The organism is Arthrobacter sp. Ha26, from assembly GCF_059091705.1.
This window is the reverse complement of record NZ_JBNHGX010000008.1, coordinates 1-111,332: the sequence shown is the minus strand read 5'-3', so window position 1 is coordinate 111,332 and position 111,332 is coordinate 1. Positions and strand designations below refer to the sequence as shown.

General features: G+C 64.8%; 107 protein-coding genes, 5 tRNA genes and 2 riboswitches (1 of these 114 running past the window's edge). Of the genes, 35 read left to right on the top strand and 77 right to left on the bottom strand.

The features are described 5' to 3' along the window. On the top strand, positions 1 to 227 hold the 3' portion of the coding sequence (locus AC5RVY_RS17385; protein ID WP_493955941.1) for a mycoredoxin. The gene continues 31 nt to the left of window position 1, outside the view; 227 of the gene's 258 nt are visible here — the last part of the coding sequence; its start codon lies beyond the left edge, outside the window; it ends in the stop codon at positions 225 to 227. 89 nt (positions 228 to 316) lie between these two features. Here the strand turns inward: AC5RVY_RS17385 and AC5RVY_RS17380 are convergent, their stop codons facing one another. Next, complete coding sequence (locus AC5RVY_RS17380) at positions 317 to 1,087, bottom strand: lipoate--protein ligase family protein (protein ID WP_493955940.1); 771 nt, start codon at positions 1,085 to 1,087, stop codon at positions 317 to 319. 186 nt (positions 1,088 to 1,273) lie between these two features. After that, on the bottom strand, positions 1,274 to 2,077 hold the full coding sequence (locus AC5RVY_RS17375) for a thioesterase family protein (protein WP_493955939.1): 804 nt from the start codon (positions 2,075 to 2,077) through the stop codon (positions 1,274 to 1,276). 168 nt (positions 2,078 to 2,245) lie between these two features. Here AC5RVY_RS17375 and AC5RVY_RS17370 point away from each other — a divergent pair, with 168 nt between their 5' ends. Next, complete coding sequence (locus AC5RVY_RS17370) at positions 2,246 to 2,923, top strand: endonuclease/exonuclease/phosphatase family protein (protein WP_493955938.1); 678 nt, start codon at positions 2,246 to 2,248, stop codon at positions 2,921 to 2,923. A gap of 17 nt (positions 2,924 to 2,940) precedes the next feature. Here the strand turns inward: AC5RVY_RS17370 and AC5RVY_RS17365 are convergent, their stop codons facing one another. Next, positions 2,941 to 3,450 carry an NUDIX domain-containing protein gene (locus AC5RVY_RS17365; RefSeq protein WP_493955937.1) on the bottom strand — a complete coding sequence of 170 codons (510 nt, stop codon included), beginning with the start codon at positions 3,448 to 3,450 and terminating at the stop codon, positions 2,941 to 2,943. 49 nt (positions 3,451 to 3,499) lie between these two features. Further along, positions 3,500 to 3,691, bottom strand: coding sequence for a DUF1918 domain-containing protein (locus AC5RVY_RS17360; RefSeq protein ID WP_163163989.1), 192 nt, complete (start codon positions 3,689 to 3,691; stop codon positions 3,500 to 3,502). A 72-nt stretch (positions 3,692 to 3,763) separates the two neighbouring features. Here AC5RVY_RS17360 and AC5RVY_RS17355 point away from each other — a divergent pair, with 72 nt between their 5' ends. Continuing rightward, a complete protein-coding gene (locus tag AC5RVY_RS17355; protein ID WP_493955936.1) occupies positions 3,764 to 4,282 on the top strand; it encodes a metallophosphoesterase family protein in 519 nt (172 codons plus the stop codon). Between the two features lie 107 nt (positions 4,283 to 4,389). After that, positions 4,390 to 5,283, top strand: a complete 894-nt coding sequence (locus AC5RVY_RS17350; protein ID WP_493955935.1) for a glucose 1-dehydrogenase — start codon at positions 4,390 to 4,392, stop codon at positions 5,281 to 5,283. Between the two features lie 63 nt (positions 5,284 to 5,346). Here AC5RVY_RS17350 and AC5RVY_RS17345 read toward each other — a convergent pair whose 3' ends face one another. Genes AC5RVY_RS17345 through AC5RVY_RS17330 form a run of 4 tightly spaced genes read right to left on the bottom strand, consistent with a single transcriptional unit; the run spans position 5,347 to position 8,078 of the window. Continuing rightward, the gene (locus tag AC5RVY_RS17345; protein ID WP_493955934.1) at positions 5,347 to 5,790 is read right to left on the bottom strand and encodes a DUF1810 domain-containing protein; all 444 of its coding nucleotides are present in this window, start codon (positions 5,788 to 5,790) and stop codon (positions 5,347 to 5,349) included. Then, positions 5,774 to 6,343: a DNA alkylation repair protein gene (locus AC5RVY_RS17340; RefSeq protein WP_493955933.1), complete on the bottom strand. Its 570-nt coding sequence runs from the start codon at positions 6,341 to 6,343 to the stop codon at positions 5,774 to 5,776. Before AC5RVY_RS17340 ends, AC5RVY_RS17345 begins: the two co-directional genes overlap by 17 nt. Beyond that, positions 6,340 to 6,696, bottom strand: coding sequence for a TraR/DksA family transcriptional regulator (locus AC5RVY_RS17335; RefSeq protein WP_493955932.1), 357 nt, complete (start codon positions 6,694 to 6,696; stop codon positions 6,340 to 6,342). Before AC5RVY_RS17335 ends, AC5RVY_RS17340 begins: the two co-directional genes overlap by 4 nt. A gap of 20 nt (positions 6,697 to 6,716) precedes the next feature. Further along, positions 6,717 to 8,078: a coiled-coil domain-containing protein gene (locus tag AC5RVY_RS17330; protein WP_493955931.1), complete on the bottom strand. Its 1,362-nt coding sequence runs from the start codon at positions 8,076 to 8,078 to the stop codon at positions 6,717 to 6,719. 369 nt (positions 8,079 to 8,447) lie between these two features. Then, positions 8,448 to 8,619: riboswitch (cyclic di-AMP (ydaO/yuaA leader) on the top strand. A gap of 3 nt (positions 8,620 to 8,622) precedes the next feature. On the opposite strand from AC5RVY_RS17330, the gene AC5RVY_RS17325 reads away from it, so the two are divergent. Next, entirely contained in the window at positions 8,623 to 9,444 is an 822-nt protein-coding gene (locus tag AC5RVY_RS17325) for a LysM peptidoglycan-binding domain-containing protein (protein ID WP_493955930.1), read from the top strand. 136 nt (positions 9,445 to 9,580) lie between these two features. Here AC5RVY_RS17325 and AC5RVY_RS17320 read toward each other — a convergent pair whose 3' ends face one another. The 5 genes from AC5RVY_RS17320 to AC5RVY_RS17300 form a co-directional block, all read right to left on the bottom strand. Beyond that, positions 9,581 to 11,056 (bottom strand): protein adenylyltransferase SelO, encoded by a 1,476-nt coding sequence (locus AC5RVY_RS17320; protein WP_493955929.1) that lies wholly within the window; start codon positions 11,054 to 11,056, stop codon positions 9,581 to 9,583. Between the two features lie 72 nt (positions 11,057 to 11,128). Continuing rightward, a complete protein-coding gene (locus tag AC5RVY_RS17315) occupies positions 11,129 to 12,061 on the bottom strand; it encodes a ribonuclease Z (protein ID WP_493955928.1) in 933 nt (310 codons plus the stop codon). Positions 12,062 to 12,130: 69 nt separating this feature from the next. Continuing rightward, entirely contained in the window at positions 12,131 to 12,322 is a 192-nt protein-coding gene (locus AC5RVY_RS17310) for a hypothetical protein (RefSeq protein WP_493955927.1), read from the bottom strand. Between the two features lie 113 nt (positions 12,323 to 12,435). Then, entirely contained in the window at positions 12,436 to 12,867 is a 432-nt protein-coding gene (locus AC5RVY_RS17305; protein WP_493955926.1) for a hypothetical protein, read from the bottom strand. A gap of 92 nt (positions 12,868 to 12,959) precedes the next feature. Then, positions 12,960 to 13,178, bottom strand: coding sequence for a hypothetical protein (locus AC5RVY_RS17300; protein ID WP_493955925.1), 219 nt, complete (start codon positions 13,176 to 13,178; stop codon positions 12,960 to 12,962). 176 nt (positions 13,179 to 13,354) lie between these two features. On the opposite strand from AC5RVY_RS17300, the gene AC5RVY_RS17295 reads away from it, so the two are divergent. The 3 genes from AC5RVY_RS17295 to AC5RVY_RS17285 all read left to right on the top strand — a co-directional run bounded on the left by AC5RVY_RS17295 (position 13,355) and on the right by AC5RVY_RS17285 (position 15,720). Next, positions 13,355 to 14,215 carry a universal stress protein gene (locus AC5RVY_RS17295; protein WP_493955924.1) on the top strand — a complete coding sequence of 287 codons (861 nt, stop codon included), beginning with the start codon at positions 13,355 to 13,357 and terminating at the stop codon, positions 14,213 to 14,215. 79 nt (positions 14,216 to 14,294) lie between these two features. Further along, positions 14,295 to 15,179 (top strand): HNH endonuclease, encoded by an 885-nt coding sequence (locus AC5RVY_RS17290; RefSeq protein ID WP_493955923.1) that lies wholly within the window; start codon positions 14,295 to 14,297, stop codon positions 15,177 to 15,179. Between the two features lie 10 nt (positions 15,180 to 15,189). After that, positions 15,190 to 15,720 (top strand): DUF2087 domain-containing protein, encoded by a 531-nt coding sequence (locus tag AC5RVY_RS17285; RefSeq protein WP_493955922.1) that lies wholly within the window; start codon positions 15,190 to 15,192, stop codon positions 15,718 to 15,720. Between the two features lie 91 nt (positions 15,721 to 15,811). Here AC5RVY_RS17285 and AC5RVY_RS17280 read toward each other — a convergent pair whose 3' ends face one another. After that, complete coding sequence (locus AC5RVY_RS17280) at positions 15,812 to 16,084, bottom strand: hypothetical protein (protein ID WP_493955921.1); 273 nt, start codon at positions 16,082 to 16,084, stop codon at positions 15,812 to 15,814. Between the two features lie 289 nt (positions 16,085 to 16,373). Between AC5RVY_RS17280 and AC5RVY_RS17275 the strand changes: the two genes are divergently transcribed. From AC5RVY_RS17275 to AC5RVY_RS17265, 3 genes are all read left to right on the top strand, one after another. Beyond that, positions 16,374 to 18,236 (top strand): vWA domain-containing protein, encoded by a 1,863-nt coding sequence (locus AC5RVY_RS17275; protein ID WP_493955920.1) that lies wholly within the window; start codon positions 16,374 to 16,376, stop codon positions 18,234 to 18,236. A gap of 475 nt (positions 18,237 to 18,711) precedes the next feature. Beyond that, positions 18,712 to 19,929 carry a beta-propeller fold lactonase family protein gene (locus AC5RVY_RS17270; protein ID WP_493955919.1) on the top strand — a complete coding sequence of 406 codons (1,218 nt, stop codon included), beginning with the start codon at positions 18,712 to 18,714 and terminating at the stop codon, positions 19,927 to 19,929. Positions 19,930 to 20,237: 308 nt separating this feature from the next. Beyond that, complete coding sequence (locus AC5RVY_RS17265; RefSeq protein ID WP_493955918.1) at positions 20,238 to 21,833, top strand: serine/threonine-protein kinase; 1,596 nt, start codon at positions 20,238 to 20,240, stop codon at positions 21,831 to 21,833. A gap of 36 nt (positions 21,834 to 21,869) precedes the next feature. Here AC5RVY_RS17265 and AC5RVY_RS17260 read toward each other — a convergent pair whose 3' ends face one another. Together AC5RVY_RS17260 and AC5RVY_RS17255 are read right to left on the bottom strand one after the other, a co-directional pair. Further along, positions 21,870 to 22,745, bottom strand: coding sequence for a hypothetical protein (locus AC5RVY_RS17260; protein WP_493955917.1), 876 nt, complete (start codon positions 22,743 to 22,745; stop codon positions 21,870 to 21,872). Next, a complete protein-coding gene (locus tag AC5RVY_RS17255; protein WP_493955916.1) occupies positions 22,729 to 24,495 on the bottom strand; it encodes an NAD(P)/FAD-dependent oxidoreductase in 1,767 nt (588 codons plus the stop codon). Before AC5RVY_RS17255 ends, AC5RVY_RS17260 begins: the two co-directional genes overlap by 17 nt. A gap of 244 nt (positions 24,496 to 24,739) precedes the next feature. Between AC5RVY_RS17255 and AC5RVY_RS17250 the strand changes: the two genes are divergently transcribed. The 7 genes from AC5RVY_RS17250 to AC5RVY_RS17220 all read left to right on the top strand — a co-directional run bounded on the left by AC5RVY_RS17250 (position 24,740) and on the right by AC5RVY_RS17220 (position 28,969). Further along, positions 24,740 to 25,102 (top strand): UBP-type zinc finger domain-containing protein, encoded by a 363-nt coding sequence (locus AC5RVY_RS17250; RefSeq protein ID WP_493955915.1) that lies wholly within the window; start codon positions 24,740 to 24,742, stop codon positions 25,100 to 25,102. 62 nt (positions 25,103 to 25,164) lie between these two features. Beyond that, positions 25,165 to 25,857 (top strand): MSMEG_4193 family putative phosphomutase, encoded by a 693-nt coding sequence (locus AC5RVY_RS17245; protein ID WP_493955914.1) that lies wholly within the window; start codon positions 25,165 to 25,167, stop codon positions 25,855 to 25,857. A 24-nt stretch (positions 25,858 to 25,881) separates the two neighbouring features. After that, on the top strand, positions 25,882 to 26,436 hold the full coding sequence (locus AC5RVY_RS17240; RefSeq protein WP_493955913.1) for a DUF3090 domain-containing protein: 555 nt from the start codon (positions 25,882 to 25,884) through the stop codon (positions 26,434 to 26,436). Further along, complete coding sequence (locus AC5RVY_RS17235; RefSeq protein ID WP_493955912.1) at positions 26,436 to 27,203, top strand: SCO1664 family protein; 768 nt, start codon at positions 26,436 to 26,438, stop codon at positions 27,201 to 27,203. The genes AC5RVY_RS17240 and AC5RVY_RS17235 overlap by 1 nt, the downstream gene beginning before the upstream one ends. A gap of 149 nt (positions 27,204 to 27,352) precedes the next feature. Further along, entirely contained in the window at positions 27,353 to 27,751 is a 399-nt protein-coding gene (locus tag AC5RVY_RS17230; protein WP_493955911.1) for a nuclear transport factor 2 family protein, read from the top strand. Positions 27,752 to 27,945: 194 nt separating this feature from the next. After that, on the top strand, positions 27,946 to 28,122 hold the full coding sequence (locus AC5RVY_RS17225; protein ID WP_493955910.1) for a CsbD family protein: 177 nt from the start codon (positions 27,946 to 27,948) through the stop codon (positions 28,120 to 28,122). Positions 28,123 to 28,795: 673 nt separating this feature from the next. Next, positions 28,796 to 28,969, top strand: coding sequence for a hypothetical protein (locus AC5RVY_RS17220; protein WP_493955909.1), 174 nt, complete (start codon positions 28,796 to 28,798; stop codon positions 28,967 to 28,969). Positions 28,970 to 29,188: 219 nt separating this feature from the next. On the opposite strand, the gene AC5RVY_RS17215 is transcribed toward AC5RVY_RS17220, so the two are convergent. Continuing rightward, positions 29,189 to 29,758 carry a hypothetical protein gene (locus AC5RVY_RS17215; RefSeq protein ID WP_493955908.1) on the bottom strand — a complete coding sequence of 190 codons (570 nt, stop codon included), beginning with the start codon at positions 29,756 to 29,758 and terminating at the stop codon, positions 29,189 to 29,191. Between the two features lie 300 nt (positions 29,759 to 30,058). Between AC5RVY_RS17215 and AC5RVY_RS17210 the strand changes: the two genes are divergently transcribed. Further along, complete coding sequence (locus AC5RVY_RS17210; RefSeq protein ID WP_493955907.1) at positions 30,059 to 30,268, top strand: hypothetical protein; 210 nt, start codon at positions 30,059 to 30,061, stop codon at positions 30,266 to 30,268. Between the two features lie 136 nt (positions 30,269 to 30,404). Here AC5RVY_RS17210 and AC5RVY_RS17205 read toward each other — a convergent pair whose 3' ends face one another. The 9 genes from AC5RVY_RS17205 to AC5RVY_RS17165 form a co-directional block, all read right to left on the bottom strand. Continuing rightward, positions 30,405 to 30,563 carry a hypothetical protein gene (locus tag AC5RVY_RS17205; RefSeq protein ID WP_493955906.1) on the bottom strand — a complete coding sequence of 53 codons (159 nt, stop codon included), beginning with the start codon at positions 30,561 to 30,563 and terminating at the stop codon, positions 30,405 to 30,407. Positions 30,564 to 31,034: 471 nt separating this feature from the next. Continuing rightward, entirely contained in the window at positions 31,035 to 31,265 is a 231-nt protein-coding gene (locus AC5RVY_RS17200) for a hypothetical protein (protein WP_493955905.1), read from the bottom strand. A gap of 209 nt (positions 31,266 to 31,474) precedes the next feature. Continuing rightward, positions 31,475 to 32,449, bottom strand: a complete 975-nt coding sequence (gene nrdF, locus AC5RVY_RS17195; protein ID WP_066437486.1) for a class 1b ribonucleoside-diphosphate reductase subunit beta — start codon at positions 32,447 to 32,449, stop codon at positions 31,475 to 31,477. 91 nt (positions 32,450 to 32,540) lie between these two features. Beyond that, entirely contained in the window at positions 32,541 to 34,661 is a 2,121-nt protein-coding gene (nrdE, locus tag AC5RVY_RS17190; RefSeq protein ID WP_493956039.1) for a class 1b ribonucleoside-diphosphate reductase subunit alpha, read from the bottom strand. A gap of 20 nt (positions 34,662 to 34,681) precedes the next feature. Continuing rightward, positions 34,682 to 35,194: a class Ib ribonucleoside-diphosphate reductase assembly flavoprotein NrdI gene (gene nrdI, locus AC5RVY_RS17185; protein WP_493955904.1), complete on the bottom strand. Its 513-nt coding sequence runs from the start codon at positions 35,192 to 35,194 to the stop codon at positions 34,682 to 34,684. A 49-nt stretch (positions 35,195 to 35,243) separates the two neighbouring features. After that, positions 35,244 to 35,489 carry a glutaredoxin-like protein NrdH gene (gene nrdH / locus AC5RVY_RS17180; RefSeq protein ID WP_493955903.1) on the bottom strand — a complete coding sequence of 82 codons (246 nt, stop codon included), beginning with the start codon at positions 35,487 to 35,489 and terminating at the stop codon, positions 35,244 to 35,246. A 388-nt stretch (positions 35,490 to 35,877) separates the two neighbouring features. Then, positions 35,878 to 37,290 (bottom strand): class I SAM-dependent methyltransferase, encoded by a 1,413-nt coding sequence (locus AC5RVY_RS17175; protein WP_493955902.1) that lies wholly within the window; start codon positions 37,288 to 37,290, stop codon positions 35,878 to 35,880. After that, a complete protein-coding gene (locus AC5RVY_RS17170; protein WP_493955901.1) occupies positions 37,287 to 38,012 on the bottom strand; it encodes a DUF1365 domain-containing protein in 726 nt (241 codons plus the stop codon). The genes AC5RVY_RS17175 and AC5RVY_RS17170 overlap by 4 nt, the downstream gene beginning before the upstream one ends. Further along, entirely contained in the window at positions 38,009 to 39,409 is a 1,401-nt protein-coding gene (locus tag AC5RVY_RS17165; RefSeq protein WP_493955900.1) for an NAD(P)/FAD-dependent oxidoreductase, read from the bottom strand. The genes AC5RVY_RS17170 and AC5RVY_RS17165 overlap by 4 nt, the downstream gene beginning before the upstream one ends. 124 nt (positions 39,410 to 39,533) lie before the next feature. On the opposite strand from AC5RVY_RS17165, the gene AC5RVY_RS17160 reads away from it, so the two are divergent. From AC5RVY_RS17160 to AC5RVY_RS17150, 3 genes are read left to right on the top strand one after another with little or no spacing between them, the layout of a single operon-like run. Continuing rightward, the gene (locus tag AC5RVY_RS17160) at positions 39,534 to 40,451 is read left to right on the top strand and encodes a LysR family transcriptional regulator (protein WP_493956038.1); all 918 of its coding nucleotides are present in this window, start codon (positions 39,534 to 39,536) and stop codon (positions 40,449 to 40,451) included. A gap of 45 nt (positions 40,452 to 40,496) precedes the next feature. Then, a complete protein-coding gene (locus AC5RVY_RS17155; protein WP_493955899.1) occupies positions 40,497 to 41,003 on the top strand; it encodes a DUF2004 domain-containing protein in 507 nt (168 codons plus the stop codon). An 18-nt stretch (positions 41,004 to 41,021) separates the two neighbouring features. Further along, positions 41,022 to 41,738, top strand: coding sequence for a DUF4386 family protein (locus AC5RVY_RS17150; RefSeq protein ID WP_493955898.1), 717 nt, complete (start codon positions 41,022 to 41,024; stop codon positions 41,736 to 41,738). Positions 41,739 to 41,838: 100 nt separating this feature from the next. On the opposite strand, the gene metE is transcribed toward AC5RVY_RS17150, so the two are convergent. The 8 genes from metE to AC5RVY_RS17110 all read right to left on the bottom strand — a co-directional run bounded on the left by metE (position 41,839) and on the right by AC5RVY_RS17110 (position 50,879). Further along, positions 41,839 to 44,169 (bottom strand): 5-methyltetrahydropteroyltriglutamate--homocysteine S-methyltransferase, encoded by a 2,331-nt coding sequence (metE, locus tag AC5RVY_RS17145; protein WP_493955897.1) that lies wholly within the window; start codon positions 44,167 to 44,169, stop codon positions 41,839 to 41,841. A gap of 79 nt (positions 44,170 to 44,248) precedes the next feature. Continuing rightward, entirely contained in the window at positions 44,249 to 45,214 is a 966-nt protein-coding gene (locus AC5RVY_RS17140) for a methylenetetrahydrofolate reductase (RefSeq protein WP_493955896.1), read from the bottom strand. A 350-nt stretch (positions 45,215 to 45,564) separates the two neighbouring features. Further along, positions 45,565 to 46,458, bottom strand: a complete 894-nt coding sequence (locus AC5RVY_RS17135) for a hypothetical protein (protein ID WP_493955895.1) — start codon at positions 46,456 to 46,458, stop codon at positions 45,565 to 45,567. Then, positions 46,455 to 47,501 (bottom strand): vWA domain-containing protein, encoded by a 1,047-nt coding sequence (locus AC5RVY_RS17130; RefSeq protein WP_493955894.1) that lies wholly within the window; start codon positions 47,499 to 47,501, stop codon positions 46,455 to 46,457. The genes AC5RVY_RS17135 and AC5RVY_RS17130 overlap by 4 nt, the downstream gene beginning before the upstream one ends. Beyond that, positions 47,498 to 48,544 carry a vWA domain-containing protein gene (locus tag AC5RVY_RS17125; protein ID WP_493955893.1) on the bottom strand — a complete coding sequence of 349 codons (1,047 nt, stop codon included), beginning with the start codon at positions 48,542 to 48,544 and terminating at the stop codon, positions 47,498 to 47,500. Before AC5RVY_RS17125 ends, AC5RVY_RS17130 begins: the two co-directional genes overlap by 4 nt. After that, positions 48,535 to 49,002 (bottom strand): hypothetical protein, encoded by a 468-nt coding sequence (locus tag AC5RVY_RS17120; protein ID WP_493955892.1) that lies wholly within the window; start codon positions 49,000 to 49,002, stop codon positions 48,535 to 48,537. Before AC5RVY_RS17120 ends, AC5RVY_RS17125 begins: the two co-directional genes overlap by 10 nt. Beyond that, entirely contained in the window at positions 48,992 to 49,864 is an 873-nt protein-coding gene (locus tag AC5RVY_RS17115; protein WP_493955891.1) for a DUF58 domain-containing protein, read from the bottom strand. The genes AC5RVY_RS17120 and AC5RVY_RS17115 overlap by 11 nt, the downstream gene beginning before the upstream one ends. A 7-nt stretch (positions 49,865 to 49,871) precedes the next feature. Continuing rightward, a complete protein-coding gene (locus AC5RVY_RS17110) occupies positions 49,872 to 50,879 on the bottom strand; it encodes an AAA family ATPase (protein WP_493955890.1) in 1,008 nt (335 codons plus the stop codon). A gap of 141 nt (positions 50,880 to 51,020) precedes the next feature. Here AC5RVY_RS17110 and AC5RVY_RS17105 point away from each other — a divergent pair, with 141 nt between their 5' ends. Next, positions 51,021 to 51,224, top strand: a complete 204-nt coding sequence (locus AC5RVY_RS17105; RefSeq protein WP_104045183.1) for a hypothetical protein — start codon at positions 51,021 to 51,023, stop codon at positions 51,222 to 51,224. Positions 51,225 to 51,285: 61 nt separating this feature from the next. On the opposite strand, the gene AC5RVY_RS17100 is transcribed toward AC5RVY_RS17105, so the two are convergent. From AC5RVY_RS17100 to AC5RVY_RS17075, 6 genes are all read right to left on the bottom strand, one after another. Continuing rightward, positions 51,286 to 52,074, bottom strand: coding sequence for a carbohydrate ABC transporter permease (locus AC5RVY_RS17100; protein ID WP_493956037.1), 789 nt, complete (start codon positions 52,072 to 52,074; stop codon positions 51,286 to 51,288). A gap of 89 nt (positions 52,075 to 52,163) precedes the next feature. Next, positions 52,164 to 53,045 carry a carbohydrate ABC transporter permease gene (locus tag AC5RVY_RS17095; RefSeq protein ID WP_493955889.1) on the bottom strand — a complete coding sequence of 294 codons (882 nt, stop codon included), beginning with the start codon at positions 53,043 to 53,045 and terminating at the stop codon, positions 52,164 to 52,166. Positions 53,046 to 53,048: 3 nt separating this feature from the next. Then, entirely contained in the window at positions 53,049 to 54,401 is a 1,353-nt protein-coding gene (locus AC5RVY_RS17090; protein WP_493955888.1) for an extracellular solute-binding protein, read from the bottom strand. A gap of 110 nt (positions 54,402 to 54,511) precedes the next feature. Next, positions 54,512 to 55,714 carry an ROK family transcriptional regulator gene (locus tag AC5RVY_RS17085; RefSeq protein ID WP_493956036.1) on the bottom strand — a complete coding sequence of 401 codons (1,203 nt, stop codon included), beginning with the start codon at positions 55,712 to 55,714 and terminating at the stop codon, positions 54,512 to 54,514. Positions 55,715 to 55,879: 165 nt separating this feature from the next. Further along, entirely contained in the window at positions 55,880 to 57,031 is a 1,152-nt protein-coding gene (locus AC5RVY_RS17080; protein ID WP_493955887.1) for a class I SAM-dependent methyltransferase, read from the bottom strand. Between the two features lie 53 nt (positions 57,032 to 57,084). After that, entirely contained in the window at positions 57,085 to 58,167 is a 1,083-nt protein-coding gene (locus AC5RVY_RS17075; RefSeq protein WP_493955886.1) for an FAD-dependent oxidoreductase, read from the bottom strand. Positions 58,168 to 58,235: 68 nt separating this feature from the next. Here AC5RVY_RS17075 and AC5RVY_RS17070 point away from each other — a divergent pair, with 68 nt between their 5' ends. Beyond that, positions 58,236 to 59,597: a class I SAM-dependent methyltransferase gene (locus AC5RVY_RS17070; protein WP_493955885.1), complete on the top strand. Its 1,362-nt coding sequence runs from the start codon at positions 58,236 to 58,238 to the stop codon at positions 59,595 to 59,597. A 73-nt stretch (positions 59,598 to 59,670) separates the two neighbouring features. Here AC5RVY_RS17070 and mctP read toward each other — a convergent pair whose 3' ends face one another. The 15 genes from mctP to AC5RVY_RS16995 form a co-directional block, all read right to left on the bottom strand. Continuing rightward, complete coding sequence (gene mctP, locus AC5RVY_RS17065) at positions 59,671 to 61,344, bottom strand: monocarboxylate uptake permease MctP (RefSeq protein ID WP_493955884.1); 1,674 nt, start codon at positions 61,342 to 61,344, stop codon at positions 59,671 to 59,673. Continuing rightward, a complete protein-coding gene (locus AC5RVY_RS17060) occupies positions 61,341 to 61,730 on the bottom strand; it encodes a DUF3311 domain-containing protein (RefSeq protein ID WP_493955883.1) in 390 nt (129 codons plus the stop codon). Before AC5RVY_RS17060 ends, mctP begins: the two co-directional genes overlap by 4 nt. A gap of 196 nt (positions 61,731 to 61,926) precedes the next feature. Beyond that, a tRNA-Ala gene (locus AC5RVY_RS17055) sits at positions 61,927 to 61,999 on the bottom strand. A 215-nt stretch (positions 62,000 to 62,214) separates the two neighbouring features. Then, a tRNA-Ala gene (locus AC5RVY_RS17050) sits at positions 62,215 to 62,290 on the bottom strand. A 115-nt stretch (positions 62,291 to 62,405) separates the two neighbouring features. Next, positions 62,406 to 62,807, bottom strand: coding sequence for a ribosome silencing factor (gene rsfS, locus AC5RVY_RS17045; protein WP_493955882.1), 402 nt, complete (start codon positions 62,805 to 62,807; stop codon positions 62,406 to 62,408). Between the two features lie 42 nt (positions 62,808 to 62,849). Then, the gene (locus tag AC5RVY_RS17040; RefSeq protein WP_493955881.1) at positions 62,850 to 64,271 is read right to left on the bottom strand and encodes a hypothetical protein; all 1,422 of its coding nucleotides are present in this window, start codon (positions 64,269 to 64,271) and stop codon (positions 62,850 to 62,852) included. 7 nt (positions 64,272 to 64,278) lie between these two features. Then, a complete protein-coding gene (gene nadD, locus AC5RVY_RS17035) occupies positions 64,279 to 64,893 on the bottom strand; it encodes a nicotinate-nucleotide adenylyltransferase (RefSeq protein WP_493955880.1) in 615 nt (204 codons plus the stop codon). A gap of 55 nt (positions 64,894 to 64,948) precedes the next feature. After that, positions 64,949 to 65,182, bottom strand: coding sequence for a hypothetical protein (locus AC5RVY_RS17030; RefSeq protein ID WP_493955879.1), 234 nt, complete (start codon positions 65,180 to 65,182; stop codon positions 64,949 to 64,951). 79 nt (positions 65,183 to 65,261) lie between these two features. Continuing rightward, positions 65,262 to 66,641: a glutamate-5-semialdehyde dehydrogenase gene (locus AC5RVY_RS17025; RefSeq protein ID WP_493955878.1), complete on the bottom strand. Its 1,380-nt coding sequence runs from the start codon at positions 66,639 to 66,641 to the stop codon at positions 65,262 to 65,264. 26 nt (positions 66,642 to 66,667) lie between these two features. Next, positions 66,668 to 67,819, bottom strand: coding sequence for a glutamate 5-kinase (gene proB, locus AC5RVY_RS17020; RefSeq protein ID WP_493955877.1), 1,152 nt, complete (start codon positions 67,817 to 67,819; stop codon positions 66,668 to 66,670). Beyond that, positions 67,809 to 69,398: a GTPase ObgE gene (obgE, locus tag AC5RVY_RS17015; RefSeq protein ID WP_493955876.1), complete on the bottom strand. Its 1,590-nt coding sequence runs from the start codon at positions 69,396 to 69,398 to the stop codon at positions 67,809 to 67,811. Before obgE ends, proB begins: the two co-directional genes overlap by 11 nt. Before the next feature lie 116 nt (positions 69,399 to 69,514). Continuing rightward, positions 69,515 to 69,778 (bottom strand): 50S ribosomal protein L27, encoded by a 264-nt coding sequence (rpmA, locus tag AC5RVY_RS17010; protein WP_009372867.1) that lies wholly within the window; start codon positions 69,776 to 69,778, stop codon positions 69,515 to 69,517. A gap of 61 nt (positions 69,779 to 69,839) precedes the next feature. Beyond that, positions 69,840 to 70,148 (bottom strand): 50S ribosomal protein L21, encoded by a 309-nt coding sequence (gene rplU, locus AC5RVY_RS17005; protein ID WP_013601324.1) that lies wholly within the window; start codon positions 70,146 to 70,148, stop codon positions 69,840 to 69,842. Positions 70,149 to 70,412: 264 nt separating this feature from the next. Continuing rightward, entirely contained in the window at positions 70,413 to 71,945 is a 1,533-nt protein-coding gene (thiD, locus tag AC5RVY_RS17000; RefSeq protein WP_493956035.1) for a bifunctional hydroxymethylpyrimidine kinase/phosphomethylpyrimidine kinase, read from the bottom strand. 7 nt (positions 71,946 to 71,952) lie between these two features. Further along, positions 71,953 to 72,050, bottom strand: a riboswitch (TPP riboswitch). Positions 72,051 to 72,239: 189 nt separating this feature from the next. Then, positions 72,240 to 75,656 (bottom strand): Rne/Rng family ribonuclease, encoded by a 3,417-nt coding sequence (locus AC5RVY_RS16995; RefSeq protein ID WP_493955875.1) that lies wholly within the window; start codon positions 75,654 to 75,656, stop codon positions 72,240 to 72,242. A 451-nt stretch (positions 75,657 to 76,107) separates the two neighbouring features. On the opposite strand from AC5RVY_RS16995, the gene AC5RVY_RS16990 reads away from it, so the two are divergent. Continuing rightward, on the top strand, positions 76,108 to 76,791 hold the full coding sequence (locus AC5RVY_RS16990) for a vitamin K epoxide reductase family protein (protein WP_493955874.1): 684 nt from the start codon (positions 76,108 to 76,110) through the stop codon (positions 76,789 to 76,791). A gap of 83 nt (positions 76,792 to 76,874) precedes the next feature. Here the strand turns inward: AC5RVY_RS16990 and ndk are convergent, their stop codons facing one another. The 4 genes from ndk to ileS all read right to left on the bottom strand — a co-directional run bounded on the left by ndk (position 76,875) and on the right by ileS (position 82,516). Next, the gene (gene ndk, locus AC5RVY_RS16985; RefSeq protein WP_493955873.1) at positions 76,875 to 77,294 is read right to left on the bottom strand and encodes a nucleoside-diphosphate kinase; all 420 of its coding nucleotides are present in this window, start codon (positions 77,292 to 77,294) and stop codon (positions 76,875 to 76,877) included. Between the two features lie 68 nt (positions 77,295 to 77,362). Then, entirely contained in the window at positions 77,363 to 77,830 is a 468-nt protein-coding gene (locus AC5RVY_RS16980; protein WP_493955872.1) for a DUF4233 domain-containing protein, read from the bottom strand. A gap of 2 nt (positions 77,831 to 77,832) precedes the next feature. Continuing rightward, complete coding sequence (locus AC5RVY_RS16975) at positions 77,833 to 79,191, bottom strand: bifunctional folylpolyglutamate synthase/dihydrofolate synthase (RefSeq protein ID WP_493955871.1); 1,359 nt, start codon at positions 79,189 to 79,191, stop codon at positions 77,833 to 77,835. Positions 79,192 to 79,195: 4 nt separating this feature from the next. After that, positions 79,196 to 82,516, bottom strand: a complete 3,321-nt coding sequence (ileS, locus tag AC5RVY_RS16970; protein WP_493955870.1) for an isoleucine--tRNA ligase — start codon at positions 82,514 to 82,516, stop codon at positions 79,196 to 79,198. Positions 82,517 to 82,874: 358 nt separating this feature from the next. Between ileS and AC5RVY_RS16965 the strand changes: the two genes are divergently transcribed. Next, a complete protein-coding gene (locus tag AC5RVY_RS16965) occupies positions 82,875 to 83,909 on the top strand; it encodes an endonuclease/exonuclease/phosphatase family protein (RefSeq protein WP_493955869.1) in 1,035 nt (344 codons plus the stop codon). Here the strand turns inward: AC5RVY_RS16965 and AC5RVY_RS16960 are convergent. Further along, positions 83,906 to 84,664, bottom strand: a complete 759-nt coding sequence (locus AC5RVY_RS16960; RefSeq protein WP_493955868.1) for an SDR family oxidoreductase — start codon at positions 84,662 to 84,664, stop codon at positions 83,906 to 83,908. The two genes, AC5RVY_RS16965 and AC5RVY_RS16960, sit on opposite strands and share 4 nt — an antisense overlap. Before the next feature lie 118 nt (positions 84,665 to 84,782). Between AC5RVY_RS16960 and valS the strand changes: the two genes are divergently transcribed. Next, positions 84,783 to 87,404: a valine--tRNA ligase gene (gene valS / locus AC5RVY_RS16955; protein WP_493955867.1), complete on the top strand. Its 2,622-nt coding sequence runs from the start codon at positions 84,783 to 84,785 to the stop codon at positions 87,402 to 87,404. 348 nt (positions 87,405 to 87,752) lie between these two features. Here valS and AC5RVY_RS16950 read toward each other — a convergent pair whose 3' ends face one another. From AC5RVY_RS16950 to AC5RVY_RS16925, 6 genes are all read right to left on the bottom strand, one after another. Next, positions 87,753 to 88,367 carry a mycothiol-dependent nitroreductase Rv2466c family protein gene (locus AC5RVY_RS16950; protein WP_493955866.1) on the bottom strand — a complete coding sequence of 205 codons (615 nt, stop codon included), beginning with the start codon at positions 88,365 to 88,367 and terminating at the stop codon, positions 87,753 to 87,755. Between the two features lie 72 nt (positions 88,368 to 88,439). Then, entirely contained in the window at positions 88,440 to 89,720 is a 1,281-nt protein-coding gene (gene clpX, locus AC5RVY_RS16945; protein ID WP_493955865.1) for an ATP-dependent Clp protease ATP-binding subunit ClpX, read from the bottom strand. Positions 89,721 to 89,896: 176 nt separating this feature from the next. Beyond that, complete coding sequence (locus AC5RVY_RS16940) at positions 89,897 to 90,556, bottom strand: ATP-dependent Clp protease proteolytic subunit (RefSeq protein WP_493955864.1); 660 nt, start codon at positions 90,554 to 90,556, stop codon at positions 89,897 to 89,899. Between the two features lie 36 nt (positions 90,557 to 90,592). After that, positions 90,593 to 91,237: an ATP-dependent Clp protease proteolytic subunit gene (locus tag AC5RVY_RS16935; protein WP_493956034.1), complete on the bottom strand. Its 645-nt coding sequence runs from the start codon at positions 91,235 to 91,237 to the stop codon at positions 90,593 to 90,595. Positions 91,238 to 91,486: 249 nt separating this feature from the next. Further along, entirely contained in the window at positions 91,487 to 92,872 is a 1,386-nt protein-coding gene (tig, locus tag AC5RVY_RS16930) for a trigger factor (protein WP_493955863.1), read from the bottom strand. 81 nt (positions 92,873 to 92,953) lie between these two features. After that, a tRNA-Pro gene (locus AC5RVY_RS16925) sits at positions 92,954 to 93,028 on the bottom strand. A gap of 156 nt (positions 93,029 to 93,184) precedes the next feature. Between AC5RVY_RS16925 and AC5RVY_RS16920 the strand changes: the two genes are divergently transcribed. Then, positions 93,185 to 93,258, top strand: a tRNA-Gly gene (locus tag AC5RVY_RS16920). A 48-nt stretch (positions 93,259 to 93,306) separates the two neighbouring features. Here AC5RVY_RS16920 and AC5RVY_RS16915 read toward each other — a convergent pair. The 3 genes from AC5RVY_RS16915 to AC5RVY_RS16905 form a co-directional block, all read right to left on the bottom strand. Further along, the gene (locus AC5RVY_RS16915) at positions 93,307 to 94,242 is read right to left on the bottom strand and encodes an Fpg/Nei family DNA glycosylase (protein WP_493955862.1); all 936 of its coding nucleotides are present in this window, start codon (positions 94,240 to 94,242) and stop codon (positions 93,307 to 93,309) included. Beyond that, positions 94,242 to 94,736: a ribose-5-phosphate isomerase gene (locus AC5RVY_RS16910; RefSeq protein WP_493955861.1), complete on the bottom strand. Its 495-nt coding sequence runs from the start codon at positions 94,734 to 94,736 to the stop codon at positions 94,242 to 94,244. Before AC5RVY_RS16910 ends, AC5RVY_RS16915 begins: the two co-directional genes overlap by 1 nt. A 138-nt stretch (positions 94,737 to 94,874) precedes the next feature. Then, complete coding sequence (locus AC5RVY_RS16905; RefSeq protein WP_493955860.1) at positions 94,875 to 95,891, bottom strand: hypothetical protein; 1,017 nt, start codon at positions 95,889 to 95,891, stop codon at positions 94,875 to 94,877. A gap of 161 nt (positions 95,892 to 96,052) precedes the next feature. Between AC5RVY_RS16905 and pepN the strand changes: the two genes are divergently transcribed. Together pepN and AC5RVY_RS16895 are read left to right on the top strand one after the other, a co-directional pair. Further along, positions 96,053 to 98,641, top strand: coding sequence for an aminopeptidase N (gene pepN, locus AC5RVY_RS16900; RefSeq protein WP_493955859.1), 2,589 nt, complete (start codon positions 96,053 to 96,055; stop codon positions 98,639 to 98,641). Further along, entirely contained in the window at positions 98,638 to 99,120 is a 483-nt protein-coding gene (locus AC5RVY_RS16895) for an OsmC family protein (RefSeq protein WP_493955858.1), read from the top strand. Before pepN ends, AC5RVY_RS16895 begins: the two co-directional genes overlap by 4 nt. An 8-nt stretch (positions 99,121 to 99,128) precedes the next feature. Here the strand turns inward: AC5RVY_RS16895 and AC5RVY_RS16890 are convergent, their stop codons facing one another. Then, the gene (locus AC5RVY_RS16890) at positions 99,129 to 100,121 is read right to left on the bottom strand and encodes a Rossmann-fold NAD(P)-binding domain-containing protein (RefSeq protein WP_493955857.1); all 993 of its coding nucleotides are present in this window, start codon (positions 100,119 to 100,121) and stop codon (positions 99,129 to 99,131) included. Between the two features lie 117 nt (positions 100,122 to 100,238). On the opposite strand from AC5RVY_RS16890, the gene AC5RVY_RS16885 reads away from it, so the two are divergent. Then, positions 100,239 to 100,925 carry a mechanosensitive ion channel family protein gene (locus AC5RVY_RS16885; RefSeq protein ID WP_493955856.1) on the top strand — a complete coding sequence of 229 codons (687 nt, stop codon included), beginning with the start codon at positions 100,239 to 100,241 and terminating at the stop codon, positions 100,923 to 100,925. Positions 100,926 to 100,927: 2 nt separating this feature from the next. Beyond that, a complete protein-coding gene (locus AC5RVY_RS16880; protein ID WP_493955855.1) occupies positions 100,928 to 101,380 on the top strand; it encodes a globin in 453 nt (150 codons plus the stop codon). 30 nt (positions 101,381 to 101,410) lie between these two features. On the opposite strand, the gene AC5RVY_RS16875 is transcribed toward AC5RVY_RS16880, so the two are convergent. Beyond that, positions 101,411 to 102,070 (bottom strand): DUF8185 domain-containing protein, encoded by a 660-nt coding sequence (locus AC5RVY_RS16875; protein WP_493955854.1) that lies wholly within the window; start codon positions 102,068 to 102,070, stop codon positions 101,411 to 101,413. A gap of 63 nt (positions 102,071 to 102,133) precedes the next feature. Here AC5RVY_RS16875 and AC5RVY_RS16870 point away from each other — a divergent pair, with 63 nt between their 5' ends. After that, positions 102,134 to 103,114 carry an acyl-CoA thioesterase gene (locus AC5RVY_RS16870; RefSeq protein WP_493955853.1) on the top strand — a complete coding sequence of 327 codons (981 nt, stop codon included), beginning with the start codon at positions 102,134 to 102,136 and terminating at the stop codon, positions 103,112 to 103,114. Between the two features lie 95 nt (positions 103,115 to 103,209). Here the strand turns inward: AC5RVY_RS16870 and ettA are convergent, their stop codons facing one another. The 3 genes from ettA to AC5RVY_RS16855 all read right to left on the bottom strand — a co-directional run bounded on the left by ettA (position 103,210) and on the right by AC5RVY_RS16855 (position 106,211). Then, a complete protein-coding gene (gene ettA, locus AC5RVY_RS16865; RefSeq protein ID WP_139029494.1) occupies positions 103,210 to 104,892 on the bottom strand; it encodes an energy-dependent translational throttle protein EttA in 1,683 nt (560 codons plus the stop codon). Positions 104,893 to 104,944: 52 nt separating this feature from the next. Then, complete coding sequence (locus AC5RVY_RS16860) at positions 104,945 to 105,511, bottom strand: DUF6993 domain-containing protein (RefSeq protein ID WP_493955852.1); 567 nt, start codon at positions 105,509 to 105,511, stop codon at positions 104,945 to 104,947. Between the two features lie 139 nt (positions 105,512 to 105,650). Then, positions 105,651 to 106,211: a single-stranded DNA-binding protein gene (locus tag AC5RVY_RS16855; protein ID WP_493955851.1), complete on the bottom strand. Its 561-nt coding sequence runs from the start codon at positions 106,209 to 106,211 to the stop codon at positions 105,651 to 105,653. A gap of 216 nt (positions 106,212 to 106,427) precedes the next feature. On the opposite strand from AC5RVY_RS16855, the gene AC5RVY_RS16850 reads away from it, so the two are divergent. Then, positions 106,428 to 106,500 (top strand) — tRNA-Arg (locus AC5RVY_RS16850). A 96-nt stretch (positions 106,501 to 106,596) separates the two neighbouring features. Here AC5RVY_RS16850 and AC5RVY_RS16845 read toward each other — a convergent pair. Together AC5RVY_RS16845 and AC5RVY_RS16840 are read right to left on the bottom strand one after the other, a co-directional pair. Further along, positions 106,597 to 107,265 carry a hypothetical protein gene (locus AC5RVY_RS16845; protein ID WP_493955850.1) on the bottom strand — a complete coding sequence of 223 codons (669 nt, stop codon included), beginning with the start codon at positions 107,263 to 107,265 and terminating at the stop codon, positions 106,597 to 106,599. Next, the gene (locus AC5RVY_RS16840; RefSeq protein WP_493955849.1) at positions 107,266 to 108,129 is read right to left on the bottom strand and encodes a tyrosine-type recombinase/integrase; all 864 of its coding nucleotides are present in this window, start codon (positions 108,127 to 108,129) and stop codon (positions 107,266 to 107,268) included. Positions 108,130 to 109,129: 1,000 nt separating this feature from the next. Here AC5RVY_RS16840 and AC5RVY_RS16835 point away from each other — a divergent pair. Beyond that, positions 109,130 to 109,330, top strand: a complete 201-nt coding sequence (locus AC5RVY_RS16835; protein WP_493955848.1) for a helix-turn-helix transcriptional regulator — start codon at positions 109,130 to 109,132, stop codon at positions 109,328 to 109,330. A gap of 779 nt (positions 109,331 to 110,109) precedes the next feature. Here the strand turns inward: AC5RVY_RS16835 and AC5RVY_RS16830 are convergent. Continuing rightward, positions 110,110 to 111,171: a hypothetical protein gene (locus tag AC5RVY_RS16830; protein WP_493955847.1), complete on the bottom strand. Its 1,062-nt coding sequence runs from the start codon at positions 111,169 to 111,171 to the stop codon at positions 110,110 to 110,112. Positions 111,172 to 111,332: the final 161 nt, after the last annotated feature.

The following is a 111,332-nucleotide window of genomic DNA, read 5'->3' as shown; positions in this document are numbered from 1 at the left end:
CCATGTTTTCCACCACATGGTGCGGCTACTGCAACCGCTTGAAGAAGCAGCTGGACGCGCAGGGCATCGGCTACAACGAGATCAACATTGAGGAAGTGGACGGCACCGCCGAACTGGTGGAGCAGCTGAACGGCGGCAACCGCACCGTACCCACCGTCCTCTTTCCGGACGGCACCGCTGCCACCAACCCGTCCGCTGCCGAGGTCAAGACCCGTCTCGCCGCGTAAGCGGCCGGCCGGACACGGCCTGGGCTGGACAAACAAACGGGACCAACATTCAGTTTTGGTCCCGTTTTTTGTTGCTCCGGGCGGAAAGTTTATGCCCCCAGGCTGCTGAAGGGTGCAGTCTCGAGGGTGGCATGGCCCGCGTAGGTTGCCAGCAGCGCATCCTCCACTGCCGCAACGTCCACGCCGGGGACCAGGTCATCCACTGCCCCGGCCGTGGCAGGGTCCCAGTCCAGTCCCAGTGCCGCGTACGTGTCGGTAAGGACGTTGCGGATCGGTGCGGAGTTTTCCACCACGATGACGGAACTGAACAGCCAGCCTCCGGCCACCACGCGCTGGGCGGTGCCCACCAGCTTCACGCGGTGCGCGCCGCCCTGGCCGTTGCCGTGCACACTGAATTCCCCGGGGCAGTATTCTCCGGGGATCTCCCCGACGGCTGCGTCCACCCCCAGGCTGCGCAAGGCGTCGGCGAACAGGTCGCCGAAGTAGCCGAACCGGCGTTTTGATCCGGCAATCGCGTCCGCATCCGGTTCGATGTGGTCCACCACCAGGGTGCCCTGGTGGTAGGCGGCGGCCCGGCCGCCGGCGCGGCGGACCAGCGGCTCAAAGCCGTGGTCCCGGCAGGCCCGCTCTGCTGCGGCAAAACCCGGCAGCCGCGTGTCCCGCTGGCCGAACGCAACGGTAGGGGCGGGCCGGTACAGGCGCAGGGTGGGGCCTATCCCCCCGGTCCGTGCCTTGGACAGGAGCTCCAGTCCGAATTCCAGGTCCCGCGCGGCGCCCAGCGAAACTTCCTGGCGCACCACTGTCAGCGTGCGGGTATCCGGATCGGCATGATGCATGTTGCCAAGCTCCCCTGTGGTCATCGTGCAGTTCCTTGTTGTCGGCGGACAGGCCAAACCTAGGTTACGCCGTGGCCTTTTGCGTCATTTACATCGTCCGGATTGTGTTGTTGCAGCGGTCCCCGCGTTCGACGGCGGCAGCCGGCTCGCAGCCCTGGTTTACCGGTGCGCTCCTCAACCTCCCGGACCGATCTCGCCGCCGCCATGGGGTCAGCTTTTGCGGAGCGTGAGGATTTGTTCCGCGCGTCCAAAAGGGCCCTGCAGGTCGTGCAGGACAGTTGAGGTGAGCCCGATCCCGTCGCGGCCAAAGGAGACGGCGTTGTCCAGCCCCAGCCACTCCCCCTCAGGGCGGCGGTACATGTGGATCTGGAGGTCTACGTTGGGGAAGGAGTAGCTGTCCCGGCCTGGCGGCACCCGCGCGGCGATGCCGTTGGCGGTGTCCACCAGCCCCATCAGGCGGGCCAGGTCGCTACTGTCCGCCGCATCCGTCAGGGGGTGGTCGGTGCGCAGCCAGACTTTGCCGGCCCCTGGCCGGTGGCCTTCAGCCACCCGCATTTCGAGGGAGCGGATGTAGCCGCCGGGCCAGACGGATGCGCCGTCATAGGGCTTGCATTCGTCCGGGCCAGGGATGGCGGCGTCTTCGGTGGCGGCCACGGCTGAAGTATCGCTGGTGACCATCCGCCACGCCGTGGCCCGGATAGCCGTCCGGCCGCCGGCAATCAGTTCGGCCTGCAGCAGTTCGATGGTCTTCCCCGGCCGGAGCGTGGTGGTCTCGATGTGGAACTGGCCGCCGGGGATCAGGCCGAGGATCTCGTAGCTCAGCCTGGCCATCCGCAGTTCAGGCCGCGGTTGGTGCCGCTCCAGGCAGTCCGCCATCAGACCGGATGCCGGCGCCATGTGCTGCTCATGCACGTTCCAGGCACCCTGGGCATGGATGGTGGAACAGAAGCGTCCGTCACCGAGCGCCTCGTAGTAATGGTTTCCCTCGGCCAGTTCAGGCAGTTCAGCGGTCAACGGTGGCCTCCCAGGAGATTTCAGTGAATTCGCACTAACTCTATCGTTGTGCAGGCAGGCAACCGGCATGGGTTGTTCGGGGACTCGCTGAAATGTTGGAGCCTGGCGGCGGTCATCAGACTAGACTCGGGAACGGTCCTGTCAGCAACCCTCGGAAGAGGTGCGTGAATGCGCGTCATCAGCTACAACCTCCGCAAGCACAAAGCGAGCGGTGAGCTCCTTGCGCTGGCAAGGAACCATGACGTCGATGCGCTCTGCCTGCAGGAGGTGGATGCCAGTGACCTCCCCGAGACCCTGGGTCCGCTCCACCTTGCTGACGCCACCAAGGGAAACCGGCTTGGGCTCGCCATCTATTACCGCACCAGCCGTTTCACTGCCCTGGACACCCAGTCCTTTGCGCTGAAGAAGTCCATGCACGACAGGGTCCTCGCCCCGGCCCACGAGCGGCTCATCGGAACCCGGGTGGTGGACAACGAGACCCAGCATGAACTGGTGATTGGCTCCTTCCACGCAGCGCCCCTGACAGCCTCAAATTCCCTGCGGCGCAAGCAGATCCACGCGGCCCACGCCGAACTGCTCAGCATGGGCGAGGGCCTCATGACGCTGATGGTGGGCGACTTCAATTACCCGTTCTTCACCAAGAACCTCCACCTCCACATGAAGAACTCGGGCTACGCGCTCTCCCTCAGCAACCGGCGGACCTACACCCGCTACAAGGTGTTCAAGGGCCACTTCGATTTCGCCACGTCTTTGGGGCTGGACATCGAGAGCGTTGAGACTCTGCCCCGCGGCAACTCCGACCACCTGCCCATCCTGGTGAACGCGGAATACGGCCGGGACTACTGAGCCGGGCCGGGCCGGGCTTACGCCCGGGAGCGAATCCGTTCCCGCAGGTCCGGCCAGGCTGCCGCGAAGCCCGGGTGCAGTTCCTTGCCTTCCACCTCAGCCAGCGGAATCCACAGCAGTTCGATGCTCTCGGGATCACTGATCACGGGATCAAACGGTTCCGTCACTTCTACCACCACTGTGGTGTAGGACCAGTAGTCCAGGTCCAGGACGGAGGTGAAAAGCACCTCGACGTTCTGCTGCGGAACGGCGGCCTCCTCCCAGGCCTCGCGCAGGGCGCCCGCCACCGCATCCTCGCCTTCATGGAGCGCCCCGCCGGGAAGTCCCCACGTGCCGCCGTTGTGGCTCCAGACGGCGCGGTGCTGAAGGAGCACACCCTTGCCGGCGTCGTGGGCGAGGACCCCCGCAGCGCCAAACCTGCCCCAAAACCGGCCGCGGTCCCCTTCAACCCACGCGTCACCGGGATCACGGGGACCCGTGCGGACAGGCGGGGTGGAGGACGCTGCGGAAGCCTGTGAATGATCCATTGCTCCAGTCTGACAGGTGCCCGTAGACCGGCGCACCACCCTGCCGGAGCTAGTGTCCGTTGCCGCGTTCGACGGCGAAATCACCGCCGGGATACATGATGGTTTCGTGTCCGTCATCAAAGCGGACGAGGTAGGGCGGCGTTCCGCCCTGGCCGCGGACCTCGAGTATCACGCCGTGCCGGTCCGTAGATCCTACGTTCCTGCCGTGCACAATGATCCGGTCGCCCTGAGCTGCCTCCATGGCAATCACCTCCAGCCCCAGATTACGACTCCCCGGCAGGCGGGAAAAGGGCGGGCATGGCAGGATTTCGGTATGCCGCTGAACCTCCTCCTGCTCGCCGATACGCACGTCCCGAAGCGGGCCCGGGTGCTCCCTGCCCAGGTGTGGGCCGCCGTCGAAAGCGCCGACGTGGTGTTCCACGCCGGCGACTGGGTCAACGCGGAACTGCTGGACCAGTTGGAGCGGCGAAGCCGGTCGCTGGTGGGTGTGTACGGAAACAATGACGGCCCCGACCTGCGGGCCCGCCTGCCGGAAACGGCGGCGGTCACGCTGGAGGGTGTCCGGTTTGCCATGGTGCACGAAACCGGGCAGGCGAAGGGTCGCGAGGCTCGGTGCGAGGCTCTCTTTCCCGACGCCGACGTGCTGGTTTTTGGGCACAGCCACATCCCGTGGGACTCCACCTCCGGGCGGGGGCTGCGGCTGCTCAACCCCGGCTCCCCCACCGACCGGAGGCGCCAACCGGCCTGTACGTATATGACGGCAGTGGCGGAGTCCGGCGCCCTGACGGACGTCCGGCTAGTGGAAGTCCACCGGGACAGGCCTAAGGGTTGATTTTCGGACCGGATCGGGGTTGGCAGCGGCCCGCCTGATTGCCTAGGCTGGAACGGTAAGCATGCTTACCTTTTCGTGTTCCACCCCTACGCATCTGGAGGACCACCATGAGTGACCAGTACACCTTCCGAAATCCTGTCACCGCCTACGAGAAGATCTCGCCGCCGGAGCAGCACCAGTCCGAGCCCGGCCTGGATGCGGAGCTGGCCCCGAAGGCGGATCTTGGTGAGGATACCTACCGCGGCACCGGCCGCCTGGAGGGCCGGAAGGCGATCGTGACGGGAGCCGACTCCGGGATCGGCGCGGCCACGGCCATCGCCTTCGCCCGCGAGGGTGCCGACGTCGTCCTCTCTTACCTGCCGGCGGAAGAGGAGGATGCAGCCCGCATCGCCGGCATCATTGAAGCCGCCGGCCGAAAAGCAGTGAAGGTACCCGGGGACCTGAAGGACCCCGCCGCGTGCCAGGAACTGGTGGACACTGCAGTGGCCGTGCTGGGCGGCGTGGACATCCTGGTCAACAACGCCGGCAAGCAGGTGGCGCAGGAGGACATCAGCCAGATCACGGACGAGCAGTTCGACCACACCCAAAAGACCAACGTCTATGCGATGTTCCGGGTCACCAAGGCCGCGGTTCCCCACATGCCGGCCGGTTCCACGATCATCAACACCACATCCATCCAGGCGTACAACCCGTCCCCCACGCTGCTGGACTATGCCACCACCAAGGCGAGCATCAACAACTTCACCAAGGGCCTGGCCCAGCAGCTCGCGCCCAAGGGCATCCGCGTGAACGCGGTGGCACCCGGGCCCATCTGGACCCCGCTGCAGGTCAGCAGCGGCCAGCCAAAGGAGGAACTGCCGGAGTTCGGCCAGTCCACGCCCCTGGGCCGGGCGGGCCAGCCGGCCGAGCTGGCCCCGGCGTACGTTTTCCTGGCCTCCCCGGAGTCCAGTTATGTCCTTGGAGAAACCCTGAACGTCAACGGCGGAAGCCCCACACCGTAGCGCCGGCAAAGTACGCCCGACGGCGGTACCCCACCCGTGATGGGCGGGGCACCGCCGTCGTTGCTAGCCTTCCCCGTGGTCGGCGAGCAGCTCGTCGGTGGCGGGGTCCGGCTGGCCGTCGAAGAACTGCGCCAGGACTGTTTTGAAGACGGTTTCGCCAGGGGCCGCGCGCAGGAACAGCGTCATGGAGGAGTGCAGCTTGCGGGCGTCGACGCCGCCAAAGATGTCCTCAGCCGTACGGTCCGCATGGGTAGTAAGGGCCTGGGCGCACTCCAGCAGCCGCGGGCCCACTACAGGGTGGTCCAGGTATTCCCGGGCTTCTTCGAGTGAACTGATGGCGTATCTGCGGGATGTGGCGCTGCGGCCCAGGCCTGCAAGCTGCGGGAAGATGAACCACATCCAGTGGCCGGACTTGCTGCTTGTCCGCAGCTCGGACAGCGCCTGATCGTAGGTTCCGCCGTCGTCCTGGGCGGCGACGAAGCGTTCCAGGTCAAAAGGATCGTTCACGGATGTCTCCTTGGGGTGGGGCTTTGGTATTGGACTGCTGCTCGAGGACTGCGGCCGCGCTGCGTAACTGAGCGTCCGGATCTGTCCGCCACCTGGCCAGGACAACGTTGGCCCGCTGGCGGTCGCGGCCGCTGAGCCGCGCCAGGAACGGGCCCACGACATCGCCGATCAGCGGGCCGGTGAGTTCGCCGGTTCCGGCGGACCGCAGGAAGCCCTCGATCCGGGTGAGGTCCGAATGGCGCAGCATGGCAACCTTCGTTTGCAGCAGCACGATCGCGGCGAGGCGGCGCTCGTAGACCGCACGGGAGCCGGGCCGCGGCTGTCCCCACAACGCGGACCCCAGCTGCACCACGGCGTCGTGGTCGAGGTCCTTGTACTTCCGCAGGGCATCACGGATGGTTCCACGGACAGCGCCCACGGAGGAGCCGTAGGAGCTGAGCGTACCGCCCAGCCTGCCTTCGACGTCGTCAGCCCGGTACCACGCGCCCTCGTTCTGCAAGGTGCGGTCGACGAACCCTGAAGCGGCTGCCACAACATCGTCGGTGCCGTTCACCGGTTTCCTGCCGATGCGTGGCGGATGCAGAACGGTGTCCACGGGCGGGCCTCCAGCCGGCCCTCGGCAATGGCGTCGCCGCACACCGCGCAGGTCCCGTAGGTGCCGTCCGCGATCCTGGCCAGGGCTGCGTCCACCTGCTCCAGTCCTGCGCTGCTTTGCCTCAGGAGCGCCGAGGCCTGGGACAGTTCGAAGGCGATGGTGGAGCCTTCCGGATCGTGTTCGTCGTCCACGTTCGAATCCTGGCGGGCGGAGTTGGCCGAGGCGATGTCCGCGCGGAGAGCCGGAAGAAGGGCCGCTTTGCGCGCGCGCTCCTCCTCGAGCAGGATCCGGAACCGTTCGACGTCAGGCATGGGAAAAGCCTAGCGCGGGCTCAGTACCAGTTGTTGGCCACCGAGTGGTTCCAGGCCCCGCAGGGAGAGCCGTAGCGGCCCCGGATGTAGCCCAGGCCCCATTCGATCTGGGTCCGGTAGTTGGTGAGCCAGTCGCTGCCGGCGCTGGAGTATTTTCCGGGCGGCAGCGCCTGGGCTATGCCATAGGCGCCGGAGTAGGGGTTCGTGGCCGTGGTGAGCCAGTTCGATTCCTTGGTCCAGAGCTGGGCGAGGCAGAGGAACTGGTCCTGGCCCCAGCCGTACGCACCGACCCTGCCGGAGGCGTAGCTTTTGGCACCTGCCGGGTCGTTGACCGCTCCGCCGGGAACGGAAGGCACGACGACGGGCGGGGGGCTGGGTGCCACCGGCACCACAGGTGCGGGGGCCGGGTTTACTGGCGCAGGATTTACGGGTGCGGGATTGCCGGGGGTGGGATTGGCCGGTGCTGGGTCTGCTGGTGCAGGATTTGCCGGCGCAGGATCGGACGGGGCCGGCGGTCGGACAGCCGCCGCAGCGGCCGCCCTGGCCGCCGCTTCCGCCTGCTGCCGGGCCTGCTCCTGGGCAGCTGCGCGCTTCGCGGCCTGCGCCGCCTCGTAGGCAGCAGTGGCCGCCCGTCCTTGCCGGTACGCGCCCTCGACTGCCGCCGTCGTGCCCTTGAGGGAGGCCAGTTGGGCCGTGAGTTCCCCGCTGCGGCGCTGACTTTCCGCTACCTGGCGCGCCATGGCCTCCTGCGCGGACCGGGCGGCGTCCAGTTTGGTTTTGGCTTCAAGGGACAGCCGCTCCCGTTCGGCTTTGGCAGCGTTTTCCTGCGCCGCCAGAGAGGAGATGATCCTGCCGGCGGCTTCGGCTTTTGCCACCAGTCCCGTTGTTTTGTCCCCGACGATCTGCACAACGTTCAGCCCCTGCATGCTGTTGCTCTGGATCGCATCCAGAGCAACGAAGAATCCCATGGTGGTGCCGCCGGTCTTGTAGGACTGGACCGCGAGGGTACCCAGTTCCTTGCGGTGCCGGGACAGGGCTGTGTTCGCCTCTGAGGCCTGGGCTGTGAGGGCATCCACTCTGGCACTGGCAGCCTGCAGCGCAGCATCGGTAAGCGCAAAGTCTGCCGCCGACTGCACAGCCGCTGCACCCAGGGATTCGGACTGGTCCTCCAGTCCGCTCAACAGGTCATTGATCCTGGTGATTTCAGCTGCCTTTCCCGCCTCCGTCAGCTTCGCCTCCTGCACATCCTGCCAGGAGGGGTAGTCACCGGCCGGATCGCCGTCCGCGGCGACCGCCATGCCAGGGAACGCTGTTCCGGTGAGGGCAAGCGCCAGCAATCCGGCGATCACGCAACGCCTGGGTTTGGTAACGAACAGGGGCATAGTCCCGAAGCCTACCGGCTTCAACCTCCAGTTGAAGGATGCCGTGCTGAGATCGTTATGGCCTGGAAAGTTCTCCTGCGCGCCTTGGGGTGCGCTGGCCTGGTGCTCTTGCAGGGCGCTACGTGCCGCACCGCGGCCCCTGCGAGCAGCTCTCGTTACTTTGTGACGAAGAACACTCGCCGCCCCCGGCGCGCCTATCTTGCGTGGTCATAGGGCTATGCGAGATGAGTCCACTCGTTTGCTAAATACGAGAGAAGCCGCTCGTATGTTATCCAAATGTGACAATCTCCCTGCTTGCAGGTTATGGTCTTCAGGTGTCCCTCCCAGACGGGACATTCCCATCAGTATGCCGAGCCCTGCCGCTGATACGGGAACCCATCGCTTTCCAGCTGGCAGGGACGGGGGAACCACATTTCCATGGCCTCATAAGAGGCCTTGGGGTTAAGTCGATAGCGCCTCCGTTCCGTCCGGAGCCGCTCCCGGCCGGGTATCTCCAACCCGAACCCGACAGCTCACCCCGCAGGCATGGGAGAGGCGATCAACCGTGTCAAAAAATTCCACCACCGCCCGTCACCGCGCGACTCCGGACCACTCAATCGCGCTCCAGGGCTTGGCTGCATCAGCCAAGTCGCTTGGCCGCCCGGCGCTCGCCTTGGCAGCAGCTTCCGGTATTGCCTTCGGTGTGGGTGCCCCGGCCCACGCAGGCGTCACCGGACCGGACACCACTGAAACCAGCACCGGCACCTATGCGGCACCCGCCGCAGCCGTAGCTGCTCCTGCAGCTGCCGGCAAGGTCCACACTGTGGTTTCGGGCGACACCCTCGGTGCCATCTCGGCCGCCTACGGCGTCAGCCTTAACGACGTCCTGGCCGCCAACGGACTGGCAATTTCCGCGGTCATCTACCCCGGTGACCAGATCCAGATCCCCGCCGCCGGATCAGTTGCAGCAACTCCGGCTCCTGCCGCTGCTCCGGCTCCCGTCCAGGCCGCTGTTGCCGCTGCTCCTGCCAACACCGGCGTGAACGTGAACTACGCTTCCGCTCCGGCAGCCACGGGCACCGGCACCGGCGCTGCCATCCTGGCCTCGGCCTATGGCCAGGTGGGCGTCCAGCAGGACTGCACCGCCATGGTGGAGAAGGCACTGCGTTCAGTAGGCAAGAGTGTTGGTGACCTGGCTCCCGGCCAGTTCTACCAGTACGGCTCCGTTGTGGGCTCCCCCGCCGCCGGTGACCTGGTGATCACCGCCGGCCACGTTGGTGTGTACGCCGGCAACGGCCAGGTTGTGAGCGGCGGCGTGGACGGTTACAAGACCGAGGTCCACTCCATCAGCTGGCTCCCCGGCGCTTCCTTCGTTCGGGTAGCGTAGCCGCACCACCCAAGCAGGGGCGGCAGGAGGGACTTTTCCCGCCTGCCGCCCCTGCTTCATTTCCGGCTGCATCCTGGCAGGCCGGTTGTGCCCGGGCGCCCGGCCCGGCAGGCGCAGGCTCCCCCAAAACGGCGGTTCAGGTGCCGCAGAAGGTCTGGTAGGAGCCGAAGTCCTCCGGAGCGCCCTCCGCGTAGCGCTCCAGCCCCGCCCGTTCCCGGTAGGGGTCGCGGACAACGTCCACCAACCGGTTGAAGGGGGCAAGGTCGCCGTCAGTTGCTGCGGCGAGCGCTTCCTCCACCAGGTGGTTGCGGGGTATGTAGGCCGGGTTGACCTGCTCCATCAGGCCGGCGTCGGGTTGCAGGGCCTGCCACCGGCCGGCCCAGGCATCGAAAGCGGCGAGATCCATAACCATGCCGCGAACGGGCCTGTGGTTGCCGCGCGCGGCCTGGCCAAGGTTCCGGAAGAATGACGTGTAGTCCACGGGCCCGTCCTTCAGTATGGTGATGACGCCGTCCACCACCTGGGAGGCTTCTTCTGCTTCCGGGCTTCCCGCCGGGACCTCCTTGATGCCAAGTTTGGTTTTCATGCCCGCAAACCAGGCGTCGCTGTACTGGCGGCGGAATGCTCCCAATGCCTCCACCGCAGGTGCCACCGCCTGCTCCTGGTCCTCGTTGATTAGCGGCAGCATCGCCTCGGCCAGGCGGGCAAGGTTCCATTCGGCCACCACCGGCTGGTTGGCGTAGGCGTAGCGCCCGCCAACGTCAATGGAACTGTAGACCGCGGCAGGATTGAAGGCATCCATAAATGCGCAGGGTCCGTAGTCGATGGTTTCCCCGGAGATGGTTACGTTGTCTGTATTCATGACGCCGTGGACGAAGCCCACCAGCATCCACCGGGCCACCAGCGATGCCTGGGCGGCCACCACCCCTTCGAAGAGGGCGAGGTAGGGGTTTCCGGCCTGGGCGGCGGCCGGATGATGCCGGCTGATGGCGTGATCGGCAAGGCGACGCAGGAGGTCCATGTTCTCGGTGGCCCGCGCGTATTGGAAGCTCCCAACCCGCAGATGGCTGCCGGCCACCCTTGCCAGGACGGCCCCGGGAAGCATGGTGTCGCGGCGGACCGGCCTGCCGGTGGCTGTGACGGCCAGGGACCGGGTGGTGGGAATGCCCAGTGCGTGCATCGCTTCACTGATCACGTACTCCCGGAGCATGGGTCCGACGACGGCGCGTCCGTCACCGGCGCGGGCGAAGGGCGTCCGCCCCGAACCTTTAAGATGGATGTCCCGCAGCCGTCCGTGGACATCGGTGACCTCTCCAAGGAGAAGCGCGCGGCCATCGCCGAGCAGGGGTGAGTAGCCGCCAAACTGGTGGCCGGCATAGGCCTGGGCCACCGGCGTCGCCCCCGCCGGAATGTGGTTTCCCAGGAGGAGCCGGATCCCTTCCGGCGACTGGAGGTAGTCCGGATCCAGCCCGAGTTCCTCCGCCAGGCCATGGTTGAGGACAAGGAGTTTGGGCTCCGGCGCCTCCTCTGCCTGCCAGGGAACCGAAAGCTCCGACAGTTCCCGGGCGAACCGCCCGTCAAAGGTGACTGTGGATTCAGCAGCAGCCGTCATTCTTAAAGCCTTCCCTCGCGGGTTCGTGTTTCTCGGTCAGCCACGCGGTAAACCATCCTTGTAATTCACTCTCTACCCCGTAGCAGGGTTTGGCAATGAACCAGCATCGGCCAACCCCTGCCAGCGGCGCCGTTCGGGGAGAGCAACGCGCTGCAGGTCGTGAGCCGCCGCCACCCTTGCCTGCGCTGCACGTGCGCCGGCCTGGGCAGCCAACAGGGTGACGTCGTCGTACCTCGACGAAAAGTGGGTGAGGACGAGGGTGCCTGCACCGGCGCCGCCAGCCAATGCACCTGCCTGCCCTGCCGTAAGGTGCCGGTACTGGGCGGCGAGTCCGGCATCCTCGTCGCTGAAGGTTGATTCGGCCACGAGGAGGTCCACGCCGTCCGCCAGGTCTTCTGCCCCCTCGCAGGGCGCGGTGTCCATCACGAAAGCGAAGCGCTGGCCGCGGCGGGGAATACTCACGTCCTCCAGGTGGACTCCGGCCACTGCGCCGTCGCGCTGCAGCCGGCCAACATCAGGTCCCTGGATGCCCGCTGCCGCCAGGCGGTGGGGCAGCAACGTGCGGCCGTCCGGTTCAGTGAGCCGGTATCCGTAGGTTTCGATGCGGTGCTTCAGCGGCCGGATCTCCAGGCCTTCCGCCACCGCACCGCTTCCGCCATGCGGGTGAAGCCTGAGGTCGGTTCCGGGCGAGCTGATGGAAACAAGTGCCCGGACCACGTCCTCGCCTGATGCAGGGTAGTGAAGGTGGATGGGGTGGGCCACGCCGTCCAGCGCCATGCGGGACAGCACGCCGGGCAGGCCGTAGCAGTGGTCGCCGTGGACGTGGGTAAGGCAGATGCGCGTGATCTGTGTGGCGGAGACGCCGGCGTGGATCATTTGGCGTTGGGTTCCCTCGCCGGGATCGAAGAGCAGGCCCTCGCCGTCCCAGCGCAGCACGTAGCCATTCTGGTTCCGGGTCCGGGTGGGAACCTGGGAAGCGGTGCCCAGGACAACAAGTTCACGCATGGTGTTCGCAGAACCAGGAAAGCAGGTTCCGGGGAGCCCGGGACCTGCTTCCTGGTGCGCGCCTGGGGCTCAGTGCCGCCGGAGCATTCCCATGATTCGGTGGGCCATACCGCCGGACCTTCCGCCCATGGAGCCGGTGGTGTTCGGCGCCCGGCCGGTTGTGTTCATTCCGCGGCCCCGGACCGTTCCGCCAGTGCCGCCCGTGCCGGTCCTGCCCGAGAACCGTCCAGCGGCATTCCTGATCATGCTTCCCAAGTTCATCTGAAACTCCTTCAGTCTTGATCTTGCCAACCGACATTCATCAGTCTGCTTATTATTTTAGCCGCGCCCAGGCTTCACGCCAGGGGCTGGAGCCCCCAATCGGAGCGCCCGTCCTAGCGTTCCAGGTCATCGGGTTCGAACTCACTGAGCGGAGATCCGCCGAAATTCTCCTGGTCGTCACTGGCATCGGCTTCACGGCCGGTGGGATCTTCACCGAAGTCGACGTCAGCCACCGCTTCACCGAGGGTAGGGGTAGTCGCCGGCACCTGCTCGTTGCCGGCGCCGTCGCGGGTGGCCTTCATGTCATCGCGCAGGGTTTGGTCGCTCAGGAAATCCTCTTCTTCGCCGGAGACTTCATCCTGGAGCAGCGGATCCTCCTGCCAGCGGTCCGGATTGTTCTCGGCGGCACCGGGGTAGCTGTCAGGCTGGCCGGTGACAACCGGGTCAAGCTCCAACGAGGATGCGGCGCCGGGGGTTTCATCCAGCAGCACGTCGTTTTCCTCGACAACCTCAAGCTCGTCGTCAGGCAGGTTCTGTTCCGTCATGGTGTTGCCTTTCTCGTGAATCGCCGTGCCAACAATAGTAAGCATACTGACGAACGGGGTTCGATGTGAACCGGGCGCCACCGGAATCCGGATCAGTGCAGGAGCCAGGAACTGTCCTGCGGAGGTTCCGGTTTCCGGCGCAGTTTGCGGATGAGGAGAATAAAAGGCCATGCCAGCAGCTGCAGTAAGCCCGCCGCCAGCAACAGGCCGATCACCAGGACAAGGACTGGTGAATACAGGAGAAAAACTCCGATAGCGGTTGCAAGGTAACCGCCGATCAGCGCCAGAACCGCGCCAGCGTCCAGTACCACAGGGCATCCCTCCGGGGACTGCTGGGGATCAACACCCAGCCTGAAAAGTGGCCGCACGCTTCCTAACGGTCCATTAAGCGTACTCCCGCGGACACGGGCCGGGAAGAAGGCGAAATGCCTGAAAAACAGTCTGGGCAGGAGCTGAAGGTCCACAGGTTCAGGGGTACAAATGAACCATGGAGGAGTCGAGATCCGTCGTGGCCGGCTACGACGGTTCGGACGAAGCTGCCGAAGCGGTCCGATGGGCAGCCCGGCACGCGGGCCGCCGCGGCCTTGGGCTGCACGTGGTGCACTGTTCCATCTGGCCACTGCTGACAAAACACCTTGGCCCGGTTCCGGGTGTCTCCGAGAGCGGGCTGGAGCGGTCCGCAGAGTCCATCCTCGAAGAGGGGCTTGGCCATGCGAAGACTGCCGTGCCGGGACTGGATGTTGAATGCACCCTGCTGCATGGACTGCCGGCCCAACACCTGGTGGGGATATCCGCGCGGCAAGAGATGCTCGTTGTGGGCAGCCGGGGGCTGGGCGGGTTCCTGGGCCTGATTGTCGGTTCCGTCAGCCTGGAACTGGCCGCCAGCGCGTCATGCCCGGTTGCCGTTATCCGTTCCGATCTTCATCCTGAGGGCCCGGTGGTGGTGGCCGTTGATGAATCGGGTTCGCCAGCGGCGCTGCAGGACGCCTGCACCGTGGCCTCGGCAGCCGGCGGGCGCCTCACGGTGGTCCACGTGCAGCAGGCTCCTGCCGGATACCGCGCCTTCCGCAACGCCCCCGAGCTGGAAGCCGCGGCCCGTGAAGTCCTCCGGGCCGCCGTCGAGTCCGGCCGGCGCCAGGCTCCCGAAGTCCAGACCGACGCAATGCTCCTGACGGACGCTTCGGTCCCGCGTGCCATTCTCGATGTGTCCCGGGATGCAGCAATCGTTGTGGTGGGCAGCCACGGCCATGGAATGGTCAGGGAAACCATAGGCTCAACGGCACACGCCGTCCTGCACCACGCACGCGGTCCCGTCCTGGTCTCCCGGCACGGATCCGGCACCGGATGACTGCCTGCTTCCCTGGCAACGCCGGGTTCCCGGCACGTAGGCTGGACGGATACAGGGCACGGGCTGGATTGGGTGAGTGGTGGCTGCAGTAATTCTTGGCTGGAACCCAACGGAAGGAAGCCGCTGGGACTATCGTGCCGTCGTCGAACACGTGGCGGAGTCCGGGCGGTTCCTGGTTCAGTGGATGGTTGGCCGCCGGTGGAACATCGCGCCAGGCACAGAGGTCTGGCTCCTGCTGCAGTGCAGCAAAGATGCGGGGCGCGGCCTGATCGGACACGGGGTGGTGATGTCCGAAAAGGTGGAGGTCCCTGGACCTGCAGGCGGCAGCGCCAGGGACAGGCATGCCCGGATCGTCTTCGACGCGCTGCTCCCCCTCGGCGAGCAGATCCGCCCGGATATCCTCAGGACAGCCGTTCCCGGAGTCCTGTGGGGCAGCGCAACCGAAGGTCCCCTCGACGTTCCGCCCACCGCGGAACCGGACCTTCGCAAGCTGTGGCGGGAACAGGGGCCGGCGCCCGCCCTCCCGGCCGAGCTGGTTCCTGGATCGCAGCCACCGGATGCCGTGGCCGGGATAGAAGTGAACCGCTATGAGCGGGACGCTGACACACGCCGGGTCTGCCTTGCCTTCCATGGCACCTCCTGCGCTGCCTGCGGCTTTTCCTTCGAGGCTTCCTATGGGGACGCCGGTACTGGGTATATCGAGGTGCATCACATCGTGCCGCCCGTAATGCTCGGCAGCGGGTACACCCTGGACCCGGTGGCGGACCTTGTACCGCTCTGCGCCAACTGCCACACCATGGCGCATCTCGGCGTGGCAACACCACGAACCGTTTCGGAACTCCGGAACATGCTCTCCGCCGCCGGGCACCTGCGGGGCGAGGTGGTCACTGATGTTGCCCTCGAGGCACAGGCTGATGCACACCGTATCCTAGACGGGCCCGCAAGCCTGCCGGACCAGCGGTAAGACACAAACCGTGGCAAGGAGAACCAGCTATGGCGGTCCGCATTGGCGGCGCGTGCTGGCTGTCCTCGCCAACAGCGACGCCCGCACCGCTTATGCGCAAATAGTCCTGGGTTCGGGGTTGCCGGATGTCCTGGCCGGCTTCAAGGATCAGCGGCGCAACCGCGCCATCACCGCACTGATTGAATCGGGACTCGTGGAACGGAATGCTTCCGGCGGACTGGCGGCACCGGACTCGATCTTCCGTGACCTTCTTGCCCAGCAACCCCGGCGGCCGGCGCAAACCGGGTTGGACCGCTTCATGCGGCTCGGGAAAATCGAAAGGTATCCGGCCAACAAGGCGGAACGGCGGGAGTTGCTGGCCTGGATCGCCAGCGAAGCGGTCAGGACAGGAGAACGGCTGACCGAAAGGCAGGTCAACGAGAGGCTCCTCAGTTATACCGATGACGTGGTGTTGCTGCGTCGGTACCTGGTGGACCTGGGTCTATTGGACCGGACGGCGTCGGGCTCCTCCTATTACCGGCCGGACCAAACACCGGACTGAGTACATCTGCCCTGGGTGGAAGCCGTGGCCATGCCCCTGCAGGAAGGATGCCTCCGGCTCAGGATCTACCTGGACCGCTGCTCCGTGAAGGTCATTGCCCGGCTGCGGTGGTCCCGAACATCAGAGTCCGCCGCCGAACGTCGTAATACACGGTTGCCGAACGTTTCAGGAGGCCTTGCAGCACCTCGGCATCTTCAGCATCGAGCGTCAGCACTTCTTCCCACGCCCCTTGGTCCAGGACCAGTTGGAGGGTCCAGGTGCCAGGCTTTCCGGCGTCACCAGCCACCCAACTGAACTGATAGTGGTTAACCTGCCGGACCTGGATGCTGTCATCAGTGATTGGTTGTTTTGGTGTGGGGCTCATGGTCCCCTCCTGCTTTCACGGTGGGCGGGCCCTCTGCATAAGCCAAGCACAAATGTAGACCCGGAGTCCCGCTCGGTCCAGAGCCCACCGCAGGCTCGCCACGTCAGCGCACGAAAAAAATGAACCACCACACTCACATCACGCCTGCCGGGGTTATCCTCAAAGGGCGTATCCAGTTGTTGGGGCATCCGGGCGGGGGGCTAGGCGCACCCGCGGTGTGACTGCCGCGGACCAGTTTCATATTTGCATTCACACCGGGGAAACCCGGCTGATTTCAAAGGAAACGCCCATGGGCCGCCGACGCGCAGCAACTGACCCCATCTATCCCCGCTGGATCTGGATTGCTGCGGCGGCCGCCGCGGCACTTCTCATTGTGGGCGGCGCCTTCGCGCTGCGGGCGGCGATTTTCCCAGCCAGCCCAAGTGGCGGCCCAGCGGGTGGCGGCAACACCCCGGCAGCCGGTGAACCCTTGCCGCAGGACAGTCCTGCCTCGGTTGCCGGAGCCTCTCCCTGCATTCCCTTGAACATCCTTTCCTCACTGGAAAACGCCCAGATGGTCCGGGCGCTCGCAGCCGGGTACGCGGCGAAACCCCGCAGCGTGGACGGCACATGCGTCACACCGGCTGTGACCCAGGAAAAATCGGGAGTTGCGGCGGGCAATGTTGCCGCAGCCTTCCCCGGTGTTGCGGCCGGTGACAGGCCGTCCGTCTGGCTTCCGGACTCCTCCGCCTGGTTACGGATCGCAGGGAAAAGCTCCGGCGGAAGCCCTGTCCCGCAAGAAGGAGTGAGCCTGGCCCGCAGTGCGATTGTCGTTGCCATGCCGCAGTCGATGGCTGCCGCCCTCGGCTGGGACAGCAAACCGCCGTCGTGGTCTGAGGTATTTCAGATGGCCGGGAAGCAGGATGCCTGGGAGCGCCTCGGCCACGGCAACTGGGGAAAGTTTAAGTTCGGCAAGGCCAGTCCGCTCGTATCGACATCTGGCTTGATGGCCCTTGCTGCCTCCTACGGTGCAGCTGGCGGCAACGTAGGAGGTTTGGACGGGACGGACCTTGATGCGCCTTCCCTGCTTGAAAAGGTGCGGGCCGTGGAATTGGGTACCAGTCATTACATGGCCACTCCTGAACACTTCCTCTGGCACGCCAGGCAAGCCGATGACGCCGGGAAGGTCTCGGAATTCCTCTCCGCCGTGATTGTGGATGAAAAATCCGTGTGGGACTACAACCGGGGAGTGGTCAGTGAGGACGGAAAAACGCAGCACCCCGGTCCCCCGCCCCGGGAACCCCTCAAAGCCATTTATCCCATCGACGGAGTTCATGTGGCGGACAACCCGGCAGTAATCCTCAGCGGGGATTGGGTGGGAAGCCGGCAGCGCACGGCTGCGGAGGACTTCCTGGCCTTCGCGGTGACGGAACAGGGTCAAAATATTGTTAAGGCGTCCGGGTACCGGAGCCTCCAAGGCAAGCTGGACAGTACAGTCGCCGGAACGGGACGGTATGCCGCAACGCTGCAACCGCTGCCCCTGCCCAAGGCGGAGGTGCTTGTTGCCATACAGGACAGTTTCCCCGAGGTCCGGAAGCGGGCCCGGGCCCTATTCCTGCTGGATGTCTCGGATTCCATGGTGCAGGAACCGGGAGTCACCAAGCTGCAACGGGCCAAGGACGCCGTGGCCAAGGCCTTGGACCACTTCGTGGGCGAGGACCAAATTGGCCTGGCCGCTTTCTCCCATGTTGGCGACGGGCCCTTGACCCCAGGCGTCGTCAGCCCGGTGGCCCCGTTCAAGACGAACAAGGGGGACATCCTCGCCAAGCTCAATGAGCTCCAGTCAGTGGAAGCCACCCCTCTTTTCGAGGCGGTGAGCCGCTTCGCGGGCGATCAGGCCAAGGAATACAACGACTCCTTCATCAACAGCATCGTGCTGTTGAGTGACGGCAAAAACGATTCCCGCCACCCGGGAGACCTCGGTGGGCTCTCCGAGCAGTTGAGCCATCAGAACCATTCGACGCCGGTGCTCGTCTTTACACTCGCTTACGGGCCCGACGCCGATGTCCCCACTTTGCGGGAAATCGCCAGGGCAAGCGGGGCGCACTACTACGACGCCACCGATCCCGGGAGGCTCGAAGAGGTGCTCGGCGAACTGGTGACCAGTTTCTAGGGCGGGCGGGTTAACTCCTTAGCGATGTTCAGCTGGTCCAGTTCCCCGGGGCCCGTCCAGCCCGTCTGGCCAACTCCCTGGCTTGGAAGAAAACAGGTAGCTCCAGCGCAAAAGACAGGTACCGGCCAACGGTGACCGCAGGTTCTCCTGGTCTATAAACTCCAGCGTGAGCCGTGGGTTCGGCCGCCGTTTAGGGTGTCTGCCGGCACCCATTGGTCCCGGCGCAGCGCTGCGCCGGGACGATTTCCGTCCGTCAACGACGGCAGGTGATCTCCCCAAGGCCGCACCACGCGCCACAACAGAATCCACTCTCCACACACGGGAGAACCTGATGCAGCTATCAAGTACTTGGTCCCGGCGGTACCCAGGCCGGCCTTCGGCTCAAATCAAGAAAGTACTTGGTTCCGGAAAACGCCTGTTCACCCGGCGTCGGTCCACTGCCCACCAGCGCAGGCGGCGTGCGGCCATCACCGGTATGATCCTGGCGGCGCTCATGCTGGTCGGCAATATCCCCGCAACCGCTGCCGCCACGGTGACCTCCGCGATACCGGTCGGGTCAAGCCCAAGGAATGTTGCGTTGAGCCCGGACGGGTCGAAAGCCTACGTCACTAACTTCGATTCGAACACGGTGACGGTCATCAATGTAGCCTCGGGCACGGCGACGTCCACGATCCCGGTCGGGCCGTCTCCGCTCGGTGTGGCGTTCGCTCCGGACGGTTCGATTGCCTACGTCACCAGCGCCAGTTCCAACACTGTGACGGTCATCGATGTTGCTTTGGGCACGACAGTGACCCCCTCGATCCCGGTCGGTGCCACTCCCACTGCCGTTGCGTTCGCCCCGGACGGATCGACGGCCTACGTCACCAGCGCCAGTTCCGACGCCGTGTCGGTCATCGATGTGGCCTCCCGCACGATGACATCCTCGATCCCGGTCGGGCCGCTTCCGAACGCCGTTGCGTTCGCTCCGGACGGGCGGACGGCGTATGTCACTAACGGGCAGGACTCCAACCAGGTTTCGGTCATCAATGTCGCCAAGGGCACGATGACTTCCGCGATCCCGGTCGGGTCGTCTCCGACAGGCGTTGCGTTCACCCCGGACGGGTCCACAGCCTACGTCACCAACAACGAGGGCGACTCAGTGTCGGTCCTCAATGTCGCCAAGGGCAAGGTGACCTCCACCATCCAGGTCGGGTGGGCCCCGGACAGTGTTGCGGTCGCCCCGGACGGGTCGAGAGCCTACGTCACTAACTCCGGAGCCGACACAGTGTCGGTCATCGATGTGGCGTTGGGGCAGGTGACCTACACCATCTCCGTCGGGACGCCTCCGACCGGTGTTGCGGTGGCCCCGGACCGCTCGAAGATCTACGTTGTTAACACCTCTTCCAAGACGGTGTCGGTCATCGCCGTGGACGCACCGCCGGTGTTCACCGCGGCCGCACCGCCCACAAAGGCGAACACAGCTGCCGCCTACAGCTACATGTTCGCCGCCACGGGTGCCCCGGCCCCGACCTTCCGTGTTTCCTCCGGCGCACTGCCCGAAGGCCTAAGCCTGGACGCCACCACGGGAGTCCTGTCCGGAACCCCAACCAAGGCCGGCAAGTTCACGTTCAGGGTGACCGCAAGCAACGGAGTCAGCCCCGACGCGGTTACGGACCGCATCGCGATCACCGTGACCAAGGCGAAGGCCGGCTGAGCGAACAGGCTACGATGCCTACGATGCCGACGAAAAGACCCTCAAGGTTCGCAAGATATGTTCAGCGGCTGTGGGCGCGGTTCTTCGGGCATGGCGGAATACCCCTCTTTGGTGCCCACAATTGACCATCAGCATGCTTACTATTACCTTGGTGGGAGACGAGTGGCTCCGCGTTAGGCCGCTCGGTGGCTAAACCATCCAAGATGAACGGCAATCAGCTCCATGGCTGCTCGTGGACACCAAGTACGCGGCGGAAAATGCAAACCAAGAACGCGCCATATGGGAGCTCGCATGACGAAAGTACAGCAGTGCCGGTAACCGGCCAGCTTCTAGGCCAGCGGTACCGGCTTCAGGAGTTGGTGGGACGCGGCGCGGCGGCAGGGGTCTACCGTGCGCTCGATGAGGCGCTGGGCCGCACAGTCGCCATCAAACTCTTCTCCAAAGAAGGCGGCGAGCCGGAACTCCTGGCCCGCCAGGAAGCCGAAATCCGCATCCTTGCTTCCCTTATCCATCCTTCACTGGTGGCCTTGTTCGACGCCGGCATCGACCCGGACATGGAGCGCAGCTTTGTGGTGATGGAGTACGTGCCTGGCCCGGACCTCCGCCGCCACCTGCGGGACGGCCCCATGGAACCGACCAGCATCGCGAGAATGGGTTCTAATCTGGCCTCTGCCTTGGACTACGTCCACAGCCGCGGGGTGATTCACAGGGACATCAAACCCGGCAACGTGCTGCTCTACAACCCCCGGGCGGACCAACTGTCTAATTGGCGCGCCAAGCTCGCCGATTTCGGCATCGCTCGGGTGATGGAAGAAGAGCATCTGACCGGAACCGGCCACACCGTGGGTACCGCCGCCTACCTCAGTCCCGAGCAGGCACTGGGTGGGAACCTGAACGGGGCGAGCGACGTCTACTCCTTGGGCCTGGTGCTCCTGGAGTGCTTCACCCGGCAGGTTGAGTTCCCGGGAAACCAGATCGAATCAGGCGTGGCGCGTCTCAACCGGGATCCGGTCCTCCCCGACAGCATCGGCGCAGAATGGAAGATCCTGCTGGCGGCGATGACCGCCAGGCAGCCAACCGACCGGCCCACCGCTGCAGAGTCGGCAACGGCTCTGCAGCAGCTGACCCTGCGGCCCACCGCGACATGGGCGGCCACGACCATTCCGCTTTCGCTGCCTCAGGCAGGTCCGCCGCCGGCACCGTCGCGCCCGCCAGGGTTTACTCCCGGGCCGCGCCGGAAATCCAAGCGTGTCCGGGCCGCCATTGGGGCATCCATTGCAGCCGTGGTTCTCACCGGGGTCAGCACCACCACGCTGGCCGGCGGCGGCCCAGAGCAGCCTGCTTCACTCGCCAGGCCCGCGGTACAGCTGCAAAACAACCCGGTGGACTTCCACTTGGATCAGCTCGAATCGGCCCTCAGGCCCTCCGCCGCGTTCGAATTCACCCTCACCCAAGTACGCCAGGCGGTATTGGCCGACGACCTCCAAACCGCACTGACGCGACTGGACCAGCTGGAAAATGACGTCTCTGAGGAACCAGCCAAGAACGGCCTGACGTACGAAAAGTACCGCAGCATCATGACGGCCATCCAGTTGGTCCGCAATGACCTGCAAACACTTATTAGTGCTTCCGCAGGATCAACAGCTGAAGCTATCCCTGCAGCCCCCGACCCCTCACTTGTGGTTGAGGAGGAGTCCACTGCAGTCACCGACTCCGGACCCTTGCCTGTCACCGCCGTCGAACAAGCACCCGCCCCTGATACGGCCAGTGGCAGCTCTCCGCAGCAACAGCAGGACCAGTCCGCAAAAACCGAATTGGCACAGACCGGCCCCGGCCGCGAAGGTAATGACAAGCCCAAGCCCGGCAAGCCCAACACCAGCGGCAACGGAAAAAACAGCAACTAGATGCTCGGCGAGGCCGGCCTCAGGTCATCGACGGGCTTACTTGGCCCGCGTAATGCCGGCTCCGGCCACCGGCGAACGGGATAGTGCGAGTGCCCATCCGCCGGCCACTCCGATGGCAAGCAGAACGGTGACGAAGCCGACCGCCGGTGCGCTCGGCCATGTCAGGGCGTTGCCATAACGCAACAGGGCCAGTGCCTGCAGAATGACGAAGGCAACGGAAGTCAGGGCCACGGGGCGGACGGTGCGAAGGTCGCCGGTCCCCTGGCCCTGCCCGGCGGCCCACCCGAGACCAACCAGCCACGCTCCGATCGCCCTCGCTGTCAGCTCTGACAGTGGCCACGGCCACCACGTCGCGGCATAAATCGGTACTGTGAGGAGCGCCACGCCATACAACAGCAGCACCGCAGCGATTCCTACCAGGAGCAGCCGGAGCGCTGTGGGCAGCACTCGCCGTCCCGTCGTTACGGATTTTGAGGCAGGAGGCTGGGACCGGATCTGCATCCAGCTGAGCACGAGCATCGCCACAGGCACGGTGGCGTAGATTGCCAGCCAGGCCCAGGTGGCTACTTGAGCCAAGGCGCCGGCATCTGACTGCAGGTGGAAGCGATCGATATGAAGCAGGGTAACCCCAAGGGTCAATGTGGTGAAGACGAACACGGGCCAGACTGCGAGCCTCGCTAAACCCCAACTTGATGAACGGGCGCCCGTCACTTCCAGACCGGCACTCGACCAGTATGCCGCCCCGAGGAAGACCGCGGTCATGGGCGGATTAACTGTCCACGCAAACCATTCCGCAGTCCGGAGCGGAAACACGAACAGCACCAGCCCGGCAAGAAACACGAGGAAGGCAGCGATGTAGAGCAACCGCCGCATCGGCGGAATCAACGGTGTGACTTCAACTGGAGCGGACATCACCGGGCAGTTCCTCGGATGCGCCTGCCTCACCCGGGACAGGGGGCGGGACAGGCAGGGGGTTCTCGGCAAGGTAGGTGTGGAGCATCGATACCACCGTGGCGCCATCCCCCACTGCGGTAGCCACCCTTTTGATTGAACCCGCCCGCACGTCGCCGATCGCGAAAATGCCGGGCATGCTGGTTTCAAGCGCCAACGGCGGCCTGTCCAGCCCGATGCGCCCGGAGTCATTGACGTTCCGGCCGGCGCCCGTTCGCAGGAATCCGGCCTGGTCACGCTCGACGGCGTCGGGCAACCAGGAAGTCCGAGGCACTGAGCCGATCAGTACGAACAAGCCGCCCGCCTCGATCTCGTCGTTCAGCTTTGCGTCGGCGGTTTCGGATGTGACGACCTTGACCGCGGCAAGGAATCCGTCCCGGTCGCGCGCCCCCACAATCGCGGTGCTAAAGCGGATGGCAACGTTCCGGGTGGCCTCAAGTTGGGAGATGAGGTAGTCCGACATACTGGCCGACAAGGTGGGTCCACGCACCAGCAGCGTCACCTTCTTTGCGTACTTCGCCAGGTGCAGAACAGCTTGACCGGCCGAGTTGCCGCCGCCCACGACGCAGACGTGCTTGCCGGCCATTGACGGGGCCTCGGAGACTGTGGCCCCGTAGAAGACGCCTCTGCCGACCAGGTCCTCCAACTGAGGTATGCCGAGGCGGCGGTAGTCCACGCCGGTGGCCACCACCACCGTGCGGCTTCGCACCACACTGCCATCAGAAATCGACACAGCGTACAGTGGCCCCTCTTCGCCGAGCCCCTCCACCTTCCGCAGGAACAGGAAGTCCGTGCCCAAAGTCCAGGCCTGGTGAAATGAGCGGTAGGCCAGGTGGGCGCCGCTCACACCTCGGGAGAAGCCAGGGTAGTTACGGATCAACGAACTGGTGCCGGCCTGGCCTCCCACGGCTTCTCCCTCCACCACCATGGTGGAGAGGCCTTCCGAGGCAGCATAAACGGCGGTTGCGAGACCGGAGGGACCGGCTCCGACCACCACCACATCGAAGATCTTGTCCGCCGGCGGCGGTCGCGTCACCCCCATCGCTTCGGCGATCTCCAAGTCGCTGGGGTTCTCGAGGACGATTGGTGGAGCGGTGAACTCCAGCACCATGACCGGCAACGCGGGGTCGCGCAGGTCGAGGCTCTCCAGCGTACGTTTCGCGGTCTCGGATGTGACAGGGTGGAAGACCGCGGGTATGTGGTTTCGACTCAAGGAGTCGCGCAACATATGAGTCCTTTCGTCGCCTACCTGCCCAATCAACCGGACCGCCTCGAAGCCGACCCCTTGGGCCAGGTGCCAGTCATCGAGGGCGTCGGTGATCGCCCCGTGGAATTCTTCGTCGCGTGGCCGTTCGGGGCGGATGATCACCAATTCTGCGTACCCCTGCGCGATCGCCCGGAATACAGTGGGGGCGCTGGCAAAGTCTCCCCAGGTCACTACAACAGCACGCTTGGCGGCCGGGTGAAAGCCGTAAGCACGCCGCAGGAAATCGAGTCCACCGCGGTCCACCGGTCCATAGCACCCGAGTATCAGGGCGACCTGGCGATTCCAGCGGCGGAGACCCTCCAGCACGGCCCGACCGTGGGCGTGGTCGGCACAGGCCAGCACTTCGTAGTCGGCACCGTAACGCCGGCGTATTTCATCTCCAAGTACGCGCCGAGTGGTCGGGTCTGTGGTGGCAATCAGCAGGATCGGAACCGAGTCATCCATGGCCGCCGTCTTTCCGGTTCAATGGTTCGGTGGCGCTCACGATACTCGCGCTGGGACGTCAGGGACAAGGGGTGCACGTTGCCTCCGGGACAGGCCATTCGCGCTGTGGCCGGAGCGGAATTGGGCCCTGGTGAGCGTCCCGATTCTGTCATTTCAAGGGCGGGGAGATTCTGCCAGAATAGCTCTCGAGGGTGGGCAAGCGGGATGACCTAAGCGGAACCGGAACCGGCAAATGGAGGACCCCATGGAGGATCGCCCTATCCCGGGAATCAGCCTGGCGGCCACACCCAGTGGCACCGGATGCCTGGAGTGCCTCCGAGGTGACGGACCAGGATGGTGGCTGCATCTTCGGCGCTGTGCAGAATGCGGCCACATTGGATGCTGCGATTCATCGCCCTCACAGCATGCCAGTGCCCACGCGCGCAGCGCAGGTCACAGCGTCATGCGGTCCTTTGAACCTGGGGAGGACTGGTTCTACGAGCACACCACGAAAAAGTTCTTCCGTGGCCCGCGGCTTCCCGATCCCCAATCCAGGCCACCGGAGCAGCCGGCACCTGGGCCAGCTGACAAGGTACCTGCCGACTGGCAAGAGCGCATGCACCGGTAACCGCGGAGCCGGAATCGCCCACGCCGGCAAATTCCGCGAAGGATGCTGGTTAGGCTGGGTGGATGGCTACAGTTATCCTCGTGCGGCACGGCCGCACCACAGCCAATGCCGCTGGGCTGCTGGCGGGCCGGGCGGCCGGCGTCAGTTTGGACCAGATCGGGCGCGAGCAGGCAGCTTTGACCGGAGACCGACTCGCCGTCGTGCCCTTGGCAGGGGTTGTTTCGAGTCCCCTCGAGCGGTGTCAGCAGACCGCCAAGCTCATCCTGGATCGACAGGCTGGTAATCCTCATGCGCCGACCGATCCTGATCTTACCGAGTGCGATTACGGCCAGTGGCAGGGCCGCCTGCTCAGTGATCTCGCGACCGAAGACCTGTGGGCAGCTGTGCAGTCGCAGCCGTCCGCCGTCGTTTTCCCCGGCGGTGAATCCATGGCGGCGATGCAGGCCCGGTCGGTAGCAGCAATCCGACGCCATGATGCAGCCTTCGAAGCCGAGTATGGGCCAGGAGCCGTGTGGGTGGCAGTGAGTCACGGGGACATCATCAAGTCAGTCCTCGCCGACGCGCTGGGTATGCACCTCGATCTTTTCCAGCGTATTAGTGTCGGCCCCGCCTCCGTATCGATTGTCCACTATGGTGCAGTTCGGCCCAGCGTCTATGCGACGAACACGGACGCGGGGGATCTGTCATGGCTGGCGAAAGGCATCAACTCCGGCGATGCACCTGTGGGCGGCGGCGCCGGGCAGACGGCCAAGTAAACCCCATGTGCCTAAAATACTCACATGCCCACACGTGTTCACGAGTTTGCCTGGCCTGACAGGGTCGTCATCGGCACCGTCGGCGTTCCAGGGGAGCGCACGTTCTACCTGCAGGTACGCACAGGACAGCAAATAGTAAGCATCGCCCTGGAGAAGCAGCAGTCGGCCCAGCTCGCCGAGAAGATTGACGAAATCCTCGATCAGCTCATCACGCTCGAGGGAAACCCCTTCAGCGTTCCCAAGGGTACTCCCGTCGAGCTCGTCGACAATGACCAACTGGAGCCGGTCGAGGAGCAGTTTCGAACCGGCGCCATGACCTTGGGTTGGGACCCGACGGTGGCGCAGGTGGTAATAGAGGCATACCCGATCACCGAGGTCGATGGTGATGAGAGCGACGAATCGCTTGATGAGAACGGTACTGAAGTAGCCGAAATGCTGCTGGTGCGCATGCCGGTGGGCACCGCCCGAGCATTCGCCAAGCGGACCCGGGAAGTGGTGGGTGCCGGGCGCCCTGTGTGCCCCCTCTGCGGCTATCCCGTGGACGCCGACGGGCACGTCTGCACCCTGCCCGAGGTCTGATGCCGGCACCCGACCTGCTGACTGCCGAACTGACGCTCACCGGCCGCATCACGACGGCATCCAACGCCACCTTTCTGGGCACCATCGGCGACACCACGGTGGTTTATAAGCCGATAGCCGGGGAGAAACCGCTGTGGGATTTTCCCGACGGCTATCTTGCCCACCGGGAGGTCGCCGCCTACCTGGTTTCTGAGGTCCTCGGCTGGAACGTGGTGCCACGTACCTGGCTCCGCGATGGTCCTTTAGGCGAAGGAATGGTGCAGCTGTGGCAGGAGACCGACCCCGACCAGAACGCGGTGGATCTTGTTGTGGCGGGCGACGTGCCGGAGAACGGGTGGAAACACGTCCTCGAGGGTCAGGATGATCAGGGGCGGATAGTCGTCCTCATACATGAGGACACGCCGGAGCTCAGACGCATGGCGGTGTTCGACGTCGTCGTCAATAACGCGGACCGCAAGGGCGACCACGTCCTCGCCATGTCAGACGGACACCGGCACGGCGTGGACCATGGCCTCACCTTTCACCATGAACACAAGCTGCGCACGGTGCTGTGGGGGTGGCTGGGAGACACTCTGACCGAGCAGGAATGCGACGGCGTCGATCGCGTCATCGAAGGACTGCACGGTGAGCTGGGCCGAAGCCTGGCGAGCCTGCTCAGCGCCGAAGAAATTGCCGCACTCGCCGCGCGCTGCGCCCGGTTGCGGTTGGCAGGGCGGTTTCCTGCTCCGAGCGGCGACATGCCCGCCGTGCCGTGGCCCCTGTTCTGAGGACACCAGGGCTACGGGCTTCGGAACCACTTGTTGTCTCTGTCTTGGATTCCAAACCTGCCCCTGACCCGGAGTCCGTGAGACGGTCAGGGCCTTTCGGCCGAGGTCTCAGTCGGGTCAAAAAGCGCTTGCCTGGAGCATACTTAGACATGGCTGACTCCAATGACTTTCTGGCCTGGGTGCAGTCCACCCTTTATGAGGCAGAACTGGCTATCCATAACGGTGACGCGGGCCCGCGCCGGGCCATCTGGTCCCGCAATGAACCGGTGAGTGTTCTGGGCGCGTGGCGCAACGCTTTCGGCCAGCAAGAGCTCGCTGACCTGTTCGCTGGCCTGGCAAGGCAGTTCTCCAACTGCACGTCCTACCGTTTCGAGCTGCTGTCGTACGACGTCGTGGGTGACATGGCCTATACAGCGGGCCTGGAACACACCTCTGCCTCTGTGGACGGAGAGCCTCGAAGCTATACCCTGCGGGCCACGCAAACCTACCGACGCGAAGACGGCGAGTGGAAGGTAGCCCACCGACACGGCGACACCGTGACATCTTGACCCGAAAACAAGACCGGTCCTGCGCTATCCAGGACAAACACTCCGAAGAGCGACCTCGTCCTCCGCTGTACGGGCGTGCACCGTTTGCGAATCCTGCCCACCGGGATGAAGCGAGACTTGCGCACCAGAACCTAAGCATGCTTAGTATGGGTGTAGCCGCATACCAACGGCTGCCAACCAGAGGAGGAAACACTATGGGACTGGGCGACAAGATTGAGAACGCTGCTGAGAAAGCCGGCGGTAAGGGCAAGGAAGCTGCCGGCAACGCCACGGGCGATGAGAGCCTGCGGACCGAAGGCCAGGCCGACCAGGCAAAGGGCGATCTGAAGCAGGCCGGCGAAAAGGTCAAGGACGCCTTCAAGAAGGACTGACTGGCAGTAGGGGAAGGGCGCGCCCAGCGAAACGGGCGCGCCTTTTTCGTGCGGTCGTCCTGCGCCCAGGCCTCAGGTAATGGCCTTGCTTCGCCGCCCTGGGGAGCGGAAACTTGACTCATCGGGTTATGCAGTCAGCCGAGCATATAGCCGCGGAAAGCCGGGACATCATGTCCACTCTTGCTGACTCTCCCCCAGCCCTTGACCTTCAGCTGGCGGGCACCCTGCCGTGCCTTTCCAAGTCTCCACAGGCGTACCCGTTATGAGCACAATTCAGGCGGTGGCCCTGATATTCGTTGCCGCCTTCGCATGGATCGGTTTGACCCTGCTCGTTCTCCTGGAGATGCGGCGCCGCAGGAGCGGGTCCTCAAGGGTCGCCGCGGCACCAACGCCTCCTGACCCCATCAGCTACCGCCCCCATAGGCCCTGGCACCACACGCGGCCCGTCACCAGCCAGACCCCTGCCCGGAGGCGGCACAGGTTGAGGCTTAGAAGAGTCCGCGGTTCCTGAGACCAACCTGTGGCACTGAGGCACCCCGGCCCAGGAAGCCGCGCGCAGTCGTGACCGAGGATGTGGACCGGCCGCCACTATCCGCGATTGTGCGAATTCCGGCTCTGAAAACGACGCGAGTTGTTCCCGGATGTATCCGCCCGGCGGTCCTAGACTTTCGCCATGCATCCCTTGGTGGCAATCTGCCTGGTGTTCCTCACCGGGCTGGCCTGGACCGGCACCATACTGACCTTGCTGGTGACTCTTGCGAAAGGCCGGAGGGCGCCGACGGACGTCGAACGGACGGCCCAAAGTGCAGGGGCGGACAGCTCCCGTGTGAAGGTATCGAACCTCTAGCCGCCTGCGGTTTCTATGGATGAGGCCTGGCACGCTGGGAGGGATACAGTAGCTCCGTCGTCTACAGGATCTTGGCCAGCTGGGCAACGCGGGCGAAAATACTCTGCTTCACAGGGGTCCTTCTATCGGGAATGGGATTCGGATTCTCTGTGTACGGCACCGCTGCGGCCAGTATCGGGCAGACCCCGGCGTGGCCCTAATAGGCCTCTGCCACGGCGGTCAGAGAATGCTCGCCGTGATGCGAACGGCTCCAAACGCTCCCGTTCCCCAGTAGCTCTCGTCCGGGGTGGAGTTCATAACGTCAACGGTCAGCGCGCCGGCCCGCAGATGAACAGTTCGGGTAGCGGGCGCGCCGCAGTCGAAGGCGAAGGTATAGCTCAGCAAGTTGTCGGTGAGGCCGCCCTGGTTCAGGACCAGCTTGGCATCCGGCGTTCCAATGCAGGCCATGGTGATGTCGTAGTTGCCGTCAGCCGGCACTTGGCCATTCACGACGAAGGAATTCATTCTTCCGCTGATCATCTCCGTGACGGCCAGGTAGGTATCGGACGGTGGGACGCCCAGCACCTCGTCCAGCTTCGCCCTGTTGCGCTGCTCAAGTTTCAGCAGGGCAGCAGGCTTCGATGCCGGCAGCTGAAGTGGCTGTGAGCTGGCCGCAGAGGGCGTGCCCCTTACGGTCTCATCGAGCCCATCCTGGTACTCACAACCGGCCAGGCCGAGACCAACTATGGCAACAGCCGCCCAAACGGGGCGCTGATACAGCCGTTGCCCTGCTCCTCCGACACGTGCCATGCCTTCGAGCCTATGCCCACACCGGCCACGCCCGAAGTCCCTGTAGGCTCATCGGGCAACAAGCCTGAGGGGGCAGAGCTCATGAAGCACCACCACATCCTTGCCGTCATTCTCGGGGCGGCACTCCTGCTGGCCGGCTGCATGTCACCGCCGAAAATCAGCGCCTTGGAATCCCTGCCAAAGCAGAGGACGGTCTTCCGGCCGGCATCACCATCTGGCCGGAGGAAGAAATTCCGGCCAGCAGCGTGCGGTTCCTCGTCGAGCACAATGAGATCAGGTACTTCGGAGCCAAAAGTGCCGATGACCGGCGGGCCTGCCGCGCTTCCCAAGGACAGCCAGGCGCGCTGGGTCGCCGGTTGCTCGGACCTGCGGGATGACCGGGAAATTGTTCACGTGAGCGGCACGGGAGTCACTGAAACCGTACTGGTGTCTGACAGCTTTGACGTCGACAAGCTCATCGGCGAAGGGTGGGAACCCATCCACAAGAACATCGTGATCAGCACGCCCTGAGCCCTTCCGGACGGGTCTGTAGGAGCGCGCCTATCCCCGCTGACGGTGCCCGTGCACCTGGATGACCTGGGCAACCGCGGTGAGGGCCAGCGGGAACGACACGACGGCGGCCAGGTGGCGTTTCAGGTCGTAAGGGTCATTCAGCGTCGCCCAGCCCACGAGGAGCCCTGGCAGCCCGACACAGATGGTCACCCCAGCCGGCGCGCACGATCCCATAGCCGATCAGGCCCAGCGACGCGAGGACGAGCAGGATCCAGACGATGGTCGCTGTCCATCGGCGAGTTGTGGCAGTCACAGGCTTCCCCTTCTACGACCGCGGGTCCTGTGCTCGAAGTGCTCAGCCGGAAAGGGTGGACAACCCGTCCCAGGTTGGACACCCTCTACTGTCGCTGCGATGCAGCTGCACGGTTGATGCGAAAGTCACCAATTTCCTTTCCTATGCTGTACCCGATGGCGCAGACCGGGATCCACAGGAGAGCCAGTCCCTGCCATGGGCCAGATACCAGGAGCAGCGCAGCAACCCCAGCAAAAATCATTGCGTAAATCACCCAGTGCGGTCCCTTGGACCCCGTCATCACGCCCACTGCTCCACCCGCCAGGAGCCCGGCTGCTGTGATCAGGATGGCCGGTAGCAGAGCGACAGCCGGCACGTTCAGGACGAGCAAGATCAGAAGCACCGCCAACAGGACGGACGGGATGAGCATGTGCAGCCAAAACCGGCGCGGCTCGGCCTGGCGTTCTGCCGCTCTGAGATTGCGGGAGCCCATCACTTGGCGGCCAGTTCTTTGCGGCGGAAGGTCCCGGCAACGGAGAGTTTCTTGCCGTATTCGATGGATCCGTACCGGAAGAGGTGGACGGCGAGGCGGAGGATGAGGGCGCCAACGATGAACAGTCCGGCGATGACGGTGCCGGCCTCGGCCGGGCTGAGGGTGCCGAAGCTGTTACGGAGCAGCGCGGTGACCGGGGCGGTCAGCGGGAAGTACGTGAAGACATGCACGATGAGCGCCTCCGGGTTGGAGATGACCAGGCTGAATACTCATACCTAGCGTTTCCGACTTCTTCATGACAGGGCCGAGACCACCTACTCGGCCAACTGGATAAAACAGTTCGCCAAGTACCGCGAAACATAAACATCTAACGCGGAAAATGGCCAAGTTCCGTGGAACCTCACAAAAACCTCGTGCATTAGCGCGGAAGTAGTAGGACCTAGAAGTCCCAGTCCTCGTCTTCGGTGTTGACGGCCTTGCCGATCACGTACGAGGAACCCGAACCCGAGAAGAAGTCGTGGTTCTCGTCCGCGTTCGGGGACAGCGCGGAGAGGATCGCCGGGTTCACATCGGTGACGGACGCCGGGAACATGGCTTCGTAGCCCAGGTTCATCAGCGCCTTGTTGGCGTTGTAGTGGAGGAACTTCTTGACGTCCTCGGCCAGGCCCACGCCGTCGTAAAGATCGTGCGTGTACTGGACCTCGTTTTCATACAGCTCGAAGAGCAGTTCGAACGTGTAGTCCTTGATCTCCTGCTTGCGCTCCTCGGACAGGCCCTCGAGGCCCTTCTGGAACTTGTAGCCGATGTAGTACCCGTGCACGGCTTCGTCACGGATGATCAGGCGGATCAGGTCAGCGGTGTTCGTGAGCTTAGCCCGTGAAGACCAGTACATGGGCAGGTAAAAGCCCGAGTAGAACAGGAAGCTCTCCAGCAGCGTGGAGGCCACCTTCCGCTTCAGGGGGTCATCGCCCTGGTAGTAGTCCATGACGATCTGGGCCTTCTTCTGAAGGTTCTCATTCTCGGTGGACCAGCGGAACGCCTCGTCAATCTCCTTGGTGGAGGCCAGCGTGGAAAAAATGGAGGAGTAGCTCTTGGCGTGCACTGACTCCATAAACGCGATGTTCGTGTAAACGGCTTCCTCGTGCGGGGTCAGCGCGTCCGGAATCAGGGAGACAGCCCCGACGGTGCCCTGGATGGTGTCCAGCAGGGTGAGGCCGGTAAACACACGCATGGTGAGCTGCTGCTCGGCGGGCGTCAGCGTGTTCCACGACTGAACGTCGTTGGACAGCGGCACCTTCTCCGGCAGCCAGAAGTTGTTGACCAGTCGGTTCCAGACGTCCACGTCCTTGTCGTCCTGGATGCGGTTCCAGTTGATGGCCTCGACGTGGCTGAGCAGCTTGACCTTTTCGGTCATGTCATCCCCTAAAAAGTTGGGTTGTTCCTGAAGTTAAGCGTACGACGGCGGGCGGGCACCCGCCGTCGTACATCTACAATTTAGTTGAAGATTAAAGCATGCAGCTGACGCAGCCCTCGACCTCCGTCCCTTCCAGCGCGAGCTGGCGGAGACGGATGTAGTAGATGGTCTTGATGCCCTTCTTCCAGGCATAAATCTGGGCCTTGTTGATGTCGCGCGTGGTGGCGGTGTCCTTGAAGAACAGCGTCAGGGACAGGCCCTGGTCCACGTGCTGGGTGGCAGCGGCGTAGGTATCGATGACCTTTTCGTAGCCGATCTCGTACGCGTCCTGGTAGTACTCCAGGTTGTCGTTGGTCAGGTACGGCGCCGGGTAGTACACGCGGCCCAGCTTGCCTTCCTTGCGGATCTCGATCTTGGACGCCACCGGGTGGATCGAGGAGGTGGAGTTGTTGATGTAGGAGATCGAGCCGGTGGGCGGAACAGCCTGCAGGTTCTGGTTGTAGATGCCGTGCTCCATGACCGAAGCCTTCAGCGCCAGCCAGTCAGCCTGCGTGGGGATGTGCACGTTCTGGAAGAGCTCGCGGACCTTCTCGGTCTGCGGCACCCACTCCTGCTCCGTGTACTTGTCGAAGAACTCACCGGAAGCGTACTTGGACTTCTCGAAGCCGCCGAAGGTCTGGCCGGTCTCGATGGCCAGCAGGTTGGATGCGCGGACGGCGTGGTACACCACCGAGTAAAAGTAGATGTTGGTGAAGTCCAGGCCCTCTTCGGACCCGTAGTGGACCCGTTCACGGGCAAGGTAGCCGTGGAGGTTCATCTGCCCCAGGCCAATGGCGTGGCTCTGGTCGTTGCCCTTGGCGATCGACGGCACCGAGGTGATGTTGGACATGTCGGACACAGCCGAGAGGGACCGGATAGCGGTCTCGATGGTCAGGCCGAAGTCCGGGCTGTCCATGGTCTTGGCAATGTTCAGCGAACCCAGGTTGCAGGAGATGTCCTTGCCGGTGTCCGCGTAGGACAGGTCATCGTTGTACGTGGTGGGCCGGGAAACCTGGAGGATCTCCGAGCACAGGTTGGACATGATGATCTTGCCGTCGATCGGGTTGGCCCGGTTCACGGTGTCCTCGAACATGATGTACGGGTAGCCGGACTCGAACTGGATCTCGGCGAGGGTCTGGAAGAACTCGCGGGCCTTGATCTTGGTCTTCTTGATCCGGGAATCGTCCACCATCTCGTAGTACTTCTCGGTGACCGAGACGTCGGAGAACGGCATGCCGTAGACGCGTTCGACGTCGTACGGCGAGAACAGGTACATGTCCTCGTCCTTCTTGGCCAGCTCGAACGTGATGTCCGGGATGACGACGCCCAGCGAGAGGGTCTTGATGCGGATCTTCTCGTCCGCGTTCTCGCGCTTGGTGTCCAGGAAGCGGTAGATGTCCGGGTGGTGCGCGTGCAGGTATACGGCACCGGCACCCTGGCGGGCACCGAGCTGGTTGGCGTAGGAGAAGCTGTCTTCGAGGAGCTTCATCACGGGGATGACGCCGGAGGACTGGTTTTCGATCTGCTTAATCGGGGCACCAACCTCGCGGATGTTGGTCAGCGCGAACGCCACGCCGCCGCCGCGCTTGGACAGCTGCAGTGCGGAGTTGATGGAGCGGCCGATGGACTCCATGTTGTCTTCGATGCGCAGCAGGAAGCAGGAGACCAGCTCGCCGCGCTGCTTCTTGCCGGCATTCAGGAACGTGGGGGTGGCCGGCTGGAAGCGACCCTCGATGATCTCGTCCACCATCTGCAGCGCGAGCTGTTCGTTGCCGCGGGCCAGGTGCAGGGCCACCATGCAGACACGGTCCTCGTAGCGCTCCAGGAAACGCTTGCCGTCGAACGTCTTCAGTGTGTAGGACGTGTAGAACTTGAACGCGCCCAGGAAGGTCTCGAAGCGGAACTTCTTCTTGTAGGCCCGGTTGAACAGATCACGGATGAAGTTCATCGTGTACTGGTCCAGGGTCTCGCGCTCGTAGTAGTCGTTCTTGACCAGGTATTCGAGCTTCTCTTCCAGGTCATGGAAGAACACGGTGTTGTTGTTCACGTGCTGCAGGAAGTACTGGTGGGCGGCCTCGCGGTCCGCCTCGAACTGGATTTCGCCGCTGGGCCCATACAGGTTCAGCATCGCGTTCAGCTCGTGATACCCAAGGCCCTTGTAGGCGGCCGGCATCTCGGGCTTCTGGGCCCTGGTTACTTCTGTGTCTGCGACAGTCGTGTCCAAAACGTGTCCAATCCATTGTTTACACGGGCCACGTCTTCTGGCGTGCCCATTAATTCGAAGCGGTAGAGGTGCGGAACTCCGCACTTGGCGGCGATGATGTCCCCCGCCATGCAGTAGTTGTCCCCGAAGTTAGTGTTGCCGGCCCCGATCACACCGCGGAGCAGTTGCCTGTTCTCCGGGTTGTTCAGGAACCGGATGACCTGCTTCGGAACGGACCCCTCTCCCCCGGTGCCGCCATAGGTAGGCACCACCAGCACAAACGGCCGGGTGGCAAGGAGGGGTGCATCCTTGGGGAGCAGCGGAATCCGGGCCACCTCACGGCCAAGCTTCGAGACGAAGCGGCTGGTGTTCTCGGAGGCCGAGGAAAAGTAGATGAGCTGGCTGCCGGTGATAACCGCTGGAACCGTCTCCGCATCCTCCACGCGCTGAGCCGCGTGGATTTGCTGCGCTTTGTACGATTGTTCTGCTGCTGGTGCTGCCATGGGAGTCACCTCAGCTGGTTGACGGTTGCCGGCAGGAAAGTGTGACCCCTTAGGCCACGGAGGAAACAGCGGAGAGTGCCAGTTCCTCGATCTTGTCCGGACGGAAGCCTGACCAGTGATCCTGGTCCGTGACCACAACGGGAGCCTGCAGGTAACCCAGTGCCTTCAGGCGCTCGAGGGCTTCGGCGTCCTGGGAGATGTCAACGCTCTGGTAGGCGATGCCCTTTTTGTCGAGCGCCCGGTAGGTGGCGTTGCACTGAACACAAGCAGGCTTCGTGTAAACCGTTACGGTCATGGTTCCTGTCCCCTTTTCTGGAAAACTTGCTCGTCCGGTGTTCCCGCCCAAGCTGTATCTAGATACTACATCTAGTGCAGACGCCTCTTTGGAACCCCAAGATGATGTATTACAAGTATGTCATTTAATGCACCTTTAATCCACAGGGAGGGGCACTCAAAATGTCCGGGATCCCGCTGATTTTGTGGACTGAATCCACATCCTGTGGAGTACTTAGCCACAATTAAGCCCCAGCGTGTCGTGGAAAAGACGGCGTGTCGAACCTGGTGTGCGAAGTACGGACGGCACCAAAAAGGGGCTCCGAAGTGACCTTCGAAACCCCTTCGGGTGACCAAACGCACGACGCCGGCAGCCGGCAGGTGCCGGACCCCGCCGCTGGCTGCGGCTGCTAGAGCTGGGCCTCCCGGCGGTCCAGCACAATCTGCTGGACGTCCAGGTAGCCCGACTGGAACCCGGCCCGTGAGTAGCAAAGGTAGAACAGCCACATCCGCTGGAACACTGCGTCAAATCCCAGCTCCGCCACCTCGGCGGAACGTTCCAGGAAGCGTTCCTCCCACAGCCGCAGGGTGGCCGCGTAGTGGTCCCCCATGCCCATCCGCTCGCGCACGCGCAACGTGGTGAGCTGCTGGGTGACGCCCTCGATCGCCCGGACGGACGGCAGGAACCCGCCGGGAAAGATGTACTTGTGGACCCAGGTGTAGGCGTTGCGGGTGGCGAGCATCCGGCCGTGCGGCATGGTGATTGCCTGGATGGCAACCTTCCCGCCCGGTGCCAGCACCCGGTCGATGGTCTGGAAATAGATGGGCCAGTATTCGTACCCCACCGCCTCGATCATTTCCACTGACACCACTGCGTCGTACTCACCTTCCACGGCGCGGTAGTCCTGGAGCGCCACGGTGACCCGGTCCGCATATCCTGCCGCCGCGATCCGCTCCTGCGCAAGTTCCTGCTGCTCGCTGGAGAGGGTGACGCTGTAAACGGTGGCGCCGCGCGCGGCCGCCCTGAGTGCCAGCTCGCCCCAGCCGGTGCCGACTTCCAGCAGGCGGGTACCCGCCCCCACACCGGCTTTGTCCAGCAGCCTGTCGATCTTGGCCTGCTGCGCTTCCGCCAGGGCACCCCACCCCACAGAAGCCAGGGGTCCGGCTTCAGCCGGAAAGAGTGCCGAGGAGTAGCTCATGGTGGCGTCAAGGAAATTCGAGAACAGGCCGTTGGAGAGGTCGTAGTGCCGGGAGATGTTGCTGCGGGTGTTCTGCTCGGCGTTGCGCTCCTGCCGGGGCGTGCGCGGCAGGTACAGGCTCCGGAGCTTCTGCAGCGGCGCAGGAATCAGCGTATCCACCGAGGCCGCAAAGACCTCCAGCACGCCGGCCAGATCATTGGCCTGCCAGTCCCCCGCCATAAAGGATTCGCCCAGCCCGATCAGCCCGTTGTCGCCGATCCGGGTTGCGAACGCCTCCGGCCGGACCATCACCATCACTGGCGCGTCCGGCCCACCCGTCCCCAGGACAGTGCCGTCCGGGTATTCCACCCGCAGGGGCAGCCGCTTCACGGCCCCTTTGAAGAGGAGCCCGGCAGCCTTCCCCGCAACAGCGGCCCTGGCTCCCGACGGCGGTTGGGCCACCCCGGGCCACAGGTCCGGATCGATGATGGCGGGCGACGCCGGCACTCCCGTTGGGCTCCAGGCTGCGGCCGGGAGCGTGGCGCCTTGGCCCGGCGCCACGGTAGCGGCTTTGCCTTCGGCCGTATCCGTCATTTTCCCCCTGCGAGGAGTTGCAGTTGTCTCGTTGTGGTCCGTCATGGTCATTGAACTGCCTCCTGTGAGGTCTGATGTGGCCGGGCGACGACGGGCAGCCGCCGTGCCCAGAGTGTAAGGCCCTGTACGCGGATGAGGGCGGAAACCAACAGCGGCGCGGCCGGGACCGCGAGCGCAGCGGCCAGGATGTTCCACGCGGTGGCGGGCCGGCGCTTGCCGTCCATGGTGGCCACGAACGTCCCGTGGCCCTCGCGTTCCAGCACAATGGACACCGCAAGCCGGTCCCCCGGTGCGGGCAGCTTCATTCGGTACTGCCCGTCAACATCGTTGAAGGGCGAGACGTAGAACGCCTTGGGAACCGAAGCCCGGCCCCAGGAATCCGTCCGCAATAGATAGCAATGGCGTTCGCCGTAGGTGTTGTGAACTTCGGCGATCACGCACCCGGGCTCGCCGTCCGCGCGGTAGCACCAGAAGAGGGTCAGCGGGTTGAAGACGTAACCGAAAACCCGGGCACTGGTCAGCATGTGGATGGGCCCGCCGTCGGGCTCTATCCCCTGGGTGCACAGGTACTGTTCCACGTTGCTGCGGATGCTCGCGTCCGGGTCGCCCAGGTGGTCGGCGGAGCGGAACACGGCCAGCGGACGGAGCAGCACCGGCAGGCGCGGCATGTGGTCAACGTCCACGAACCAGCTGTAGCTCCGATACGTAAAGGCGTTCTTCAGCGGGGTGCGCCGCACATGGGAGATGGACGTGCGGTAGATCGCTGCACTCATACGGGTTCCGCTGCGGAAAGAAGCTCCCGCTCCCCGCCGTCCGGGGACTCCAACGGATCAGCAGCCATGGCCACCGGCCAGATGCGTCCCAACGATTCCGCAGCCCGCACGCCGGACACGGCGCCATCCTCATGGAAACCCCAGCCCAAGTACGCGCCGGCATAGGCAATACGGTTGTCGTTGAGAGCCGCGATGGCCTGCTGCGCCTGCACCGACTCCGGTGTGTACTGCGGGTGCTCGTAGACCATCCGCTCCAGCACGGCGTCATCGGCAATGAGTTCAGATTCTCCCAGGCTCACCAGGTACGGCCTGCCGTCCAGCGGCTCCAGCCGCTGGAGGCGCGTCAGGTCGTAGCTGACCAGTACCCTGTCCGGCCGGGCTTCACAGGACGGAAGCCGGTAGTTCCAGGACGCCTTGGCGTTGTCTGCCGACGGCAGCACTGCAGGGTCCCGGTGGAACACCGTGTGGTTCACCGAATATGGCATTCCACCCAGCGCTTCTTTTTCATCCGGCGTGGCGTCGGCAAGGATCCCCAGGGCCTGGGACGGGTGGGTGGCAATGACAACTGCCTCAAAATCCTCCACGCCCGCTTCCGTCACCACTTCGACGCCCAGCGCGTGCCGCCGGATGGCAGTGACCGGGGCATTGAGCCGGACATCGGCGAGGCTGGCGGCGAGCTTCTCCACGTACCGGGCTGAACCTCCGCTGACTGTCCGCCACTGCGGGGATCCCTTAACGCCCAGCATTCCGTGGTGGTCAAGGAAGGTGAACAGGTAACGGGCCGGGTAGGCCAACGCCGTGGTGGGGTCGCAGGACCAGACGGCGCTGACCACGGGTGTCATGAAGTGGGAGACGAAGTAGGGGCTGAAGTTCTCACGCTTGAGGAACTGACCGAGCGTGAGCTCGGGAACGCCAACGTCCGGGCCGACCGCTGCCGCGGGTGCGCTCTTCAGCAACTCCCTGGCCTTCCGGTAGAAACGCGTGACCTCCAGGAGCATCAGCAGGTAGCGGCCCCGCAGCAGGCTGGAGGGCCGGGCGAAAATCCCGCGGCCGCCGTCGCGCGCTCCGGCATACTCGAGCCCGCACCCGTCGCAGCGGATCGACATGCTCATTTCGGATTCCTGGGTCTCCACGCCCAGCTCGGCAAACAGCCTCAGCAAGGTGGGGTACGTCCGTTCGTTGTGGACGATGAAGCCGGTGTCCACACCAAGGACGGAGCCGTCCTGCTGCGGCATGTCATGCGTGTGGGCGTGCCCGCCCAGCCGCGAATCCGCCTCGAATAGGGTGACGTCGTCCTGCCGGTTAAGGACGTAGGCGGCCGTCAGGCCCGCGACGCCGCTGCCGATGACGGCCACCCGTCGTCGTTCGCCTCCGCTGGTTGCTGGGTCAGGTGACAATTTATGCTCCTCTGCTGAACATTGCCATGGGTGGGTATACAGAGGGCAATTCGGCGCGGGGGCGGCCGCAGATGGGGCAGTGCCGCAGCTTCTTCGGCAGGAACAGGCAGAGTACTGTGGGCTGGTGGTAAATCCGGTACACCTGAAGACCCTCCTGGAGGTCACGCGGCTGGGCTCGTTCGCAGCCGCCGCCTCAACCCTGGGCTACACCGCCTCGGCCGTCTCCCAACAGATGTCTGCCCTGGAACGTGACACCGGCGTGGTCCTCTTCCAGCGCTCCGCGCGCAGCGTGGTGCCCACTGAAGCCGCCGTCGTGATGACCCGGCACGCAGCCAAGGTGCTCACGGACATCGAGGCGCTGATGGCCGCCGCCTCCAAAACGCAGGACTCGGCACACCAGGAACTGCGGCTGGGCATCTTCCCCAGCCTGGCGACCTTCGTCCTGCCGCGGATCCTGAAGAATCCGACGTGGAAGAACCTTGGCATCGACCTGAAGGTATCCGTCGCTGAGCCCGGCCAGACCATCCAGGGGCTGCGGACCGGCGGCGAACTGGACCTGGCAGTGGTTTTCCAGGTGGGCCAGACCGGCTTCGCCTGGCCCAACACGATCAACAGGCAATGGATTGGCGACGACGACTTCCGCGTGGTGCTGCCCGCCGGCTGGGGCTTCCGCAGCGATGCGAAGGTGGCGGCCGACCACCTGTCCGAAATGCCCTGGATCATGCACCACCCCGGCACGAGCGACGCCATGGTCATCGAGCGGCTTTTTGCCGGCTGCAACCTGCACCCGCGGGTAGTGGCCTACAGCGACGATTTCCACGCCAGCCTGGAAATGGCTGCCGCCGGACTGGGCGCAGCACTGGTTCCCGAGCTCGCGCTGCGGAACAAGCCCTCCGGTGTGGTGGTCCTGGACGTACCCGAAATCCGGCTGGCCCGCAACGTTTTCGCCCTGCTGATCAATGACAGGAAAACGGCCCGGGTGCAGCTTTTTGTCGACTTGCTGGCCGAAACCTTTGCGGGGATGCGCAAGGCGGTGAATTAGGCCTGAACGCTGGAATGCACCGCTGTTCGGGTCTATGTTGAAACTATGAACAAGGTAGCGAGCCAGCACTTTGGAGAGATTGAGCTCAACCACGGCAGGGAGCACTTCGTCGCCGCGAAGCACGAACTGCGCGGTCACCCGCTGGAACTCGACCTGAACATCACGGCCCACGACCACTTCGACGAAGCCGCCCTGCGCAAGGTTGACTACCGGCTCCGCTTCCTGCCCGAACTGGTGGATGAGGTGCGGGACATGATCGCCGAGGAACTGGAGCAGGAAGGGACCAGCCCACAGGAGTACCTGCACTTCCACTGCAACGCGCTCAAGGATGAGCACCTGCACAAGGTTTTTGGTGTGGAGGACCGCAGCCAGCTCACCAACGAAGTGTTCCTTAAAGCACTCAAGCTCGGCCACGTGGGCATTTTCCCCGGCCAGCCCGAACGCTACTTCGTGATGGACTTTACCTTGGGCGAGCACTTTACCGATGAGGTGCTGGTGGCCTCGGCGGACGAAGACGGCGTGGTGGACGACGAGATCCTCTGGGAGTCCTGAAGCGCGGGATGGTGGGTAATGGCCGGGGCACGGATTGGGACTTGGCGGCTCGCTGCGTCCCTTCTCGTCGCTGGCGTGGTGCTCGCAATCCTGGCTGGCGTGCTGCATGCAGAATCCCATGACGCAAATGACCATGTGGCCTCGTTTACCGCCTACGCCAACAGCGGCATCTGGACGGCGGTCCATTTGGGGCAATTTGTTGGCATGGCACTGGTGTGCGTTGGACTGGTAGCGCTTTGGTCAGCCCTTGACCTCCGGCCAGATACTCTTCGTCGGGACGGTCTGGCGTGGGCGGCCGGTTTCGGAGCCCTTTCGGCTGCCGTGGCTTTGGCGCTTTACGGAGCGTTGCAGGCGGTTGACGGCGTCGCCCTTAAACAGGCGGTCAATGCCTGGGCTGCCGCCGCGGAGCCGGACAAGGCGGCGCGTTTCGCCACTGCCGAGGGGATCCGTTGGCTTGAATGGGGAATACGGAGTTATCAGAACTTCCTGCTCGGCGCAGCCCTGATTCTTCTGGGCATCGTTGTGGCCGCCCTCCGACCTGTACCCCGGATCATTGGCTGGCTGATGGCGCTGTCCGGACTGGCGTACCTCGTCCAGGGCTGGATCATCGGGGAACAGGGGTTCGCCGCGGCCAATGCGCTGCCTACCCTGGTCGGGATCATCGCGACCATCATCTGGACCATCTGGCTGGCCGTCAGTGCCTGGCGAATGAAGGTGTCAGTTAAAGCAGGGTGAGCCCCGTTTGAAACAAAGGTTTCGAACGGGGCTCACGCTGCGTTTTCGGATACGGCAGGTTCAACACCGAAGATTGAGCCTGCCCAAACCCGTGCTTTGTTTACTTGGCCGCTTCGAGCAGTCCGGCGCGGACCGATGTGGTGGCCTCGACCAGGTTCCGCAGGGATTCCTCGGTCTCGGTGTAGCCGCGGGTCTTCAGGCCGCAGTCCGGGTTGACCCAGAGCTGGCGGGACGGAACGTGCTTCACCGCGGTGCTGAGCAGTTCGGTGACTTCTTCGGTGCCGGGGACGCGCGGCGAGTGGATGTCGTAGACACCCGGGCCAACGCCGCGGCCGAAGCCGTGCGACTCGAGGTCGTGCACAACCTCCATGCGGGAGCGGGCTGCCTCGATGGAGGTCACGTCAGCGTCCAGGCCGTCGATCGCGTCGATGATCACACCGAACTCGGAGTAGCAGAGGTGGGTGTGGATCTGGGTTGAGTCGGCAGCCCCGGCGGTTGCCAGGCGGAAGGAATCCACGGACCACTTCAGGTAGTCGGCGTGGTCCGCCTTGCGCAGCGGGAGGAGTTCGCGCAGGGCGGGCTCGTCCACCTGGATGACCTTGATGCCGGCGGCTTCGAGGTCTGCGATCTCGTCACGCAGGGCCAGGCCTACCTGGTTTGCGGTCTCGCCCAGCGGCTGGTCGTCGCGGACGAAGGACCAGGCCAGGATGGTGACCGGACCGGTGAGCATGCCCTTCATCGGCTTGCTGGTGAGCGACTGTGCGTACTCTGCCCACTTCACCGTGATGGGCGCGCTGCGGGTCACGTCACCCCACAGGATGGACGGACGGGTGCAGCGCGAACCGTAGGACTGGACCCAGCCGTGGACGGTGACGTCGAAGCCTTCGAGGTTCTCCGCGAAGTACTGCACCATGTCGTTGCGCTCGGGCTCGCCGTGCACCAGGACGTCGTAGCCCAGCTCTTCCTGCAGGTCCACAACACGCTTGATCTCATCCTTCATGAGCTTTTCGTACTGCTCATCGGTGAGGTCGCCCTTGTTGTTGCGGGCGCGGGCCGAGCGGATCTCGGAGGTCTGCGGGAACGAGCCGATGGTGGTGGTGGGCAGCGGCGGCAGGTCCAACGCCTCTTCCTGGGCGGCTTCGCGGACCGAGTACACGGAGCGGGTGAAGTCCGCCGGCGTCAGGGCTTCGGTGCGGGCACGGACGTCGGCACGGCGGACGCCTTCGGCGGTGGCACGGGAGGCAATCACGGCGGTTGCTTCGTCGATGGCTGCCTTGGCGGAGGCGGGATCAGCCAGGTAGGAAGCGAGGGTCTTGACTTCCACGGCCTTCTGGTCCGAGAAGGCGAGCCAGATGCGGAGCTGCTCGGAGAGCTGGCTCTCCTCGGCGACGTCGTGCGGGACGTGCTGGGTGGAGGTGGAGGTGGAGACGGCGAGTTTGCCGGCAGCTGCCTTGAGCTCGTCCAGTTTGGCTGCGGATGCGGCGAGGTCGTTGCGCCAGATGTTGTGGCCATCAACGACGCCGGCAACCAGCGTCTTGTTCCCCAGGCCTGCAAGTGCCGCAGCAGAGGGAACGGCGCCCTTGAAGACGTCGATGTGCAGGGCATCGATGTTGGTGGCAGCGAGGGTGCCGAGCTGGCCGTCGAGCGAGCCGTAGGGGGTGGAAACAAGGATCTGCGGGCGGTTGGCCGCGGCGGCAAGTACCTCATAGGCGCGGGCCACGGCTGCTTCGATTTCGCCGGCCGGGGTGTCCTGGTCCACCACCAGGGCGGGTTCGTCGAGCTGGATCCAGCCGGCGCCGGCGGCTGCAAGCTTCTCGAGCAGCTGCACGTAGACGGGCAGGATGTCCTCGAGGCGGGACAGCGGGGCAAAGGCGGCCGGTGCGTCATCCGATGCCTTGGAGAGCAGCAGGTAGGTGACCGGACCAACGATGTACGGGCGCGTCTCGATCCCGTTGGCCAGGGCGAAAGTGAACTCGTCAACCTTGGCGGTGGAGGCGAGGGTGAATTCGGTCTCCGGGCCGATCTCCGGCACAAGGTAGTGGTAGTTGGTGTCGAACCACTTGGTCATTTCCAGCGGCTGCTGCTCCTTGTTGCCCCGGGCAAGCGTGAAGTACCCGTCAATGTCCAGCTGTCCCTCCGCGTTCAGGAGCGTGCCGAATCGGGCCGGAACGGCACCCAGGTGCGCGGTGGTGTCCAGGACCTGGTCGTAGTAGGAGAAGGTGCCGGGCACGGCGGCCGCTTCGGTCAGGCCAAGCTCCTGCAGGCGCTGGGCGATGGTCAGCTGGATGTCCTTCGCGGCGGCGTCCAGGGCGGCGGCGTCGATCTTGCCGGCCCAGTAGGCCTCGACGGCTTTCTTGAGCTCGCGGCGGCGGCCGATGCGGGGGTAGCCGAGCAGTGAGGCGGACGGGAAAGGCGTGGTGTTTTTAGGCATGGAAAATCCTCAGGTAGGAGCTGGGTCTGAAAGTTTGGGCTCCGAGCGGGAGCCTCTCGGGCTGTGGCGCAGAAGGCGCTTAGCTGGCGAGCTGGCGCCGGGCGGCGGGGTCCCGCCGGATGCCGGAACGGGAATGCCGGGGAAGTGCCAGCTTGTCCAGCACCTCCAGTGCGCTCTGGTGCTCATTGAAGGTGTAGATGTGGATGCCCGGTGCGCCCGCATCCAGTGCCGCGTTGGCCAGGTCCACGGTGGCATCGACGCCGATGTGGAGGCGTTCGATCTCATTGTCCGCGGCGCCGAGGCGTTCCATCAGTTCGGGTGCCGGCTCCACGCCCGCCAGCTCGCCCAGCCGCTTGAGCCGGCGGAGGCTGGTGAGGGGCATAACACCGGGAATGATGGGGATGGTGACACCGGCACGGCGTGCCCTGGTGAGGAGGTCCACGTACTCCGCGGCGCGGAAGAACACCTGGGTGATAGCGAAGTCCGCGCCGGAGCGCTGCTTGGCGAGCAGCACTTCGACGTCGTGCTCTTCACTGGGTGATTCCGGATGCCGGGTGGGATATGCCGCCACACCTACCGCGATCTTTCCCGCACAGAGCAATGCCGAACGGCGCTGCTCCACCCGGCGGATGAGCTCGATCAGGTCCTGGGCGTAGCGCAGGGACCCGGACGCAGGTTCGCCGCCGTCCTTGGGGAGGTCGCCGCGCAGTGCGAGGATGCCCCGCACGCCGGTGTCCAGGAGTTCGCCGATGATTCCCGCCAGTTCCTGCGGCGTGTTGCCCACGCAGGTCAGGTGGGCCAGCGGCCGGAGGGTGGTTTCGAGCAGGAGCCGGTTGATGAGTTCGACGGCGGTGTCCCGGTTGGAGCCGCTGGCACCGTAGGTAACGGAGACGTAGTCAGGTTCGGTGGTCTCCAGTTCCCGGATGGTGGTCCAGAGGGTCTCCGCGGCTGCCGGCGAACGGGGCGGGAACAGCTCGTAGGAAAGCGCCACCGGGGCGGCGTCGGAGAGGTTTGGGTGTGTGTCAATAAGGCTTGGTGGCGACATTTGCATCCTTGGCTTTGGGCCATTGGGGGCTCCCCTGCCAGAAAATTGGCGGGAGGCCGGCAATGAATTGAGTTTGGGGAACACGGAAGAACTCCACAAGGACGCAGCCGCGACTGTTACGCCTGGAATGAAGTTGTCCGTGAGCAAATGTCAGGCCCACATGGGGGCACCCACACCCTCCGCAACGGAGGATCGCTGACACGTTACCGCGGTAACTTGTATAGAACTCTAGGAGCGCCCGCGGGAGCATTCAAGTCGGGCTCCGAATTAAGACGCATTCTTACACCTTGTTTCACACGCCGGCAGAATAATCTTCGCCGGCAGCCCCTCCGCGTGTTCCGACTCCCCCGCTACCACGGACGGTCCGGGCGGTCGCCGTTGCCTTCAAGGTAGTCAGCCCGTTCCCGTCCAGTGTTACGTTCGCGCTGCGACTCCCGGGCGCTCTCCTCGAGCTGTTCCAACTGGTCCAGGCCGGGAGAACCGGCTTCCGGCTCCGCCGGCCCGCTGTCCTGGGCCGCATCTCCCCGTTCGGCAGAGGAGCCCGTAGCGGCGTCCAGTTTCCCGTTCAGCCGCCCCACCGATTCGATCAGCTTTCCGCCGGCCTCGGTACCAGCTACTTCGGACAAGCAGCCGTCCGGGGCCGCCGCGGCAACCGCCAGAGCCTCAGTAAACAGTGCAGCCGCGGACGGGCGGTCCTCCACGTGCAGCTTCTCGTCACCGAGCCGCTCAATGGCCAGGACCAGGTTCAGCCGGATGATGCACGCATCCTGCAGGCCGGCATGGCCGACGGGGGCGAGTTCCAGGGCTTCCTGAAAGCGCAGCCGTGCGGCGGCAAAGTTTCCGGCAAGCGCCTCGGCGTCACCAGCTGCAAACGGAGCCTTGTGCCGCTCCACGATGTTCCCCGCTTGGAGCGCCGCAGCGGCCCTTCCGACGGCGGCCGTATCCTTGCCGGCGAACGCGGTGGCGGCGTGCCGCGCCAGGGGGTCCAGGCTAAGCAGTTTGGCGGCCAGGCACAGCACCAGCAGGACAGGCAGTGCCGACCACACCAGCAGCCGCCGTCTCCTGAGCCTTGCACCACCACGGGCAGCACCGGACGTGGCAAGCACGGGTTTGGCGCTGCCGGGTTTGGCGCTGCATGGTTTTGCAAGGCCGGGTGCAGTAATGCCGGATTTGCCAATGTGAGGTTCGCCAGGGCCGGGATCGGCCGGGGCGGGTCGGGTGTAGACAGGCTTCGCTTCGGTCACCGGGTCCTCTCCTTTACCGGCCTGCTGCCTGCCTCCCGATGTGGCCGGGCAGCCGGCGGCAGTTCGCGCAGCTGCCGCATGATCGCCAGCATCCCGGCCAGGCCAAGACCAAAGGCACCGGCAGCGAACAGCCAGTAGAACTCGATCCGGCCTCCGAGGATGCCATCGCCTGCTGCGCGTTCCAGTGCCCCGGGACGTGCCTGCTGCATCATGGTCGGGACGGGGTCCCCCGCTGACCGGTGCACATATGGCACGCCGAGTTGGGCGGCGATCTCCCGGAGCCTGCCCTCATCGATGACGGACACAGCATCCCGGGCGGCGCTTCCGGTGGTGTCCTGGATGTAAGGGGCGTCCTGGGAGGATTCCTGCCCGGTGGTTTCCTTCATGCGTCCGCCGCCGGAAGTTCCGTAGCCGAGCACCGCTCCCCCGGCCACCGTTCCCCCATCCAGCTTCAGCGGCGCCGGCTCCTTCCCGCTGGTCTGTTCGCCATCCCCCAGGTAGAAGACAAGCCGGGCCCGGCCCGGATGGCTGTCTTTGGCAGCGGCCAGGCGTTCGGCCAGAACGTCGCGGGCAGCGGTAATGCTGCTGCCCTTGGCATAGGCCGTGGCCTGTGGCTGGAGGATGGAAGTGATGGTTTCCAGGGCGGTTGTATCGGTAGTCAGCGGCATCTTGACGTGGGCTTCGGTGTCGAAGGTAATCACCGAAAACCGGGCCCCAGTCAGTTCCCCGGCAATCGCCATGATGTCCTGCCGGACGCCATCGAGGCGTGGGGCAGCATTTCCGTAGTCCTCGGCCACCATGCTGCTGGTGGTGTCCACTACAAAAAAGACGTTGAGGTCCGCAGCGGCCGCCGGGGCCGGGCCGCCGGGCACGCCGGGCCGGAGTGCCGCGGCCACCAGGAGCATGACCAGCACGCTGTGCTGGACCCACACCCGGCCGCCCGGCCGGCTCCGCTCAAGCCAGATCCGCCACCCCAGGAAAACCAGTGCGGCCGCGATGGCGGGCAGGAGGAGCCACCACGGCAGGATGGGCTGCAGCGTCATGGCCGGAGCCGCCAGCTGGCCAGAAGAAGGACGAGTGCGGCTATCAATGCGCTGGCCAACGGCAATTCCGGCCGCTCGGTGACCACAGCCCGCGGCGCTCCCTGCAGGGCGGTTGCCTCCGTCTCCTGCACGGCGCGCACAATGCCGGGCACTGCCTCCGGGCTGTCCAGGGCGTAATAGGCTCCCCCGCTGACCTCGGCCGCCGCCCTCAGCTGGGCCCCGGGCTGGCTGGGGTCGGCGCCATAGTCCAGGTCTCCAGGGTTCAGGGCGTATAGGCGCACCTCCCGCTCCTTCGCCACCGCGGCAGCCTGGGCCAGGGTCAGGATCGGATCTCCGGAGACAAAGTTGTCTGTCGCAAGGACCACCGACCGCGAGCGCCGCGGCCCGCTGCGCGCTTGGCCGGTGCCCGACTGATCGGCACCTGACTGTGCGGTGCCTGACGGGTCCCGGCCGGGCGGGAAGCTGGCGAGGCAGGAGGCAAGGCCGTCCCCGATCAGCGATGAACCGCGGCCACTCCAGGTCCCGTCGAGGAAGCCCGACGTCCCGGGCTTCCCGTTGAAGGCGTCGCGCGCCAGGGACAGCTGTTCCCTGGCGTATTCATAGTCGTCGGTGAGGGGGAAGACCTGGATGGCCGTGCTGTCAAAGATGGTGAGGCCAATGCGTTCCCCGTTGAAGTCTTCGGCCAGCCGGGCGAAGACCTCCACCACCTCAGCGTCTGCGCTGCTCATTGACCCGGAGGCGTCCAGGCACAGGACAATGTCCCGGTTATGCTGCTCCGGACGGATGGTTCCCATGTCTAGCGGGCGTGCGGCGGCCAGCAACGTCGACGCCAGCAGTGTGCCGCAACCGATCGCTGCTGCCGCCAGCCAGCGGCGGTGCCGCCGCAATGCCGCCTGGTAATCAGGCAGCTGGGTGAGCCTTTCCGTGTGGGCTGCCAGCCGCCGTCGTGCGTTGCTGTTCCTGCGCGGGTGCAACGCCGCCGATACGGTGAGGGCCGCTGCTGCGGCACCGACCGGAATCAGCCACCAGAACGTCAGTTCCACGAGCGCACCACCTCGCGGGCGGTCACGGCGGAGGCTGCCACGGCGGGCAGCGGTTCGGGCCCGAATTCGCCGGGATACAGCGCGGCGATGGCCTCGGCTGCCCTGGGCAGGGGGTGCTCCGCGAGGTCCGCGTGCGTCATCCTCGGCGCATCCACCCCGGTGGCGTCGCGGACGAAGCGGCGCAGCAGCCGGCTGATCTCCTGATGGGCCGCACGGGCACTGACTGTCCCGGCAGCGGCCTCCCGCTCCACGTCATCGATGCGCTGAAGGTAGGCCGCCTGGAGTGCCGGCAGGTCGGTGAGCTGCGCCGGGAGTGAAGCGGACTTCGGGCGGGGGCCCCTGGTGCTGGTGAAGACATACACGTACCAGGCTATTGCCAGCAGCAACAGGAGTGCCCCCGCCCAGGTCCAGAGCGGGCTGTAGCGCAGGGGGCCGACGAATTCGGGCTCAGCCTGCACGCCGGTGCCTTTCCAGGAGTGCGAATAGCTCCGTCATGACGTCCCGGCTGTGCGCCACTGACCCCTCGGTGATCCCTGCCTGGCGCAGCATGTCCTTGCGGCCGGCGTCTCTGTCCTTGACTGCCCGGGCGTAGGCGCTGGCCACTCGCGGTGACCCTGCCAGGTGTCCTGCGAGCGGTCTGGAATCATCCACGCTGTACCAGGAGGCTTCCGCCGTCAATTCCGCATCGCGGACGGTGAGCCACAGAATCTCATGCTGCGCCCGCAGCCGGCGGAGCAGCCGGGCCAACTCAGCGGTGGCTGCGATGTCGTCCGCCACGACGAACAGCAGGAACCTGCCCTTGACTGTGCGGGCCACGTGCTCCAACTGGTCCTCGATCCGGCTGGCATCCGACCCGAGGGAGGCAGCGTTGTGGACCTGCCGCAAGATCGTTTCGAGGTGTTGCTCACCGCCCTTGGCCGGAAGGGACGCGGTCCGGCCCGCGTCACCATGGACCAGGCCTACTGAGTCGCCGTGCCGGTGGGCGAGGTATGCCATGACTCCCAGGGCCAGGACGGCAATATCCTTTTTGGTCTCACCGCCCCATGCTTCCGCCGCCATGTTGCGGCCGGTATCAGTGATGAGCAGGAGCGTCTGCCGCCGGACAGCTACATACCGTTTGATCAGCGGCGAGCCGTGGCGGGCTGTGGCCTTCCAGTCGATGTCGCGGACCTCGTCGCCCGGAACGTAGGCGCGGAGATCGTCGAAATCCAGGCTCCGTCCCCGGGACACGGAACCGTATTCGCCGTCGAGCAGGCTGCGGGCCTTGCGGTGCGCGAAGATGGCCATCGTCGACTTCACCCGGTGAAGGAGGCTGGTCATTCCGGGCTCACGGAGTCTGGACGGCGGCAACCACGGCGTCGATCACCGTTTCCACCGGCACCTGTTCAGCCACAGCCTCAAAATTCAGGATGAGGCGGTGCCGCAGGACGCGGTGGGCGAGCGACTTCACGTCCTCCGGGATCACATGGTCCCGGCCCTGCAGCAGAGCCGTTGCACGGGCTGCCTGGCTGAAGGCGATGCTGGCCCGCGGGCTGGCACCGAACTCGATGAAGCCCGCAAGCCGTGGATCGATGTACTCCTGGGCGTTCCTGGTGACGTAGACCAGCCCCACGATGTAGTTGACCACTGCGGGATCGAGGTAAATCCGCTTCACCACGTCCTGGACCTGGGCCACCGCGTCCAGAGACGCCGCAGCCGCCGGTTTCTGCCCGCCGGTGAAGATCCCGGCATCGATCCTGCGGATGATCTCGGCTTCCTCTGCGGGCGAGGGATAGTCAAGGACGTCCTTGAGCATAAAGCGGTCCATCTGGGCTTCCGGCAGTCGGTACGTGCCTTCCTGCTCAATCGGGTTCTGGGTGGCCAGGACCAGGAACGGAGACGGCAGCCGGTACTCCTGGCCGCCGATGGATGTCTGCCGCTCCTGCATGGCTTCCAGCATGGCGCTCTGGGTCTTGGCGCTGGAGCGGTTGATTTCATCCAGGAGCACGATGTTGGCGTGGACCGGGCCCAGCTGCGTGACGAAGGTTCCTTTGTGGGAATCGTAGATCTGCGTCCCCACGATGTCGCTGGGCAGCAGGTCCGGTGTGCACTGGATGCGCCGGAAATCGGCGCTGATGGCCTCCGCGACGGTCTGGGCGGCAGTGGTCTTGGCCAGGCCGGGAACGCTCTCCAGGAGGATGTGGCCGCCTGTGAGCAGGCCCACCAACAGCGATTCCCGCAGCCGGGACTGCCCCACCATCTTCGCGTCGAAGCTCCTGGAGATGCCGGCCGCCACCTGTTGCGCCCGTGCCAGCTCGGCGGGCCCGATCCTTGCCGGCGAGCTGGTTTGAAGCACTGCAATTCCCCCTGGTCGCTGTGGTTGGGCAGGCGTTCCTGCCGGACCGCATTTCCGCGGCCATCCTATCCAAGACCGGCCCGCCGGTTCCTGCAATGGGGACCCCTCCCCACCGGGCCTTCGCAGGTCTATTCTTTTGACATGAGCGAGCTTCCAGCCAGTTACAAGGAGTTTCTCGCCGATAAAAGCGAGATGTTCATCAGCACCGTCAAGCCTGTCCTGCAGCAGTCAGCAGCGGACAAGCTCCATGGGGTCCGGGTTGTCTACAATCCCGGCTCAACCGGCCACCAGGCACATCTTGACGACAGCATCCCCTACGGTGTTGTCCTGGAGGACATCGACTAGCAGGAGTGCAGGCGGGCGGCCCGTGCTTCCTGCCTGCAAGCCTTTCCCTGCCACCGGGAGTTCAGCCCCTGACCGCGCCCGACATCGCAAATGAACTGCCCGCACCCCTGGCCACAATGACGTACAGGGCCAGCACCGGCAGCGAGTACAGGATGGAGAACGCGGCCAACTGGCCGTAGGCAACTGCCCCGTGCTGGCCAAAGAAGCTGAAGATGGACACCGCCGCGGGCTGCTTCGCCTCGGACAGGAGCAGCACAAACGGGACGAAGAAGTTTCCCCAGGCCTGGATGAACACAAAAATGAACACGACGCCGAGGCCCTGGCGCATCAGCGGCAGGACAATGGTGCGCAGCGCCGTCATCCTGGATGCGCCGTCCACCCAGGCCGCCTCCTCAAGGGACACCGGCACCGCGTCCATGAAGTTCCTTGTCATCCAGATGGCCATCGGCAGCCCGGTGGCGGCCATGAACAGGATCGTGGCCGGCATGGAATCCAGCAGTTCCAGCTGCACGAACAGTCCGTAGACCGGCACCATGATGGCCGTGATGGGCAGGCAGGTGCAGAGAAGCAACGCGTACATAAACGGCGTGTTGAAGCGGGACCGGTAGCGGGACAGCGGGTACGCCGCAAGCACCGCCGCCACGAGCGTGACGGCGGCCGTCCCGGCGGAGAGGAGCAGGCTGTTCCACAGCGGCTGCAGCAGCAACCCGGGTGTCATTACGGCCGCGAAGTTATCCAGGGTGACAGCGGCGGGAACCCTTGTCTCATGGCCTGCCTCAGCGTCAAGGGAAGCCAGGACAAGCCAGAGCAGCGGCAGCACAAAGCACGTGCCCAGCACCAGCAGCGCCATGTCCGCTGGGCTGCTGCGGGAGAACCTGGGCCTGCCGGGAGGGTTGGACGGATGGGAGGCTGCCACCGCGGATGCCCGTGCCTGAGCCGTCAACGCCTCCCCTCCCTCAGCAGCCGGATGTAGCCGACACCGAACACCGCTCCGATCAGCAGCAGCACTGAGGCCACCGCGGTGCCATAGCCGATGTCACCGAATTTGAAGGCTTCCTGGTAGGCCAGGACCGGGAGGGTGGTGCTGGCGTTGGCCGGGCCGCCGGCGGTCATCACCCAAATCAGCGTGAAAACGGCGAGCGTCTGCAGTGTGATGAGCATCAGGTTGGTGGCGATGCTCCGGTGGATCATGGGCAGCGTAATGAAGGCCAGCCGCTGCCAGCCGCCCGCGCCGTCCATGTGGGCCGCTTCTGCCACTTCAACCGGAATGTCATTCAGGGCGGCGCGGTACACCAGCATGGAAAAGGCCGTGCCCCGCCAGATGTTGGCCAGCACCACCGCCGCCATGGGCCACGAATAGAGCCAGTCCGGCTGGGCCATCCCCAGTCCGCTCAGCAGCTGGTTCAGCGTCCCGTCACGGCTGAAGTATGCGTAGGCGGCAAAGGCCGCCACTATCTCGGGAAGCACCCAGGCCGCCACCACTGCGGTGCCGACCGCGGCGGACACGGCCCGGCGTGCGCGCCGCATCAGCACGGCCAGGGCCAGCCCCAGCAGGTTCTGGCCCAGGACAGCAGAACCTGCCACGAACAGCACGGTGAGCCCCAGCGAGAGGGGAAACACCGGGTCCAGCAGCAGCCGCTGGTAATTCTCCAGCCCCACCCACCCGGGGTTGCGGGCGTTCCGGCCCGTCAGCCCGATGTTGGTGAAGGAAGCCTGGAAGGCCCAGAATACGGGTCCGGCGAGGAAAACAAGCAGCAGCAGGAGGGCAGGCAGGACGGGCAGGTAGCGCAGCAGCCCGCGTCCCCCGATTCGGGCCGGCACCGCTTACTTCCGGACGGTCTTGTCGCCGCCCACGATCTCCGTCACGGCTGCGTCATAGTCGGCGGACGCTTGCTCCGGCGACTTGGCCCCGGTGATCACGGCCTCTGTTGCCTCCTGGACCGCCGCCGAGATGCGGGGGTAGTCGGAGGTGGCCGGACGGTAGCGGGTGACGGATACGAGCGCGGAGACGTCCTTCACGAACGGGTTGGCCGCCTGGTAGCCGGAGTCCTCCGCGACGTCGCTCCTGACCGCGATCTGGGAGCTGTCCAGCGTGAACTTCAGGGAGTTGTCCCGGTTCATTGCCGCGGTCAAGAACTTAAAGGCCAGGTCCGGTTCCTTGGTCCCGGCGCCGACGGCCAGCGTCCAGCCACCGGACATGCTCACGGCTCCGGGCGCCCCGCCGTCCTGCGTGGGGAACGGGGCAACCCCCATGTCCTGCGCGTAACCGGGCCATTCGTAGCTGCCGCCGTCCTGCCAGAACGACGGCGCATAGGAACCTTCCACGGTGGCCCCCAGTTTCCCTTGGGGGAACCACTCGCCGAATACCTTTTTCCAGACGTTCGCGTCGAGGGCCTCTGCAGGTGTCACCGCCAGTCCCTCATCGTAGAGCGTTTTGAGGAAGCCCAGTGAATCCTTGAAACCTGCAGAACCCACCACCCACTTCTTTGCTTCCTCGTCATAGAGGGTGGAGCCGGTTCCGTAGAGCAGTTCGTAGAAGCCCTGCATCACGGTTCCCTCGCCAGTGGCTTTTCCGGCGTACATATTGAAGGGCACCACCGAGGGGTTGTCCGCCTTGATCTTCCGCGCGGTGTCCAGGATGTCCTGCCAGGTGCGCGGCTGCCACGGGAGGCTGACCCCGGCGGCCTCGAAGACCTTTTTGTTGTACCAGATGGCCCGAGTATCGGTGCCCAGCGGCACTGCGTACGTTCCGCCGTCGTCCGCGCGCCCTGCTGCCTTGGCGCCGTCGTCGAACTTTTCCCAGTCCGCCCAGCCCTGCAGGTGGCTGTCCAGCTTCAGGAGGTAGCCGGCGTCGACGTCGGAGCGGACCTTGAAGGTGTCCTCGTAGAAGATGTCCGGCGCGGTGGACGGACTCCTCAAGGCGAGGGCCAGCTTGGTGCCGTAGTCATCGTCGTTGCCTTGAATGGGCTGCAGTTCAACGGTGACCCCTTGGTTGGCCGCCTCAAATTCCTTCTTGGCTGCCTGGAACGTGCTCTCCAGCGCGGTGAAGGAATCGGTTTTCTGATAGACCACCTTCAGGGTCTTGGATCCGTCCTGGGGCGATGCCGGCGTACACGCCGTGAGGATAAACAGTGCGGCGGCAATCAGTGACACGCTCTTCAGGGCCGGGCCTCGCATGGTGCTCCATTCGATCGAAGGCGGCGGACCCCGTTGTCAGCGGGCCCCAACCGCGGCAATACGCAAATGCTAGATGGGTGTCCTTGCCCCGGGCAAGGGGAGGCCGCCCCCTAACTCTCCAGGAGCAGCCTCTGGGCGCGCGGCGCCAGTGTGTGTTCCAGGACCAGGGAGGCCGCACCGATGGCGCCCACGTCCTCGCCCACCCCGGTGCCCACTACCTCGATGGGATGGATCAGCCGCGTGTCGCTCTTGGCGTCCAGCAGCGGCGGCACTTTCTCCAGGTAGCGCTCGGCCAGGCCACTCCAGAAGGGCCCGCCAAAAACCACCCGCTCCACGTCCAGGGTATTGGTGACCACCGACACGGCACGGGCCACCAGCACCGCGGATTTGTCGATGATAGCCAGCGCCTGTTCGTTACCGGAATCTGCGAGCTCGCACAGGCGGGAGAAACTTTGCTGTATCTCGGCGCCGCTGTTGCCGGACCGGGAACTGTCCAGGATGCCGGCGGCCTCGGCCTCGGCCACCAGCACCTGGGGGATGCAGGAGGATTTGACGCAGCCGCGCAGCCCGCAGTCACACGGCGGGCCGTCGGGGTCCACCACGATGTGGCCGATTTCGCCGGCGTTCCCGGACGTTCCGCGCACCACTTCGTCGTTGAGGACGATCCCGCAGCCGATGCCGGTGCCCATGTACATAAAAATGAAGCTGCCTGCTCCGCTGGGACCGCCGGCCCAGGTTTCCGCAACGGCAGCGCTGGTGACGTCCTTGTCCATCAGGACGGAGTACCCGGTGGCCTCGGACAGCGCAGTGCGCAGTTCCACCCGGTCCCAACCCGGAAGCAGCGGCGGGTCCACCACGGTTCCGTTGTCCAGGTCAATGGGGCCGGGGGCCGCCACGCCAAGGCCGGCGATCCTGTCCCTGTCCACCCCGGAGTTCTCCACCAGTTCGGCGATTTCGGCGGCGATGGTGGAAATGACCGCCGACGGATCGTTGCCGCCGGGTGTCGTGATGCTGGAGTGCTGCACCACGGCACCCACCAGGTCCAGCACCACGAACGTGGTCACGGCGGGGTCCAGGTGGACGCCGACGGCGAACATCCCGTGGGGATTGAGGCGGAGGATGGTCCGGGGCTTCCCGGGGCCGCTGCCTTCCTTGCCGGCCTCGACAATGAGGTTCTGGTCCAGGAGGCGGCGCGAAATGTTCGAGATGGTTTGCGGCGAGAGCCCCACGATCTGTGCCAGTTCCACCCTGCTCAGGCCGCCGGAAGACCGGCGGATGGCGTCGAGGATCACCGTGAGGTTGAAGTCACCCATCCTGGGCAGGTTGGTGCCGCGCCTCGGTGAGGATTGGCGGATCTCAGTCACGGTATCCCCTAAAGATCTTGGGCCACGTAGTTGTGGTGCTGCTTGAATCGTACGTTACGCGTGGGCACAGACCCATAGGCCGGGACCGTGGCGGCGCATACCTTGTGGATACCTTTACCGGACACTGCGGCGGGTGCTCAAGGTCACCAGAAATTTGGGGTTGCTGCCCCTTACAACCGTTGGGCCGACATGGCGTTCGAGGGCCGGGAGGTAGACCAGATGGCGGTTGAAGACGGTCCAGAGTTCACCGCCGGGAGCCAGTACCCGGCCTGCGGCTTCGATGAGCTTCAGGCCTGCTCCTGCGTGGACACCGGCACCTACGTGAAACGGCGGATTCAAGAGGATCACCTCGGCGCTGCGGTCGGCAAGTGTGGCCATGGCGTCGTCCTGCAGTACGCGGACCTGGCTTTCGAGTCCGTTGGCGGCTGCCGTGGCGAGGGCGGATGTCACTGCCGCGGCTGACTGGTCCGTGGCGGTCACGGTTGACCCCGGGTGTTGCCTGGCGTACATGGCGGCGAGGATGCCGGTGCCGCAGCCCAGGTCGATGACGTGCCGGGCCGGGCGCATGGAGGGCAGGAACGTCAGCAGGAACCGGGTGCCGATGTCCAGCCGCGGGCCGGCGAAAACCGCTCCGTGCGCGGCAACGTTGAGATCAATTTCGGAGAGGTGTTCGACGACGGGAAAAGGCTCGGGACCGTCTGTCACGCGCGGACCGCTGGCCACGATGATGCGCGATTTCTGCCTTGCCAGCTGAGGCGTAACGGAACTGAAGTGCCGTTCCAGGACCGCGTTCATTCCCAGGGACATGTGCTTGACCCGGCCGCCGGCGAGGAGGAGCACCCCGGGCGGGGCGTGCCGCGCCGCAGCCTCGGCGATCTGGTCCAGTTCGGCAAGGGTCTTGGGCAGTTGCAGCAGAACCAGGCCGGCACCTTCGAACAGTTCGGGGCTGAGGGGCAGCTGCCGGAAGCCGGCTTCGGCGGCATCGATGCCGAACACCTCCGCCGTGTTAAGGCGCAACGCCTGCTCCCCGGTGATGAGGTCCTGATGCACCCGCACGGTTCCGGGATCCAGCACAGCCAGCGCACCAAGGGTCAGCGCGCCGTAGCGGTCGCCGATCACCGTCAGGCCGTTTCCCGGCTGCATCCGTTCAGCTGCAGCTTCCAGCAGCAGGCGGTCGGTCACGTCCCAGGCCTGCAGGTTGGGTGCTTCCACGTCCGGCCTGCGGCGCAGCTTGGGGAGGACGTCGTCGAGGCTCTCTGCTGCCACCTGGTTCCTGCCGCCTTCTCCTGTTTGCAAAGTGCCGTCCGGGCTCCGGAGGGTCAGCCCCAATTTACCGTGCCGGCAGCGGGCCGGATTCCGGGAAGTTTCGCAATGGCCGCCACGGCGGCGCGTCCGGCCCGGTTCGCGCCGATGGTGGACGACGACGGGCCGTAGCCCACCAGATGGACGCGCGGCTCATCGGCCACCTGCGTTCCGTCCATCACGATGCCGCCGCCTGGCCCCCTGAGGTGCAGCGGGGCGAGGTGTTCGAGTTCGGCCCGGAAGCCGGTGGCCCACAAAATCACCTCCGCGGGCTGGTGGCCGCCGTCCGCCAGCCGGACGCCGTCGGGCTCAATGGAAGTGAACATCGGCTTCCGGTTGAGGGCACCCCGTGCCGCCGCCGCCCGAAGGGACGGCGTCCAGATCAGGCCTGTCACGGACACAACGCTTTGCGGCGGCAGGCCTTGGCGCACCCGCTCCTCGACCAGCGCCACGGCATCGTGCCCGGCCTTGGCATCAAACTCCGCGTCCCGCCATACCGGTTCCCGCCGGGTAAACCAGCTGGTGGTGGTTACGAGGGAGATTTCGTCCAGGAGGCCGACGGCGGATATACCGCCGCCCACCACAATGACGTGCTTGCCCGCAAACTCTTCGGCTGAGACGTAATCGGCCACGTGCAGCTGCCTGCCGCGGAACGTCGTCTGCCCCGGATAGATCGGCCAGAAGGGCCTGGTCCAGGTGCCGGTGGCATTGATCAAGGCCGCGGCGCTCCATTCCCCGCCCGAGGTGCTGACCAGCAGCCTCCCGGCAGGGTCATCGTCTTCACGGCTGACGGACCGAACCTTGACCGGACGCCGGACGCGCAGGCCCAGTTCTTTCTCATAGTCCCGGAAATAGCGAGTGAGGAACTCCGAGCTGGGTTCCCTGGGGTCCACGGCGGGCTTGGCAATACCGGGAAGATCGCTGATGCCGTTGACGGTAGCCATCCGGAGGCTCTTCCACCGGTGCCGCCACGCACCGCCCGGACCTTCTTCGGCGTCGAGCACTGTGAAGTCCAGCCCCCGCCGCTGGAGGTGATATGCAGCCGAAAGACCGGCCTGGCCTGCGCCAATAACAACAACGTCGACGCGGGGAGAATTCACCCACCCATGATAGTCGCGCAGGGTGTCCCTCCTTTAGTGTTGGCCCAAGGACGCAAGGGAGGACGGCCATGACCACCAAAAAAGGAAATGCACATCGGCTCGCGAAAGCCCTGGCCATTGTGCTGGGCACCGAAGACATCCCGCTCCGGCTCCGGGCGTGGGACGGTTCCGAGGCGGGACCGGAAGGGGCGCCCGTGCTGGAATTCCGTTCCCGCCGGGCTTTGCGGCGCATCCTGTGGTCGCCCGGCCAGCTTGGCCTCAGCCGCGCCTACGTTTCCGGTGACATTGATGCCCACGGTGATATCTTCGCCGCCTTCACTGCGCTCAGTTCGGCCGGCAAGTTTGCCGAACCGGGACCGTTCAAGCCGCTCACCGCCGGTGAGCTCTGGACGCTGTTCCGCACCGCGGTGAGGCTGGGAGCGTTTGGCCCGAACCCCGCTCCCCCGCCCGAGGAAGCGCGGGTGGAGAAGAAAGGCCGCATCCATTCGCGGCGCCGTGATTCGGCCGCCATCTCACACCATTACGACGTGGGCAACGATTTCTACTCCCTGGTGCTGGGGCCCTCCATGGTGTATTCCTGCGCTGTCTGGCCGGAAGATACACTTCCCGAAGCGGCAGGGGCGGCAGCGGCGCTGCCGGAGCCGGCGGAAGGACAGGAGCCGGCAGGTGACCGCCTGGCTGGTGGTTTGGACGCCGCACAGGAAGCCAAACTGGACCTGGTGTGCCGCAAGCTGGGACTCAAGCCGGGGATGCGGGTGCTGGACGTCGGCTGCGGCTGGGGCAGCTTCGCGCTGCATGCTGCCGGCAAGTACGGCGTTACTGTGGTGGGCGTGACGCTTTCCAATGAGCAGGCCGTCCTGGCACGCAAGCGGGCAGCGGACGCCGGCCTCACGGAGAGGGTGGACATCCGGGTGCAGGATTACCGGGATGTCCAGGACGGGCCCTTTGATGCCATCAGCTCCATTGGGATGTCAGAGCACGTGGGCCGCGCGGAGATGCCCAGGTACACGTCCGCGTTGTTCAACCTGCTGGGTCCCGGTGGCCGGCTGTTGAACCATGCCATTTCCTGGAACGCCGGCCCCACCGACCCCGATCCTGATTCTTTCATCCCCCGCTACGTTTTTCCCGACGGCGAAATGGTCAGCCTGGGCGAAATGGCAACCGCCCTGGAATCCGCAGGCTTCGAGATCCTGGACGTCGAGGCCCTGCGCCGGCATTACGCCCTCACTCTGCGGGCGTGGGTCAGCAGGCTGGAGGAACACTGGGACGGGGCGGTAGCGCTGACCAGCCTGGGCCGCGCCCGGGTGTGGCGGCTCTACATGGCATCCAGTGCCCTCGGATTTGAAAATGGACTGACCGGAGTCAACCAGATCCTGGTCCAGCGGCCGGGCGGAGACCCGCCTCCGCTGCGCCGGACACAATGGCTCTGACCCGGCACCCGGACTCTTGCCGGGCGCGCGCCCAGCGCGCGGGATTTGGCCGGGCGCCGGGTTCGTCTGCCCGTTAGGCCACAGGGGATGGTCCGCCGGGCTCCACGAACTTTTGCGTCCGCTCGATCTCCACGACTTTCGGATCGGTTTCGTCCGCGGCGTAGTCGGAGGGGCGGGTGGTGTCCGCACCCGTCGGGACCTTGAGGGCCCGCATCACCACGGTCAGGACGGCGGCGACTATCAGGTTGAGTGCAAACGCCGACACGGCGATGTAGACGCTGAAGTTGGTTCCCGGGACGGGGGCAACCGAGCCGCCGAAGTGGGCGTGGGTGACGGGGTTGATGACGTTGTAGGCCGAAATGGTGCCAAAGATGATGCCCGCGGCCCAGCCGATCAGCAGGGCCCAGCGGTCGAACCACCGTGTGTACAGGCCCGCCACGACGGCCGGGAACGTCTGCAGGATCCAGATGCCGCCCAAGAGTTGCATGTTGATTGCGGTTGACTGGTCCATGGCGATCACGAAGATCAGCGCGCCCACCTTCACCACGAGCGAGACGATCTTGGAAACCTTCGCCTCGGTCTTGGGATCCGCCTCCGGCCGGATGAAATCCCGGTAGATGTTGCGGGTGAACATGTTGGCAGCCGCGATGGACATGATGGCGGCGGGCACCAGCGCCCCGATGGCGATGGCGGCCAGCGCGATTCCGGCGAACCAGGCCGGGAAGTGGTCCAGGAACAGCTGAGGGACCACGAGCTGGGGGTTGACGGAACCGTCAAGGTCTATCGGTTTGGTGCCGGCCTGGATGGCGACGAACCCCAGCAGCGCGAGGAACCCGAGCATCAGCGAGTACAGCGGGAGGATGGCCGCATTGCGGCGGATGGTGTTCCGCGCCTTCGAGGCGAGCACCGCTGTCACCGAGTGGGGGTACATAAAAAGGGCCATGGCTGAACCCAGCGCGAGGGACCAGTAGGCAGAATAGTTGGCCTCAGCGGGGATGAAGACTCCCGCCGGCCTTCCCGTGGCCTGGTTGACTGTTCCCAGCTTGGCCTCAGCTGCGCCGAAGATCGTGTCCCAGCCGCCGAACTTGATGGGCAGGTAGATGACCGCCACGATGACGGACAGGTAGATGAGCAGGTCCTTGACCACTGCGATCATCGCCGGGGCGCGCAGGCCTGAGGTATAGGTGTAGGCGGCCAGGACGACGAACGCCAGGATCAGTGGCAGGTCCGTCAGGAGGACGTTCTCCGAGCTGCCCAGGCCGAGAACTGTGAGCACTGCCTTGATACCCACCAGCTGGAGCGCGATGTACGGCATCGTGGCCACGATCCCGGTGACGGCAACCGCGAGGGACAGCCATCTGCTGCCGTAGCGTCCGCCCACGAAATCGGCGGACGTCACATACCCGTGCCGGTGGGAGACCGACCACAGCCGGCTCATGATGATGAAGATGATGGGGTACAGGACAATCGTGTAGGGCACGGCGAAGAACCCGGTGACAGCCCCGGTGGCCCACATTGCCGCGGGCACTGCTACGAACGTGTAGGCCGTGTAGAGGTCGCCGCCCAGCAGGAACCAGGTGATCCACGTCCCGAAGCCCCGCCCGCCCAGGCCCCATTCATCCAGGCTATGCAGGCCTTCTTCGGTGTTCCGGCGCCATCTTGAGGCGAGAAAGCCCATGATGGCTACGGCAACAAAAAGCAGCACTACAATGATCAGCGCCGTCCAGTTCACTTCACGGCCGTTCACCGCCGGTCACCCCCGTCCCGTGTGCCCGTGGACGCGCTGCCCGGGGCGGGACCTGTCTCCGGCGGCCCGCCCGTACGGGTGGCTGCCCGCCGTCGTCGGTCCTCTTTGGTGACAAGCCAATAGGCTGCACCGGTCATACACGCCGAAATCGGCACCCAGAGCAGCTGGTACCAGTAAAAGAACGGCAGCCCGGCCAGGCGCGGGGCATCAAAGGAATACGTCTGCGGCATCAGCGGGAAGAGGATTGCCGCCGCCAGCAGGATGCCGGCGGCCACGTAGGGAGCCGGGCGTGCCGGACCCCGGACGGCTGAGTCGCGGCTCAGGCGTGCACCGGGCGAAGAAGATGAATCGTAGGGGCCGTGGCCGGGACGATCTGATTGGGACATCAGGGACCTCCTCGTCAACCCGTCCCGTGCCTTCCGGTTTCGGATATAGCGGCAGGTCAGCGGGACAAATGAGTCCTACACCACCAGTTTTACCCCTGTTTGACCTGCCCGAAAAGAGGGATAGTGTCCTCGGGAAACCAATGTGTGCACAAACAGCAAAAAGGGAACCATCACAGGTGATGGTTCCCTTTTACGGTGGAGCTGAGGGGACTCGAACCCCTGACCCCCTGCATGCCATGCAGGTGCGCTACCAGCTGCGCCACAGCCCCCGGACTGCATTGCTTTGCGGTGTCCCGCCGAAGCAACCTGATCAGCTTAATGCACTTTTGTCCGGCGCGCCAATCGGCGCCGTTTACCCTGCAATCACCCCCGCCGTCCTTGGCTTTGGCGTCCTGGGACTGCCGTTTGCCCACTGGAAGGGACGCCGGAAGTGATACGGCATAAACCAGAAAATCCGCTGGAATCATTGATTCCAGCGGATTGTTGGTGGAGCTGAGGGGACTCGAACCCCTGACCCCCTGCATGCCATGCAGGTGCGCTACCAGCTGCGCCACAGCCCCGAATTATTGCTGCCCTAAGAGCTTTTCTTCCGGGTTCCCCCGGAGCAACTCAAATATCTTAGAACAGCAATTCCGAAAATTCCAAATCGGGCATATTCCGCCTGATCCCCTGCCGTTACTCCGCGTCGGAAGCGGCGGGAGCCTTTGCCGAGGTGTCGTCACCGAGTTGCAGGTCCACTACCGGGCAGTCCTTCCACAGGCGTTCCAGGGCATAGAAGACGCGGTCTTCTTCGTGCTGGACATGGATGACGATGTCCGAGTAGTCCAGCAGGACCCAGCGTCCGCCGGAACGGCCTTCGCGGCGCACCGGCCGCAGATCCTGCTTGGCGAGTTCTTCCTCGATGCCGTCCACGATGGCGTTGACCTGCCGCTCGCTGGGCGCTGAAGCAATGAGGAAAACGTCCGCCAGGGCAAGACGTTCGCTCACATCCAGGGCCACAATGTCCTGGGCTATTTTGTCCGCGGCCGCTTTGGCGGCGGTACGGGCTGTGATGACGGATGATTCTGATGCAGTCACGGGACTCCTTGTTGGTTTAAAGCGTGGTGCCGGCGGGGCCGGTCAGTGGGATATGCCGCTGATGATCAGGACAATGCCCGAGATGAGGGCCAGGATCCCGAAAGCCAGGACGCATAACTGGAGCATCCGGTTGCGGTTGGCGCGGGCCAGTCCTGCGGTGGCGGCATCCAGGGGATCAAGTCCATAGGCGGACCGGGCCGGGATGCGTGGCAGGTCCTCGAAGTCCTCCGAATCGCTGCTTGCCACCGCAGCCGGTGCCAGCACAGCAGGCTTTGGGCGCGCGGCAGCCCTGGCAGCCGCTTCCGCGCGGGCAATGACATCCGACCGCCCGATTCCGCCGTCGGACGGTGCTGGCCGCGCGCCGTTGCCGGGGCGCCGCTTCTTGCTGCCGGCCGCACCGGGAACCTTGGTGCCGGGGCGGGTTGTTACCGGAACATGGGATGTTGCCGGCGGCTTCATCACCGGCCGGTCCACTCCGGGCACCTGGACGAATTCCAGCGGGGTAACCATGGCCAGGTTGCTGGCAGCCGAGGGGGCCGGCCGCTGACCCGTAACGGGGGCCGCCTTTGGCCCCTGCTGCGGGGGCTTCGGCTGGCGCGGCCCCGGTTTTTTACCCGGTGCGGAATTCTTGCCGGGTGCAGGATTATTGCCCGCGTCGGGTTGCTGGTCGGGTACCGGTTCCTCGCCGGGTGAAGGCTCTTGGCCCACCGGGACGCCGGCCTGCTCGGCCAGCTTCTGCCTGGCCATGGCGCGCCGGTTGATAACGGCGGCGCGTTCCGCCAGTGCTATCTGCTCGGCCAGGATCTCCGGGTCAACCGCCTCTGGATCCAGGGAGGCGATGTGCTCCATCTTGGCGATCTGGTTCTTGGCCTGCTCGGCGAGCAGCGCCCTCGCCGCCAGCGCCTGTTCCACGGTCATCCCTGCAGGAGCGGTGGGAGTCCGGGGTGACGCAGCGGGGGCCTTGGGAACGTTGGCGTCCTGGGCCTCAGCCGGTTTCTGCTGGCCGGGACGGCTTCCCGGCTCGTTGGCGCCACGAGCTGTGGGCCCGGCGGGGGTCACGATGGGGTTGGCCGCGGTGAGCGCCTGTTCCTTGAGCTGCTGCAGGCGGAGTTGGCGCCGGGTGGGCGGACCGCCGCCGGCCAGCTGGCCCTCTTTTTCTTCCAGTTCCTTGATGGTCCGAAGCGCGGCGCGGTCCCTGGCACGGATCTGGGAAGACCGCTGGATGTGTATTTGTTCAGGTGCCTGCGGGGTGGCTCCGGGGGCAGCGGCACTTGGCGTGCCGGGATTTGGCCTGCCGGGACCGGGTGCGTTGGCAGCCGGAGCAGCAAGCGCAGCCCGGTTTGCCGCGGGAGGTTTTTCGGTAGGGGAAAGCTGCTCCGCGCCGGTGGACACGGATGCCTCTTGTGCGTCCCTGGCCTTCCGGAGTTCCCGGCGGCTGCGGATGGGGGGCTGTTCCTGACTCATTGAGAACTCATTCAGTGCTGGCTGGTTCGCTTGCTGTGGAAGTGTGGGCCAGCCCGTCAGCCGGAGCGTCAAGGTAAAGCCCGTACTTTGCGATGTACTGCACCACCCCGTCAGGTACCAGGTACCAGACGGGATTGTTCGCGGCCACGCGGGAACGGCAGTCCGTGGAAGAGATGGCCATCGCCGGCACCTCAAGCAGGCTGACGTCCGTGCGTCCCATGCCGTCCAGCACGTGCCCGGGCCTGGTCACGCCGACGAAATGCGCCAGTGACCACAATTCGTCGATGTCCTTCCACGACAGGATCTGCGCGAGGGCGTCTGCCCCGGTAATAAAGAACAGATCGGCATCCGGGCGCTGGGCGCGGAGGTCGCGGAGGGTGTCAATGGTATAGGTGGGACCCGGACGCTCAACGTCCACCCTGCTGACGGTGAACCGCGGGTTGGAAGCGGTGGCAATAACGGTCATCAGGTACCGGTGCTCCGGTTCGCTGACCTGCTTGTGGGACTTCTGCCACGGCTGCCCGGTGGGAACAAAAACCACCTCGTCCAGGTCGAACTCGGCAGCCACTTCACTGGCTGCGACCAGGTGGCCGTGATGGATGGGATCAAACGTCCCGCCCATCACGCCCAGCCGCAGCCTGCCATTGGCACCGTTACGGTGCAGAGCGCGGGAAATGTTAGTGGCCCTGCCCGTGATCGTGCTTGTTCGGGTGCTGGCGGTGCGGATCCGCGTGCTCCTCAGTTGCGGCGTGGCGGTTGCCCAGGTTGGTGTAGGACAGGGTGATGAACATCAGCACCAGGAAGATGGCGAAAATGCTGACCCCGAAGACCCACGGCTGGGCCCAGAGCGGCGCGAGCTCTTCATGTTCGCCGCCTTCGGCGACGGTTGCGGCTATCTGCTGGAACAGCATGTTCTCCCCTAATGCTCATAAAAATTGTGGCAGCGGAAAGCTCCGCCGTTTCTGACTTCTGGTCTATGTTACCGCGTTGCTACCCGCGGACCTGGCCCTCGCCCTGCACGATCCACTTGGTGGTGGTCAGCTCGGTCAGGCCCATCGGGCCTCGGGCGTGCAGCTTCTGAGTGGAAATGCCCACTTCGGCGCCCAAACCCAGTTCCCCGCCGTCGGTGAAGCGCGTGGAAGCGTTGACGATGACCGCAGCGGAGTCCACTTCAGCGATAAAGCGCTCAGCGTTGGACAGGTCGTTGGTGAGGATCGCCTCTGTGTGCCCCGTGGTCCAGGTGCGGATGTGCTGCACGGCCTCGTCCAGGCTGTCCACCATGGCAACGGCGAGGTCCAGGTCCATGTACTCGGTGGCCCAATCCTCCTCGGTGGCAGGTTCGGATTCGACCGAGGCGGGAAGGGCAGCGCGGATGCGATCATCGGCGTGCAACCGGACGCCTGCCCGGCTCAGGGCGGTGGCGACGGCGGGCAGTACCGTGGAGCCGGAATGGACCAGGAGTGTCTCCACGGTGTTGCAGACGCTGGGACGCTGTGTCTTGGCGTTCAGGAGGATCTCCACAGCCATCTCTTCGCTCGCCGACTCATCGATGAAGATGTGCACGTTCCCCTCCCCCGTCTCGATGACCGGGACCGCGGAATTGGTCACCACTGTCTGGATGAGCTCACGGCCGCCGCGGGGAATCAGCACGTCCACCCTGCCGCGTGCGCGCATGAGGACGTTGGCACCGGCACGGCCGTACTGGTCCACCGTCTGCACGGCGTCGGCCGGCAGGCCCACTGATTCCAGCGCCTCCCGCAGCACACGGACCAGGACCTGGTTCGTTGCCTCGGCTGCGCTGCCGCCGCGCAGGATCACGGCGTTGCCGCTCTTGAGGGCAAGTCCGGCAATATCCACTGTGACGTTGGGCCGCGCCTCGTAGATGGCGGCCACCACGCCCATGGGTACGTTGACCTGCCGCAGGCGCAGGCCGTTGGGAAGAGTCTGCCCGCGGACCACGTTGCCAACGGGATCAGGAAGGTTGGCCAGGTTCTCCAAGGCAGCGACAAGCCCGGCAATCCGGGCATCTGTCAGCGTGAGCCGGTCCAGCATGGCCGCGGAGGTGCCGTTGGCTTTGCCTGCCGCAACATCCTTGGCGTTGGCGGCGAGAATAGCCGAGTTGTTCTCCTGCAGTGCAGTCCCTACAGCACGAAGGGCGCGGTCCTTCCAGGCACGGTTTGCCATCGCCAGACGGCGGGCGGCATGGCGGGAACGGTCGGCGATGGCGTGGACCGCAGCTTCGACGTCGCCGCCGGATACCGGAGGCTGGGCCGGGACCCTCACTGCGGATGAGTCGGCCGGCTGCGATGTGGAATCAGCAGCGGTGTCTCCGGAGTTTTCAGCAGTGGTGTGGGTGAGGGCCTCAGTCATGCTACAAGTTTAGGCGAGCCGTGGGCTCAAACCAGCACCAGGTCATCTACGTGGACAACTTCACGGTCATACCCGCTGCCGAGGGCCTCGCCGAGGTCCCGGGTGGAGCGGCCAAGCATCTGTGGCAGTTCAGCAGATGAGTAGTTCACGAGCCCCCGCGCCACGACTGTGCCGTCAGCACTGGCAATCTCCACGGGGTCGCCCGCTTCAAAGTCGCCGTGCACCGCGGAGATGCCGGCCGGGAGCAAGGAGGTGCGGTGGTGCCGCACGGCCTTGACCGCGCCGTCGTCCAGGACGAGGCGGCCCTGCACGGACGCCACGTGCGCCAGCCACAGCAGGCGGACCGGCTTACGGACCCCGTTGACGGTGAACCAGGTGCCCACGTCCTCGCCGTTCAGGGCCGCGGCAGCGTTGGGCGTTGAGGTGACCAGGGCATGGATCCCGGAGCCGGCTGCCATGGAGGCTGCCTCGACTTTGGTCTGCATGCCGCCGGTGCCGACGCCGGCCTTGCCGGCTTTGCCGATGGACACGCCGTCGAGATCCCGGGGACCTTCAACGAGCGGGATCCTTTTGGCGCCGAGGGACGGCGGTCCGTCGTACAGGGAGTCGACGTCGGACAGCAGCACCAGCGCATCGGCCCGCACCAGGTGCGCCACCAGGGCCGCCAGGCGGTCGTTGTCGCCGAAACGGATTTCATGGGTGGCTACGGTGTCGTTTTCATTGACCACCGGCACCACACCAAGATTAAGCAGCCGGTCCAGGGCGCGGAAGGCGTTGGTGTGCTGGCTGCGGCGCATCAGGTCCTCGGCGGTGAGCAGCACCTGGCTGACGGTCACGCCGTGTGCCCCGAAGGCCTGGGTGTAGCGGGCCATCAACAGGCCCTGGCCCACGCTGGCGGCGGCCTGCTGGGTGGCGAGGTCGCGCGGGCGCTTGGCCAGGCCCAGCGGAGCCAGGCCGGCGGCGATGGCGCCGGAGGACACCAGGATGATCTCAGTACCGGTATTCCGCTTGGCGGCCAGTGCATCAGCGAGGGCAGTCAACGACTCCTCCGAGATGCCGCCCTTGATGCTGGTCAGGGACGAGGACCCGACCTTGACAACAATCCGGCGGGCATTGGCCAGCACGCTCCGGTCTACGGACCGGGCAGGCGCTTCGGCCGCCGCAGCCTTAGAACTCATCGTCTGCGCCCAGTCCACTCTCCTTGAGGGGCTTGGCCACCCTGCGGCTGCTGACTGACTCTGTCCAGATCCCGGCCTTGCGCTCCGCTTCCAGCTCGGCCCGGGCCGCGGCCTTGGCATCCTTGCGTTCCTGCTGCTCTTCGCGCTTCTGGCCGCGGGTGGGCCGGTCCCCGATGTCGGCGAAGCGGACGTCGGTGCCGCGCGGCGACGCGAGGAGTTCCGCGCCCGCCATCATGGTGGGCTCCCAGTCAAACACGACGCCGTCGTCCTCGCCGATGACCACAGTGTCACCGGGCTTGGCGCCCTGCTTGAACAGCTCGGTCTCCACGCCGAGCTTGGCCAGGCGGTCAGCAAGGTAACCGATGGCTTCCTCATTGGTGAAGTCCGTCTGCTTGACCCAGCGCACGGGCTTCTCGCCCAGGACGCGGAACAGCGGCTCGAGGCCCTTCTCCTCCCGGCGGATCTTGAAGCCGGATTCGTTGACGGCGCGTGGCCGCAGTACTGCGGGCTGGACCTTGGGCGGCGCAGCGGCCACGGCGTCGCGGGCGGCCTTGACGATCCCGGCCATGGCGAAGCCGAGCTGGCGCAGGCCCTCATGGCTGGTGGCCGAGACTTCAAACACCTGGTAGCCGCGGGATTCAAGCTCCGGACGCACAAACTCAGCCATGTCCTTGCCATCGGGCAGGTCAACTTTGTTCAACGCGACCAGGCGGGGGCGGTGGTTCAGCGGAACCACTTCGCCGTCCTGGCCGGCATAGCTCATGTCCACGGCGTACTTTTCCAGCTCGGCCTCGATGATGGCCAGGTCTGCGAGCGGATCGCGGTCCGATTCGAGGGTGCCACAGTCCAGCACGTGAACCAGGGCTGCGCAGCGCTCCACGTGGCGCAGAAAGTGGTGGCCCAGCCCCCTGCCCTCGCTGGCGCCTTCGATGAGGCCCGGCACGTCGGCGATGGTGAAGCGGACATCACCGGCCTGGACCACGCCAAGGTTGGGCACAAGGGTGGTGAACGGGTAGTCAGCGATCTTGGGCCGCGCTGCAGACATGGCAGCGATGAGGCTGGACTTGCCGGCCGACGGGAATCCCACCAGCGCGATATCGGCGATCGACTTAAGCTCCAGGACGATATCACTGGATTCGCCTTCGATGCCGAGCAGGGCGAACCCGGGAGCGCGCCGTTTCTGCGACGAAAGTGCAGCGTTGCCCAGGCCGCCGATGCCGCCCGCTGCCGCTACGTACTCTGCGCCTTCGCCGACGAGGTCCGCCAGGACGGTGCCGTCCTTGGACTTGACCACTGTTCCGTCGGGGACGGGGAGAATAAGCGTTTCGCCGTTCTTTCCGCCGCGCCAGTCGCCCATGCCGGGGCCGCCGTTGGTGGCGTGCCGGTGCGGGGCGTGGTGGTAGTCAAGGAGGGTGGTGGTCTGGTGGTCGACCCGGAGGATGACGTCGCCGCCATTGCCGCCGTTGCCGCCGTCGGGACCGCCCAGCGGCTTGAACTTCTCGCGGTGGACGGAGACGCACCCGTGGCCGCCGGTACCGCCGGATACGTGCAGTACTACCCGGTCTACAAAGCTGGCCACGTGGATCTCCTCAGTGCTGTTTCCCGGACGCCGCGGGGCGCCAAGACGATTGTAATGCGGTTAAAAGAACAGTGGAGCGGACCGTCTGGCCCGCTCCACCGCTTCAGAACTACTTGTTACTCTGCAGCTGCAGCAGCAACGATGTTGACGACGCGGCGACCGCGGCGGGTGCCGAATTCGACAGCTCCCGGAGTCAGTGCGAACAGGGTGTCGTCGCCGCCGCGGCCAACGCCGGCGCCCGGGTGGAAGTGGGTGCCGCGCTGGCGGACGATGATCTCGCCGGCGGAAACTACCTGGCCGCCGAAGCGCTTGACGCCGAGGTACTGAGCGTTGGAATCACGACCGTTGCGAGTGGAGCTCGCGCCCTTTTTATGTGCCATCTGAAATGCCTGCCTCTAAATTCTGGGGAATCTGCTGAAAAACCTGAACAGTAACCGGTGGTTACTGAATGCCAGTGATCTTGACCTTGGTCAGTTCCTGACGGTGACCCTGGCGCTTCTTGTAACCGGTCTTGTTCTTGAACTTCTGGATGACAATCTTAGGACCGCGGAGGTCCTGGAGGATTTCAGCCGTAACAGTTACCTTGGCCAGGTCAGCGGCGGCGGAGGTGACTTTGTCACCGTCTACCAGGAGCAGTGCGGGCAGCTGAATGGTGCTGCCAGCCCCACCGGCGACGCGGTTCAGGGTAACGAAGTCTCCGACGGAAACCTTCTCTTGGCGGCCGCCTGCGCGGACAATCGCGTACACCACTTGGGAACTCACTTCTCTCGACGTTTATAACTAAATTTGCGTGCGGAACCGACTATCAAAAGCCTGGTTTCTCGCTGTGCCTCAACGCCGTGGGGTCATAACCCAAGTGTTGGCGTAAGCACCGAAGATCTAGATTACGCTAATTTTGCCTTCGGCCGCAAATGAGGCTGGTTCCCGGCGGGTTGCTGTGATAGGTACCACAGTCCCAGGTCCGGCGTCCGCACCATGCCCCACCATAGTACCGGCCCTGCCGCCGTCAGCAGTTCAAGCGTGCAGGCGCGGCGCGTCGAAGAAGTCCACTTCCAGGCGGCAGGACTGCTTGAACGCGGTGATCATGGCTTCCCGGTCTGCCGGTGAGGCGTTGCGACCGGCCTCATCCACGATGGCTATGGCCTGCCGGGTTGCAGCGGCGAAGTCTTCGTCGGCGTAGGTGCGCAGCCAGTCCGCGTACGGGTGCCCGGCAGGTTCACCGGCAGCGAGGAACTGCGCGTGGAGGACGGCTCCCACCTCCGCGTAGAGCCAGAAGCAGGGCAGGACGGCGGCCGCGAGGACGGCATAACTCCCCGACGCCGACGCCGCGGTCAGGTGGTCGACGTAGGACTTGGTGACGGGGCCGAGCTGCGGCGTGATGGTGCGCGTGCTGAGCCAGGAACGGTGCAGTTCGGACTCGACCTCCAGGCACTGCCGTGCAGACCCGGCCCAGAAGAGCTGTTCGGCCTCCGTCGGAGCCAGGGCACTCGCCCGTGCCAGCACGCGGGAATAGCCGTTGAGGTAAATGGCGTCCTGCGCGAGGTAATACGCGAACTCCGCCTCCTGCAGGCTGCCCGACACCAGGCCGCGGATGAAGTCGAGGGCGTAGATATCGTCCAGGTCCTGCCGGGCCTCAGTCCAGAGTTGGGCGGCGAAGCTGCCTTCGGACGGCTGCGGCTGCAGGTGGTGGAAGTGGTGAACCGGGCCGTTCCCGGTTCCCACCTCCAACGTTCCGGACGCTTCCAGGGCGCTTGCCAGCCAGGGCTTGACTTCGCGGAGCGAAGCCTCCCAGTCCCCCAGCCGTGCCTGGACGGTGGCCATCGCAGAGGACAGCGAACAGCCGGTGCCGTGGCTGTTGCGGGTAGCCACCCGCTCCCCCGGCAGCACCACCACTTCCCGGGACAGCAGGCCCGCCACGTTGACCAGGGCATCCGGGCACTCGCTGCCGTCCAGGTGTCCGCCTTTGACCAGCACGGTAGCCCCGGTGGCGGCGGAGAGGGTGCGGCCTTGCTCCAGGGCTCCGGCCCAGTCCTCCCGCACTTCGCCGCCCACCAGGATGGCGAGCTCCGCCAGGTTGGGCGTAATGAGGTGGGCCAGCGGCAGAAGTTCGTGGAGCGCCGCTTCGGCGGACTCCTGCAGCAGCCGGTCGCCGCTGGTGGCAACCATCACCGGGTCCAGGACCACGACGGCGGGACGGACCTTGCGGAGCCAGTCCCCTACCGCTTGGATCACCTCAACGCTGCCGAGCATTCCGATCTTGACGGCATCGATGCCGATATCGTCACTGACCGCATCCAGCTGGGCGGCCAGGAATCCGGCAGGCGGAACATGGACGGAACGGACGCCGTGCGTGTTCTGGGCAGTGAGGGCCGTGATGGCAGCCATTCCGTAGCCGCCGAAAGCAGCGATGCTCTTGAGGTCGGCCTGGATGCCGGCGCCGCCGGACGGATCGGAACCGGCAATCGAAAGTACCCGCGGTACGGGGCGCCCCGGTGCCGTGGGCACCGCGAAGGTTGCCGGGGCGGGTGATGGGGTGGCAGCGGGTATTGCAAACGTCGCAGACAAAAGACATCCCTTCGCCGGTGCTAGCCGGACAGGTTCAACGGGTGTGGATCTCAGCCGGCTCTCTGCGCGGCACCCCGTGTCGGTTCCCCAGCCTAGCTTTTTTGTCCGGCCGCGGCAGAAGGTGACACATTTGCGACCAGCCACCAGTTGCTCCCTTTGCACTGGCCACCACGGATTGCGCAGGTACAGCAATGCCCGGCCGGTCACTGTTGGTGGCCGTCCGGGCATTAGCTGCTGAGACTCAGCGGTGCTTGCTGCTCCTGGAAGCTTCCGGGGCTAGAGCTCCGAGGCCGGGACCCCTACACCCAGGATGATGGGTGCCTCGGCTGGCTTGGGTGCCGGCTTTTCAGTGCTTCCGGTGCCCGCAGGCTCCGGAGCCTTGGCCTCGTGGGAATGGCCGGTGCTGGCAGGAGCAGTGCTTTCGTGCTGCTGCACGGAGGTTTCATTGGCAGCTCCCTGTGCGCGGCTGGCGCTGCGGTGGCGCCGGGGCCGCCGCTCCCGCGACTGTTCCAGCGTGTGGTCGCTGTAGTCCTTGGCAGGTGCTTCCTGGCGCTGTTGGGCTGGCTGTGACTGCGCCACCTGCTCCGCCTGCGGCTTCTGCACAGGTTCAGCCTGCGCCGGGCGGGCTTCCGGCTGGGCCTCCGGTTCCGTTGCGGGCTGGCCGAGGTGCGCGAACGCTTCGGCGAGCCGGTCCAGGGTGAGGGCCGGCCGGGGCTGCTGCTCTTCCGCGTGCTCAACGAACGGCAACACCACTTTTTCGCCGCCGAAGGTGAGCACGGCAGCCGGACGGGCATCGGCGTCGCGCTTTTCCGTTGCCGGCGTGGGGGCAGGATTCTCCGCCGCGGCCTGCTTGGCTGCCGCGATTTCGTCGTCGTGCACGTGCGCTGCGTGGGCCGCAGCGGCGATGTTGGCCAGCGCCAGCCTGGTAGCCTCCGCCTTGGCGTGCCGTTCAGCATCCGAGGGGTCCGGATGCACGGTGTGGACCTGCACCGCCGCTGCCGGCGCTGCCTCGGGCTGCTGGCCGCCGCGGCCCCGGCGCCGCTTGCGGTCCGGGCGGGCACCGGACTGGTTGTTGTCTGGCCGCAGGCTCTCGGCACGGTGGCCTTCGCTCCGGGCTTCCGGCCGGCTGTCGACGCGCTGGACGTGGTGCTCCGCGGCCACAATGTTGGCCCGCCGGTGCTCGACGGGGTCGTCGTGGGTGACCACGCCGCGGCCCGCGCACGCTTCACACTGCTCGCCGAACACCTCGAGCAGCCCCGTGCCCATCCGCTTGCGCGTCATTTGCACCAGGCCCAGCGAGGTAACCTCGGCAACCTGGTGCTTGGTGCGGTCGCGGCCCAGGCACTCCACCAGGCGGCGCAGCACGAGGTCGCGGTTGGATTCGAGGACCATGTCGATGAAGTCGATGACAATGATGCCGCCGATGTCGCGCAGCCGGAGCTGGCGGACCACTTCTTCGGCAGCCTCGAGGTTGTTTTTGGTCACCGTCTCTTCGAGGTTGCCGCCGCTGCCGGTGAACTTGCCGGTGTTGACGTCCACCACGGTCATGGCTTCGGTGCGGTCGATCACCAGTGAACCGCCGGAGGGCAGGAAGACCTTACGCTCCAGGGCCTTGTGGATCTGTTCGTCGATGCGCCAGGCGGTGAAGATGTCCGTGTCCTTGGTCCACTTTTCGAGGCGGCCCACGAGGTCCGGGGCCACGTACGTCACGTAGGCCTCGATGGTGTCCCAGGCTTCCTCGCCGGAGACGATCAGCTTGGAGAAGTCCTCGTTGAAGACGTCGCGGACCACCTTGATGGTGAGGTCCGGTTCGCCATAGAGCAGCTCCGGGGCAAGGATCTTGGTGGACTTCGACTGGCTCTCGATGCCCTCCCACTGGGCGCGCAGCCGGTTGATGTCGTGCGTCAGCTCTTCCTCGGACGCGCCCTCCGCGGCGGTGCGGACAATAACGCCGGCCTGCTCCGGGAGGCGGTCCTTCAGGATGCGCTTGAGGCGGTTGCGTTCGACGTCGGGCAGCTTGCGGGAGATTCCGGTCATGGAACCGCCGGGGACGTACACGAGGTAGCGGCCCGGGAGGGAGATCTGGCTGGTGAGGCGGGCACCCTTGTGGCCGACGGGGTCCTTGGTCACCTGGACCAGGACGGTATCGCCCGACTTCAGCGCGTTTTCGATGCGGCGCTGTTTGCCCTCGAGGTTCACGGCTTCCCAGTTCACCTCGCCGGCGTACAGCACGGCGTTGCGGCCGCGTCCGATGTCCACAAAGGCAGCTTCCATGGACGGCAGCACGTTCTGGACCTTGCCCAGGTAGACATTGCCGATCAGGGAGTCCTGCTGCGTCTTGGAGACAAAGTGCTCGGCCAGGACGCCGTCTTCGAGGACGGCGATCTGGATTCTGTCGTCGCGCTGGCGCACGATCATCTGCCGGTCTACGGATTCGCGGCGGGCCAGGAACTCCGCTTCGGTGATCACGGTGCGGCGGCGGCCGGTGTCACGGGACTCGCGCCGGCGCTGCTTTTTCGCCTCCAGGCGGGTGGATCCCTTGACGCTGGTGACCCGGTTGCTGACAGCAGGCTCGGTAACCGCGCGCGGGGCACGGACGCGGGTGACGGTGTTGGGCGGGTCATCGTCCCCGCCGCCCGTCAGCTCAAGATCCTGGTCACCGCGGCGGCGGCGACGACGACGGCGGGACGTAACGCCGTCCTCCACCTGCCCTGCCGACTCTTCGTCGGCGTCCTCGGAGGCATCGGCGTCGGCCCCCTCGTCGCCGGCGAGACCGGCGTCCTCACCCTCGCCGGGACGGCCGCGGTTACGGCGGTTGCGGCCCCGGCGCCTGCGCCGGCCGTTGGCGTCCTCAGAGTCGCCCTCCTCGTCATCCTCGGCCTCTTCAACCGCGGCGGCCGGGGCAGGACGCACTACCGTACTCAGGTCCGGGGCCTGGAACAGCACCGAGGTGGGGGAGGCCGGTTCGAGGAACAGGGAGCCGAACGGGCTGGCTGCAGCAGCGGGTGCCTGCTCCTTCGACGCTGCTTCCGCGGAAGCCCCTGCGGACGACTCTGCCCGCGGAGCGGCTTCTGCTGGCGCTTCTTTGGCTGCGGCCTGTCCTGACGCCGCATCCGCGGCCGGGGCCTCTTCAGCTGCGGGCTCCTCTGCAGCGGCATCTCCCGCGGGGGCCTCCTCTGCTGGAGTTGCAGCGGCCGGCCCGGCAGGGGCGGCAGAGGGGGCAGGCACAGAATCAGCGGGTGCCGTTTCTACAACAGTTTCCGCAGCAATGGGTGCTTCAACTGCCGATTCGGCGACTGCTGCCGGGGCGGCTTCTGCTGCAACCGGCGCTGAGGTCTTGCGGGTGGCCACCCGGCGGCGCCGGACAGGTTTCGAATCAGGTTCACCCTCCGCAGCGGCTTCCTGGGCTGCTTCCCCTGCGAATGCCGGAAGCGGTTCAGCCACCTCCGCCTTCTTGGGCGAGCGCGTGCGCCGGACCGGAGCCTTGGCCTCCACAGCGGCTGCTTCCCCGGCAGCGGGTTCCCCCGCAGCATGACCTGCCGCGCTTGGTTCTTCAGCGTTGGGTGCGGGGATCAAGGCGTCATCGGCCTTGGGTGCGGCTTTGCGTCGGGTCCTGGTGGCCTTCTTCGGCGCGGCGTCGGCCTCCGTGGCCTCCACATCATCGTTAACGGCTACAACTTGTTCATTATCCATATGTGGCAACACTCCTGCCCCTGACGTACCGCCACATCCGGCACCCATTGGGGCACATATTGTCAAAACCCGCAGGCGTTGACAGAAGTCAAGTGGATACCCCCAGGTTCGCACCGGCAGTGGGGTGCGGCAGCCCGTGGGGGCCGGCAGGATGTTCTAAAACCCGTTGTTCTACAAGCCACAACCAGGTGCCGCCCAATGGAGTCGCGGGAGACCGCCTCGGTGCAACCGATGCCTGCCCTGCTCATCATTGGCGGTCTTGGGAACAAACCACCGGACCGGAGTCCGAATGTGGTTCGGCTTCCAGCCACGTTTATTCTCTCACACCCGGAGTAAATCGCTGCGGAAGCCGGACAGGCGCTGTTGGTTCGCCCGGCCGTCTGGACGGCCCCTCCAGCCTCCGGCGTTACAATCAGGGCAAGGAGCACCGGATGAAAAGGACGGCACACCAATGCCCAGCATCTCCCCCCTCAGCGGCACCCCCGCGCCGGAACGGAGCCTGAACCAGGACAGCGGCCCGGCTGCCAGGCCAACAGGAGCAGTTCCACGCATGACCCGGAACCGGCCCTTTGGCTGGCTGCTGGTGATCACTGGTGCAATCGGCTGGCTGGCCTCCGGGACCCTGGTCCTGGAAAAGCTCGAGGTCCTCAAGGACCCGAACCACACCACCGTCTGCGATGTGAACCCCTGGATCTCCTGCGGCCAGGTGATGCAGACCTGGCAGAGTTCACTGTTCGGCTTCCCCAACATGTTCATCGGTATCGTCGCTTTTGCCATCATCATCACCGTGGGAATGGCCCTGCTTGCCGGCGCCACGTTTGCCCGCTGGTACTGGCTGGGGCTGCAGGCAGGCGTCACCCTTGGCTTCGCGTTCGTGGTGTGGCTGTGGTCCCAGGCCCTGTACTCAATCCACATCCTTTGCCCGTTCTGCATGGTCGTCTGGGCGGCCATGATTCCACTGTTCGTTTGGCTGACCATCCGCAACATCATCGCCGGAGTGATCCCGGTGCCCGCGAACGCCGCCCGCGTCCTGGGCGACTCCGGCTGGATCATCACCGCCCTGCTCTACGTGGCAGTGATCGCCACCATCTTCTTCGCCTTCATCCAGGTGTTCGCCGGAACGTCCGGGTTCTAACCTGCCCGCAAGTCCCAAGAAATGACAGATAAGGCCGATGTTCCTGAAGAACATCGGCCTTATCTGTCATTGCGGCGGTGAGGCTATGCCTGGAACCAGATCTTGATTTCGCGGTCTGCGGAGTCGGCGGAATCGGAGCCGTGCACCAGGTTCTGCTGGACCTTCACGCCCCAGTCGCGGCCAAAGTCGCCACGGATGGTCCCGGGCGCAGCGGTGGTGGGGTCCGTGGTGCCGGCGAGGGAACGGAAGCCCTCAATGACGCGGTGGCCTTCGAAGATGGCTGCCACTACCGGGCCGCTGAGCATAAATTCCACCAGGGGCTCGTAGAAGGGCTTGCCCAGGTGCTCCTCGTAGTGCTGTTCCAGCAGCTCGCGGGTGGCGTCCACTTTCTTCAGTTCGGCGAGGGTGTATCCCTTGGCTTCAATCCGGGCCAGGATGGCCCCGGTGAGGTTGCGGGCGACGCCGTCGGGCTTGATCAGGACGAGGGTACGCTCAGTGGTCACAACTGCTCCAATGCGTTGGTGTGGGTTTCGGGACAAGTCTACGGGGACTCTGTTGATGGGGCCTTGGTCTACGGGGATTGGGGCTGCTGGCCCGGGCCGGCGGCCTGGTCCGGATGGGCTGCTTCCCATTGAGCCTGTTCACGGTCCCGCTCGCCGGCTTCCCGGTCCAGCCGGATGCCCGTGCGAATCCCGTACCACCAGGCAAGCGCGAAGAGTGCTCCCACCAGGAACATGGCCGGCTCGAAGATGCCGGTGAGGATCAGGACGAGCTGCAGGATCCATCCCAGTCCAATGCCCCAGGGCTTAGAGAGGAAGGCGCATGCCAGAATCATCACCGCGGAAAGGGCAATGCCCACACCCAGGATCAGCGCGGGTGGAAATTCCCCGCGGCGCAGCCCGAACACTGCCAGGGTGGCGAAAAACATCACGAAGGCTTCCAGCAGGAGCACGGTGGAGGCGAACATGACCTTGGTGGAGCGGCGCTTCTTGGGCATGCCCGGCCGCCACTCGCGCTGGGCCTTGGTCAGCTTGGCCACGCCTACGCCTCCGTCTTTCCGAGCAGGATCCGGGCTTCGGCCACCAGGGTGATGGAGCCGGTCACCAGCACGCCGCCGGAGAGGTCGTCGTTCGCTTCGGCCCGTTCCACGGCCCATTCCAGGGCGTCGTCAAGCTTTTCCTCAACGTGGACGTTGTCCTCGCCGAACCCAAGGTCGATGGCCAGTTCGGCCAGCTCGGCGGCAGGGACGGCCCGTGGGGAGTTCGACTGGGTGAAACAGTATTCTTCCGCCATGCCGCCCAGGGATTCCTTCAGCTGGCGGAGTACTTCCTCCGCGTCCTTTTCCTTCAGGACCCCCACCACGGGAACAAGCCGGGTGAACGTGAAGGCTTCCTGCAGGGCTGCAGCCGATGCCTTGATGCCGTCCGGGTTGTGGGCGGCGTCCACCACGATGGTGGGTGCCGTGCGGACCACTTCGAGCCGGCCCGGGGAGGTGGCGGTGGCGAAACCTTCCTGCAGGACATCGAAGCCGAGTTCTTTTTCGCCGCCGAAGAAGGCTTCCAGGGCTGCCACCGCCACGGCGGCGTTCTGTGCCTGGTGGGCTCCGTGCAGCGGCACCAGCAGGTCCGGGTACCGGCCGGCGATGCCCTGGATGGTGACCATCTGCCCGCCCACAGCCACGGTCCGGGACTCGACGCCGAACTCCACCCCCTCGAATTTGAAGGGGACGCCCACGTCCTTGGCTTTGTCGAGCAGGACCTGCGCCGCGTCGAGGGGCTGGGCAGCGCTGATGAGGTAGCCGCCGGGCTTGATGATTCCGGCCTTTTCGTAGGCGATGTCTTCGGTGGTGTCGCCCAGCAGGTCCGTGTGGTCCAGCGAGATGGGCGTAACCACCGAAACCTGCCCGTCACCCACGTTGGTGGCGTCGGTGATGCCGCCGAGACCCACTTCGATGACGGCCACGTTGACGGGCTGGTCAGCGAAGATGGCGAAACCCAGGATGGTGAGGCATTCGAAGTACGTCAGCCGGGGCTGCCCCTCGGTTTCCAGCTCCGAGTCCACGATCTCCAGGTACGGCCGGATCTCGTCCCAGATCCGGACGAAGGTCGCATCGGAGACTGGATGGCCGTCAATGCTGATCCGTTCGGTGACCTTGGACAGGTGCGGGCTGGTGTACCGTCCGGTGCTCAGGCCGTGGGCCCGCAACACCGATTCGATCATGCGGGCCGTGGAGGTCTTGCCATTGGTCCCGGTCACATGGATGATCGGGTACGCCTTGTTGGGCTCCCCCAGCACATCCATGGCCCGGAATAATGGGGCAAGCCGCGGCTCCATCTTGTTTTCCGGCGCCCGGCCCAGCAGCTCGGCGTAGACGCTTTCCACGGAAAATTCGTCGCTCATGTAACTAGGCCTCCACTTTTTCTACGGTGACAGCCGGTTCGGCAACGTCCGAGGGGTTCGCCGAGAGGTCCACGGTGAGGGTCTCGCCCTTCACCAGGTCAGCGTTGGCCAGCAGGGCGTCCACCACGTTCTGCCGGGCAGCCACAGAGGTCCGGATCCGGTCGCTGACATTGAGTCCGGCGTCCTTGCGTGCCTGCTGGATGGAGCGGACCATGTCCCGCGCCAGGCCTTCGGCTTCCAGCTCCGGTGTGACCTCGGTGTTGAGGACCACGAAGCCGCCGCCTGGCAGGACCGCGACAGAAGCGGAGCCGCCTTCCGATTCCGCAACCACGGTCTCCAGCGTGTACTCCTGCGGTTCCAGCTGCAGCCCGCCGGCGGTGACCACACCGTCGTCGTCTACTGACCAGTCGCCGGACTTCGAGCCCTTGATGGCCAACTGGACATTCTTGCCCAGGCGCGGACCTGCCGCGCGGGCGTTCACCACAAGCTTCTGCTGGATCCCGAACTCCTCCGGGGAGGCCGTGGCGGCGTCCAGCAGGCGAACGGAGCGCAGGTTCAGCTCGTCCGCGACGACGCCGGCAAAGCCTTCCAGCGCGTCGGCACCGGGTGCCACCACTGTCAGTTCCTGCAACGGCAGGCGGACACGCAGGTTCGCTGCCTTGCGGAGCGAGGAACCGGTGGAACAGATCTGCTGGACCTTGTCCATCGCCGCCACCAGGTCCGGGTTCGCCGGGAACAGGTTGGCATCGGGCCAGTCAGCGAGGTGCACGGAGCGGCCGCCGGTGAGCCCGCGCCAGATTTCCTCGGAGACCAGCGGCAGGAGGGAAGCCGCCACCCGCGAGACAGTTTCCAGCGCGGTGAACAGAGCGTCAAAGGCGTCCTGGTCCTCATCGAAGAACCGCTGCCGGCTGCGGCGGACATACCAGTTGGTGAGCATGTCCAGGTAGCTGCGCAGTTCATCGCAGGCCCCCGAGATGTCGTACGTGTCCAGCTGCGCCGTCATGTTCCGGACCAGCTCACCGGTGTTGGCCAGCAGGTACTGGTCCAGCGTGTCGGTGTACCCGTCGTAGCGCAGCCGGGCGTCGTAGCCGGTAGCTGTACCGTCAACTACGTTGGAGGCGTTGGTGTACAGGCTGAAGAAGCTGTACACGTTCCACAGCGGCAGGATGACTTGCCGGACGCCGTCGCGGATTCCCTGCTCGGTAACCACCAGGTTGCCACCCCGGAGGATGGGGCTGGACATCAGGAACCAGCGCATGGCGTCGGAGCCGTCGCGGTCCAGCACCTCAGACACGTCCGGGTAGTTCCGGAGGCTCTTGGACATCTTCTGCCCGTCGGAGCCCAGCACGATGCCGTGGCTGATCACGTTGCGGAAGGCCGGCCGGTCGAACAGCGCGGTGGAGAGGATGTGCAGCATGTAGAACCAGCCGCGGGTCTGGCCGATGTACTCCACAATGAAATCCGCGGGGTTGTGCGTATCGAACCAGGCCTCGTTCTGGAACGGGTAGTGCACCTGGCCGTACGGCATGGAGCCGGAGTCGAACCAGACATCCAGCACGTCCTCCACGCGGCGCATCACCGACTGCCCCTCTTCGGGCGTCCGTGGATCATCCGGGTTGGGCCGGGTCAGTTCGTCGATGAACGGGCGGTGCAGGTCAACCTGGCCGTCCTTGTTCAGCGGCAGCCGGCCAAAATCCGCCTCGATCTCGGCCAGCGAGCCGTAGACGTCGGTGCGGGGATATTCGGGGTCGCTGGACTGCCAGACGGGGATGGGGCTGCCCCAGTAGCGGTTGCGGCTGATGGACCAGTCGCGGGCGTTTTCCAGCCACTTGCCGAACTGGCCGTCCTTGACGTTGCCCGGGATCCAGTTGATCTCCTGGTTCAGTTCGGACATCCGGTCCTTGAACTTGGTGACCTCCACGTACCAGGAGGACACGGCGCGGTAGATCAGCGGGTTGCGGCAGCGCCAGCAGTGCGGGTAGCTGTGTTCGTAGCTGGCCTGGCGGACCAATCGGCCCTGCCCGCGCAGCACCTGGGTGATGGGCTTGTTGGCCTCGAACACCTGCAGGCCCACAATGTTGTGCAGGTCGCCGTGCTTGAACAGCGGCAGGAACCTGGCGCCCTCATCAACCGACAGGACCACGGGGATGCCGGCTTCTTCGCAGACCTTCTGGTCGTCCTCGCCGTAGGCCGGAGCCTGGTGGACAATGCCGGTGCCGTCGGTGGTGGTGACGTAGTCGGCAACCAGGATCCGCCAGGCGTTTTCCATGCCGTATTTTTCGTTGTCCGCGAAGTCCTGCCACAGCGGCTGGTACGCCAGGCCTTCCAGCTCTGCGCCGGTGTGCGTGGACACCACGGCGGCCAGTGCTGACTCGACGTCGTCGTACCCGAGGTCCTTGGCGTAGCTGGCCAGCAGGTCGGCGGCCAGCAGGAAGCTGCCGCTGACGGGCGCGTCCGCGGAGGCGGCCTTGATGCCGTTGGGGCCAACCGGCAGCACGGCGTAGGTGATGGAGGGCCCGACGGCGAGCGCGGCGTTCGTGGGGAGGGTCCAGGGTGTGGTGGTCCACGCGAGGGCCTGGACGCCGGCCAGCTGACGGGACAGTTCGGACTCCCCGGCGACAAGCGGGAACGTCACCGTGACGGTCTGGTCCTGGCGGTTCTTGTAAACGTCGTCGTCCATGCGCAGCTCATGGTTGGACAGCGGCGTCTCGTCCTTCCAGCAGTACGGCAGCACGCGGTAACCGTTGTAGGTCAAGCCCTTTTCGTGCAGCTGCTTGAAGGCCCAGAGGACGGACTCCATGTACTCGACGTTGAGGGTCTTGTAATCGTTATCGAAGTCCACCCAGCGCGCCTGGCGGGTGACGTAGTTGCGCCATTCATCGGCGTACTTCATTACGGAGGCGCGGCAGGCGTCGTTGAACTTGTCGATGCCCATGGCCTCGATCTGGGTCTTGTCCGTCATGCCCAGTTGCTTCATGGCTTCGAGTTCGGCGGGCAGGCCGTGGGTGTCCCAGCCGAAGCGGCGCTCCACGCGCTTGCCGCGCTGGGTCTGGTAGCGGCCCACCAGGTCCTTGGCGTACCCGGTCAGCAGATGGCCGTAGTGCGGCAGGCCGTTGGCGAAGGGCGGGCCGTCGTAGAAAACGAATTCATTGCTGCCGGGCTCACCGCCGGGGGCGTCCGCGCTGCGCTGGTCGATGCTGGCCTGGAACGTGCCGTCCTGGTCCCAGTACTTGAGGATGCGCTCTTCGATTTCCGGGAACTTCACGGAGGCGGAAACGCCGCGCGTACCGCTGGCAGAGGCTGAGGCCTTGGGGTAATACGTCATTCTCGACATCCTGGGTTGAGCTTGGCGAACTGCCGGCTTGCGCCTTTCGTTCCGTTCAGGATGCGAGGACGGCTGCCGTGTTGTCCTCCCGGACCCCACGCCCACCGCGGTACCACCTCACTTACCGGCGCTGCCGGCTCCCGGGGGAACCGCCATGCTCCGGCCACTCGTTGACTGCTGTGACGGGCTTACCCGTCCGGTTCTACTGGCACTGTCCGCAGTTGTGGCGGTTGGTGCGTTCTTCCGGAAGCTCACCGGTGATTGCCGGGTCATAGCCGCTTTCGAGTCTACTATTCACCGGGCAAGGTTTTCCATTCGCAGCTGCCACTAGGGGCGGCAACTGCCTAGAATCGGAGCCATGACTGCTGCCTGGAGCCGGCGGGGGCTCAGTCGCCGAAGACCCCACAACCACCCAACCCGGGCGGTCCGGGCCTTTCGCTGGCTGGCTGCGGGGTTTGCGGTGCCAGCGGCGGCCACGTCTTTCCTTCGTGCCACGTCTGCTGACTGGCCCGTCCTGGCCGTGCAGCTGCTCTCATTCGTGCCGTGGTTCACGGTGCCGGCCACTGCAGCGTTCCTGCTTTCCCTGCCGGCGCGCAGCAGACCGCTCCAGCTGCTGACTGCAGCGCTGCTCGGGGTGCAGGTTGTATGGCTCCTCCCGCCCGCAGCCAGCCCAGCCGCGGCAGATAACGACGAATCCAAGGTTCACCTCAGGGTGATGTCCCTGAACGCCGAACTGGGCGCGGCACGGGCCGAAGACATTGTGCAGCTGGTCCGTGAGCAGGGAGTGGAGCTGCTTGCCCTTGAGGAGTACACGGGGGATCTCGGGGAAAGGCTCGCTGCTGCCGGGCTGTTGTCACTGCTCCCCTACCAGGTGTCACATCCGCGGGACGGGGCCGGGGGCGCAGCTGTCTACTCCTCCTTCGCAATGCGCGGGGAAGGCGTTGTTGGCGGAACCCGCTTCACCATGCCGGTTGTCAGCGTGGATTTGGGGGTGGGAAGTGGAGCGGCCCTGCAGGTGGTGGCAGTGCACTGCCTGGCTCCGGTGGGCAACGGGCTGGCCGGATGGCGCAGCGACCTTGCTGCCCTTGCGCGGACCGGCGCCGGATCGGGGCCGCTGCTGCTGGCCGGGGACTTCAATGCCACCTTTGACCACCAGGAATTCCGGGCGTTGCTGGCAGGAACCGGAGGCGGGCGGGAGTTGGTGGACGTAGCGGCGTCCGTCGGAGGCAGGCTGACCCCCACGTGGCCGATGCGCGGCTACGCCCTTCCCGGCATTACCCTGGACCACCTTGTCACGAGCCGGGACGTCGCAGGCACTGCCTATTCGGTCCACCGGGTGCCGGGCACGGACCACGCAGCCGTGCTGGCCACGTTGGCCGTCCCGGCGGGCTAGGACCTCCGGATCAGTTTGTGGTTGGCAGCCTGCGCCACCGGCCGGATCACGATCTGGTCCAGGTTCACATGGTGCGGCGCAGTGACGGCATACCTGACCACATCCGCCACGTCAGCGGCGGTGAGCGGCTTCTCCACTCCCTGGTACACCTTTTGGGCGGCCTGCCGGTCACCAAGCCGGTTCAGCGCGAACTCCTCCGTGTAGACCAGGCCGGGAGCCACCTCGATGACGCGGACGTTGTTTTCCGCTTCCTCCAGCCGCAGCGCCCCGGTCACGGCCTGCTGGGCCGACTTCGCGGCGTTGTAGCCGCCTCCGCCTTCATACGGGGCAAGCGCGGCAGTGGAGGTCAGGTTCAGCACGGTTCCCTCGCCGTGTGCGCGGAGCATCGGCAGGAACGCCCGGGTGAGCTTCATGGTGCCCAGCACGTTGACCCGGTACATCCACTCCCAGTCCTCCGTGCTGGCCTCGCCGACGGTATCGGCTCCCCGGGCACCGCCGGCGATGTTGATCAGCGTGTCGATGCCCCCCGCCTCGGTGACCTGGGCGAGGAGCCGGGACACGTCGTCGTCCGCGGAAATATCCGCAGGAATTCCGACGGCGCCCGTCTCGGCTTCCAGCGCGGCGAGCCGCTCCGCCCGGCGGGCCACGGCAAAGACTGTCCAGCCTTCAGCTGCCAGGGCGCGCACTGTCGCCTCGCCGATTCCGCTGCTCGCGCCGGTCACCAAAGCTGCCTTTTGGGGGAAGTCCGAAGTCATGGCACCACCCTAGCCTTCCCCGCCGGCAGATCGCCCCGGCCTGTTTCCCCGGATGAACGCGCGCGTGCCGCGTGGCCGCCCGGCCGGGGGACGCGCCCGGTCATGAAACAATTGGCAGATGGCTGAAGACAATCAGGGTACAGACACGCCCAACACCGCCCCCATCAACGTTCCGGACAAGCCGGCCCTCGAAGGCCTCGAAGCTGCCCTGACGCAGCGCTGGCTTGCCGAAGGGACCTACAAGTTCAACCCGGACACCACCCGGGAGCAGGTCTACTCAATCGACACTCCCCCGCCCACCGCCTCCGGGTCGCTGCACGTGGGGCACATGTTTTCCTACACGCAGACGGACGTGCTGGCGCGCTACCAGCGCATGATCGGCAAGAACGTGTTCTACCCGATGGGCTGGGACGACAACGGGCTGCCCACGGAACGCCGGGTGCAGAACTTCTACGGTGTGCGCTGCGACCCGTCCATCCCGTACAACGCTGACTACCGGCCGCCGGCACAGCCCGCCAAGAACCAGCGGGACTTCGACGTGGTCTCCCGCCGGAATTTCATCGAACTGTGCGAAGAGCTGGCCGTTGAGGACGAGAAGGTCTTCGAAAACCTCTTCCAGACGCTTGGCCTGTCCGTGGACTGGGAACTGACCTACCGGACCATCGATGACAACTCCAGGGCCGTCTCGCAGCGTGCGTTCCTTGCCAACCTGGCAGCGGGCGACGCCTACATGGCCGAGGCGCCCACCCTTTGGGATGTGACGTTCCGCACGGCTGTGGCCCAGGCCGAGCTCGAGGACCGCGAGGTGCCCGGCGCCTACTACCGCTACCCGTTCTTCACTGAGGACGGCGAGCGGATCTACATCGAGACCACGCGTCCCGAACTGCTGGCGGCCTGCGCCGCGCTGGTGGCGAATCCCGACGACGAACGGTACCAGCCGCTGTTCGGCAAGAGGGTCACGTCCCCCGTTTTCGGCGTCGAGGTGGAAGTCAAGGCCCACCCCCTTGCCAAGGCCGACAAGGGCTCCGGCATTGCCATGGTGTGTACCTTCGGCGACCTGACCGACGTCACCTGGTGGCGTGAACTCCAGCTCCCCACACGCGCCATCGTGGGCCGGGACGGCAGGATCGTCAGCGACGCGCCTGATTGGATCACCACGGATATTGGACGTGAAGCGTTCGCTGCCATCGCCGGCAAGACCGTCTTCAGCGCCAAGGAGGAGGTGGTGAAGCTCCTCACCGCTGCCGACCTGCTGGAGGGCGAACCGAAGAAGATCATGCACCCCGTGAACTTCTATGAGAAGGGCGACAAGCCCCTTGAGGTTGTCACCTCCCGCCAGTGGTACATCCGCAACGGCGGCAGGGACGAGGACCGCCGCGGGCGGCTCATTGCGCGCGGGCAGGAGATCGACTTCCACCCTGCCTTTATGCGCTCACGCTACGAAAACTGGATCTCCGGCCTGAACGGTGACTGGCTCGTGTCCCGGCAGCGCTTCTTCGGGGTTCCCATCCCCGTCTGGTACCCGCTGGATGCCGACGGCAACCCGGACTACGACTCCCCCATTGTTCCCTCAGATGAGCAGCTGCCAGTGGACCCGGCCGCCGATGCCGCCCCGGGTTTCGACGAGGCGCAGCGCGATGTCCCCAACGGCTTCACGGGCGACGCCGACATCCTCGACACCTGGGCCACGTCCTCCCTGACGCCGAACATTGTGGGCGGCTGGAAGCGCGACGAGGAACTCTTCGCCAAGGTGTTCCCGTTTGACGTCCGGCCGCAGGGCCACGACATCATCCGGACCTGGCTCTTCTCCTCGGTGGTCCGTGCCGACGCCCTGGAAAACAGCGCGCCGTGGAAGCACGCTGCTATCTCAGGCTGGATCCTTGACCCGGACCGCAAGAAGATGTCCAAGTCCAAGGGCAACGTGGTGGTCCCCACCGATGTGCTGGAGGAATACGGTTCCGACGCCGTCCGCTACTGGGCAGCGTCCGCGAAGCTCGGGGCGGACACTGCCTATGAGATCGCCCAGATGAAGATCGGCCGGCGCCTGGCCATCAAGCTGCTGAATGCCTCGAAGTTCGTGCTGAACCTCGGCGCCACCGAGGCATCGGTGCTCTCCAGTGACCTCTCGGTGCTGTCCAACCCGTTGGACCGGGCCGTCCTTGCCCAGCTCGCCGACGTGGTGGCGCAATCCACCAAGGCGTTCGAAAACTACGACTACGCCCGCGCACTGCAGATCACGGAAAGTTTTTTCTGGCAGTTCACGGACGATTACGTGGAGCTCATCAAGGACCGCGCTTACGGCGCCGCGGGGGAAGCCGAACAGGCGTCCGTGCTCGCAGCACTGGCCACCACCCTGGACACCCTGCTGCGGCTGTTCGCGCCGTTCCTGCCCTTCGCCACCGAAGAGGTCTGGGGCTGGTGGCGGAACGGCTCCGTCCACCGCGCCCAATGGCCTGTACCGCTGGACGTGCCGGGCGGTGACACCACCATGCTTGCCACGGTGGGTGTTGCCCTCAGCGGTGTGCGGAAGGCGAAGTCCGAGGCCAAGGTCAAGCAGCGCACCGAGGTGTTGTCCGCGACCATCACGGCTTCGGAGGCTTTGACCACGCAGCTGAACGCGGGGCTTGCGGACCTGAAGGCTGCGTCCAACGCCCGGGAGATCACCCTGGTGGTGGGCGACGGCGACCTGGCCGTCAGCGACGTGGCCCTGGCAGCAACCGAGGAACCCGTACAGGCCTAGTCAGGCAGCCGCCCGTTTCAGGGCAAAGGGGAAGCCCCATCAGCGTTTTGCCGTTGGTGGGGCTTCGACTTTTCGGCCATCCGGTGACGTCTTTGATGGTCTGGCAAGATCCTAGGAAATTTCAGGTCTTCCTACCTCGTCACTGGTAGCTTGTATCCGGCTTTGCCGATGGCTGCGTCAAATACATATCACTGAATCTTCGGTTCCTGCGTCCCTCTTCTTTCGAAGGGGGTAAGAACCATCATTGTCCTGCCCCTCCGGAAGCGCAAGAGCCCCGGTAGAACTACAAGCCAGTAGTTCTACCGGGGCTCTTCAGCGTTCCTTGCGGGAGGGCCTGCAGGTCCGGCTTCAGTCGAATTCGGGGCTTTCGGTGCGGCTGCGCTTCAGCTCGAAGAAGTGCGGGAAGGAGGCAAGGGCCGTGGTGGCGTCCCACAGTTTGCCCGCCTCTTCGCCGCGCGGGATGCGGGTAAGGACGGGGCCGAAGAAGGCAGTGCCGTTGAAGGCCACCACAGGCGTTCCAACGTCCTGGCCCACCAGGGAAATGCCTTCCTCATGGCTCGCGCGCAGCTGCTCGTCGTAGGCATCGGTGGTGGCCGCTTCAGCCAGCGAAGCGGGAAGGCCGCACTCAGCGAGGGCCTTGGTGATGACCAGTGCCCGGTCTTTCTCGCCGCGCTCATGGATCAGGGTGCCCATGGCGTCATAGAGGGCCTTGACTGTTTCCTGGCCGTGTTCCTGCTGTGCTGCGATGATCACCCGCACCATGCCCCAGGCGTTGTCCATGGACTCGCGGTAAGCAGGCTCCAAGTCGCGGCCCTCATTGAGGACCGCAAGGCTCATGACGTGCCATACCGTCTCGATGTCGCGGACGTCTTCCACCTCGCCGATCCAGCGCGAGGTGATCCAGGCGAACGGGCACAGCGGGTCAAACCAGAAATCAGCTTTGTTCTTTGCGGTTTCAGTCATCGGGCATGGTCCTTCAGGCGCGGGCGGCTGCGCAGGCGGCAGCCGCATCTGACGGTGGAGAGCGAAAGGTTTTCAGGCAGACTTACGCCGCTTGGTGACGTGCGGGATCATGGTGGGATCCGCGCCCTGAAGGACCACGTCCTCGGTGATCACAACACTGGCCACGTCCTCGCGGCTCGGGAGATCAAACATCACAGGGAGGAGCACTTCCTCCATGATGGCGCGCAGTCCGCGGGCGCCGGTTCCGCGCTCCAGTGCCTGCTCGGCGATGGCGTCCAGGGCGCCGTCGTCGAACACCAGCTCCACGCCGTCGATCTGGAACATCTTCTGGTACTGCTTTACCAAGGCGTTCTTGGGGGTTGAGAGGATCTGGATCAACGCGTCCCGGTCCAGGTTGGACACGGTGGTGATCACGGGGAGACGGCCGATGAATTCCGGGATCAGCCCGAATTTCAGCAGATCCTCCGGCATCACTTCACCGTAGGAATCGATCTTCTTGCTGGCCTCGTTCAGGGGTGCACCGAAGCCGATGCCCTTCCGTCCTGACCTCGAACCGATGATCTCCTCGAGGCCCGCGAAAGCACCGGCCACGATGAACAGGACGTTGGTGGTGTCGATCTGGATGAATTCCTGGTGAGGGTGCTTCCGGCCGCCCTGCGGAGGAACGGAGGCGACAGTACCTTCCAGGATTTTCAGGAGCGCCTGCTGGACGCCTTCGCCGGAGACGTCCCTGGTGATGGAGGGGTTTTCGCTCTTGCGGGAAATTTTGTCGATCTCATCGATGTAGATGATGCCCTGTTCGGCCTTCTTGACATCGTAGTCAGCGGCCTGGATGAGCTTGAGGAGGATGTTCTCCACATCCTCGCCCACGTAGCCGGCCTCAGTCAGTGCCGTGGCATCGGCTACGGCGAACGGAACGTTCAGGCGGCGGGCGAGGGTCTGGGCCAGGTAGGTCTTTCCGCAGCCGGTGGGACCGATCAGGAGGATGTTGGACTTGGCGATTTCGACGTCGTCGTGGTGGCCGCCTTCGGCGAGGCTTCCCGACTTAGGGGCGTGGCCGGCCTGGATCCGCTTGTAATGGTTGTAGACAGCGACGGCGAGGGACCGTTTGGCGGGCTCCTGGCCGATCACGTATTCCTGCAGGAAGTCGAAGATTTCCCGCGGCTTGGGCAGTTCAAAGCTGCCGAGATCGGCAACTTCCGCAAGTTCCTCTTCGATGATTTCGTTGCACAGCTCAATGCACTCATCGCAGATGTAGACACCGGGCCCGGCTATGAGCTTGCGCACCTGCTTCTGGCTCTTTCCGCAGAAAGAGCACTTCAGCAGATCCGTGCTCTCGCCAATCCGAGCCATATGTGAACCCCTTAGTATCTTGCTGCCAGGCAGCCTTGCACCGTTGCTGGAATCTCCACCAGCCTGCGCTGGCCGGTTTGTGACAACATCCACTCTAGGTCACATTCGCTTCCGAGGGTGGAATGAAAAGGCCGGTGGAGCCAAATGATTGGCGCCACCGGCGCTTTACTTTACCGCTACCTGGAAATGGCCTGCGGTTTGATCTTGCGGGAATCCAGGACCTGGTCGATCAGGCCGTACGCCTGGGCTTCCTCCGCGGTCAGGATCTTGTCACGCTCAATATCGTTGTTGACCTGCTCGGACGTCCGTCCCGAGTGGTGCGCCAGCGTGTCCTCAAGCCAGGACCGCATGCGCATGACCTCCGCGGCCTGGATCTCCAGGTCGGAGGCCTGTCCGCCCTGGCCGCCGGAGAGCGCCGGCTGGTGGATCAGGACACGGGCGTTGGGCAGTGCCAGGCGCTTGCCGGGCGTGCCGGCAGCCAGCAGGACCGCGGCGGCGCTGGCCGCCTGCCCGAGGCATACCGTCTGGATCTCGGGACGGATGTACTGCATGGTGTCGTAGATTGCCGTCATTGCGGTGAACGAACCGCCCGGGGAGTTGATGTACAGCGTGATGTCGCGGTCCGGGTCAGTGGACTCAAGCACCAGCAGCTGCGCCATGATGTCGTCAGCGGAGGCGTCGTCCACCTGGACGCCGAGGAAAATGATGCGGTCCTCGAAGAGCTTGGTGTAGGGGTCCTGGCGCTTGAAGCCGTAGGGCGTGCGCTCCTCGAACTGGGGCAGGACGTAGCGGCTGGACGGAAGATTACCGGCGGACCACCCGAAGTTGTAGTTCATTGTTATTGCTCCTGATCTGAGTGTTCTTGTGCCGGTCTAGTTCGCGGAGGGGGTTTCGCCCGAAGCGCCGTTGGACGTTGCGCCGTCATTGTTGGACGTACCGCCGCCACCGGAAACGGAGCCCGCGTGGGCGGCGATCTTGTCGAAGAACCCGTACTCGAGGGCTTCAGTGGCCGTGAACCACTTGTCGCGGTCGTTGTCCTTGAGGATGGTGTCAACGGTCTGCCCGGTCTGCTCGGCCGTCAGCTCCGCCATGACCTTCTTCATGTGCAGGATAAGTTCGGCCTGGATCTTGATGTCCGAGGCGGTGCCGCCGATGCCGCCGGAGGGCTGGTGCATCAGGACTCGTGCGTTCGGGGTGGCATAGCGCTTGCCCTTGGTGCCGGAGGAGAGCAGGAACTGCCCCATGGAGGCTGCGAGGCCGGTGGCGACGGTGACGACGTCGTTCGGGATGAACTGCATGGTGTCGTAGATGGCCATGCCCGCGGTGACGGAGCCGCCCGGCGAGTTGATGTACAGGTAGATGTCCCGTTCCGGGTTTTCGGCCGAAAGGAGCAGCAGCTGCGAGCAGATGGCGTTCGCGTTCTCGTCACGCACCTCTGAACCGAGCCAGATGATGCGCTCCTTGAGGAGGCGGTTGTAAATGTAGTTGTCCTGGGCTGCAGGATCGACGGTCGCCATCCGGGGGGCCTCTGGGTGCTGTGACATATGTACTTACCTCTCGCTGGTGACGGTGACATCACTGAAAATCTCTACTTGGACACTAACCGGTTTCACCGACGTTTTGTTCGCGCGCCGTGGGCTGTTCGCTGACGGCGCACGATCGGCAGGCCCCCGGAGGGAGATGCTGTGGCGCCCTGCCGGTGCAAAGCAAACGGCCCCCGGATCCTTGGGATCCGGGGGCCGTACAAACTTGCTTTACAGCACAGGCTAGGCCTTGGCCTCTGCCTTGTCTTCGTCGGCAGCAACCTCGGGTGCTTCAGTCACTGCTTCCTCTGCCTCTGCGGCGGGAGCTTCCTCTTCGCCGCCGGGGCGGACGAAGTCGCTGAGGTCAACGGTGTTGCCCTCAGTGTCGGTCACCGTGGCCTGGCCCAGGACAACAGCCAGGGCTTTGCGGCGGCGAACCTCTGACACCATCATGGGGACCTGGCCGCTCTGATCGATGATCTGGGCGAACTGGTTGGGGTCCATGCCGTACTGGCTGGCCGTGCTGACGATGTAGTCGATCAGCTCGTTCTGGCTGACGTTAACTTCTTCCTTCTCCGCGATGGCGTCGAGGATGATCTCGTTCTGGAAGGCGCGGGCGGTGTTGGTCCGGACCTCTTCACGGTGCTCCTCGGTGTCGTGCTCGCCTTCACCGTGGCCGTTGCCCTCCTTGAAGTGGGCTTCGAGCTGTTCTTCGACGACGGAGTCCGGAACCGGAACCTCTACGAGCTCAACGAGCTTGTCCAGGACCTTGTCGCGGGCCTCGACGCCCTGCTCAACAACCTTCGAGTCGGCGGCCTGCTTGGCGAGGTCCTCGCGGAGCTCGGCAAGGGTGTCGAACTCGGAGGCGAGCTGGGCGAAGTCGTCGTCGGCCTCGGGGAGCTCGCGCTCCTTGACGGCCTTGACTACCACCTTGACCTGGGCTGCTTCACCGGCGTGGTCGCCACCCACCAGGGTGGTGTTGAAGATAGCGTCTTCGTCAGCGCTCAGGCCGGTAACGGCTTCGTCGAGGCCTTCGAGCATGGTACCGGCACCAACCTGGTAGGACAGGCCGGCAGCGGAGTCAACCTCTTCGCCGTCGATGCTGGCGGTGATGTCGATGGTGAGGAAGTCACCATCGGCAGCGGGACGGTCTACGGGCTTCAGCGTGCCGAAGCGGCCGCGGAGCTCGTCCAAGGCCTTGTCCACGTCCTCGTCCGAAGACTGTGCTGCGGCGACCTCCACCTGAATGCCGGCGTAGTCCGGGAGTTCGATCTCCGGGCGGACGTCAACCTCGGCTGCGAACTTCAGGCCGCCGTCCGTGGCGGAGGGGTCCGGAACCTCGGTGATCTCTACCTCGGGACGGCTCAGGGGACGGATGCCGGATTCCTGCACGGCAGCCTGGTACCAGCCGTTGAGGCCTTCGTTGATGGCCGTCTCCAGGACGTACCCGCGGCCGACGCGCTGGTCGATGAGCTTGGCGGGGACCTTGCCCTTACGGAAGCCAGGGACCTGGATCTGCGAAGCAACGGTCTTGTAGGCCGAGTCGATGCTGGGCTTCAATTCCTCAAAGGGGACCTCAACATTGAGCTTGACCCGCGTGGGGGTGAGGTTCTCGACAGCGCTCTTCACGGTCTAAGTACTCCTGGGTTTGTGGGATGGGTTTCTGCAAACGCAATGTTTTGTCCAGGCCGAGAGGTCCGGGCCGCAGAGTCGGGGTGACAGGATTTGAACCTGCGACTTCCTGCTCCCAAAGCAGGCGCTCTAGCCAAGCTGAGCTACACCCCGTAAGTGCACAGGCAAGTCTACGGTGATACGCACCGTCTTTGCACATTTGACACGTAGCCCATGGATTAGGTTTAGTTGTATCCGGCTTGAACAGCCAGCCCGAAGTTCCCATCAGCCGGCGCCTGCGGTACTAGGCTTGGAGATGGATCTTCCTTCGGGGACGTAGCTTAATGGTAAAGCCTCAGTCTTCCAAACTGATTACGCGGGTTCGATTCCCGTCGTCCCCTCCAGTGCAAAAGGCCCCTCATTGAGGGGCCTTTTGCTTTTTGCCGCGGTGTTCAGGCCTGCTGGCAGAACGGGCACCAGTAAAGCTTCCGGCCCACCAGCTCGGCCATCAATACGGTGGTCCTGCAGACGCGGCAGGGCAGCCCCTGGCGTTTGTAGACAAAATGGGCATCCTCCCGGGCCGGGTAGCTGTCGGTCCGGACGACGGCGGAACGGGCCGCCGGCAGTTTGCCCTCGGCGGCGCTCCAGTACCTCGGCGTGGTGGTGATGATCCGGCCGTCGGCCACGCCGTCGTTCATGACGGAGACGACGTCGCGCCACAGCTTGCGTGCCTCGGCGTCCGGAACGTCGCTGCCCGGCAGCCAGGGATCCAGCCGCCGCCGGAAGAGAACCTCGGCCCGGTAAACATTTCCCACACCGGCGATGACTTTCTGGTCCATCAGCAGCGCGGCCAAGGGGGCTGTGCGGCTCTGCAGCGTGGCCGTAAAAAGGCCGGCATCCCCGCGGCGGTTACGCAACGGGTCCGGACCCAAACGGGCCAGCACGGCGTCGGCCTCGGCTGCAGGGATGGTTTCGCACGTGGTAGCCCCGCGCAGGTCCGCCCAGCCGTTGGCGCCCACAAGCCGGACGCGCACTGCCCCTACGGGTGGAGGCGGACCCTCATAGGGCCGTCCGCCACCTTCGTCGTCGAAGCTCTCCTGCTCCCCCACCCGCCGCGGCGCGCCGATGCTGGAAGATCCCGCGAAGCTGCTGTCACCTCCAAAGCTCCAGGCCCCGTAGAGGCCCAGGTGGACATGCAGTACCAGCGAGTTGTCAAAGTGCAGGAACAGGTGCTTCCCGTGGGCGTCCGCGGCAACCAGGACGTGCCCGTCCAGGAGCGCCGCTCCCCCGGCGAACCGGCCCTGGGGGCTGGAAACTGCCAGCCGCTGGCCGCCGAAAACGTCCCCGAACTGCCGCGCGAGGCGACGGAGCGTATGCCCTTCCGGCACTACTCGATGACCTCACCGGTTGTTTCGTAGGCGGCGATCTTGCCGATCCTGCGGACGTGGCGCTCGTCATTGCTGAAGGGCTCGGACAGGAAGGCCTCAATCAGCTCCGTTGCTTCCTCGACCGTGTGCTGGCGGCCGCCCACTGCCACGACATTGGCGTCGTTGTGTTCACGGGCCAGGGTGGCTGTGGAGTGGTTCCAGGCCAGCGCCGCCCGGACGCCCTTGACTTTGTTGGCGGCAATCTGTTCCCCGTTGCCGGATCCGCCGAGCACGATTCCCAGGGCGTGGACGCCGGCCTGCTGGTCCGCCACCACGGCGAGCGCAGCATTGATGCAGAACGACGGGTAGTCATCCTGGGCGTCGTAGACCTTGGGACCATGGTCCACCACGTCATACCCCTTGGCGGTCAGGTGGGTGACGAGGTGGGCGCTGAGTTCCATGCCTGCGTGGTCGGTGGCGATGTGGACCCGCGGGAAGGCAGGGGAAGAAGTCACGAGCAGAATCCGTTCGGTGGGCGCTGGCGGCCGGCACGGACGGTGCAGGCCGGGGTCAGGACAACACGGACAAGGATACTAGGACAAGGGGACGCGCGGACTGCCGCCGTACCAGGCGCGCGTGCCGCGCTGCGGGAACTAGGACTCAGGCTGGCCTGCGGCCGGTTCTCCGCCGGCACGCCGCGCCCTGGCCGCCACCCGCGTCAGGACCTCCGCCAGCCGCGCGGCCGAGTCCAGGGTCCCGCCGCTGACTGCCAGCCGCTGGCCGTCGGTCTTCTTCACCACGACGGCGGGACCGCTGCTGACAAGCATGGCCGCGGTTCCGCTGTGGTGCCGGTAGCCCCATCCGCCGAAGTCAGCAGCGCGGACTTCTGCCGCGCTGGCTGCCGAAATGGCGCCTGCGGGCACGTCCATAACCGGCACAACACCGGCCAGCAGCACCTTCAGGCCCTTCCGGTCGGCCTTGATCCGGGCGCACAGGAACGCCGCACCGATCACAGCGAGGACCACCAGCAGCACACCCAGCCAGGGCACGGCAATGGCGATCAGCGCGGCCGGAAACAGCGAGGCGATAGCGATCATGACAAAGACGGAGCTGCGTGCGTGCACCCAGAGCCGGATGCTGTCCCGTGAAAGGTCCGGATCCAGTTCCCTGGCAATGGCGAGCTGCAGTGCCCGGTCGTCATCAGGCGACCACTGCTGGTCTGCCTTGTAGACCATTGCGATGGTCACGCCCAGGGACACCGCCGCCCCGCTGCCGAGCGCGAGAACGGTCATGTCCACCCGGGATTCCCGGGCGTCCGCCAGCCCGGCCTGGCCGATAAGTCCGGCGGCCAGGGCGCTGGTGACAAAAAGCGTCACGAACAGTCCGGCCCCCATCATGATGCGGCGCATCAGCACCGGCCGCCTGACCGGAAGCGCCTGGGAAAGGACCAGCCAGCCCGCGGCCAGGATGATCAGGGCCCCTCCCGTGACATAGGCGGCGAAGGGCGCGAAGGAGGCACCGCCGTCGGCCGTCCACCGGATGGCGAGCGGCTCGGGAAGGTCGGGCCGAAGCAGGAAGGCGCACACCACGAAGGCGGCCGCCACCATGACCGGGAATCCCGCGACAAACCGCAGGGCCCTGGTGTCCACTGACTCCTTGAACTTGCCCATGATTTAACGCTACTCCCGCCGCCTGCCACTGACTTCCCACTTATCCCTGTACCCACTGTGGGCCGCGCTACTTGTTAGGCCGTAAAGGAATGCAAGAATGATGAAATGCTCCCGCTGGGCACCGCCAACGGGCAGTCGCCAATCGTCCGAAAGGCCCCACTTTGCCTGGTCTGAACCTGACGCGCGCCGAAGCCAGCGGCCGTGCCGAACTGATTACCGTCGAGTCCTACGATGTCAGCCTGGACCTGACCAAGGGCGGGAAGGTTTTCGGCAGCACCACCACAGTAAAGTTCACCGCCAAGCCCGGATCCTCCTCCTTCATTGACGCCATCACGTCCGCCGTTCACAGCGTCACCCTCAACGGCCGCAGCCTTGACCCGGCCACTGTGGCTGACGGCGTGAGGATCCAGCTGCCGGAACTGGCAGAACACAACGAGCTCACCGTGGTGGCAGACGCCCCGTACATGAACACCGGCGAGGGCCTGCACCGCTTCGTGGACCCGGTGGACAACGAGGTGTACCTGTACACGCAGTTTGAGGTACCCGATTCGCGGCGCATGTTCGCCGTTTTCGAGCAACCGGACCTGAAGGCCACGTTCGCCTTCACGGTCACCGCCCCCTCACACTGGGACGTCATCTCCAATTCCCCCACCCCCGCCCCGGTGGAGACCACCCCCGGGGCGGATGGCAGCGCCAGGTCCGTCTGGTCCTTCTCCCCCACCCCGCGGTTGTCTTCCTACGTCACGGCCCTCATCGCCGGCCCCTACCAGTCCGTGCGCAGCGAGGTAACCAGTGCCGACGGACGCGTTATCCCGTTGGGCGTCTTTGCCCGGAAATCGCTGATGCAGTACCTGGACGCGGAGAACATTTTTGAGCTGACCCGGCAGGGCTTCGCATTTTTCGAGGCACAGTTCGGCTGCCCCTACCCGTTCGGGAAATACGACCAGCTGTTTGTCCCGGAGTTCAATGCCGGCGCCATGGAAAATGCCGGAGCCGTCACCATCCTCGAGGGCTACGTCTTCCGCAGCAAGGTCACCGGGGCGCAGATTGAGCGCAGGGCCATCACCGTGCTCCACGAGCTCGCCCACATGTGGTTTGGCGACCTCGTGACCATGCGCTGGTGGAACGACCTGTGGCTGAATGAATCCTTCGCCGAGTACATGTCCCACCTCGCGGCTGTTGAAGCGACGTCGTTCACCAGCGCCTGGACCACCTTTGCCTCGGTGGAAAAGTCCTGGGCATACCGCCAGGACCAGCTGCCCACCACCCACCCCATTTTCGCCGAGATCAACGATCTCCAGGATGTGGAGGTGAACTTTGACGGCATTACCTACGCCAAGGGCGCCTCTGTCCTCCGCCAGCTGGTGGCGTGGGTGGGGCCGGAGCAGTTCATGGCCGGTGTGCGGGAGTACTTCGCCAAGCATTCCTGGCAGAACACCGAGCTGAGCGACCTCCTCGTGGAGCTGGAGAAAGCCAGCGGCCGCGACCTCGATGTCTGGGGCCGGCAGTGGCTTGAAACGGCCGGGGTCAACACCCTCACGCCGGAGCTGGAGGTGGACGGCGACGGCAGGCTTAAAACCTTTGCCATCGTGCAGTCCGCCGTCGAAGAGTGGCCCACCATCCGTCCGCACCGCCTGGCCGTCGGCTTCTACAACCTCAACTCTGACGGCAAGCTGGAGCGGGTGCACCGGGAGGAGCTGGACGTCGACGGCGAGCGCACCGCAGTGCCGGCGTTGGCGGGCCTTGCGCAGCCGGACCTGATCCTGGTCAATGACGACGACCTTGCCTATGCGAAAGTCCGGCTGGATGAGAAGTCACTGGCCACTGCAACCGCGCACCTGAAGGACTTCACCCAGAGCCTTCCCAGGACACTGGTGTGGAACTCAGCCTGGGACGCTGCACGCGACGGTGAGACCCCCGCGCGCCGGTACGTGGAATTGGTCCTTGCCAACGTTGCCGCGGAGACGGATTCCTCGGTGATCCTGGTCCAGCTCCGCCAGCTGGCCACTACCCTGAACTTCTACGTGGCGGAGGAGCACCGGCAGGCGACGGCAGCCGCCGCTGTCGACAAGCTCTGGGAGCTGGCGTCCCAGGTGCCGGGGGGCTCCGATGCCCAGCTGCAGTTCGTGAAGTCCTTTGCGCTGCTGGCCAACACTGCAGGCCAGCTGGATAAGATTGCCGGCCTCTTCGACGGCTCGCTCGTCCTGGACGGGCTGGCCGTTGACCAGGACCTGCGGTGGGAGCTGATCGCATCACTCGTGGTGGGCGGCCGGCTGGGCCAGGACGGCATCGACGCCGAACTTGGGCGCGACAACACGTCCAGCGGGCAAAATGCTGCTGCCCTTGCCAAGGCCGCGATCCCCACCCCGGAAGCCAAAGCCGCGGCCTGGGAATCAATCGTGGTGAAGGGCGAGCTGTCCAACGCGCTTCAGGGCTCAGCGGTCAACGGGTTCATGCGGGTCCTGGACCGGTCCCTGCTGGAACCGTACGCCGAAAAGTACTTCCAGGCAGTGCCGGGAATCATGGAAACGCGCACGCACGCACTGGCCCAGCAGATCGTCGTAGGGCTTTACCCCGCCCTGCAGACCACCCAGGCCACGGTGGACCGGACGGATGGCTTCCTGGCGTCGCTTCCGCCTGAAAGCGCCGCGTTGCGCCGGCTCATGCTGGAAAACCGCGACGGCGTTGCCCGGGCCCTGCGCGCCCGCGCGGCTGACGTCCTCCCCGGCGAAGCAGGTCCTGCTTTATGAGCCTGGGTGAGCACCGCTACGCGCTGACTGTGCAGTGGACCGGCAACCTGGGTGAGGGCACGTCCTCCTACCGCGGCTACTCGCGGGACCACGACGTGCTCATCCCCGGCCTGCCGGTCCTTAAGGGATCGGCGGATCCCACCTTCCATGGGGACCGGGAGCGCTACAACCCGGAACAACTGCTCCTGGCCGCCCTGGCGCAATGTCATATGCTGTCCTACCTGCACGTGGCGGTGAAGCACGGCGTGGTGGTGACTGACTACAGTGACGACGCGTCCGGGCTGATGCGGCTGAACCGGGACGGCAGCGGCCAGTTCGAGACCGTTACGCTGCACCCCCGCGTGACGGTTGCGGACAAAAGCCAGGCGGAACTTGCCGGCCGGCTGCACCATGAGGCCAACCAGGTGTGCTTCATTGCCCGCAGCGTTAATTTTCCGGTGGATCATGCACCGGAAACTGTGGTGGCTGGCCGGGACTGAGGCACAGCCTAGGCACTGCCCTGCAGGGTGGACACCAGACGCGCCTCCGTTTCCGGCGACAGGCCGGCCTTCCGCGGGCGTTCCAGGCCACGGAAGCGTTCGTCATCCAGCGTATCCGCCAGGGTCTCCTGCCAGGGCCGCAGCTGCAGGCCTGCATCGACGGCCGCCTGGTTGCTCCGCGCCATAAAACCCTCATTCCCGGGCGGGAGCCACAGGGGCAGGGAATCCGGGCCGGCCCAGTAGCCCACGCCCTGGTCCGCCAGCCAGGCCTCCTCAGCGGGCACCACATCCGCGGAGTGGCCGGCCGCCTCCCGGGAGGCCCGGATATATTGCCCGAATGGCACCTGGTCCCCCAGCGCATTCAGTGCACCGGTAACTCCCCCTTTCGCTGCCAGCAGGATCCAGGCGGCGAGGTCCCGAACGTCGATCACCTGTGTTGAAGCGTCCTCGATTGCGGGCACCAGAACGGGCTTCCCGTCCCTGGCAAAACGGGCGGGCCAGTAGCCGTAGCGGTCCGTACCGTCCCCCGGGCCGCCGATCAGGCCGGCACGGCAGAGATGGGCTTTGCCGGCAACCGCCCGGAGCGTTGCCTCCTCGATGGCCACCTTCGACCCGCCGTAGTTTTCCGGTGTGGAAGGAGTACCCGGCGCAAGCGCGGGAAGAAGGCCGGCAGCTTCCCCTGCGCCGGGAATGGAAGCGTCGGCGTAAACGGAGCAGCTCGAGACGAACGTCCAGTGCGCGGCCCGATCCGCGAGAACGTGCAGCGCCTCCGACGCCCGCACGGGATCGCGGGCCACCTCGATCACGGCATCCCATTCGCCCATGGCATCCCGGTAGGCTTGCCCGCCGGTTGCACGGTCAGTCTTCAGCCAAACCGCTCCCTGCGGCGGATCGGCAGCCGATCCCCTTGCCAGGCAGGTCACTTCATGCCCGGCGTTTAGGGCCTGGCGGGCGATTTCTGCGGACAGGAAGGCGGTTCCGCCGAGGACAAGAATGCGCATGCCGCCACGGTACGGCGCTAGGGTTGAAGGAGAACAGAGCCTTCCGCGCCGGGCTTAACCGGCGTGCCGGCATCCACATCCCGGCCCAGCCGGGGACCCCAGGAGTTTTACCCCCTTATGCTCAGTACGTTGTCGATTCTTCCTCCCGCCGCCAGTAATCCTGATGGCTTCAGCATCGCGGGCATCGTGATCAGCCTCGGCGTGGGCGTCACGGTATGGCTGGTTGCGACCTTCATCATTTCCCGCATCACCCGCAGGGTGGCGGCGGGCAGCAACTTCTTCAAGAAGCCCACGTTCAAGTGGGTTGCCCCCGCCCTGCGTGCCCTTGACCACGAACGCCGCGTGCAGCGCGCCGAAACCATTGGGTCACTGCTGAACAGCGTTGTGGGGGTGCTCGTGGTGGTAATCACCGGCATGTACGTTCTGCAGAACCTGGACATCAACATCGCGCCCCTCCTCACCAGCGTGGGCATCCTGGGTGTGGCCATCGGCTTCGGCGCCCAGCAACTGATCCGCGACTTCCTGGCCGGAATTTTTATTACCATTGAAGACCAGTACGGCATCGGCGACGTGATCGAAACCAGCGAGGTGGTTGGCGTGGTGGAGTCCATGGGCCTGCGCATCACCCGGGTGCGGTCCGACGACGGCGCCATCTGGTACCTCCGCAACGGGGAAATCCTCCGCGTCGGCAACCGGTCCCAAGGCAATTACATGCCCCTGCACGAGTCAGCCGACGGCACCACCGACCAGGGCAGCGAACACGGCGCCGAGACCAAAAAGACTGACCAGAAAGCCGGAGACTAGCGATGACCATCCCCATCGAACCGCAGCCGCCACGCCAGCTGATGCAGAACGATCCGTTCAGCCAGCCTGGCTACACCGACAACTTCTACGACGCCGTGGGCGGCCACGAAACATTCGTCAAGCTGATCGATGTCTTTTACGACGGCGTGGCCACAGATCCGCTGCTGCGTCCGATGTACCCCGAAGAGGACCTGGCGCCGGCAAAGCGCCGCTTCCTGATGTTCCTGGAACAGTATTGGGGCGGCCCCACCACCTATGGGGAAGAGCGGGGCCATCCCCGGCTGCGCATGCGCCACATGCCGTTCAAGGTGACGCCGGAGGCCAAGGACCGGTGGCTGTTCCACATGCGCGCAGCCGTGGATGCCCTTGAACTGCCGCCGCTCTACGAAGGCACCCTCTGGGACTACATGGAACGTGCTGCACTGTCGATGGTCAACAGCGCGCCCGGCCAGTAACGCTGCGGACTGCCACAGCACCGGTTGCTGTCAGAGCAGTCCGCTGCCCGTCCGTGCCAGCACATGCCCCCGCGGACCGGTCAGCCGGAACCAGCGCCCCGCGCGGTAGAGTTTCTGGTCGCCGTCGCCAAGGAAACCTAGTGCCAGGGCCGCGAAGGCAGCCCCTGCCGGGAGCCCGGTTTCATCCAGTTCCCTGCCCCAAACGGCAGCACGGGCATTGTTGACAATCAGCGCGCCCGGCTTGTCCGGCACTATCCCGGCCACTTCCGCGATGCCGGCTTCAGCAGCCGCCCGCAGGGCTGCGTCGCTGCGCGGACCCATCAGCTCCCAGCCGCTCCGGGGGGCGCCCACCCCGGTCCAGGATTCGGTGACGGTGGACGGCGGAACCGGCAGCTCGACGTCGTCCTCCCCCGCCCGGGCAAGGCGGTCCAGCACGGCGGCCAGGGGAACGGTGACGTCCGCGCCGGACGGCTCGGCCAGCCCCATGGTGCGCAGCCCCAGGATGGTGGGAGTCGATTCGCCAAGCACCCGCGGCCGCAGGACGCAAACATACGCGGCGAGAACGGAACCCGCCGCCTGAAGCCGGATGGCGCCGTCGTCGATTGCTTTTGCCCGCGTAGCGAAAGTCTTCAAATCAGCAAGGTCGCGGGGATCGGCGAAACGGAATGACGAGGTGAGTAGATCAGACACACCTAGAACACTACCGGTTGGGCCTTTGTTGAGCAGTGCCGGGGCGCCGTCTAGAGTCGAACCATGACTGAAGCCGACGCCGGACTCCTGGCGCTCCCCAGCGAGGACCCCACCCTATCGCTCATCAACCTACTGGACCTTGGTGAGCTCGAGGGGGCCCGGACGGATGAGGACATTTTCCTGGGCCCGTCCCAGCAGCAGCCGCACCACCGGGTGTTCGGCGGGCAGGTGCTCGCACAGTCACTCATTGCGGCCATCAGGACCGTGGCCCCGGACCGTTTTGTGCACTCGATGCACGGCTACTTCCTGCGCCCGGGCGACGCGAACAAGCCCATCACCTTCGGAGTGCAGCGCCTCCGGGATGGCCGGTCCTTCTCGGCCCGGCGGGTGCATGCCTACCAGGAAGGCGTTCCGATCCTGTCGATGATTGCCTCGTTCCAGGGCGAGGACGAAGGCCTGGAGCACCAGTCGTTGATGCCCAGCGGCATTCCTGACCCCGAGTCGCTGCCCAGCACGGCGGAGCTGCTGGGCAAGTTCGACCACCCGGTGGCGCGGCACTGGGCCTACGAGCGTCCCTTCGACATCCGGCACGTTGATCCGCCGCTGTACGTGTCCGCGAAAGGCGAGCGGGAAGCCCGCAACGCCGTGTGGATGAAGACCTTTGGCCCCATGCCGGACAACCCCAACCTCCACCGGGCGGCGCTGGCCTACGCGAGCGACTACACGCTGCTTGAGTCCATCCTGCGGCGGCACGGGCTGAGCTGGATCACGCCGGGAATGAACGTTGCCAGCCTGGACCATGCCATGTGGTGGCACCGCCCGGCACGGGTGGACGAGTGGCTGCTCTACGTTCAGGAATCACCGAGCGCGCAGGGGGCCCGGGGACTCGCGACCGGGAAGATCTTCAACCAGGCCGGGCAGCACGTGGCATCGGTGGCGCAGGAAGGGATGGTCCGCGTACCCACCGACCTGAAGAACAAAGTTGTGGGCGCCTTCCAGAGCAAGGTGATGGAGCACCAGATCCGCAGGGCTTCCAAGGAGTAGCCCTCGCCTTACTTCCCCCACTACTGCGGGTGGAACGCCAACAGGCCGGCACCTTTCGAAGGTGCCGGCCTGTTGTCTGTTCGCTGTCCCGCTGATCAGTCGCGGGTGAGGCGGCGGTGCGTGACGCGGTGCGGCTTGGCCGCATCCGGCCCCAGCCGCTCCACCTTGTTCTCCTCGTAGGATTCGAAGTTGCCCTCGAACCAGTACCACTTGGAGGGGTTCTCCTCGTCACCTTCGTACGCCAGGATGTGGGTGGCCACCCGGTCCAGGAACCAGCGGTCGTGCGAGACCACCACGGCGCAGCCCGGGAACTCCAGCAGCGCGTTTTCGAGGCTGCTGAGCGTTTCGACGTCCAGGTCGTTGGTGGGCTCGTCGAGGAGGAGCAGGTTGCCGCCCTGCTTGAGGGTCAGGGCGAGGTTCAGGCGGTTGCGCTCACCACCGGAGAGCACCCCGGCCTTCTTCTGCTGGTCCGGGCCCTTGAAGCCGAAGGCGGCGACATAGGCGCGGGACGGCATTTCCACGTGGCCCACCTGGATGAAGTCCAGGCCGTCCGAGACGACTTCCCACAGGGTCTTGTTGGGGTCGATGCCGCCACGGCTCTGGTCCGCGTAGGAGATCTTGACCGAATCGCCGATCTTCAGGTCACCGCCGTCGAGCGGCTCCAGGCCCACGATGGTCTTGAACAGCGTGGTTTTGCCGACGCCGTTGGGGCCAATAACGCCCACGATGCCGTTGCGGGGCAGGCTGAAGGACAGTCCGTCGATGAGGGTCCTGTCTTCAAAGCCCTTCTGCAGGTTCTTGGCTTCCAGCACCAGGCCGCCAAGGCGCGGTCCCGGCGGGATCTGGATTTCTTCGAAGTCCAGCTTGCGGGTCCGGTCCGCTTCGGCAGCCATTTCCTCGTACCGGGCCAGGCGGGCCTTCGACTTGGTCTGGCGGCCCTTCGCGTTGGACCGTACCCACTCAAGTTCCTCGGAGAGCCGCTTGGCCTGCTTGGCGTCCTTCTTGCCCTGGATCTCCAGGCGGGCGCGCTTCTTCTCCAGGTATGTGGAGTAGTTGCCCTCATAGGGGTAGAGGTGGCCGCGGTCCACTTCGGCGATCCATTCGGCCACGTGGTCCAGGAAGTAGCGGTCGTGGGTGACGGCCAGTACTGCGCCGGCGTAGCTGGAAAGGTGCTGTTCGAGCCAGAGCACGCTTTCTGCGTCCAGGTGGTTGGTGGGCTCGTCCAGGAGAAGCAGGTCCGGCTTCTGCAGGAGCAGCTTGCACAGGGCTACGCGGCGCCGCTCACCACCCGAAAGGTTGGTGACGTCGGCGTCCGCCGGCGGGCAGCGGAGGGCGTCCATGGCCTGCTCCAGCTGGGAATCCAGGTCCCACGCATCCGCGGCGTCGATGGCTTCCTGCAGCTGTCCCATTTCCTCCAGGAGGGTGTCATAGTCAGCATCGGGGCTGGCCATTTCCTCGGAAATTTCGTTGAAGCGCTGGATCTTGCCGTAGATCTCACCCACGCCTTCCTGGACGTTGCCCAGGACGGTTTTTTCTTCGTTCAAAGGTGGTTCCTGGAGCAGGATGCCCACAGTGTAGCCGGGGCTGAGCCGGGCCTCACCGTTGGAGGGGGTGTCCAGGCCGGCCATGATCTTCAGGATGGTGGACTTACCGGCACCGTTCGGGCCCACAACACCGATCTTGGCGCCCGGAAAGAAGGACATGCTTACATCGTCCAGAATGAGTTTTTCGCCAACGGCTTTTCGGGCCTTGGTCATTGTGTAGATAAATTCCGCCATGGTTCCAAATCTAGTGGGTCGGCGGGCATATCTCACATTCGGTCCAGCAGTATCAAGACCCTGCAAAGCACTTGCCGCTGGCCAGTACCGGCAGGACAGTCACCGTCACTGAGCCGTCACGGACCTGGCCGATGACGCAGTCCTTTCCTTGAAGCACCGCCGCTTCGATGGCATCGGCCTCCAGACCCGTGGGGGTACGGCTCTGCGAAACCTGCAACCCCGCCGGGGGGATTCCCGCCCCGGTGAGGGCATCTGTCACCTGGGCTGTGGCCGGCTTTGGTGAGCCTGCGGCCAACCGTCCGAGCACCTCCGTCACAGTCTTCCGAACAGTTTCGGTGGCAGCGGCCTCTGCTGCCGTGTCGGACGCCGCCCCGGAGCTGCCCGCAGTCGGTTCGTCTGCTTCCGTTGCAGCAGGGCCATCTCCCGTAGATCGCGCGGGAGTGGAAGCTGCCGCAGTTGCGGGCTCCGATGCTCCAGCCTGGACTTCCGGCGTTCCACTCACACAGCCCGACAAGGCCGCCACGAGAGCTGCGATAGCCGTCGCAGCCAGCAGCCGGCCTGCTGCAGTGGACGTCCCAGCGGCCGCATGGTTCTGCCAGTGGTCAGGGGTAAGCCGCATGGTGCCATTCTGCCACGCCCCCACGGGCCAGCTTCCGTCCTGGGTTTCATGACCTTGGCGGACAGGGGCGCAGCCGGGGGTGCTGTGGCCCTGCCCGCCAAGGAGCCTAGGGAGCCGAGTGGCGTTGACAGGGGCATCCTCAAACTTGGGAGTCGGCGAGTTCCCCCGTTTCCAGGTCAAGGGCCAGCAGGTCACCGTTGGTGTCTTCGACGTAGGCGGCAGCCGGGTCTCCGCCGTCAGCGCTGTCATCGTCGCTGTCCTCGGGTTCGTTGAAAGGTCCGTCCGGCCCTGCCTGGTGGCCTGCGTCGAAGGGTGGCTCCTGCTCCACAAGCGAGAGGAGCGGTTTCTTGGAAGACCGGGTGAAGTTGGCCGTCCCCCACATGAGGTCATGGCCCACGGCGTCGGCATCAATGGTGTGCGAGTAGTAGACCCTGCCGTCCCTCTCCCAGCTGCGGATCCTCAGCGTACCCACCACGATGACGGGCTGGCCTTTCCGGATGCTGCAGCCCATGTTGCCGGCCATATGGCGGTAACCCTGGACCGTGAACCAGTTGGTGTGGCCATCCACCCATTGGCCGTCCTTGTCACGCCGACGCGAGTTGGAAGCGATCCGGAATTCGGCGGTGGCCACTCCCCCCGGTGTTGTGCCGCTTGTGATGTCGGTGGCGACAAAGCCTTTGATTGTTATGGTGTCGTTCATCTCTGCGTCCTGTCTCCATGTGGTTCTGCCCTAGCAGGCAAGACCAGCATTGCGCCGACGGAAACCCCAGCGGGAGGCCCCGGTACCCCTATGTGCACAACCAAGGGCTGGAGCCGCCTGTGGAGGATCAGTGGACCGTTGCATTTCAATGACGGCGCCTCCACTGCCGGCAATGTAAACTTTTTGAGGCACCGGATCTCAGCTCCGGAAGCCATTGCCTCAGTAGCTCAGGGGATAGAGCAGCGGCCTTCTAATCCGCCGGTCGGGGGTTCGATTCCCTCCTGGGGCACGCTAAAAAGGGGCTCTGACCTGCGGAAACGCAGGACAGAGCCCCTTTTGATTTTGCTTGTGGTCCAGCTAATCCACCACTTACCCACCGCTTTGCTCAGCGCCTACGCGTATTCCGCTTTTTTATGACGACCTTTGTGGTCTTGGTAGAAACGTACTTTGCGACACTGTGCGAGCCCGCTACGCCGGTTAGCCCTACAGCATCGCTGATCGACTTCGCCTCCTCGCTTAGCCCAGCAATCCACAAAGACCCGACGAGCCACACGATGAAAACGAAGATGTAGACACCCTCGGCGATTGTCTTAGGATCGAAGACTTGAGCAATGGTGGCACGGATGGAGAAGTCCGCAATGGCTTCTTGATAGCCCTCGACCCCGTCGACAACTTCATGTGCAGCTTGAACAACATCTGCGGCCAGTTCTCCTCGGGCAACCATCTCCCCAAATCGGCTTAGCACCGACATGTCCGGAAGTTGCGCCGCTAGCATCTCCGACGTCACCGCCTGCATCCTAGCCAGACCGGCTACAGTTTCAGGCGCCAAGACCGGAAGGCTGACCGCGGAAAGTGTAGATGCCATCGAGGCGGCAAATTTGCGAATGGATTCCTGCTGCGTCAGGAAAGCGTCACTGGCCGCCAGTCTGGACATCATCGTAGACATGGCCTTGCTGTGTTCCTCTAATAGAGGGCGCATAGCTTCCACCATTTTTCGAATGGCCTCTCCATACTCGGGACCGAAATCCGGCGCTCCTGCGACCGTTACCACCATCTATGCCTCGCTTCCGAATGCCTGCAGGAGGGCCGTCATGTCCGGCGCCTCGTGTGTCGGCTGGACGTAGTGTCGGCTTGTGGTTTGTTCGTTGGAATGGCCCAACTGTGCAGAAGCGGATGCCATGCCTTCTGCGTTGGCCAGGAGCGTGCCGACGGACTTCCGGAAGGTGTGGGGTGTGACCCACTGGAAGCCGATGTCATCGCGTGCGGAGCGCCACTGCTTCCGGAAGTTCCCCGGATCTCTCAGCGTGCCTGTGGAGGACGGGAAGACCACGTCCCAGGGGTTAGCTACCACCTGTTGCACCTGGCGCCGCAGCAGCATTTCCACGGCGAACGGTGGCAGGTAGTAGCGCTGGCGGGAGTTGGTTGACTTGGGATGCTCCTGAATGGTCATCCCCTCCCCCGGCACGTAGATGACTGTTCCCGTGACCGTAAGCGTTGGCCGCTCCGACTTCAGGTCAATGTCCTTCCACCGCAGCGCCAGGGCTTCACCAATACGGGCACCTGTGGCGAGCATGACGTCGACGACGTCGAGGAGATCGTCCGGGCGCTTCCGCCCGCGGGGCCGGGAGTCTCGCTGCCATAGCCGGAGACCAGCGCGAAGTGCGGCGGCCTCTTCAACCGCCAGAGCCCGGACTTCTTTACGGCTGATGGGGACCTTCGCAACGTCCCTCAGTGGATTGGCACCGACGGCGCCGTGGCGGGCCGCGAGCCCAAGCATCGCCGACAGAACCGTCTTGGCCAGCTTCGCTGTGGCAGCGCCGTGCTTGGCTGTTGCGGACTTAAGAAACCGGTCCAGTCGCGAGACAGTCGCTTCCCGGATGGTCAGGCCGCCCAAGCCCGGGCGCACGTACGAGTCCAAAACCTCTCGGTAACGCCGCTGCGTGTTCAGAGCTCGACCTTGATCCATAAACTCTAGCCACCAAATGTCAGCCAAACGGTTCAGGCGTGTATCCGGCGTTATGTCCTCGCCAGCAGGCATTGCCCGTTCCTTAAGGGCCGAGATTAGAGCCCGTTCGGCCTTTGAACCGCGATCATTCTTTGAGGACGCTCTCGCTCGAGCTTCAACCTTCCTGGTAACGCCATCAAAGTCACGGAAGCGTGCCATGGCTCTCCAGACACCAGGGGCCACCTCATCACGACTGATTCGCCCCCAGGTTCCAATCTGTAGTGGTGGGCGACTCACTCTACATCCCCACCCGCAGATAGGACACCAGCCCTGCCTTGCCCTTTCACTGGACCCAAGAAGCCCATATATCTAGATTTCGTAACCCATCTCGCTGCTGTGGCTTGACTGACCTGAAAAGCAGAGGATACAGCCTTGGTGGGAGTCCCCTCATGCAACAGCGAAAGTCGATAAATATGCGCAACACGTTGCAATGTCTGGGTATCAGGACCGTTTTCACGGGCATGTTCCAAGTCCTCACCGCTAAGCCAAGGCGTGCCGGTCCTCGTTACAGCGCCAGATTCAGGATCCGTGGTACGCATCTGCAGGAATGGCACACAGGCTCGAACCAACTTACCCACTGCTATGGAACGAAGAGCGACACTGGTAATTGGTTCGCCCCCCACCCTCTGTTGCACCTCCAACCTCCGCACGACAAGTAGACCCTGAGCCAAATCGGGCACTACTTCCGCTAGGACGTCCTGCGGAAACTCTCCGGCGCTGGCAAACACAGCGAACTTCGGTGGGCACCACAAGCCCGGAATCAGCTCCATGTACGGCTTCTTCTCTGGCTCTACTTCGATCGTCATATCCAATTATCTCACAGGTGACTAAGCCTTGTCATCACTTATCGATCGCGGTAAGCTATTGGGTAGGCAAGCAACGCAGAACTTGCTCAGCGAGAAAAGTGGATCTGATGACAGCATTGATGCAGCAGCCCGAGCGCCACCTAGGACCGCGCGAATTGGCTGAGCGAGAGAACGTGCCGCTGGCGACGGTTTACAGGTGGAGGACCACCAGAACAGGCCCAAAGGGATTCACGGTGGGGCGACACGTCCGGTACAGGCTGGCGGACGTTCTGGCTTGGGAGGAGGAACAGCTCACAAAAAACCTATGAGGTACTAAGGGCCGCTTGCGCCACGATTCGAAGTTAGGGCTTTTTTGAGTTTGAGCAGTGCGCGCAGCGCAGGACGAGTTGGATTACCCCGCACGCGTTCCGAAAGACTGCAGGAACCCGGCTGGAGCTTCCGCTGGGTTGACTGTGGCTTTAGTGTGGCTCCGAAACTTCAGTGGAATGCAATCCGAAAGCACTAGCTACAGAAAACGCACTAAGTAGCGGGCGACACTTAAATCTGGGATACAAGCCGCTCTATGTATCACCTGGTATCCCCAAAGGCGTATTTCCCTACATCTCCCCATCAATCCGTGGGCTGGAAGTTGATAGAGTCCTGGACGAATCTGAAGACGCTTTCGGCAATGGAAGCGGATTGATCCTCGCTTCAGGCGCAGACGGTGATACTTCAAAGAAGGGCTGGCGGACGCTGACGCCCCGTAGATTGCCGCAGGACGTTCAAAGGATGCGGCAGTGTGCCCCTGGCAGCCGGGATGCCCGCCGGGGATGCCATCACCGGAGGGACCTGTCCACCGCCTTCTGTACCGGTACTCCCAGCGGATCGAATGGAACCCCTACATGGGCGACACCGACCCCGACGGCACCCCGCCACACAAACACCTCTTCCCCAACATTTCCCCAACAAGCGCTGACCGCCTGTCTACCCTTCAGGGCTGCTCGCTGCAAATACCGTGACTGCTTGTTGATAGTGCTGGCAGGAGCATTGGCGAAACCATACAGGCGGGCTGGCCCCCAATAGCCTGCGATACACCGGACCCAACGCCTCATAAGTCGCCTCGGTCATCTGCTCGTGGATGGAACTCCAGTGCTTCGTATAGCTCCTGCAAGCTTCCAATCGGAACCTTTTTTCCTCGGGAATCTATGGCAACGCACTCAGAGAAGGTAACAATGCGATCCTTTTGTCTGATCCAAGACCAAGTTGAAGGTACTGCACGAAACTCACATCGTGAAAAGTGAAAATTTGAAGCCTTGCCCTTGGCCGCCATGATTATCGTGCCGGAAATTCTGCAGTCTTTGAATATATAGCTTCTAGCTTCGGTTTCAGCTTTCATGCCGAGAAGGCTTAATGTGCCGCCGCTTAGAGTTGCATCAGAAATTATTGCAGTAGATTCTGCCTGTCCGGTCAACAGCAGGAGTCGAAGACTTCCGCCCGCGATAGAAAGTCGGGTAAGTACATTACCGGTTGTCTGGGAGGAAAGAATCGATTCACCACTCCTGAGTTTCACGGAACCACTCATGATTCGTAGGCCGTCCACAGCAAGATAGCTTGACGCTCGCGGGGACGCCGTCAAGTTCCCCCCGTCCACAATCCAGTCAGTGATACCGCTCGAACCTAGGCAAGCAGTGGCATCGATGGTGAGGCTGCCCCAACCATACCCTTTCGTTACTTCTACTTGTAGGTGACGATCAAGCGTTCGAATTACTGTTTGACGGAATTCAATCGCCTGAGTAGATGAATCGTTGTTGGACAAACGCGCCGTGGACAACAAAAGCCCAACGGCGGCGCTAGCTTCTCGATCATTATCAAACTGTCGCCAAGATACGGCTAAGCTCTCCAGGGCGTGAAGAGCCGTAATACGATTCAGGGCGCCTTCCGAATTCAGTAAGGTCGCAATATCCAAGTATCGCTTTCTAAGAGTGTCCAGACTTTCACGCGCTAGTCGCTCTGCGGCCAACTGCTGGGCCTCGACGGCGAGGCGCTGAGTCTCAGCCGTATAGGTGAGCGTTTCCTCAGCTACTCGTTGTCGGCGGTACGAGAGGACAATAGTCACTCCCAAGCCGAGCGCTGCCGCAGCAGTTACCGAGTTGCGCACAACGGCGAACATCTGCTCCTGGTCGAGAGGTGGGAATAGCGACCATGGTCCGCAGCCTGACTGGCAGCTCCTAATGTGTCAGCGTTGGTCGAAAAGTGAGCCATTTCGCGGGCTGAAAAGTGAGCCACTTTGACGCTGGTTATTCTGCCGTATTTTCCGGTCTTGTCGAGGGC

Coding starts and splice junctions, on each gene's coding strand:
- AC5RVY_RS17380 (WP_493955940.1), bottom strand. CDS start 1,087: ATGACCACAGGGGAGCTTGGCAACATGCATCATGCCGATCCGGATACC.
- AC5RVY_RS17370 (WP_493955938.1), top strand. CDS start 2,246: ATGCGCGTCATCAGCTACAACCTCCGCAAGCACAAAGCGAGCGGTGAG.
- AC5RVY_RS17365 (WP_493955937.1), bottom strand. CDS start 3,450: ATGGATCATTCACAGGCTTCCGCAGCGTCCTCCACCCCGCCTGTCCGC.
- AC5RVY_RS17360 (WP_163163989.1), bottom strand. CDS start 3,691: ATGGAGGCAGCTCAGGGCGACCGGATCATTGTGCACGGCAGGAACGTA.
- AC5RVY_RS17355 (WP_493955936.1), top strand. CDS start 3,764: ATGCCGCTGAACCTCCTCCTGCTCGCCGATACGCACGTCCCGAAGCGG.
- AC5RVY_RS17350 (WP_493955935.1), top strand. CDS start 4,390: ATGAGTGACCAGTACACCTTCCGAAATCCTGTCACCGCCTACGAGAAG.
- AC5RVY_RS17335 (WP_493955932.1), bottom strand. CDS start 6,696: ATGCCTGACGTCGAACGGTTCCGGATCCTGCTCGAGGAGGAGCGCGCG.
- AC5RVY_RS17330 (WP_493955931.1), bottom strand. CDS start 8,078: ATGCCCCTGTTCGTTACCAAACCCAGGCGTTGCGTGATCGCCGGATTG.
- AC5RVY_RS17320 (WP_493955929.1), bottom strand. CDS start 11,056: ATGACGGCTGCTGCTGAATCCACAGTCACCTTTGACGGGCGGTTCGCC.
- AC5RVY_RS17315 (WP_493955928.1), bottom strand. CDS start 12,061: ATGCGTGAACTTGTTGTCCTGGGCACCGCTTCCCAGGTTCCCACCCGG.
- AC5RVY_RS17310 (WP_493955927.1), bottom strand. CDS start 12,322: ATGAACTTGGGAAGCATGATCAGGAATGCCGCTGGACGGTTCTCGGGC.
- AC5RVY_RS17305 (WP_493955926.1), bottom strand. CDS start 12,867: ATGACGGAACAGAACCTGCCTGACGACGAGCTTGAGGTTGTCGAGGAA.
- AC5RVY_RS17295 (WP_493955924.1), top strand. CDS start 13,355: ATGGAGGAGTCGAGATCCGTCGTGGCCGGCTACGACGGTTCGGACGAA.
- AC5RVY_RS17280 (WP_493955921.1), bottom strand. CDS start 16,084: ATGAGCCCCACACCAAAACAACCAATCACTGATGACAGCATCCAGGTC.
- AC5RVY_RS17275 (WP_493955920.1), top strand. CDS start 16,374: ATGGGCCGCCGACGCGCAGCAACTGACCCCATCTATCCCCGCTGGATC.
- AC5RVY_RS17270 (WP_493955919.1), top strand. CDS start 18,712: ATGATCCTGGCGGCGCTCATGCTGGTCGGCAATATCCCCGCAACCGCT.
- AC5RVY_RS17260 (WP_493955917.1), bottom strand. CDS start 22,745: ATGTCCGCTCCAGTTGAAGTCACACCGTTGATTCCGCCGATGCGGCGG.
- AC5RVY_RS17255 (WP_493955916.1), bottom strand. CDS start 24,495: ATGGATGACTCGGTTCCGATCCTGCTGATTGCCACCACAGACCCGACC.
- AC5RVY_RS17250 (WP_493955915.1), top strand. CDS start 24,740: ATGGAGGATCGCCCTATCCCGGGAATCAGCCTGGCGGCCACACCCAGT.
- AC5RVY_RS17245 (WP_493955914.1), top strand. CDS start 25,165: ATGGCTACAGTTATCCTCGTGCGGCACGGCCGCACCACAGCCAATGCC.
- AC5RVY_RS17240 (WP_493955913.1), top strand. CDS start 25,882: ATGCCCACACGTGTTCACGAGTTTGCCTGGCCTGACAGGGTCGTCATC.
- AC5RVY_RS17235 (WP_493955912.1), top strand. CDS start 26,436: ATGCCGGCACCCGACCTGCTGACTGCCGAACTGACGCTCACCGGCCGC.
- AC5RVY_RS17230 (WP_493955911.1), top strand. CDS start 27,353: ATGGCTGACTCCAATGACTTTCTGGCCTGGGTGCAGTCCACCCTTTAT.
- AC5RVY_RS17225 (WP_493955910.1), top strand. CDS start 27,946: ATGGGACTGGGCGACAAGATTGAGAACGCTGCTGAGAAAGCCGGCGGT.
- AC5RVY_RS17220 (WP_493955909.1), top strand. CDS start 28,796: ATGCATCCCTTGGTGGCAATCTGCCTGGTGTTCCTCACCGGGCTGGCC.
- AC5RVY_RS17215 (WP_493955908.1), bottom strand. CDS start 29,758: ATGGCACGTGTCGGAGGAGCAGGGCAACGGCTGTATCAGCGCCCCGTT.
- AC5RVY_RS17210 (WP_493955907.1), top strand. CDS start 30,059: ATGACCGGCGGGCCTGCCGCGCTTCCCAAGGACAGCCAGGCGCGCTGG.
- nrdF (WP_066437486.1), bottom strand. CDS start 32,449: ATGACCGAAAAGGTCAAGCTGCTCAGCCACGTCGAGGCCATCAACTGG.
- nrdE (WP_493956039.1), bottom strand. CDS start 34,661: ATGCCGGCCGCCTACAAGGGCCTTGGGTATCACGAGCTGAACGCGATG.
- nrdI (WP_493955904.1), bottom strand. CDS start 35,194: ATGGCAGCACCAGCAGCAGAACAATCGTACAAAGCGCAGCAAATCCAC.
- nrdH (WP_493955903.1), bottom strand. CDS start 35,489: ATGACCGTAACGGTTTACACGAAGCCTGCTTGTGTTCAGTGCAACGCC.
- AC5RVY_RS17175 (WP_493955902.1), bottom strand. CDS start 37,290: ATGACCATGACGGACCACAACGAGACAACTGCAACTCCTCGCAGGGGG.
- AC5RVY_RS17170 (WP_493955901.1), bottom strand. CDS start 38,012: ATGAGTGCAGCGATCTACCGCACGTCCATCTCCCATGTGCGGCGCACC.
- AC5RVY_RS17155 (WP_493955899.1), top strand. CDS start 40,497: ATGAACAAGGTAGCGAGCCAGCACTTTGGAGAGATTGAGCTCAACCAC.
- AC5RVY_RS17150 (WP_493955898.1), top strand. CDS start 41,022: ATGGCCGGGGCACGGATTGGGACTTGGCGGCTCGCTGCGTCCCTTCTC.
- metE (WP_493955897.1), bottom strand. CDS start 44,169: ATGCCTAAAAACACCACGCCTTTCCCGTCCGCCTCACTGCTCGGCTAC.
- AC5RVY_RS17140 (WP_493955896.1), bottom strand. CDS start 45,214: ATGTCGCCACCAAGCCTTATTGACACACACCCAAACCTCTCCGACGCC.
- AC5RVY_RS17130 (WP_493955894.1), bottom strand. CDS start 47,501: ATGACGCTGCAGCCCATCCTGCCGTGGTGGCTCCTCCTGCCCGCCATC.
- AC5RVY_RS17115 (WP_493955891.1), bottom strand. CDS start 49,864: ATGACCAGCCTCCTTCACCGGGTGAAGTCGACGATGGCCATCTTCGCG.
- AC5RVY_RS17105 (WP_104045183.1), top strand. CDS start 51,021: ATGAGCGAGCTTCCAGCCAGTTACAAGGAGTTTCTCGCCGATAAAAGC.
- AC5RVY_RS17100 (WP_493956037.1), bottom strand. CDS start 52,074: ATGGCGCTGCTGGTGCTGGGCACGTGCTTTGTGCTGCCGCTGCTCTGG.
- AC5RVY_RS17090 (WP_493955888.1), bottom strand. CDS start 54,401: ATGCGAGGCCCGGCCCTGAAGAGCGTGTCACTGATTGCCGCCGCACTG.
- AC5RVY_RS17085 (WP_493956036.1), bottom strand. CDS start 55,714: ATGGGTGACTTCAACCTCACGGTGATCCTCGACGCCATCCGCCGGTCT.
- AC5RVY_RS17070 (WP_493955885.1), top strand. CDS start 58,236: ATGACCACCAAAAAAGGAAATGCACATCGGCTCGCGAAAGCCCTGGCC.
- AC5RVY_RS17060 (WP_493955883.1), bottom strand. CDS start 61,730: ATGTCCCAATCAGATCGTCCCGGCCACGGCCCCTACGATTCATCTTCT.
- AC5RVY_RS17040 (WP_493955881.1), bottom strand. CDS start 64,271: ATGAGTCAGGAACAGCCCCCCATCCGCAGCCGCCGGGAACTCCGGAAG.
- nadD (WP_493955880.1), bottom strand. CDS start 64,893: ATGGGCGGGACGTTTGATCCCATCCATCACGGCCACCTGGTCGCAGCC.
- AC5RVY_RS17030 (WP_493955879.1), bottom strand. CDS start 65,182: ATGCTGTTCCAGCAGATAGCCGCAACCGTCGCCGAAGGCGGCGAACAT.
- AC5RVY_RS17025 (WP_493955878.1), bottom strand. CDS start 66,641: ATGACTGAGGCCCTCACCCACACCACTGCTGAAAACTCCGGAGACACC.
- proB (WP_493955877.1), bottom strand. CDS start 67,819: ATGAGTTCTAAGGCTGCGGCGGCCGAAGCGCCTGCCCGGTCCGTAGAC.
- rpmA (WP_009372867.1), bottom strand. CDS start 69,778: ATGGCACATAAAAAGGGCGCGAGCTCCACTCGCAACGGTCGTGATTCC.
- AC5RVY_RS16995 (WP_493955875.1), bottom strand. CDS start 75,656: ATGGATAATGAACAAGTTGTAGCCGTTAACGATGATGTGGAGGCCACG.
- AC5RVY_RS16990 (WP_493955874.1), top strand. CDS start 76,108: ATGCCCAGCATCTCCCCCCTCAGCGGCACCCCCGCGCCGGAACGGAGC.
- AC5RVY_RS16975 (WP_493955871.1), bottom strand. CDS start 79,191: ATGAGCGACGAATTTTCCGTGGAAAGCGTCTACGCCGAGCTGCTGGGC.
- ileS (WP_493955870.1), bottom strand. CDS start 82,516: ATGACGTATTACCCCAAGGCCTCAGCCTCTGCCAGCGGTACGCGCGGC.
- AC5RVY_RS16965 (WP_493955869.1), top strand. CDS start 82,875: ATGACTGCTGCCTGGAGCCGGCGGGGGCTCAGTCGCCGAAGACCCCAC.
- AC5RVY_RS16960 (WP_493955868.1), bottom strand. CDS start 84,664: ATGACTTCGGACTTCCCCCAAAAGGCAGCTTTGGTGACCGGCGCGAGC.
- valS (WP_493955867.1), top strand. CDS start 84,783: ATGGCTGAAGACAATCAGGGTACAGACACGCCCAACACCGCCCCCATC.
- AC5RVY_RS16950 (WP_493955866.1), bottom strand. CDS start 88,367: ATGACTGAAACCGCAAAGAACAAAGCTGATTTCTGGTTTGACCCGCTG.
- clpX (WP_493955865.1), bottom strand. CDS start 89,720: ATGGCTCGGATTGGCGAGAGCACGGATCTGCTGAAGTGCTCTTTCTGC.
- AC5RVY_RS16940 (WP_493955864.1), bottom strand. CDS start 90,556: ATGAACTACAACTTCGGGTGGTCCGCCGGTAATCTTCCGTCCAGCCGC.
- AC5RVY_RS16935 (WP_493956034.1), bottom strand. CDS start 91,237: ATGGCGACCGTCGATCCTGCAGCCCAGGACAACTACATTTACAACCGC.
- AC5RVY_RS16905 (WP_493955860.1), bottom strand. CDS start 95,891: ATGGGCAAGTTCAAGGAGTCAGTGGACACCAGGGCCCTGCGGTTTGTC.
- AC5RVY_RS16895 (WP_493955858.1), top strand. CDS start 98,638: ATGAGCCTGGGTGAGCACCGCTACGCGCTGACTGTGCAGTGGACCGGC.
- AC5RVY_RS16890 (WP_493955857.1), bottom strand. CDS start 100,121: ATGCGCATTCTTGTCCTCGGCGGAACCGCCTTCCTGTCCGCAGAAATC.
- AC5RVY_RS16885 (WP_493955856.1), top strand. CDS start 100,239: ATGCTCAGTACGTTGTCGATTCTTCCTCCCGCCGCCAGTAATCCTGAT.
- AC5RVY_RS16880 (WP_493955855.1), top strand. CDS start 100,928: ATGACCATCCCCATCGAACCGCAGCCGCCACGCCAGCTGATGCAGAAC.
- AC5RVY_RS16870 (WP_493955853.1), top strand. CDS start 102,134: ATGACTGAAGCCGACGCCGGACTCCTGGCGCTCCCCAGCGAGGACCCC.
- ettA (WP_139029494.1), bottom strand. CDS start 104,892: ATGGCGGAATTTATCTACACAATGACCAAGGCCCGAAAAGCCGTTGGC.
- AC5RVY_RS16860 (WP_493955852.1), bottom strand. CDS start 105,511: ATGCGGCTTACCCCTGACCACTGGCAGAACCATGCGGCCGCTGGGACG.
- AC5RVY_RS16855 (WP_493955851.1), bottom strand. CDS start 106,211: ATGAACGACACCATAACAATCAAAGGCTTTGTCGCCACCGACATCACA.
- AC5RVY_RS16845 (WP_493955850.1), bottom strand. CDS start 107,265: ATGGTGGTAACGGTCGCAGGAGCGCCGGATTTCGGTCCCGAGTATGGA.
- AC5RVY_RS16835 (WP_493955848.1), top strand. CDS start 109,130: ATGACAGCATTGATGCAGCAGCCCGAGCGCCACCTAGGACCGCGCGAA.
- AC5RVY_RS16830 (WP_493955847.1), bottom strand. CDS start 111,171: ATGTTCGCCGTTGTGCGCAACTCGGTAACTGCTGCGGCAGCGCTCGGC.